113 protein-coding genes and 3 pseudogenes (1 of these 116 running past the window's edge) are annotated in these 115,343 nt (G+C 44.4%); 71 read left to right on the top strand and 45 right to left on the bottom strand.

Annotation, left to right across the window (positions count from 1 at the left end; all coding sequences use genetic code 11):
* Window positions 1-87: 87 nt before the first annotated feature.
* Together NQ565_RS16250 and tsaB are read right to left on the bottom strand one after the other, a co-directional pair.
* Window positions 88-708: a DUF4290 domain-containing protein gene (locus NQ565_RS16250; RefSeq protein ID WP_005657058.1), complete on the bottom strand. Its 621-nt coding sequence runs from the start codon at window positions 706-708 to the stop codon at window positions 88-90.
* Between the two features lie 132 nt (window positions 709-840).
* Window positions 841-1,533, bottom strand: coding sequence for a tRNA (adenosine(37)-N6)-threonylcarbamoyltransferase complex dimerization subunit type 1 TsaB (tsaB, locus tag NQ565_RS16245; protein WP_016661749.1), 693 nt, complete (start codon window positions 1,531-1,533; stop codon window positions 841-843).
* A 258-nt stretch (window positions 1,534-1,791) separates the two neighbouring features.
* Between tsaB and NQ565_RS16240 the strand changes: the two genes are divergently transcribed.
* The 5 genes from NQ565_RS16240 to NQ565_RS16220 all read left to right on the top strand — a co-directional run bounded on the left by NQ565_RS16240 (window position 1,792) and on the right by NQ565_RS16220 (window position 4,602).
* A complete protein-coding gene (locus NQ565_RS16240) occupies window positions 1,792-2,670 on the top strand; it encodes a YicC/YloC family endoribonuclease (protein WP_005657052.1) in 879 nt (292 codons plus the stop codon).
* Window positions 2,671-2,781: 111 nt separating this feature from the next.
* A complete protein-coding gene (gene gmk / locus NQ565_RS16235) occupies window positions 2,782-3,345 on the top strand; it encodes a guanylate kinase (RefSeq protein WP_005657051.1) in 564 nt (187 codons plus the stop codon).
* A complete protein-coding gene (locus NQ565_RS16230) occupies window positions 3,342-3,551 on the top strand; it encodes a hypothetical protein (RefSeq protein WP_005657049.1) in 210 nt (69 codons plus the stop codon). The genes gmk and NQ565_RS16230 overlap by 4 nt, the downstream gene beginning before the upstream one ends.
* Window positions 3,552-3,598: 47 nt before the next feature.
* On the top strand, window positions 3,599-4,165 hold the full coding sequence (gene nadD / locus NQ565_RS16225; RefSeq protein ID WP_005657047.1) for a nicotinate (nicotinamide) nucleotide adenylyltransferase: 567 nt from the start codon (window positions 3,599-3,601) through the stop codon (window positions 4,163-4,165).
* A 5-nt stretch (window positions 4,166-4,170) separates the two neighbouring features.
* Window positions 4,171-4,602: a DUF6078 family protein gene (locus NQ565_RS16220; RefSeq protein ID WP_005657045.1), complete on the top strand. Its 432-nt coding sequence runs from the start codon at window positions 4,171-4,173 to the stop codon at window positions 4,600-4,602.
* Between the two features lie 168 nt (window positions 4,603-4,770).
* On the opposite strand, the gene NQ565_RS16215 is transcribed toward NQ565_RS16220, so the two are convergent.
* The 5 genes from NQ565_RS16215 to NQ565_RS16195 form a co-directional block, all read right to left on the bottom strand.
* Window positions 4,771-6,030 carry a GTP-binding protein gene (locus NQ565_RS16215; RefSeq protein WP_005657043.1) on the bottom strand — a complete coding sequence of 420 codons (1,260 nt, stop codon included), beginning with the start codon at window positions 6,028-6,030 and terminating at the stop codon, window positions 4,771-4,773.
* A gap of 15 nt (window positions 6,031-6,045) precedes the next feature.
* Window positions 6,046-7,014, bottom strand: coding sequence for an alpha/beta hydrolase (locus NQ565_RS16210; protein ID WP_005657041.1), 969 nt, complete (start codon window positions 7,012-7,014; stop codon window positions 6,046-6,048).
* A gap of 135 nt (window positions 7,015-7,149) precedes the next feature.
* Complete coding sequence (locus tag NQ565_RS16205) at window positions 7,150-8,487, bottom strand: NADP-specific glutamate dehydrogenase (RefSeq protein ID WP_005657039.1); 1,338 nt, start codon at window positions 8,485-8,487, stop codon at window positions 7,150-7,152.
* Between the two features lie 186 nt (window positions 8,488-8,673).
* Complete coding sequence (locus NQ565_RS16200; RefSeq protein WP_005657035.1) at window positions 8,674-8,847, bottom strand: hypothetical protein; 174 nt, start codon at window positions 8,845-8,847, stop codon at window positions 8,674-8,676.
* Window positions 8,844-11,132 (bottom strand): NADP-dependent malic enzyme, encoded by a 2,289-nt coding sequence (locus NQ565_RS16195; protein WP_005657033.1) that lies wholly within the window; start codon window positions 11,130-11,132, stop codon window positions 8,844-8,846. The genes NQ565_RS16200 and NQ565_RS16195 overlap by 4 nt, the downstream gene beginning before the upstream one ends.
* Before the next feature lie 174 nt (window positions 11,133-11,306).
* Between NQ565_RS16195 and NQ565_RS16190 the strand changes: the two genes are divergently transcribed.
* Window positions 11,307-13,808: a family 20 glycosylhydrolase gene (locus tag NQ565_RS16190; protein WP_005657031.1), complete on the top strand. Its 2,502-nt coding sequence runs from the start codon at window positions 11,307-11,309 to the stop codon at window positions 13,806-13,808.
* An 84-nt stretch (window positions 13,809-13,892) separates the two neighbouring features.
* Here NQ565_RS16190 and NQ565_RS16185 read toward each other — a convergent pair whose 3' ends face one another.
* Window positions 13,893-15,173: an O-acetylhomoserine aminocarboxypropyltransferase/cysteine synthase family protein gene (locus tag NQ565_RS16185; protein ID WP_005657029.1), complete on the bottom strand. Its 1,281-nt coding sequence runs from the start codon at window positions 15,171-15,173 to the stop codon at window positions 13,893-13,895.
* A 140-nt stretch (window positions 15,174-15,313) separates the two neighbouring features.
* Between NQ565_RS16185 and NQ565_RS16180 the strand changes: the two genes are divergently transcribed.
* Window positions 15,314-16,357 (top strand): N-acetylmuramoyl-L-alanine amidase family protein, encoded by a 1,044-nt coding sequence (locus NQ565_RS16180; protein ID WP_005657027.1) that lies wholly within the window; start codon window positions 15,314-15,316, stop codon window positions 16,355-16,357.
* Window positions 16,358-16,440: 83 nt separating this feature from the next.
* On the opposite strand, the gene NQ565_RS16175 is transcribed toward NQ565_RS16180, so the two are convergent.
* Window positions 16,441-17,298: an AraC family transcriptional regulator gene (locus NQ565_RS16175; protein ID WP_040316243.1), complete on the bottom strand. Its 858-nt coding sequence runs from the start codon at window positions 17,296-17,298 to the stop codon at window positions 16,441-16,443.
* 211 nt (window positions 17,299-17,509) lie between these two features.
* Between NQ565_RS16175 and NQ565_RS16170 the strand changes: the two genes are divergently transcribed.
* Both NQ565_RS16170 and NQ565_RS16165 read left to right on the top strand, forming a co-directional pair.
* On the top strand, window positions 17,510-18,370 hold the full coding sequence (locus NQ565_RS16170) for an urea transporter (RefSeq protein WP_005657025.1): 861 nt from the start codon (window positions 17,510-17,512) through the stop codon (window positions 18,368-18,370).
* Between the two features lie 22 nt (window positions 18,371-18,392).
* Window positions 18,393-19,100 (top strand): TIGR02757 family protein, encoded by a 708-nt coding sequence (locus tag NQ565_RS16165; RefSeq protein WP_005657024.1) that lies wholly within the window; start codon window positions 18,393-18,395, stop codon window positions 19,098-19,100.
* Between the two features lie 15 nt (window positions 19,101-19,115).
* Here NQ565_RS16165 and ung read toward each other — a convergent pair whose 3' ends face one another.
* Window positions 19,116-19,778: a uracil-DNA glycosylase gene (ung, locus tag NQ565_RS16160; protein WP_040316242.1), complete on the bottom strand. Its 663-nt coding sequence runs from the start codon at window positions 19,776-19,778 to the stop codon at window positions 19,116-19,118.
* Window positions 19,779-19,914: 136 nt separating this feature from the next.
* Complete coding sequence (locus NQ565_RS16155; protein ID WP_005657021.1) at window positions 19,915-20,232, bottom strand: hypothetical protein; 318 nt, start codon at window positions 20,230-20,232, stop codon at window positions 19,915-19,917.
* Window positions 20,233-20,494: 262 nt separating this feature from the next.
* Between NQ565_RS16155 and NQ565_RS16150 the strand changes: the two genes are divergently transcribed.
* From NQ565_RS16150 to NQ565_RS16140, 3 genes are all read left to right on the top strand, one after another.
* Window positions 20,495-20,770 carry a putative quinol monooxygenase gene (locus NQ565_RS16150; RefSeq protein WP_022104095.1) on the top strand — a complete coding sequence of 92 codons (276 nt, stop codon included), beginning with the start codon at window positions 20,495-20,497 and terminating at the stop codon, window positions 20,768-20,770.
* A 76-nt stretch (window positions 20,771-20,846) separates the two neighbouring features.
* A complete protein-coding gene (gene msrB, locus NQ565_RS16145; protein ID WP_040316240.1) occupies window positions 20,847-21,902 on the top strand; it encodes a peptide-methionine (R)-S-oxide reductase MsrB in 1,056 nt (351 codons plus the stop codon).
* A gap of 6 nt (window positions 21,903-21,908) precedes the next feature.
* Window positions 21,909-22,382: an arsenate reductase/protein-tyrosine-phosphatase family protein gene (locus NQ565_RS16140; RefSeq protein WP_005657017.1), complete on the top strand. Its 474-nt coding sequence runs from the start codon at window positions 21,909-21,911 to the stop codon at window positions 22,380-22,382.
* 95 nt (window positions 22,383-22,477) lie between these two features.
* Here the strand turns inward: NQ565_RS16140 and NQ565_RS16135 are convergent, their stop codons facing one another.
* Together NQ565_RS16135 and NQ565_RS16130 are read right to left on the bottom strand one after the other, a co-directional pair.
* Window positions 22,478-23,899, bottom strand: coding sequence for a DUF7829 domain-containing protein (locus NQ565_RS16135; protein WP_005657015.1), 1,422 nt, complete (start codon window positions 23,897-23,899; stop codon window positions 22,478-22,480).
* A 270-nt stretch (window positions 23,900-24,169) separates the two neighbouring features.
* Window positions 24,170-24,607 (bottom strand): PepSY-like domain-containing protein, encoded by a 438-nt coding sequence (locus tag NQ565_RS16130; RefSeq protein WP_005657013.1) that lies wholly within the window; start codon window positions 24,605-24,607, stop codon window positions 24,170-24,172.
* Between the two features lie 289 nt (window positions 24,608-24,896).
* On the opposite strand from NQ565_RS16130, the gene NQ565_RS16125 reads away from it, so the two are divergent.
* Complete coding sequence (locus NQ565_RS16125; protein ID WP_005657011.1) at window positions 24,897-25,529, top strand: hypothetical protein; 633 nt, start codon at window positions 24,897-24,899, stop codon at window positions 25,527-25,529.
* Between the two features lie 12 nt (window positions 25,530-25,541).
* Here the strand turns inward: NQ565_RS16125 and NQ565_RS16120 are convergent, their stop codons facing one another.
* Window positions 25,542-26,243 carry a hypothetical protein gene (locus tag NQ565_RS16120; RefSeq protein WP_005657009.1) on the bottom strand — a complete coding sequence of 234 codons (702 nt, stop codon included), beginning with the start codon at window positions 26,241-26,243 and terminating at the stop codon, window positions 25,542-25,544.
* Window positions 26,244-26,392: 149 nt separating this feature from the next.
* On the opposite strand from NQ565_RS16120, the gene NQ565_RS16115 reads away from it, so the two are divergent.
* Both NQ565_RS16115 and NQ565_RS16110 read left to right on the top strand, forming a co-directional pair.
* The gene (locus tag NQ565_RS16115; protein WP_005656266.1) at window positions 26,393-28,048 is read left to right on the top strand and encodes an IS1182 family transposase; all 1,656 of its coding nucleotides are present in this window, start codon (window positions 26,393-26,395) and stop codon (window positions 28,046-28,048) included.
* A gap of 431 nt (window positions 28,049-28,479) precedes the next feature.
* Window positions 28,480-29,109: a sce7726 family protein gene (locus tag NQ565_RS16110; protein WP_005657005.1), complete on the top strand. Its 630-nt coding sequence runs from the start codon at window positions 28,480-28,482 to the stop codon at window positions 29,107-29,109.
* Between the two features lie 3 nt (window positions 29,110-29,112).
* On the opposite strand, the gene NQ565_RS16105 is transcribed toward NQ565_RS16110, so the two are convergent.
* The 4 genes from NQ565_RS16105 to NQ565_RS16090 form a co-directional block, all read right to left on the bottom strand.
* Window positions 29,113-30,174, bottom strand: a complete 1,062-nt coding sequence (locus NQ565_RS16105) for a beta family protein (protein ID WP_005657003.1) — start codon at window positions 30,172-30,174, stop codon at window positions 29,113-29,115.
* Window positions 30,164-30,697: an ImmA/IrrE family metallo-endopeptidase gene (locus NQ565_RS16100; protein ID WP_005657002.1), complete on the bottom strand. Its 534-nt coding sequence runs from the start codon at window positions 30,695-30,697 to the stop codon at window positions 30,164-30,166. Before NQ565_RS16100 ends, NQ565_RS16105 begins: the two co-directional genes overlap by 11 nt.
* A 2-nt stretch (window positions 30,698-30,699) precedes the next feature.
* Complete coding sequence (locus tag NQ565_RS16095; RefSeq protein WP_005657001.1) at window positions 30,700-31,263, bottom strand: hypothetical protein; 564 nt, start codon at window positions 31,261-31,263, stop codon at window positions 30,700-30,702.
* A gap of 174 nt (window positions 31,264-31,437) precedes the next feature.
* On the bottom strand, window positions 31,438-31,764 hold the full coding sequence (locus NQ565_RS16090; RefSeq protein WP_005656999.1) for a hypothetical protein: 327 nt from the start codon (window positions 31,762-31,764) through the stop codon (window positions 31,438-31,440).
* Window positions 31,765-31,981: 217 nt separating this feature from the next.
* Between NQ565_RS16090 and NQ565_RS16085 the strand changes: the two genes are divergently transcribed.
* From NQ565_RS16085 to NQ565_RS16075, 3 genes are all read left to right on the top strand, one after another.
* The gene (locus NQ565_RS16085; RefSeq protein ID WP_005656998.1) at window positions 31,982-33,316 is read left to right on the top strand and encodes a tyrosine-type recombinase/integrase; all 1,335 of its coding nucleotides are present in this window, start codon (window positions 31,982-31,984) and stop codon (window positions 33,314-33,316) included.
* A gap of 603 nt (window positions 33,317-33,919) precedes the next feature.
* The gene (locus NQ565_RS16080) at window positions 33,920-34,207 is read left to right on the top strand and encodes a helix-turn-helix domain-containing protein (RefSeq protein ID WP_229088300.1); all 288 of its coding nucleotides are present in this window, start codon (window positions 33,920-33,922) and stop codon (window positions 34,205-34,207) included.
* A 6-nt stretch (window positions 34,208-34,213) separates the two neighbouring features.
* Window positions 34,214-35,656 carry a DNA primase family protein gene (locus NQ565_RS16075; protein WP_005656993.1) on the top strand — a complete coding sequence of 481 codons (1,443 nt, stop codon included), beginning with the start codon at window positions 34,214-34,216 and terminating at the stop codon, window positions 35,654-35,656.
* 80 nt (window positions 35,657-35,736) lie between these two features.
* On the opposite strand, the gene NQ565_RS16070 is transcribed toward NQ565_RS16075, so the two are convergent.
* Complete coding sequence (locus NQ565_RS16070) at window positions 35,737-36,900, bottom strand: IS4 family transposase (RefSeq protein WP_016660807.1); 1,164 nt, start codon at window positions 36,898-36,900, stop codon at window positions 35,737-35,739.
* 576 nt (window positions 36,901-37,476) lie between these two features.
* On the opposite strand from NQ565_RS16070, the gene NQ565_RS16065 reads away from it, so the two are divergent.
* From NQ565_RS16065 to NQ565_RS16055, 3 genes are all read left to right on the top strand, one after another.
* A complete protein-coding gene (locus NQ565_RS16065; protein ID WP_139168224.1) occupies window positions 37,477-38,478 on the top strand; it encodes a hypothetical protein in 1,002 nt (333 codons plus the stop codon).
* Window positions 38,479-38,627: 149 nt separating this feature from the next.
* On the top strand, window positions 38,628-38,924 hold the full coding sequence (locus NQ565_RS16060) for a DUF4406 domain-containing protein (protein WP_005656989.1): 297 nt from the start codon (window positions 38,628-38,630) through the stop codon (window positions 38,922-38,924).
* A 23-nt stretch (window positions 38,925-38,947) separates the two neighbouring features.
* Entirely contained in the window at window positions 38,948-39,253 is a 306-nt protein-coding gene (locus tag NQ565_RS16055) for an HU family DNA-binding protein (RefSeq protein ID WP_005656986.1), read from the top strand.
* A gap of 45 nt (window positions 39,254-39,298) precedes the next feature.
* Here NQ565_RS16055 and NQ565_RS16050 read toward each other — a convergent pair whose 3' ends face one another.
* Window positions 39,299-39,532, bottom strand: a complete 234-nt coding sequence (locus NQ565_RS16050) for a helix-turn-helix domain-containing protein (RefSeq protein ID WP_005656981.1) — start codon at window positions 39,530-39,532, stop codon at window positions 39,299-39,301.
* Window positions 39,533-39,619: 87 nt separating this feature from the next.
* Here NQ565_RS16050 and NQ565_RS16045 point away from each other — a divergent pair, with 87 nt between their 5' ends.
* From NQ565_RS16045 to NQ565_RS16025, 5 genes and pseudogenes are all read left to right on the top strand, one after another.
* Complete coding sequence (locus NQ565_RS16045; RefSeq protein WP_005819844.1) at window positions 39,620-40,264, top strand: DUF1643 domain-containing protein; 645 nt, start codon at window positions 39,620-39,622, stop codon at window positions 40,262-40,264.
* 50 nt (window positions 40,265-40,314) lie between these two features.
* The gene (locus NQ565_RS16040) at window positions 40,315-41,121 is read left to right on the top strand and encodes a DUF6591 domain-containing protein (protein ID WP_005656977.1); all 807 of its coding nucleotides are present in this window, start codon (window positions 40,315-40,317) and stop codon (window positions 41,119-41,121) included.
* 185 nt (window positions 41,122-41,306) lie between these two features.
* Window positions 41,307-42,080 (top strand): annotated as a pseudogene (locus tag NQ565_RS16035) (DnaB-like helicase C-terminal domain-containing protein); the annotation flags it as partial.
* A 50-nt stretch (window positions 42,081-42,130) separates the two neighbouring features.
* Window positions 42,131-42,472 (top strand): ISAon1 family transposase N-terminal region protein, encoded by a 342-nt coding sequence (locus tag NQ565_RS16030; RefSeq protein ID WP_005656973.1) that lies wholly within the window; start codon window positions 42,131-42,133, stop codon window positions 42,470-42,472.
* A 10-nt stretch (window positions 42,473-42,482) separates the two neighbouring features.
* A complete protein-coding gene (locus NQ565_RS16025; RefSeq protein ID WP_445291860.1) occupies window positions 42,483-43,451 on the top strand; it encodes an ISAon1 family transposase in 969 nt (322 codons plus the stop codon).
* Window positions 43,452-44,090: 639 nt separating this feature from the next.
* Here the strand turns inward: NQ565_RS16025 and NQ565_RS16020 are convergent.
* Together NQ565_RS16020 and NQ565_RS16015 are read right to left on the bottom strand one after the other, a co-directional pair.
* Window positions 44,091-46,493, bottom strand: a complete 2,403-nt coding sequence (locus NQ565_RS16020) for a S8 family peptidase (RefSeq protein WP_005656967.1) — start codon at window positions 46,491-46,493, stop codon at window positions 44,091-44,093.
* Window positions 46,494-46,506: 13 nt separating this feature from the next.
* Window positions 46,507-47,466 carry an AAA family ATPase gene (locus NQ565_RS16015; protein WP_005656965.1) on the bottom strand — a complete coding sequence of 320 codons (960 nt, stop codon included), beginning with the start codon at window positions 47,464-47,466 and terminating at the stop codon, window positions 46,507-46,509.
* A gap of 323 nt (window positions 47,467-47,789) precedes the next feature.
* On the opposite strand from NQ565_RS16015, the gene NQ565_RS16010 reads away from it, so the two are divergent.
* On the top strand, window positions 47,790-48,677 hold the full coding sequence (locus tag NQ565_RS16010) for a toprim domain-containing protein (protein WP_005656963.1): 888 nt from the start codon (window positions 47,790-47,792) through the stop codon (window positions 48,675-48,677).
* Between the two features lie 71 nt (window positions 48,678-48,748).
* On the opposite strand, the gene NQ565_RS16005 is transcribed toward NQ565_RS16010, so the two are convergent.
* The 3 genes from NQ565_RS16005 to NQ565_RS15995 form a co-directional block, all read right to left on the bottom strand.
* Window positions 48,749-49,528, bottom strand: a complete 780-nt coding sequence (locus NQ565_RS16005) for a DUF4121 family protein (protein WP_033572557.1) — start codon at window positions 49,526-49,528, stop codon at window positions 48,749-48,751.
* A 384-nt stretch (window positions 49,529-49,912) separates the two neighbouring features.
* Window positions 49,913-50,215, bottom strand: a complete 303-nt coding sequence (locus tag NQ565_RS16000) for a helix-turn-helix domain-containing protein (protein ID WP_005656957.1) — start codon at window positions 50,213-50,215, stop codon at window positions 49,913-49,915.
* Window positions 50,216-50,222: 7 nt separating this feature from the next.
* Complete coding sequence (locus tag NQ565_RS15995) at window positions 50,223-50,507, bottom strand: helix-turn-helix domain-containing protein (RefSeq protein WP_040316234.1); 285 nt, start codon at window positions 50,505-50,507, stop codon at window positions 50,223-50,225.
* Between the two features lie 470 nt (window positions 50,508-50,977).
* On the opposite strand from NQ565_RS15995, the gene NQ565_RS15990 reads away from it, so the two are divergent.
* Both NQ565_RS15990 and NQ565_RS15985 read left to right on the top strand, forming a co-directional pair.
* Window positions 50,978-51,271 (top strand): helix-turn-helix domain-containing protein, encoded by a 294-nt coding sequence (locus NQ565_RS15990; protein WP_005636803.1) that lies wholly within the window; start codon window positions 50,978-50,980, stop codon window positions 51,269-51,271.
* Window positions 51,272-51,327: 56 nt separating this feature from the next.
* On the top strand, window positions 51,328-52,032 hold the full coding sequence (locus tag NQ565_RS15985) for an NYN domain-containing protein (protein ID WP_005656955.1): 705 nt from the start codon (window positions 51,328-51,330) through the stop codon (window positions 52,030-52,032).
* Window positions 52,033-52,115: 83 nt separating this feature from the next.
* On the opposite strand, the gene NQ565_RS15980 is transcribed toward NQ565_RS15985, so the two are convergent.
* The 10 genes from NQ565_RS15980 to NQ565_RS15935 all read right to left on the bottom strand — a co-directional run bounded on the left by NQ565_RS15980 (window position 52,116) and on the right by NQ565_RS15935 (window position 60,852).
* The gene (locus tag NQ565_RS15980; RefSeq protein ID WP_005656954.1) at window positions 52,116-52,907 is read right to left on the bottom strand and encodes a PRTRC system ThiF family protein; all 792 of its coding nucleotides are present in this window, start codon (window positions 52,905-52,907) and stop codon (window positions 52,116-52,118) included.
* Window positions 52,904-53,605 (bottom strand): prokaryotic E2 ligase family D protein, encoded by a 702-nt coding sequence (locus tag NQ565_RS15975; protein WP_040316233.1) that lies wholly within the window; start codon window positions 53,603-53,605, stop codon window positions 52,904-52,906. The genes NQ565_RS15980 and NQ565_RS15975 overlap by 4 nt, the downstream gene beginning before the upstream one ends.
* 10 nt (window positions 53,606-53,615) lie before the next feature.
* On the bottom strand, window positions 53,616-54,725 hold the full coding sequence (locus tag NQ565_RS15970; protein ID WP_005656952.1) for a hypothetical protein: 1,110 nt from the start codon (window positions 54,723-54,725) through the stop codon (window positions 53,616-53,618).
* Window positions 54,726-54,761: 36 nt separating this feature from the next.
* Window positions 54,762-54,983, bottom strand: a complete 222-nt coding sequence (locus NQ565_RS15965) for a PRTRC system protein C (RefSeq protein ID WP_005656951.1) — start codon at window positions 54,981-54,983, stop codon at window positions 54,762-54,764.
* A 22-nt stretch (window positions 54,984-55,005) separates the two neighbouring features.
* On the bottom strand, window positions 55,006-56,094 hold the full coding sequence (locus NQ565_RS15960; protein WP_040316232.1) for a PRTRC system protein E: 1,089 nt from the start codon (window positions 56,092-56,094) through the stop codon (window positions 55,006-55,008).
* 19 nt (window positions 56,095-56,113) lie between these two features.
* Entirely contained in the window at window positions 56,114-56,323 is a 210-nt protein-coding gene (locus NQ565_RS15955; protein WP_005656949.1) for a hypothetical protein, read from the bottom strand.
* An 18-nt stretch (window positions 56,324-56,341) separates the two neighbouring features.
* On the bottom strand, window positions 56,342-56,554 hold the full coding sequence (locus NQ565_RS15950; RefSeq protein ID WP_005656948.1) for a hypothetical protein: 213 nt from the start codon (window positions 56,552-56,554) through the stop codon (window positions 56,342-56,344).
* Between the two features lie 295 nt (window positions 56,555-56,849).
* Window positions 56,850-58,619 carry a DNA topoisomerase gene (locus NQ565_RS15945; RefSeq protein ID WP_005656946.1) on the bottom strand — a complete coding sequence of 590 codons (1,770 nt, stop codon included), beginning with the start codon at window positions 58,617-58,619 and terminating at the stop codon, window positions 56,850-56,852.
* 73 nt (window positions 58,620-58,692) lie between these two features.
* Window positions 58,693-58,962 (bottom strand): DUF4099 domain-containing protein, encoded by a 270-nt coding sequence (locus NQ565_RS15940; protein ID WP_040316179.1) that lies wholly within the window; start codon window positions 58,960-58,962, stop codon window positions 58,693-58,695.
* Between the two features lie 54 nt (window positions 58,963-59,016).
* A complete protein-coding gene (locus NQ565_RS15935; RefSeq protein WP_005656944.1) occupies window positions 59,017-60,852 on the bottom strand; it encodes a DUF3945 domain-containing protein in 1,836 nt (611 codons plus the stop codon).
* Between the two features lie 853 nt (window positions 60,853-61,705).
* On the opposite strand from NQ565_RS15935, the gene NQ565_RS15930 reads away from it, so the two are divergent.
* From NQ565_RS15930 to NQ565_RS15810, 26 genes are all read left to right on the top strand, one after another.
* Window positions 61,706-62,929: a tyrosine-type recombinase/integrase gene (locus tag NQ565_RS15930; protein WP_005656940.1), complete on the top strand. Its 1,224-nt coding sequence runs from the start codon at window positions 61,706-61,708 to the stop codon at window positions 62,927-62,929.
* Window positions 62,930-63,423: 494 nt separating this feature from the next.
* Complete coding sequence (locus tag NQ565_RS15925; protein WP_005636842.1) at window positions 63,424-63,972, top strand: UpxY family transcription antiterminator; 549 nt, start codon at window positions 63,424-63,426, stop codon at window positions 63,970-63,972.
* 24 nt (window positions 63,973-63,996) lie between these two features.
* Window positions 63,997-65,103 (top strand): MraY family glycosyltransferase, encoded by a 1,107-nt coding sequence (locus NQ565_RS15920; protein WP_005636844.1) that lies wholly within the window; start codon window positions 63,997-63,999, stop codon window positions 65,101-65,103.
* A gap of 26 nt (window positions 65,104-65,129) precedes the next feature.
* Entirely contained in the window at window positions 65,130-65,924 is a 795-nt protein-coding gene (locus tag NQ565_RS15915) for a polysaccharide biosynthesis/export family protein (protein ID WP_005636845.1), read from the top strand.
* 41 nt (window positions 65,925-65,965) lie between these two features.
* Entirely contained in the window at window positions 65,966-68,344 is a 2,379-nt protein-coding gene (locus tag NQ565_RS15910) for a GumC family protein (protein WP_005656936.1), read from the top strand.
* A gap of 13 nt (window positions 68,345-68,357) precedes the next feature.
* Window positions 68,358-69,062: a tyrosine-protein phosphatase gene (locus tag NQ565_RS15905; protein ID WP_005656934.1), complete on the top strand. Its 705-nt coding sequence runs from the start codon at window positions 68,358-68,360 to the stop codon at window positions 69,060-69,062.
* Between the two features lie 81 nt (window positions 69,063-69,143).
* A complete protein-coding gene (gene wecC, locus NQ565_RS15900) occupies window positions 69,144-70,349 on the top strand; it encodes a UDP-N-acetyl-D-mannosamine dehydrogenase (RefSeq protein ID WP_005636852.1) in 1,206 nt (401 codons plus the stop codon).
* A gap of 818 nt (window positions 70,350-71,167) precedes the next feature.
* Window positions 71,168-72,511 (top strand): lipopolysaccharide biosynthesis protein, encoded by a 1,344-nt coding sequence (locus tag NQ565_RS15895; protein ID WP_005656932.1) that lies wholly within the window; start codon window positions 71,168-71,170, stop codon window positions 72,509-72,511.
* Entirely contained in the window at window positions 72,499-73,701 is a 1,203-nt protein-coding gene (locus tag NQ565_RS15890; RefSeq protein WP_005636858.1) for a hypothetical protein, read from the top strand. The genes NQ565_RS15895 and NQ565_RS15890 overlap by 13 nt, the downstream gene beginning before the upstream one ends.
* Before the next feature lie 6 nt (window positions 73,702-73,707).
* A complete protein-coding gene (locus tag NQ565_RS15885) occupies window positions 73,708-74,877 on the top strand; it encodes a glycosyltransferase (protein WP_005656930.1) in 1,170 nt (389 codons plus the stop codon).
* Window positions 74,878-74,882: 5 nt separating this feature from the next.
* Window positions 74,883-75,956, top strand: a complete 1,074-nt coding sequence (locus tag NQ565_RS15880; protein WP_005636862.1) for a polysaccharide biosynthesis protein — start codon at window positions 74,883-74,885, stop codon at window positions 75,954-75,956.
* 176 nt (window positions 75,957-76,132) lie between these two features.
* Window positions 76,133-77,287 carry a capsular polysaccharide biosynthesis protein CapF gene (locus NQ565_RS15875; protein ID WP_005656928.1) on the top strand — a complete coding sequence of 385 codons (1,155 nt, stop codon included), beginning with the start codon at window positions 76,133-76,135 and terminating at the stop codon, window positions 77,285-77,287.
* 6 nt (window positions 77,288-77,293) lie between these two features.
* A complete protein-coding gene (locus tag NQ565_RS15870) occupies window positions 77,294-77,692 on the top strand; it encodes a WbuC family cupin fold metalloprotein (RefSeq protein ID WP_005636866.1) in 399 nt (132 codons plus the stop codon).
* A 6-nt stretch (window positions 77,693-77,698) separates the two neighbouring features.
* A complete protein-coding gene (gene wecB, locus NQ565_RS15865) occupies window positions 77,699-78,880 on the top strand; it encodes a non-hydrolyzing UDP-N-acetylglucosamine 2-epimerase (protein WP_005636869.1) in 1,182 nt (393 codons plus the stop codon).
* Between the two features lie 31 nt (window positions 78,881-78,911).
* Window positions 78,912-80,093 carry a glycosyltransferase gene (locus NQ565_RS15860; protein ID WP_005636871.1) on the top strand — a complete coding sequence of 394 codons (1,182 nt, stop codon included), beginning with the start codon at window positions 78,912-78,914 and terminating at the stop codon, window positions 80,091-80,093.
* A gap of 69 nt (window positions 80,094-80,162) precedes the next feature.
* A complete protein-coding gene (locus tag NQ565_RS15855) occupies window positions 80,163-80,501 on the top strand; it encodes an acyltransferase (protein WP_005656926.1) in 339 nt (112 codons plus the stop codon).
* A gap of 4 nt (window positions 80,502-80,505) precedes the next feature.
* Window positions 80,506-80,907, top strand: coding sequence for a serine O-acetyltransferase (locus NQ565_RS15850; protein WP_005656924.1), 402 nt, complete (start codon window positions 80,506-80,508; stop codon window positions 80,905-80,907).
* A gap of 440 nt (window positions 80,908-81,347) precedes the next feature.
* On the top strand, window positions 81,348-81,470 hold the full coding sequence (locus tag NQ565_RS17055; RefSeq protein ID WP_005840881.1) for an LbetaH domain-containing protein: 123 nt from the start codon (window positions 81,348-81,350) through the stop codon (window positions 81,468-81,470).
* Between the two features lie 6 nt (window positions 81,471-81,476).
* Window positions 81,477-82,670, top strand: a complete 1,194-nt coding sequence (locus NQ565_RS15845) for a glycoside hydrolase family 88 protein (RefSeq protein ID WP_005636881.1) — start codon at window positions 81,477-81,479, stop codon at window positions 82,668-82,670.
* A gap of 12 nt (window positions 82,671-82,682) precedes the next feature.
* Window positions 82,683-83,381 (top strand): WecB/TagA/CpsF family glycosyltransferase, encoded by a 699-nt coding sequence (locus NQ565_RS15840; protein ID WP_005656920.1) that lies wholly within the window; start codon window positions 82,683-82,685, stop codon window positions 83,379-83,381.
* Window positions 83,382-83,392: 11 nt separating this feature from the next.
* Window positions 83,393-84,553, top strand: coding sequence for a non-hydrolyzing UDP-N-acetylglucosamine 2-epimerase (gene wecB / locus NQ565_RS15835; RefSeq protein ID WP_040316231.1), 1,161 nt, complete (start codon window positions 83,393-83,395; stop codon window positions 84,551-84,553).
* A 288-nt stretch (window positions 84,554-84,841) separates the two neighbouring features.
* Entirely contained in the window at window positions 84,842-85,012 is a 171-nt protein-coding gene (locus NQ565_RS15830) for a hypothetical protein (RefSeq protein ID WP_005636888.1), read from the top strand.
* Window positions 85,013-85,448: 436 nt separating this feature from the next.
* Window positions 85,449-85,757 (top strand): Arm DNA-binding domain-containing protein, encoded by a 309-nt coding sequence (locus NQ565_RS15825; protein ID WP_005636892.1) that lies wholly within the window; start codon window positions 85,449-85,451, stop codon window positions 85,755-85,757.
* Between the two features lie 24 nt (window positions 85,758-85,781).
* Entirely contained in the window at window positions 85,782-88,043 is a 2,262-nt protein-coding gene (locus NQ565_RS15820; RefSeq protein WP_005636894.1) for a Helicase associated domain protein, read from the top strand.
* Between the two features lie 329 nt (window positions 88,044-88,372).
* Window positions 88,373-90,748, top strand: coding sequence for a hybrid sensor histidine kinase/response regulator (locus tag NQ565_RS15815; protein ID WP_005840888.1), 2,376 nt, complete (start codon window positions 88,373-88,375; stop codon window positions 90,746-90,748).
* The gene (locus tag NQ565_RS15810; RefSeq protein ID WP_005636898.1) at window positions 90,693-91,997 is read left to right on the top strand and encodes a sigma-54-dependent transcriptional regulator; all 1,305 of its coding nucleotides are present in this window, start codon (window positions 90,693-90,695) and stop codon (window positions 91,995-91,997) included. The genes NQ565_RS15815 and NQ565_RS15810 overlap by 56 nt, the downstream gene beginning before the upstream one ends.
* 5 nt (window positions 91,998-92,002) lie before the next feature.
* Here the strand turns inward: NQ565_RS15810 and NQ565_RS15805 are convergent, their stop codons facing one another.
* The 7 genes and pseudogenes from NQ565_RS15805 to NQ565_RS15775 form a co-directional block, all read right to left on the bottom strand.
* Window positions 92,003-92,497 carry a dihydrofolate reductase family protein gene (locus tag NQ565_RS15805; protein ID WP_005636900.1) on the bottom strand — a complete coding sequence of 165 codons (495 nt, stop codon included), beginning with the start codon at window positions 92,495-92,497 and terminating at the stop codon, window positions 92,003-92,005.
* Between the two features lie 221 nt (window positions 92,498-92,718).
* Window positions 92,719-93,837: pseudogene (locus NQ565_RS15800) on the bottom strand (TraM recognition domain-containing protein); the annotation flags it as partial.
* Between the two features lie 121 nt (window positions 93,838-93,958).
* Window positions 93,959-95,611 carry a group II intron reverse transcriptase/maturase gene (gene ltrA, locus NQ565_RS15795; RefSeq protein WP_004308488.1) on the bottom strand — a complete coding sequence of 551 codons (1,653 nt, stop codon included), beginning with the start codon at window positions 95,609-95,611 and terminating at the stop codon, window positions 93,959-93,961.
* Window positions 95,612-96,250: 639 nt separating this feature from the next.
* Window positions 96,251-97,171, bottom strand: a pseudogene (locus NQ565_RS15790) (YWFCY domain-containing protein); the annotation flags it as partial.
* A 36-nt stretch (window positions 97,172-97,207) separates the two neighbouring features.
* Entirely contained in the window at window positions 97,208-98,455 is a 1,248-nt protein-coding gene (mobB, locus tag NQ565_RS15785; RefSeq protein ID WP_005636905.1) for a conjugal transfer protein MobB, read from the bottom strand.
* On the bottom strand, window positions 98,440-98,862 hold the full coding sequence (gene mobA / locus NQ565_RS15780; protein ID WP_005840900.1) for a conjugal transfer protein MobA: 423 nt from the start codon (window positions 98,860-98,862) through the stop codon (window positions 98,440-98,442). Before mobA ends, mobB begins: the two co-directional genes overlap by 16 nt.
* A 348-nt stretch (window positions 98,863-99,210) precedes the next feature.
* Window positions 99,211-99,420: a hypothetical protein gene (locus NQ565_RS15775; protein ID WP_005828745.1), complete on the bottom strand. Its 210-nt coding sequence runs from the start codon at window positions 99,418-99,420 to the stop codon at window positions 99,211-99,213.
* A 166-nt stretch (window positions 99,421-99,586) separates the two neighbouring features.
* Here NQ565_RS15775 and NQ565_RS15770 point away from each other — a divergent pair, with 166 nt between their 5' ends.
* Genes NQ565_RS15770 through NQ565_RS15760 form a run of 3 tightly spaced genes read left to right on the top strand, consistent with a single transcriptional unit; the run spans window position 99,587 to window position 101,494 of the window.
* A complete protein-coding gene (locus tag NQ565_RS15770; RefSeq protein ID WP_005636912.1) occupies window positions 99,587-100,381 on the top strand; it encodes a ParA family protein in 795 nt (264 codons plus the stop codon).
* Window positions 100,382-100,388: 7 nt separating this feature from the next.
* On the top strand, window positions 100,389-100,838 hold the full coding sequence (locus tag NQ565_RS15765; protein ID WP_005636914.1) for a DUF3408 domain-containing protein: 450 nt from the start codon (window positions 100,389-100,391) through the stop codon (window positions 100,836-100,838).
* Complete coding sequence (locus NQ565_RS15760; RefSeq protein WP_005636916.1) at window positions 100,826-101,494, top strand: DUF4122 family protein; 669 nt, start codon at window positions 100,826-100,828, stop codon at window positions 101,492-101,494. The genes NQ565_RS15765 and NQ565_RS15760 overlap by 13 nt, the downstream gene beginning before the upstream one ends.
* Window positions 101,495-101,960: 466 nt before the next feature.
* On the opposite strand, the gene NQ565_RS15755 is transcribed toward NQ565_RS15760, so the two are convergent.
* The gene (locus tag NQ565_RS15755) at window positions 101,961-103,100 is read right to left on the bottom strand and encodes an AbiH family protein (protein WP_005636924.1); all 1,140 of its coding nucleotides are present in this window, start codon (window positions 103,098-103,100) and stop codon (window positions 101,961-101,963) included.
* A 32-nt stretch (window positions 103,101-103,132) separates the two neighbouring features.
* Window positions 103,133-104,143 carry a hypothetical protein gene (locus NQ565_RS15750; RefSeq protein WP_005656905.1) on the bottom strand — a complete coding sequence of 337 codons (1,011 nt, stop codon included), beginning with the start codon at window positions 104,141-104,143 and terminating at the stop codon, window positions 103,133-103,135.
* A 556-nt stretch (window positions 104,144-104,699) separates the two neighbouring features.
* Between NQ565_RS15750 and NQ565_RS15745 the strand changes: the two genes are divergently transcribed.
* From NQ565_RS15745 to NQ565_RS15685, 13 genes are all read left to right on the top strand, one after another.
* Window positions 104,700-105,086 (top strand): DUF4134 domain-containing protein, encoded by a 387-nt coding sequence (locus NQ565_RS15745; RefSeq protein WP_074668503.1) that lies wholly within the window; start codon window positions 104,700-104,702, stop codon window positions 105,084-105,086.
* A gap of 5 nt (window positions 105,087-105,091) precedes the next feature.
* Window positions 105,092-105,418 carry a DUF4133 domain-containing protein gene (locus NQ565_RS15740; RefSeq protein WP_005656899.1) on the top strand — a complete coding sequence of 109 codons (327 nt, stop codon included), beginning with the start codon at window positions 105,092-105,094 and terminating at the stop codon, window positions 105,416-105,418.
* Complete coding sequence (locus tag NQ565_RS15735) at window positions 105,415-107,949, top strand: TraG family conjugative transposon ATPase (RefSeq protein WP_005656897.1); 2,535 nt, start codon at window positions 105,415-105,417, stop codon at window positions 107,947-107,949. Before NQ565_RS15740 ends, NQ565_RS15735 begins: the two co-directional genes overlap by 4 nt.
* On the top strand, window positions 107,946-108,302 hold the full coding sequence (locus NQ565_RS15730; RefSeq protein WP_005636939.1) for a DUF3876 domain-containing protein: 357 nt from the start codon (window positions 107,946-107,948) through the stop codon (window positions 108,300-108,302). The genes NQ565_RS15735 and NQ565_RS15730 overlap by 4 nt, the downstream gene beginning before the upstream one ends.
* The gene (locus NQ565_RS15725) at window positions 108,299-108,928 is read left to right on the top strand and encodes a DUF4141 domain-containing protein (protein WP_005656895.1); all 630 of its coding nucleotides are present in this window, start codon (window positions 108,299-108,301) and stop codon (window positions 108,926-108,928) included. The genes NQ565_RS15730 and NQ565_RS15725 overlap by 4 nt, the downstream gene beginning before the upstream one ends.
* Before the next feature lie 2 nt (window positions 108,929-108,930).
* A complete protein-coding gene (traJ, locus tag NQ565_RS15720; RefSeq protein ID WP_005656893.1) occupies window positions 108,931-109,944 on the top strand; it encodes a conjugative transposon protein TraJ in 1,014 nt (337 codons plus the stop codon).
* 122 nt (window positions 109,945-110,066) lie between these two features.
* Window positions 110,067-110,690 (top strand): conjugative transposon protein TraK, encoded by a 624-nt coding sequence (traK, locus tag NQ565_RS15715; RefSeq protein WP_005636947.1) that lies wholly within the window; start codon window positions 110,067-110,069, stop codon window positions 110,688-110,690.
* Complete coding sequence (locus tag NQ565_RS15710; protein WP_005656892.1) at window positions 110,687-110,986, top strand: TraL conjugative transposon family protein; 300 nt, start codon at window positions 110,687-110,689, stop codon at window positions 110,984-110,986. Before traK ends, NQ565_RS15710 begins: the two co-directional genes overlap by 4 nt.
* On the top strand, window positions 110,937-112,244 hold the full coding sequence (traM, locus tag NQ565_RS15705; RefSeq protein ID WP_005636954.1) for a conjugative transposon protein TraM: 1,308 nt from the start codon (window positions 110,937-110,939) through the stop codon (window positions 112,242-112,244). Before NQ565_RS15710 ends, traM begins: the two co-directional genes overlap by 50 nt.
* A gap of 49 nt (window positions 112,245-112,293) precedes the next feature.
* The gene (traN, locus tag NQ565_RS15700) at window positions 112,294-113,208 is read left to right on the top strand and encodes a conjugative transposon protein TraN (protein ID WP_005636955.1); all 915 of its coding nucleotides are present in this window, start codon (window positions 112,294-112,296) and stop codon (window positions 113,206-113,208) included.
* Window positions 113,205-113,792 (top strand): conjugal transfer protein TraO, encoded by a 588-nt coding sequence (locus tag NQ565_RS15695; RefSeq protein ID WP_005636956.1) that lies wholly within the window; start codon window positions 113,205-113,207, stop codon window positions 113,790-113,792. Before traN ends, NQ565_RS15695 begins: the two co-directional genes overlap by 4 nt.
* Before the next feature lie 21 nt (window positions 113,793-113,813).
* On the top strand, window positions 113,814-114,275 hold the full coding sequence (locus NQ565_RS15690) for a DUF3872 domain-containing protein (RefSeq protein ID WP_005636957.1): 462 nt from the start codon (window positions 113,814-113,816) through the stop codon (window positions 114,273-114,275).
* Entirely contained in the window at window positions 114,272-114,751 is a 480-nt protein-coding gene (locus NQ565_RS15685; RefSeq protein ID WP_005636958.1) for a glycoside hydrolase family protein, read from the top strand. The genes NQ565_RS15690 and NQ565_RS15685 overlap by 4 nt, the downstream gene beginning before the upstream one ends.
* A 68-nt stretch (window positions 114,752-114,819) precedes the next feature.
* Here NQ565_RS15685 and NQ565_RS15680 read toward each other — a convergent pair whose 3' ends face one another.
* On the bottom strand, window positions 114,820-115,343 hold the end of the coding sequence (locus tag NQ565_RS15680) for a hypothetical protein (protein ID WP_005656890.1). It continues 631 nt past the right edge of the window; only the last 524 of its 1,155 coding nucleotides appear in the window; the start codon falls outside the window, past its right edge; it ends in the stop codon at window positions 114,820-114,822.

Here is a 115,343-nt window from a genome sequence, read left to right as displayed (position 1 = left end):
GTGATTAGCGATTAACGGTTAGTGATTAGGGTAGCGTGGTGATGTCCTATGATATTAACCGTTAATCGCTAATCACTAACCGCTATTTTAGTATTTTCTTTTATTATTTCTGTTGTTGTTTCTGTTGTTCTGGTTATTCATCTTCGGCCGATAATTCTGTTCGATCCGTTCGGCCATAAGGCGGAGAAGGCTGTCGGTCATCTGCAGTTTGCCGCCGGACAGTTCTGCAAGGTCGTCCGCTATTTTGCGGTCGTCGACAGTATCTTTATTCCAGGACATATAGTCTTTCTTCATGTGGTTGCATATCAGTGCAACGAGGTTCTGCTTCTCGTCACCTTCAGGAAAGTCGATGGCTTTCTTAATCAGCACTTCCAGGGTACGGCCGTAGTGGCGGTAACGTATTTTGGTGCTGGGATAAGGAACGGTTTCCGGTTTGGTTATCAGGTTGTCTTTGCGGATAACTTCGTATGGATAGTCGATGTCCAGCTTGAAGTCCGCCATGATGGCAAGATGATCCCACAGCTTGTGCTTGAAATCGGGTATGTCGCGAAGGTGGGGAAACATATTTCCCATGATGTTGATAATGGTATTTGCACAACGCTGGCGCTCGGAGCGGTTTTCGATTGTCAGTGCATGGTCTACCATATTCTGGATGCTGCGCCCGTATTCGGGCAAAGGCATCCGCTTTTGTTGAGTATTATATTGCATATTCTTTAGAATTAGCGGTTAGTGATTAGTGGTTAGTGATTAGCGGTTAGTGGTTAATGATTAGTGATTAATGCTATACGGTCCAATTGCGCAGCCCGCTAATCACTAATCACTAACCGCTAACCATAATCGCTATAAAAGTTTTTTCGGTTGGCTTGCTACGAATTCTTTCAAGTAGAACGGTTCGAAGTAGGCAACGTCTTTAAAATCTTTTTCGGCTATAGCTTTTTCTGCCAGCGGGAACATCATGCTTGCCAGCGGACGGATGCCGTCGATGAAATGGGCGTTGGGATGCACAATCTTTTCCTTGCACTTGGCTGCACCGTCGCCGAAGAAATACACGGGCTGCTTGTCCAGAAACTCCTGATAGGAGTTTTCGTCCACAATGTCTGCCGCAATGTCGCGTACCGGTTTCAGTGCGCGGTCGTAAACGGCGGCGTACACTTCCATGCGGCGGGCATCAATCATGGGGCACAACAGGGCGTCTTCCGGCAGCTCATCGTGATAGAGCAGTACCGGAACGCATTGCACTTTCAGGGTGGGAAGCCCGATGAGGGGCAGGTTGCGCCCGTAACATACACCTTTTGCCATAGACACACCGATGCGTAGCCCTGTGTACGAACCGGGACCGCAACTTACGGCAACGGCATCCAGCGGCATGGCGTGGCTGTCGGCAAATGACAGGGCTTCGTCTACGAATACGCCCAGCGATACGGCGTGTGAAGGCCCGTTCAGGTCTTCTTTTTTGAAAACGTTCTGTCCGTCCTCGCTCACGGCTACGGAGCAGGCCGAAGTGGATGTTTCAATATGCAAGATACATGACATAACTTCTATTCTGATTTTTATTGTGGCAAATTTACGTGATTTGTTTCGATTACACAAGTTGTTTGCCGAATGGTTTGTCGTTGCATTCCTGATTCATTGATTAAATTGCCGGCTGCTTGCTTGCATCTGTTCAGAAAATTAGTGAATATTGCATACTAAGTTGTGCATGCGATATTTGTCTATTGCTCAAATTATTCTCAGTGAATGCAATAAATAATCAGTGAGAATAGCTATCTTTGTCGCATAAAACTATACATTATGATACAATCTATGACGGGCTACGGCAAAGCAACAGCCGAACTGTCCGATAAGAAAATCAATATTGAAATTAAGTCGCTTAACAGCAAAGCGATGGATTTATCTGCCCGTATCGCTCCGCTTTACAGGGAAAAGGAAATGGAAATCCGTAACGAAATATCCAAAATGCTGGAACGGGGCAAGGTCGATTTCAGCCTTTGGATTGAGAAGAAAGATGCGGAACAACTGGCCACTCCTATCAATCAGGAATTGGTGGAGGCCTATTACAAACGGATTAAGGAAATTTCTGCGGCTGCCGGTATTCCCGAACCTGCCGACTGGTTTGCCACGCTGCTCCGTATGCCGGATGTAATGACGAAGAATGAGACACAGGAGCTGAGCGATGAGGAATGGGCAGTGGTGCATGCGGCAGTGGAAGAGGCTATCAATCATCTGATAGACTTCCGCAAGCAGGAGGGCGCAGCGCTCGAAAAGAAATTCCGTGAGAAGATAGAGAATATAGCACGGTTGCTCGAATCGGTGGCTCCCTACGAGCAGGAACGGGTAGGCAAGGTAAAGGACCGTATCACCGATGCGCTTGAAAAGACATTGAGTGTGGATTATGACAAGAACCGCCTGGAACAGGAACTTATCTATTACATCGAGAAACTCGATATCAACGAAGAAAAGCAACGTCTTTCCAATCACCTGAAATACTTTATCAGCACGCTCGAAAGCGGTAGCGGACAAGGTAAGAAGCTGGGCTTCATCGCACAGGAAATGGGCCGCGAAATCAATACGCTGGGCAGCAAGTCCAATCATGCCGAAATGCAGAAGATTGTAGTGCAGATGAAGGACGAGCTGGAGCAAATCAAGGAACAGGTCCTGAACGTGATGTAAGGAACCGGTTCCGGACGTTGCATGAATTTATGATAAGTTTGCTTCAACATGAAGTTAAAGCAAACCAATTAGAGGATTAAATAGTAAACCGTTAAATAGTAAATACCACAGATGGGTAAACTGATTATATTTTCCGCCCCCTCCGGGTCGGGCAAGTCCACAATTATCAACTATCTGTTGACGCAGAACCTGAATCTGGCTTTCTCTATTTCGGCAACCAGCCGTCCGCCGCGCGGCACGGAGCAGAACGGGGTGGAGTATTTCTTTCTCACTCCCGATGAGTTCCGGAGCCGCATAGCCAACGATGAGTTCCTGGAATACGAGGAAGTGTATCAGGACCGCTTCTACGGAACACTGAAAGCACAGGTGGAAAAGCAATTGGCTGCCGGACAGAATGTTGTATTCGATGTAGATGTAGTGGGCGGTTGCAATATCAAGAAGTTCTACGGCGAGCGTGCTTTGTCCGTTTTCATCCAGCCGCCTTCGGTGGAGGAGCTTCGCAAACGCTTGATAGGCCGAGGCACGGATGCTCCCGAAGTTATCGAGAGCCGTGTGGCGAAGGCCGAATACGAGCTTGGCTTTGCACCGAAATTCGATACGGTCATTGTAAACGATGATTTGGAAACGGCTAAAGCGGAGGCATTGAAAGTGATAACCCAATTCCTGAACCGATGAAGCGGACGAAAGGCAGAAATCTATCGCCGAGAGCCAATAAGGTTCTCTTAGTCCTGAATATCGTTCTGTTTTTGGGAGCTATCGTCTTGGCTATATTGAATGTTGACCTGAAGGAGTACACTCCGGCTGCGGCCATGCTTATTGTGATGTTCATAAGCGGCGTAAATATTTACGGCTGTTGGAAACGCCTGAAAGGAAAGCTTTGATACCATAGCCTTCTGTATTTTTTAATTCTTAATTTTCAATTTATCAAGTGGATATAGGCATTTTCAGCGGTTCGTTCAATCCGGTACATATCGGACATCTGGCGCTTGCCAACTATCTTTGTGAATACGAAGGGTTGGACGAGGTGTGGTTCATGGTGACTCCGCATAATCCGCTGAAAGAAGAAGCCTCTCTGATGAGCGATGAATTCCGTCTGAAGCTGGTGCAGCTTGCCATTGGAGGCTATCCCAAGTTCCGGGCTTCCGATTTCGAGTTTCATCTGCCGCGTCCGTCTTACACCGTGCATACGCTTGATAAATTAAAACAGACTTATCCGCAAGACACTTTCCACCTTATTATAGGTTCCGACAACTGGAAGCTTTTCTCCCGGTGGTATCAGTCGGAGCGTATTCTTGCGGAAAACTTTATTCTTATTTATCCCCGTCCCGGTTATGAGGTGGACGGGAATACTTTACCTCAAAATGTAAAACTGGCCTCTTCGCCCACATTCGAAATAAGTTCTACCTTTATCCGCCAGGCGATGGAAGAGGGCAGGGACATGCGTTATTTCCTGCATCCGGCTGTCTATGAAGCGTTGAGACAAACTAATCTGTAAAATAAATGAATGACTTGGAAAATTTACAGGCGCCCCACAACTTCGGTGTATGTGCCTCTGCCTGTTGTACGAAACGCTTTACCTGCCTGCGCTATATAGCCTTGCAGAATGCTTCCCTGCAATATCCGTTCCTGCCTACGCTTACTCCCCGGAAGCTGGAGTCGATGAAAGGAAAGTGTGAATATTACCGTCCGAATACGCCGGTGCGTTATGCCCGCGGCTTCACCCGGGTGGCAGAGTTGCTCACGGTTCGGGTGGCGGGCACATTCCGCTTGCGGCTTATTTCCTACTTCGGGCGTAAGAACTATTACCTTGCCCGTAAAGGAGAGTACCTTATCAATCCTGCTGCCCAGCAATACATTATCAGCCAGGCAGAAGCTCTCGGCCTGCGGCTTGATGACTACTTTGACGAGTATGTAGAACGGTATGATTGGTAGGGATAACCGGTTGAAATGCAACGCAATGTAGTTTCCACACGGTGGGAACTCCGGTTTCCTTAGGGGGAAACGTCAGTTTCCCCGCAGGGAAATTCAGGTTTCCTTAAAGGGGAACGGGCGTTTCCTTAAGGGAAACATCCGTCTCCTCCGGTGGAAACGGAAATGGGCTTACTCAAGGCATGCGTCGAGGTCGCGTATAATCTGCTCTTTGTCCATGTGCTGGCCGATGAAGACTATCTTTTGCATGCGGTCTCCGTATTTTTCGTCCCAGTCGCGCATCAGTCCGGGTTCTTGACGCATCAGTTCAATCAGGTCTTCTTCGGGGGCTGTGGCATACCACAGGCCGGCTTCGGTCAGTTGTTTCTGCGTGCCTGCCTGTTCAAAAAGGTAGGACATGTCGCGGTTGTGGCTGAAATAGCATACGCCTTTGGCACGGATGATGTTGCGGCTCCATCTGGTGGCGATGAAATGGTCGAATTTGTGAATGTCGAATGCCGGACGGCGGTAGTAAACGAAAGTACCGATGCCGTATTCTTCCACTTCGCCCCCTTCGTGATGGTGATGATGATGGTGTCCGTGCTCTTCGTGGTGATGCTCGTGCTCTTCGTGGTGATGTTCATGTTCTTCATGATGATGCTCATGCCCTTCTTCGTGATGATGATGTCCGTGCGCTTCTTTTTCTTCCTCTTCGGTGGCTGGTTTCTCTATCCCGCGAATCCATCCTGCCGAGGTAGCCACGCGTTCGAAGTCGAACAGGTCTGTATGGATAATCTTCTTTAAATCCACATCCGCGTAATTGCATTCGATGATTTCGGCTGCGGGTTGCAGGGTACGTATAATCTGCTTGATGCGTTCCAGCTCTTCGGGTTTTACTTCCGCTGCCTTGTTCAGAAGAATGATATTACAGAATTCAATCTGCTGGATGATAAGATTTTCAATGTCTTCCTCGTCAATCCCTTTTCGGGTGAGGTCGTTGCCGCAGGAGAACTCGTCTTGTAGGCGCAGGGCGTCCACTACGGTGGTGATGCAGTCCAGGCGGCAGATGCCGTATTGGGTGTACATGCCGCCCAGGCGGGGAATGGAGCAGATGGTCTGTGCGATAGGTTCGGGTTCGCAGATGCCGCTGGCTTCGATAACGATATAGTCGAAACGTTCCATCCGCATGATTTCGCCTATTTGCTCTATCAGGTCCGTTTTCAGCGTGCAGCAGATGCAGCCGTTTTGAAGCGCAACGAGGCTTTCATCTTTCTTACCCACGATGCCGCCCTTTTGGATGAGGTCCGCGTCAATGTTTACCTCTCCTATGTCATTGACGATAACTGCGAATCTGATGCCTTGTTTATTGGCGAGAATATGGTTTACTAACGTCGTTTTACCGCTGCCCAGATAACCGGTGAGGAGCAGTACGGGAATTTCTTTTGTTGTCATATCTGTTATTGTTTTTTATTTGCTGTTATTGACGAACCGTACGGTTGCATTCATCAACGCGGCATTGACGGGCAGTGAAGGATTATTGTACACTGCCATTTGTTGCTGCGGTGCGGTGCTTTCGCAATCTTTCAGCACATGGTTCATTTTGTCTATCAGAACGAGTTCTGCCTTGGGAGATGCTTTCTTCAGCAGCATTGCATCCTCTTCCTTTACCTGAATATCGTTTTTGCCTTGAAGAATCAGCACGGGCATTTTCAGGGAAGCGATGACGGTCTGCGGATTGTATTTATACCAGGAGATGAGGTAGGGCTGTACGGAAGGCCGGAACAGCGCCTGCAGATAGGCAGGAACTTGCGCCACCTCTTTTCCGTTTCTTAACGAGCGGTTGATGTCCGCCACTTCTTTCCGTATGGACTCCGGCATCATTTGGGCAGCCACTTGCTTTTCTATGATTTCGTATGCCGGACTGCCTGCGCCGGCAATGGAAATGAAACTCTTTACTTTGGGGCGACTCTGGCAGGCAAGCATGCCGATGAGCGAGCCTTCGCTATGTCCGGCCACTGTGATGCCGGTGAAGCGTTTGTCTTTGGCAAGAAAGTCTATCCAGCCCGTCACATCGTTTACATAATCCTCGAAGCAGAGTTTGGACTCTTCTTTGCCTGCTGCGGCGCTGCCGGCTATGCCGCGTTTGTCGAAACGGAGCGAGGCAATACCTTTCTGTGCCAGTCCCTCGGCAAGGAATTTCAGCGAATTGTTTTTCATCATGGGATTGTTGCCGTCCATGTCGGTAGGGCCGGAACCGGCGATAAGCAGCACTACGGGACAGGTTGTGGCATTGGCAGGCAGGAGAAGTCTGCCTTTGATGTCGCCGGTAGCGGTACTTAGTGTTACAGGGCTTTCTTCGGATGTGAGAGGCTGCGCCTGGCAGTAAGGTTGGAAAAACAGGACACAACTGAATAGAAGGAAAAGTAATCGTTTCATATCATTTACTTTTTGGTTTTTGGAAAACGGAAGTAAATGTAAACAATATTATCAGATAAAAAAAGAGGAAAGCATGTCAAAATTCGGATAAATCTTACATGCTTTCCTCTTATTATACCGTAACAATCATCCTGCTTACAGGATACCTTGCGACATCATTGCCTTGGCTACTTTCATAAATCCGGCAACGTTGGCGCCCTTTACGTAATTTACGTAACCGTCGGCTTCCGTTCCGTACTGCACGCAAGCCTCGTGGATGTTCTTCATGATGCTTTTCAGCTTTTCGTCCACTTCTTCGGCGCTCCAGCCCAGTTTAATGGAGTTCTGGGTCATTTCGAGGCCCGATACCGATACACCGCCGGCATTGGCTGCCTTGCCCGGAGCATACAGAATCTTGGCTTCCTGGAACACTTTGATAGCTTCGGGAGTAGAAGGCATGTTTGCACCTTCGGATACTGCCATTACACCGTTGGCGATAAGTTTCTTGGCATCGTCACCGTTGATTTCATTCTGAGTGGCAGAAGGCAGAGCGATATCTGCTTTTTCGCCCCAGGGACGTGCACCTTCCACATACTTAACGCCCGGATATTGCTCTGCATATTCGCGGATGCGTCCACGGTAGAGGTTCTTGAGTTCCATGATGTAATCCAGCTTTTCACGGTCGATACCTGCGGGGTCGTATATGTAACCGTCGGAATCGGACATTGTCAGGACTTTGCCGCCCATCTCCAGTACTTTCTCGGCAGTGTACTGAGCCACGTTACCCGAACCGGAAATCAGGCAGGTCTTGCCCTTGAGGTCTGTACCTCTGGTTTTCAGCATTTCCAGCAAGAAGTAGATGTTGCCGTAACCCGTGGCTTCCGGACGAATCAGCGAGCCGCCGAATTCGCGGCCTTTTCCCGTAAAGGTTCCGGTAAACTCGTGAGCCAGTTTCTTGTACATGCCGAACATGAAACCTACTTCGCGGCCGCCTACACCGATGTCACCGGCAGGAACGTCGGTCTCGGGACCGATGTGGCGCCACAGCTCCAGCATGAAAGCCTGAACGAAACGCATCACCTCTGCATTTGACTTGCCGCGCGGAGAGAAGTCCGAACCGCCTTTACCGCCACCCATAGGCAGGGTAGTCAGCGAGTTTTTGAAAGTCTGTTCGAAAGCAAGGAATTTCAGAATGGAGAGGTTCACGGAAGCGTGGAAACGGATACCGCCTTTGTACGGACCGATGGCGTTGTTGTGCTGTACACGGTAACCCATGTTGGTTTGTACGTTACCCTTGTCATCCACCCAAGTAACACGGAACTGGTAAACGCGATCGGGGATGCAAAGACGTTCAATCAGATTGGCTTTGTCGAACTCCGGATGTTTGTTGTACTCTTCTTCAATGGTAGAAAGCACTTCTTCTACTGCCTGATGATACTCCGGTTCATTGGGGAACCGTCTTTTCAAATCTTCTAATACCTTAGCTGCATTCATAATCTATTTCTTTTATTGGGTTTGCATATTTATATTGTAAGGCGGTGATACGGTAGCGCCTTACCTCTTGTTGCGGTTGCAAAAGTAAACATAAAAATGATACAAGCAAACAATTTATAAATAAAATACGGGATAAAACAACAAAAATATTGTTTTATCCCGTAAAAATGAATAAAAAGATATTATTTATTTCCTTTTGAGCGCTTTTATTACAGGAATGAATACCAATGCTGCTGAAATGACAAGTGTCAGGATAATTGGTCCGTCAATCCGTTCGGCGGTTGTCAGTACTATGTAGCAAAGCGCTGCCCAAAGAAGCGTGATGCAAACGATTTGAAATCTGGAAAATTGCCTTTTCATTTGCCTGCTTTCTTTTTGTCCACAATGGCGTCGATAACGGCTACTGCGGTAATGTTTACTATATCGCGCACGGAGCTTTCAAAATCGGTAAAGTGGATAGGCTTGTTCAGTCCCATCTGTATCGGGCCGATGAGTTCGGAGTCCATATCCATCGACTGCAACAGTTTGTATGCGGAGTTGGCGGAACTCAGGTTCGGGAAGATAAGCGTATTCACATCCTTTCCTTTCAGGCGGGTAAACGGATACTTGGCATCGCGCAGTTCGCGGTTCATGGCAAAGTTCACCTGCATTTCGCCGTCGATGGCAAGGTCGGGATAGTTGCGCTGCATGTAGTCCACGGCTTCGTGCACGCTTACCGGACTTCCTTCCTTGTCCGTACCGAAGTTGGAGTAGCTCAGCATGGCCATAACGGGAGTATGGTTGAAGAAGCGTACGGTATACTCCGACAGTTTGGCGATGTCTATCAGCGTTTCCGCATTGGGATGGCGGTTGATAAGCGTATCGGCAAGGAAGTACGTGCCTTTCTTGGAGTTGAGGATGTGCATTGTGCCGAAGTGCTTGAATTCCGGACGGATGCCGATTACTTCTTTGGCCACCTTGATGGTGTTGCTGTACTTGGTGTACAATCCGGTGATGAAAGCGTCGGCCTCACCGGTTTCCACCATCATCATGCCGAAGTAGTTGCGCTCGAACATCTTGTCGTTGGCCTCTTCGTAGGTGACGCCTTCGCGGGCGCGCTTTTCGGAAAGGATACGTGCGTAACGTTCGCGGCGTTCCGATTCGTTGGGATGGCGCAGGTTTACGATTTCAATGCCTTCGAGGCTGAGGTCGAGTTCTTTTGCCAGCTTCTCGATAGCTTCGTCATTGCCCAATATGATGGGATGGCAGATACCTTCGGCCTTGGCCTCAACGGCGGCTTTCAGCATATTGGGGTGAATGCCTTCGGCAAATACCACACGTTGCGGGTTGCGGCGGGCGGTGTCGTAGAGCTGGCGGGTGAGCTTGCTTTCATAGCCCATCAGCTCGCGCAGTTGCAGGCGGTAGGCATCCCAGTCTGCAATGTGCTTGCGGGCCACACCGCTGTCCATGGCGGCTTTTGCCACGGCGCAGGACACTTCGGTGATGAGGCGCGGGTCTACCGGTTTCGGGATGAAGTATTCCGGACCGAAAGTGAAGTTGTTCACATGGTAGGCTTCGTTCACCACGTCGGGTACGGGTTGTTTGGCAAGATTGGCGATGGCGTGTACGGCAGCAATCTTCATCTCTTCGTTGATGGCCTTTGCCTGCGTATCGAGTGCGCCGCGGAAGATATAGGGGAAGCCGATAACGTTGTTAATCTGGTTCGGATAGTCGGAACGGCCGGTAGACATCAGTACGTCCGGACGCGCTGCCATAGCGTCTTCGTAGGATATTTCCGGAGTAGGGTTGGCAAGGGCGAATACAATGGGGTGGTCGGCCATGCTGCGTACCATATCCTGCGTCAGTACATTGCCTTTGGAAAGGCCGAGGAATACGTCGGCGCCTTTGATGGCTTCGGCAAGGGTATGTACGTCGCGGCGGTCGGTTGCAAAGTAACGCTTCTGTTCGGTCAGGTTCTCGCGGTCGCTGGTGATGACGCCTTTGCTGTCCAGCATCAGGATGTTCTCGCGGCGTGCGCCGAGCGATTCGTACAGTTTGGTGCATGAGGTGGCGGAAGCGCCTGCGCCGTTCACTACGATTCTTACGTTTTCAATCTTCTTGCCTGCCACTTCCAGTGCGTTCAGCAGTCCGGCGCTGGAGATGATGGCCGTACCATGCTGGTCGTCGTGCATCACCGGAATATCAAGTTCTTCTTTCAGCCGGCGTTCTATTTCAAAACATTCGGGAGCCTTGATGTCTTCCAGGTTGATACCGCCGAACGTGGGGGCAATTGCCTTGACTGCTTCGATAAACTTGTCGGGGTCTTTCTCGTTCACTTCGATATCGAATACATCGATGCCGGCATAGATTTTGAACAGCAGCCCTTTTCCTTCCATAACGGGCTTTCCGCTGAGTGCGCCTATGTCGCCCAGACCGAGAACGGCGGTTCCGTTGGAGATTACAGCTACCAGATTGCCTTTGGCTGTATATTTATATGCGTCCTGCGGGTTCTTCTCGATTTCGAGGCACGGTTCTGCAACGCCCGGAGAATAAGCGAGTGAAAGGTCGGTTTGTGTACTGTAGGGCTTGGTGGGCACTACTTCAATTTTTCCCGGTTTGCCTTGCGAGTGATAGAGCAAGGCAGCTTCTTTGGTTATCTTAGCCATGGTAGATTAGTTAAATTTGTTATGATTTGGTCGCAAATTTAGAGATAAAAGTTCTAATTTGTAGTCTGTATCGGATAATTTCTATTAGAATTATCAGTAAATAAACTAAAAATGCTTATTTTTGGCAATAGATTTAAGTATTACCCCAAATTATTAACTTAACACAGTTGTTTTATGAAGATTTTTAAACTTCCTCTTGCAGGATTATTGTTTTGCACCGCGCCGTTGCTGGCAGGATGCGGAACGAGTGACAAACCCGAAGCTCCGGTTTCCCTGACCTGGGAAATGGGTACGGGTAATGCGGAACCCGGATACTATGAGAACTCCTTTGTTCTTAAAAACATCTCCGGCGCTCCTCTTCCCCGAAATTGGACAATCTATTATTCGCAACTTCCCCGCAATGTGAAGCAGATAGGGAATCCTGCCGTTAAGGTGGAACCGGTGAACGGAAACTTCTTTAAGATGTATCCGACGGAAAGCTTTACTCCGTTGGCTCCTGGTGATTCCATGCGTATCACTTTTCTGTGCTCTTACAAGATAGACCGGAATTCGCACGCGCCCGAAGGCACTTATTGGGTGGCTACGGCAGACGGTAAGGAAAGCAGTCCGCTTCCCGTAACGCTGAATACGCTTGCGTTACCCTCGCCGGAGTCACTGCCCGGCTATCCGGATGCAACTAAAATATACGAATCGAATCTTCGTTTGGAGAACGTATCGGCTTTGAAACAGTGGGATATATTGCCGTCGGTAAAGAAAGCGACGCCTGCCGAAGGCGCTGTTGTGCTGGATGGCAAGGTGGCTTTGGCGTATCCGGACGCGTATGCCGTTGAGGCAAGGTTGCTGAAAGAGAAGTTATCTGCTCTGTACGACTTGGAAGTAGTGGATAAAGCTCCCGTTACGATTGCTTTGGAAACCTTGACTGACAAGGCGAAAGCTGTGAACGATGAATACTATGATTTGGTTATAGACTGCGACCGGGTAAAGATTAGCGCCGCCACTCCGCACGGAGTTTTCAACGGTACGCAAACTTTGCTGGCGATGCTGAAAGGTAAAGAAGCGCCGTACCGGCTGGACGCTATGTCTGTGGAAGATTATCCCGACCTTCTGTATCGCGGGCAGATGATAGACATTGCCCGCAACTTCACTACCGTAGACAATTTGAAAAAGCTGGTGGACGTTTTCGCTTCTTACAAAATGAATGTGCTCCATTTCCATTTTTCGGATGATGAGGCATGGCGTCTGGAAATTCCGGGATTGGAAGAGCTGACCGCCGTGGGCAGCCGCCGCGGACATACCACCGACGAGAGCCGTTGTCTCTATCCGTGCTATGACGGCGGTTACGACCCGGATGCCGCAACCGTAGGCAACGGATATTACTCCCGTGAGGATTTTATCGGTCTGTTGCGCTATGCTGCCGAAAGACATATCCGCGTCATACCGGAAATAGAATCTCCCGGACATGCCCGTGCGGCTATCGTCTCCATGAAAGCGCGTTATAATAAGTATAAGGACACGGATGTGGAAAAGGCCGCCGAATATCTGCTGAGTGAGCCGGAAGATACTTCCCGCTACGCATCCGTGCAGTATTATACGGACAATGTGATAAATGTGGCCATGCCCTCTACTTATCGCTTTATGGAGAAAGTGATTCAGGAACTTGCGGCTATGTACAGGGAAGCCGGCGTACCGCTGGCTACGGTGCATCTTGGCGGCGATGAAGTGGCGCGTGGCGTATGGCTGGGTTCCCCAAAATGTCAGGCGTTGATGAAAGATAAAGGAATGACGAAACCGCATGACTTGGCAGAGCATTTCATCACGCAGATGGCAGACATTATGCAAAGGAACGGGCTGAAATTCAGCGGTTGGCAGGAAGTTGCTTTGGGGCATACCGAAGAGGCGCACCGGCAATTGCGGACTCAGGCGGCGGGCGTGTACTGCTGGAATACGGTTCCGGGATACGATGAGGTGGTGTATCAGATTGCCAATAACGGCTACCCGGTGATTCTCTGTAATGTGGGCAATTTCTATATGGATATGGCGTACAACGGGCATCCCGACGAGCGCGGGCTTGATTGGGGCGGTTATGTGGATGAGTCAGTCTCTTTCTCCATGCTTCCTTTCAGCATCTATCGTTCGTTGCGTACGGACGGTGCAGGCAATCCCGTCGATTTGGATGCAGCGGAAAAGGGAAAAACAGTTCTGACGGCAGAGGGGCGAAAGAATATCCTGGGTGTGCAAGGTCAGTTGTTTGCCGAAACAATCCGTAGCTTTAACGGTGTGGAATACCTTCTTTTCCCGAAAATCATGGGACTGGCAGAGCGTGGCTGGAATGCTTATCCGGCATGGGAAGAACTGCGGGGTGCACAGGAACAGCAAGCCTTCAACAAAGCATTGGCGTTGTATTATGAAAAAATCAGCGATATGGAAATGCCTTATTGGGCAAGGAACGGTATCAATTTCCGCCTGCCTCATCCGGGATTGTTGGTGAAGGACGGTAAGCTTTATGCCAACGTTGCCATTCGAGGTGCTGAAATACGTTACACAACGGATGGTTCGGAACCGGATGCCCAATCCGCTTTGTGGGAAGCGCCCGTGCCGTGCCATGCTCCGGTAGTGAAGGCAAAGACCTTCTGTCAGGGTAAGGAAAGCCTGCCGATAACATTGAAAACTGAATAATAATGAAACGCATCATCCGTTGAGGCTGAATGTATGATTGAACAGCCCTCGACAGATGATGCGTTTCACTTGAACAGATGATGCTTACGCGTTCAGCGCCTGTTCTATATCTGCGATGATATCATCCGCATTTTCAATACCCACCGAGAAACGGATGAGGTCGGGGCGGATACCGGCTTCCAACAGTTGCTCGTCAGAGAGCTGGCGGTGCGTATGGCTGGCAGGATGGAGCACGCAGGTACGTGCATCGGCAACGTGAGTTACGATAGCTGCCAGCTTCAACGAGTCCATAAATTTGATAGACACCTCGCGGCCGCCTTTCAGTCCGAAAGAGATAACGCCGCAGGAGCCGTTGGGCATGTACTTCTGTGCCAATGCGTAATACTTGTTGTCGGGCAGGCCGCAATAGTTCACCCATGCCACTTTGTCGTTTTTGGAAAGGTATTCGGCTACTTTTTGGGCATTGCCGCAGTGTTGCGGCATGCGCAGGTGCAGAGTTTCCAGACCGAGGTTCAGCAAGAACGCATTCTGCGGAGACTGGATGCTGCCGAGGTCGCGCATCAGTTGCGCCGTTGCTTTAGTGATGTAAGCCAGTTTGCCGAAAGCTTTTGTATAAGTCAGCCCGTGATACGATTCGTCCGGTGTGCAGAGACCGGGGAATTTGTCGGCATGTGCTTCCCAGTCGAAATTGCCGCTGTCTACAACTGCTCCGCCTACGCTGGTGGCGTGTCCGTCCATGTATTTGGTAGTGGAGTGGACTACTATATCGGCTCCCCATTCAAACGGGCGGCAGTTGATAGGAGTGGGGAAAGTATTGTCTACAATCAAAGGTACGCCGTGCTTGTGGGCGATACGGGCAAACTTTTCGATGTCGAGAACTTCCAGCGTAGGGTTGGAGATTGTTTCGCCGAACAGGGCTTTGGTGTTCGGACGGAAAGCGGCAGAGATTTCCTCTTCGGGCGCATCGGGGTTGACAAACGTTACATCGACACCCAGCTTTTTCATTGTCACGCCAAACAGGTTGAACGTTCCGCCATAGATAGTGGATGAGCATACGAAGTGGTCGCCTGCCTGGCAGATGTTGAAGATAGCATAAAAATTCGCTGCCTGTCCGCTCGATGTCAGCATGGCGGCTACACCGCCTTCGAGGGCGGCTATCTTGGCTGCAACGGCATCGTTCGTAGGATTTTGCAGACGGGTGTAGAAGTAACCGCTGTCTTCGAGGTCGAACAGACGCGCCATTTGCTCGCTGGTATCGTATTTGAAAGTTGTACTTTGATAAATGGGGAGTACGCGGGGTTCTCCCTTTTTAGGAGTCCACCCTGCCTGTACGCACAGTGTCTCCGGCTTGAATTGCTTTGCCATAATGCTATCTGTATTTAGAGTTTCTTTTCTTTAAAACACGTAAGTTGTCGCAAAAGTAGGGAAAAAAATATAATTTTGTGCGCGCGAATGGTAAAATGCTATAATTTAGCAGTTGAAAATCTGCTGCCGATACGAAATAAATGACGAATAACGGGAATATGAAACGTATATTTTGCTTGCTTGCTGTTCTCTTCTGTACTTTTCTTCTTTTGGATGTCTCTGCTCAGGGAGAATATGCCACACCCAAATCGGGCGAGGGTATTTCGTCTTTTCTGGAACGGAACAAACGTCCGGGAAAAGCCTACTATAATGAGTTTATGAAGCTGAACGAAAAACGTCTGCGTGGAAAAGAGGAACTGCGATTGGGTGTGAAATATGTGTTGCCGCCCTTGAAGAAAGGGACTTCTGCCTCCGTTTCGCCCAAAGCTGTTGCCGGTAAAAAGAGAGTGGTTCGCGAACGGCTGTTCGGGAAGAAGCTGGCCGATGTGCCAGTGACGTCCAACCGCTTGCAGGGTGCTTGCTTCTATGTGGTCAGCGGGCATGGCGGTCCCGATCCCGGAGCTATCGGAAAAATAGGAAAGGTGGAATTGCACGAGGATGAATATGCCTATGATGTTGCCTTGCGCCTTGCCCGTAACCTGATGCAGGAAGGGGCGGAAGTGCATATCATCATTCAGGATGCCAAAGACGGAATCCGCGACAGCCGCTACCTTTCCAACAGTAAGCGGGAAACGTGCATGGGCGATGCCATTCCGCTGAATCAGGTAGCCCGCCTGCAACAGCGTTGCACCAAAATCAATGAACTCTACCGGAAAGACCGTAGGAAGTATAAGTATTGCCGGGCTATATTCTTGCATGTGGACAGCCGCAGCAGGAGTGCGCAGACGGACGTATTCTTTTACCATGCTCCGAAAAGCGTGTCGGGAAAGAAACTGGCGGTTACCATGAAAGAAACTTTCGAATCGAAATATGACAAACATCAGCCCAATCGCGGATTTGAAGGGACTGTCAGTTCGCGTAACCTCTACGTGTTGCTGCAAGCCGCTCCGGTTTCGGTCTTCGTTGAACTGGGCAATATCCAGAATACGTTCGACCAGCGCCGTTTCGTTATCAGTTCCAACCGCCAGGCTCTGGCAAAGTGGATGACGGAAGGATTCATTGCGGACTATAAGCAGATGAAGTAGGGGTGTTTGTCTGTTTCATAAGGTATGGTTTCTCATTCCGGACATAATGAAGAATGACGAACCCATACCTTACATATTTTAATTTATTCTATCGGAATATAGATTTCTGTCAGTAACTCATCCGGTGCAGTATCAGCCGGATTATTCAGGTATCGTTCGGCACTGGCTTCATCTCTGAATGTACATTCCATTTCAGGGATGTATTTTCCATAGATTGTGTCGTACACACTTTGCAGGTGTTCGTACGAACCCTTATACAGGAATATGGCATAGCGTCCTGCCGGAAGTTGCTTGAAGCCGATATTGCCTTTCGGAGTTACGGCGGCAGGCATAACCATACATACATCGGTACGCAGTTTCTCTATCGGGGTCACTTTAGGGTCGTCATGAAAAATACAGTAAGGCATCACTTCTCCCATTGGCAGCTTTTCCTCTTGGACAAATTGTTGAAGGCGCATCCACGTGCCGCAATAATCATTTAGTTTATAGTCTCCGAACAATCGGATATAAATCACATTTCGGACCGGAAGTTCTTTGATTTCCCGTTTCAGTTTGAGTTCCGGACGGATAATAGCTGGTTTCATAATTACAAAGTTTTTATTGTTACGATATTCTAAAGGTGAAATACCGTAGAACTGCTTGAACACTTTAGACAATGACGAGGAAGACGAATAACCGATGCGATAAGCAATGTCGGCTATCGGCAAATCGGTGTAGCGTAATAACCGTGCTGCCGTTTCAGTACGTGTCCGGACGATAAACGTACCTATGGGTTCGCCCAAAAAAGCTTTCATGATGCGGTGGAAGTAGAACGGAGAGAAATGGGAAATCTTGGCCAGCGATTTCAGGTCGATTTCTTCTCCGAGGTGGAGATTGATATAATCCACCACTGCATTCACACACTTCTGATACTCTTCCCGGGTTGTCTTTTTGGTTTCCATATATTCTATCGGTTTGTTCACGATGCAAAAATAAGGGGAAAAAGGGATAGGGGACTTGTCCGATGTTGCTATAAATGTGGTTTGCCGCATATTTATTGGACATTTGTTGGACGGAAGTTCGTTAATAATCATTGTTTGTTTAATCTGAAAAGACAAAACATATGTAATTTTGCAGCGGATTATATTATATAAATAGCTTTTGAAAGAGTATATGAAAGAAGCATTTCTTACTTTAGGGCGTGGTGTAGGCCAGGTGATGTTTCAGAACAATGCGCTGTCGGGGGTATTGATGCTGGCAGGTATCCTTCTGAATTCCTGGCAAATGGCCTTGCTGGCGATTGTGGGTAATGTTGTAAGTACACTAACGGCTTGTCTTTCCGGTTACAGTCGCGAAGATATAAGGAACGGGCTTTACGGGTTTAACGGTACTTTGGTGGGAATAGCGATCGGAGTATTTATGCCGGTTTCCGTAGCTTCTTTCTCATTGTTGGTTGCAGGTGCGTGCTTATCCGCTTGGATCGCCCGTCTTTTCAGCTTGCAGCGGCGGGTGCCGGGATTTACCGCTCCTTTCATCCTTTCGGTGTGGATATTGTTGGCTGCTTGCAGAGGGATGATGCCGTCTTTGCTATTGCCTTCCGGGAATGCAGTGACAGCCCAGTCACTCTCTTTTTTGCAGGCTTTTTGTCTGAACATCGGTCAGGTGATGTTTCAGGGGAATACAGTATTGGCAGGAGTGCTCTTCCTGTTGGGTATCATGGTTAATTCCCGTATCAATGGCTTTTATGCTGCATTGGGAGCGGGGCTTTCCATTCCGTTCGCTCTGCTGTTGGGAGTGGATGATGCTGTTTTGAATGCCGGATTGATGGGATATAACGGAGTGTTGTGCGCCATTGCTTTGGGAGATAAAACATGGAAAGGCGGCGCGTGGGCCACAGTGGCTGTATTGCTGTCCGTCTTACTCCAGATAGGCGGTATGAAGTGGGGAATAACAACCCTCACCGCACCGTTCGTTGTTGCTGTATGGATAGTGGCAGGGTGCAGGGCCGGATGGAAAAATAGAAATAGAAACTGAAAATTGCTGAATATTACAAAGTATGACCGAGAAAACCCGATTGCAGCTCTTGGCGTGGGCAAGAGAATATCATTGTGCAGCCTTTATACAAGGTGATCCTGTTCAGTTTCCGCATCGGTATACGCAGAAACAGGATATTGAGGTTAGCGGCTTGCTCACAGCTATAATGAGTTTTGGCAACCGCAGGCAGATATTAAAGAAAGCGGACGGACTGCATGGCTTAATGGGAGCTTCACCCTACCGGTATGTCTTGTCCTGCAGGTGGAAAGAAGATTTCCTGCCTACAGATAGGAGTAGCTTTTACCGTATGCTTTCCCATGCGGATTTTTATACTTACTTTGCCCGGCTGCACGCTGCCTATACCCGTTTTGATAGTTTGGAAGATGCCTTGTCGGTTTATCCGGGTACACCGATGGAGAAGCTGTGCGCATTTCTGGAAGTTTCAGTCAAGAGCCCTCAAAAGAAACTGAATATGTTTCTGCGGTGGATGATACGGAAAGAGTCGGAAGTGGATTTCGGCATTTGGAAGAGCTTTGACCGTCGCGATTTGCTGATTCCTTTGGATACGCACGTTTGCAGGGTGGCTTATCTTTTGGGGCTTACCGATACGGAAACATTCTCTCTGAAGAATGCGCGGAACATAACCGAGGCTTTGGCGGAAGTCTTTCCGGACGACCCCTGTTTGGGAGATTTCGCATTGTTCGGCAGCGGGGTAAACGGGGTGCTGTAAGATTGGGCTTTGGTCTTACCAGTCTATCTCCTCAATGCCTTTGCTCCGTAAATAATCGTTGGCCTTGCTGAAGTGCCTGCAACCGAAGAAACCGTATTCGGCGGAACGGGGTGAAGGATGGACGGTTGTCAGAATAAAATGCTTGCTGCTGTCTATCAAGGCTGCCTTTTCTTTGGCATAAGCTCCCCAAAGCATGAATACGAGATGTTCTCGTTCATCACTTAATTTCTTGATTACCGCATCTGTGAAAGTTTCCCAGCCCATGTTGCGGTGCGAACCGGTTTCGTGGGCGCGTACCGTAAGGACAGAGTTCATGGAGAATACTCCCTGAGCCACCCAGCGGTCCAGATTGCCGGAAGTAGGAATCGGTTTGCCCAAGTCTCGATGTATCTCCTTGAATATATTGGCGAGTGATCCCGGTATGGCTACTCCTTCCGGTACGGAAAAGCATATCCCGTAATATTGTCCGGGGTTGGGGTAGGGATCTTGTCCTAAGATAACCACTTTTACTTTTTCAAAAGGGCATGAGTTGAAAACATGAAAGATAAGGTGTCCCGGCGGCAGCACGTTGGCACGTCCGTATTCGCTTTTCACAAATGATACCAATCTTTCAAAGTAGGGCTTGTCGAATTCTTCTTGTAAACGTTGCCGCCAGCTCTCTTCTATCTTGACTTTCATAGGATACTGCATCTAAATACGATGCAACAAATGTACAAATAATCTCTGTGGGTACGTATGTGTTTTGCGGATAAAAAAATTCCGATTCGTCACGAACCGGAATTTTTTCTTTAATGAGATTTACATTTAGAAAAGATTATTCTTTGACAATTTCGCCTTTTTCGTTTAAAAGCGTTTCCGCTTCCTGACCGTCTTGGGTGACGATGATGATTTTGTAGAGTGTGGTCTCTTCCGTTTCTTTTACGTAGGCTTCTTTTACAGATGCACCTTCATAATCTTTGGCTAATGTCTGCATAACAGCCTGTGGCAATTCTGTCGGGTCGATTTTCACAAATTCGTCTTGCGGAACTTGTGCTTCTGCCACGATTGCTGATGAGTTGTTTACTTCCTGTGCGAATACTACAGAACTTCCTGTTCCTAAAACCATTACTAATGCTGCTAATACCTTTTTCATAACTTTCTGATTTTTAGTGAATATTTGGGGTTATCATCTCTAACACTTATCATAGGACAAATAGAATGCCAAACTGTATTGGCTGTTGGTATATGATTGATTTACAGGATAATTATGCGAAGTTGTCCCGAAAAGTCCAATGTAGAAATATGTAGAGTGTTGTAGAAACGGGTAACACATTTGAGGAATAATTACACAGAATCTTAACGGACTTCTTATTTATTCTATATAAATTTGCGCCATACTTAAAATAGATATGAATATGCTTAGACTGAATGTTTTTATTCAAGTGAGTGCGGATAACCGTGCTGCTGTGATGGAAGCTGCAAAAGAACTGGTAGCTTGTTCCCTGAAGGATAACGGTTGCATTGCTTATGACATTTTTGAAAGTGCAACCCGTGAAGATGTCCTTATGATTTGCGAAACATGGAAAGATGAGGAGTCTTTGGCTGCACACGAAAAGGCGGCGCATTTTGTGACTTTGGTTCCTAAAATACAAAGCCTTGCTTCTATGAAACTGGAGAAATTCAGCTTCTGATAATAAACAATATTATTTGAAAAAGTCAACCATTGCGTTGACTTTTTTGTTTTTTACTTCATATATGGTAAATGGTATGAAGCAAATAATCTTTATTTTTGTAATGCTAATAAGTTGTCTGTCCTGTGTCGGTAAATCGACCGGTCAGGCGGAAAGGAGAAACGATATGAAGTCAATGAAAGAAATTTATCTGGCAGGCGGATGTTTCTGGGGAACCGAACATTTCCTGAAGCAAATAGAAGGTGTAGAAGTTACCCAAGTGGGATATGCAAACGGAAATATAGCCAATCCTACCTATCAGCAAGTCTGTACAGGTACTACGGACTTTGCCGAAACCGTAAAAGTACAGTATGATTCTGATAAGGTGACCTTGCCTTTTCTTATCGACCTTTATTTCAAGACAATTGACCCTACCAGTCTGAACCGTCAGGGAAATGACCGTGGTATTCAGTATCGCACAGGCATTTATTATACCGATGCAGCCGATCTGCCTGTTATCCGTGAAACCGTTAGCCGTCTGGCTGCCAACTACACCCGCCCGCTGGAAGTGGAAATTGAGCCGTTGAAGAATTTTTATCCGGCAGAAGAGTATCATCAAGATTATCTGGATAAAAATCCGGGCGGCTACTGTCATATCAATCCTGCGCTATTCGACCTGGCACGTAAAGCAAAGATGAAGAAACCGGTGGCGGCTTACAGTAAGCCCGATGATGCAACATTGCGTTCGCAACTCACCGCAGAACAGTATGCCGTTACCCAGAAAAATGCCACCGAACCGCCTTTCCGTAATGCCTACTGGGATGAACACCGTCCGGGCATCTATGTGGATATTACTACGGGTGAGCCTTTGTTCGTCTCTACCGATAAGTTCGATTCCGGTTGCGGATGGCCCAGTTTCTCCAAGCCGATTGACCGCAAGCTGATTCAGGAGAAAGCAGATACTACTCACGGAATGGTACGTACGGAAGTCCGTAGCAAAACAGGTGATGCCCATTTGGGACATGTCTTTACAGATGGTCCTGCCGATAAAGGCGGATTGCGTTATTGCATCAACAGCGCCTCTTTGCGCTTTATCCCTAAAGAGAAGATGCAGGCAGAAGGATATGGTGAATATTTAGAACTGGTAAAATAACACACAATGGACATATTATTAATAAGTAATAAGGATGCGTGCCGCAGCCGTATCGCACAAGAACTCCTGCACACATTTGGCAGAGGAATGAATATTTCTACGGCAGGAGTTATGGAAGGAAATTGCGTTCCCGATGTCGTATGCGATGTGATGGAGCAAAACGGTTACGGCATATCGCGTAAAAAGCCTTCCGGTGTCGGAGCATATGCGCATCGGTCATGGGACTATGTTGTTACCCTGTGTAAAGAAGCTGAGGAAGAACTGAGCTTCCTCACCCTCAATGCCAAACGGCAGGTGCATTTTAACTTTGAAGACCCTTTTAAAAATCGTTTTCAAAGCGAGAGTGAACAGGAACAACAAATAGAAACCCTCTATGAAACAATGTATCGGCAACTGTACGAGTTCTATCGCGATGAGTTGAGCGAGCAACTATTGCCCCGTTGTACGTGCGGTGCAAATACTTATTGCCGTTGCGAATAGTAGATTGCTTACGCTATTCAATCTTTGTCCGAATATCATGTTCTTCCGGGATTCTTCTTTTTTTAGTAAAGGGGAGCGGTATTTATAAGTATGATTTAATTATAAATATCCGGATATAAAATAGTCAATGCCTTATAAAGGTTTGTCTCTTTTACAATAGTCTCCTCTTTATTATCAAGCTTGATTCCCGGTTCTTTCTGGCATAGATACGTTCTCATGCTTTGGCCTTCTTTTGTATGGAAATTATCTAAAGCCATATCAATGTATCCCCAATAATTATTTAAGGGATGATTGGATGCACTGCGTATACTGTTTATACGTGATTTCCAATTAGGATGATTGGTAAAAGTAATGCGGTTGTTCCTGATGTCTTCAATCAGGCACACTGCCTGGATAATACTACTAGTTAATATTTCTTTTAAATCGATGTTTAGTGTATTGTCGAATAGTTTGTCTAAACAATAAAGCCTCATTTTCGTAGTATTTGTCAGGCTATTGTCTTTTTGCCAATCTTCCGTTTTTTTGTGCCTGTATCCTAACTCCCATAATAGAAGTAGAAACTCCGGATGATATATTCTTCCTACTTCCAGCCCTGTTTGTAACTTGTGAAGTGTATTGGGGGCGTGTATGGCATCTCTAATTTCATTAGCTTCCTCTTTTATCAGTAGGTTGAGAATGGAAGAAGAGGGTTTGTGATCAGCGAGGTAAAACAATGCCTCAAGGAATTCTTCGTGGGGAAATGTATGCCATAGTGTATTGATTTTCTCTTCAGCAGTAGCACCGGCTATGTGATGATATCCCCAAACCGGACGTTCTTTCTCTATACTTATGCTTAATGTTTCCAACATATCTGACAGTTCGGTTTTATGAAAGAGGGAGATGGCCGTTTGGTAAGGGTCGAGCTGTTCGTCTTCTTCTAAGAAACGGACAGCCGGTACTTGCAATTGAGGATAGAGCAGCTTTAATATTTTGTATTCTTTAGGTTTCTTCCATGCTATGATTTCATTTTTATCTAATTTGTTGTGTTTTCTTAGGAATGACTCTGCCTTGTAAACCTCTTCCCATTTACCGCTTTGTTTGAGTGCTGCCTCACAAAATATCCAATGATTTTTGTAATGGGTTATTGCGTTATTAGCGATACATACCCATACATTGGTTTGAAAACTGAAATACTCGGGTTTGTTGGAAAGTAATGCTTCAATCGTATAAATTGTTCCTGAAAGGTCCACTCCGGAAGTAATTAGAGTTGTTATTAGTTCAACATGCCCTTCCTGATACAATTTGAATGCTAACCTGGAGAAAGTAGCATAATATTTATAGGTGTCGGTGGGGAACTGCTCTTTCATGATTTTTCTATCTTCATAAGTAATTTGATAACCACATTCGAGCAATTTTATTAAGTCCTGGACACCGTAAGGGTAGTTGTTTATGAATTCTTGGATTATGCTGTGTCCGTTTTTCTTTTCACAAGGCAGTTCCGACTGGAATATGTTTTTATTATTAGTTGAATTATCCATCGTTTATATAATTTGAATTTGCTATTTAATGAGTGTAAAAGTATAAAAATAAAGTGTTTATATTCTTTATTGCGGCATTTATTTTTCATGATGTACGGAATGTTTTGAGAGCAGATATTAAATAATGTGTTATTTGCTCTCAAAAGAGCTGATAATCTGCCGATTGATATATATGGGGCTTTTAAACAAAAACAGTTGTTCGGAGTTTACTCGAACAACTGTTTTTGTACTCTTGTATTTTAATCCCTAATGTTTTGAGGGCAGGCATTGTCAATCGTCGATATCGATTACTCTCATTTGAGAGTCGAATGTAATTTCCCAACGATTGGACAATTTTATCTCATATTCATTATGATCGAATTCTATTTCGAGAATTCTTGCATCCGGATAGTTGGTCTTTACATAATTACGGATTGCTTCCGGTACAACTTGTGCGGGAACTTCACTTTGTCTGCACCGCACTTCCTTCCACTCTCCCGCTTTATCGAATTCTACTTTCTCTCCATTTGTAAAGACTACATCATAGCTTTTGTAGAATACTCCCGATTCCATTTTGGCTAATGCCACTTTATGGTTTTTGAAATAAGTCTTGATAAATGTCTGCGCTTTTGCCGGTAACTGGTTTACCTGTATCGGTCTATCGTTATCTGCCATTACCATTGTGTGCACTGCAAACATACAAACTAACATCATAATAAACTTTTTCATACTTCTTTATTTTTAATGATTAATACTTTATTTGTTTTCGTATTGCAAAGATGGGAAAGGAATCTGGAAAGAATTGGGAAAAACAGAAAAAAGTCTGATTTTTTATTTGGGTGTTTGTTTTGTGCTTTTGTAATCAAGAATGCTTATTCTTTATTTGTAAATATTTGTTTGAAATAAATATTACTTTATTTTTGCAGGTGGTTTATTGCGAGCCACATCTGTACCGAGATAATGAAGCTCCCTGAAACACCTTCATAGATGATGAATAATGATATAGAAGCAGTTTGTTATGACAATGAAAATATTAAATAGGTTTATAGATGACTGTGTGAATGTTTTTCAATATCGGTTCATGGACACCTTTCAATACTTTAAAGAAAGGAACAAGAATAAATATTGGGGAGACAGGTTTGAAGAGTGGGTTGTGAAAAATTCTAATATCAGTAAAGATGGATGTTCCGACTTGGATACAGGAAAAATATTCTGGCGGCTTCTGGATTGGCGAGGTGATAAATATGTTGAGGGATACCGGCCTCTGTCTTCTTCATCTCCGGATTTGTTATTGGAATGTGCTGTAGATAGGAGCAGGATTTATAAGGTCGGAGAGATAATAGCCGTAGAATGTAAATGGAGAAGTAAAGTTGGATTTTATCTTGACAGGAAGGATATTGAGAAGTACGAGGTATATATGAATATTAACCAACTGAACCGTCCGATAAAAAGTCTGTTTTACGTTTTTGGCTTTGGATGGGTTAATGATGCTCCGGAGCAAGTTTATGTGATTCCTGCACGGGAATTATACGATTATAACAAGGACACCGGCCAGGTAACGTTTCCTGCCAAGGAAAGTGAAAGCGAGAAGCTGGAACGGTTGAAGCGTTTTAAAAAGAAGGATAATAGATGTTTGATGTATATAGAGTAACCTTTATTTAATTTATTTCCTGCTATTCTCTTCCATGACACTCAATGCAAATTTTATGATGAAGAGGAGCACCACTCCTATTACAGCATACATCGACAATATGAATAAGGAAAACATTACCGGGAAATAGATTACACATACCGATAGAAGACGTTTACCGCTCTGCCGTAGCGCGGTAACGAACTGGATGAATTGAATGACAATCATAATAACGGCATATACCAGTGAAAGTGCCGTCATAAAGTGCCAGAAGCCGAAGTCGAAACATAACGCTCCCCATATATTATTCTTGGGAAACATATCCAGCGGACTGTTGAATGGGATTTTGATAATCATCACTACCAATGGAACAAGAATAGCGTATAAGGAATAGCTTAAATCCATAGGCACTGCTTTACGTCCTATCCAGGACAGCACATTCTTGAACAATATAAACTCTTGATATACGACAAACATGCTTCCCAGAAGTATCAGCGCCATATTTCCCAGATTATTTTCTACTAATTGAAGCGATGATAGCATCCCTGCCCGTGAGTGAATCATCCAGGCGAAAATACACACGGTCATGGAGAGAAGGGTAGCAAGTGATATTCTGTTGAATGCTTTCCACGAAAGATACTCACCATTCGAAAAATGTGCTGTAAAATTCAGTACCGTTGCCAGAATTGTCAGGGCAGAAAGTATTGCCGGAAAGATATACTGTGAGTCAATCATAGTTAAAAGGATTTGGTAAGGCCATTAACGAAAAGAAGGTGTGTCAAAATGCACACCTTCTGTTTTTTACGCACAAAGCCCCGACTTTCACAAGCTGGGGCTTTGTTATTACCTAAAGATTTTGTATCTTTAAGCATAAGTTCTTTACTATGACAAAGATACATTTTCGTCCTTACAATCCCAACCAAACCGTTCTTTTTCCTCAAAGAATTGATGAGGATATTGCAGAAAACGATCCGGTGCGCATGGTTGACGCCCTGGTTGAGGGCTTGAATCTTGAAAGTTTCAGAAAACTGTATAAGGAATGCGGTCGCAGCCCTTACCACCCCAAGATGATGCTCAAGGTCATTCTGTATGCCTATATGAACAACATCTACTCCTGCCGGAAAATTGAAAAACTCCTTCACCGTGACATCCATTATATCTGGCTGGCCGGATATGAGAAACCGGATTTCATTACCATCAACCGTTTCCGCAACCGGGTGAAGAAGGAAATTAACGAAGTGTTTACGCAAACCGTACTTCTTCTCTCTTCCAAAGGCTTCATCAGCCTGAATGTGGAATATATTGACGGGACAAAGCTCGAATCCAAAGCCAACAAGTACACTTTCGTCTGGCGAAAAACGGTTGAGCGGAACCGTGAACGCCTGATGAAGAAGATACATGTCCTGTTAGGGCAGATAGACGATGTCATTGCTCAGGAGAAGTCATCAGAGAACAATGAGGAAGTTGAGTTCACTCCGGCCATGCTGACTGAAATGGCAGGAGAATTGCGTCATGCACTGGAACAGGTTTCCGAGCCATCCGCGAAAGAGGAAAAGACTGAACTGAAAAAGAAACGCAAACAGCTGAAGGAACTGGAAGAACACAGGGACAAACTGCAGGAATACGACTGCCATCTGGAAACACTGCAAGAGAGGAATTCCTATTCCAAGACGGACAAGGACGCTACTTTTATGAGAATGAAGGAGGATGCCATGCGCAACGGACAGACGAAGCCCGGTTACAACCTTCAAATCGGCACCGAAAATCAGTTCATCACCGATTTTGCACTCTTCCCGAACCCTACGGATACACTGACCCTGATTCCTTTCCTGCAATCTTTTTCAAACAGGTATGAACGGATGGCCCATACGGTGGTTGCTGATTCCGGCTATGGCTCCGAAGAGAATTACCGCTTCATGTCCGAAAACGGCATGGAAGCCTACGTAAAGTACAACTATTTCCACATGGAGCAGCGGCCGAGATTCAAACCGGCCCCGTTCAAGGCCGAAAACTTCTACTACAATGAAGAACATGACTTCTGCATCTGCCCTATGGGGCAAAGGATGCGGAGGATAGGCACCAGGAATGTGAAAACCGCATCCGGATATGTCAGCGAAAATGCACGGTACAGAGCTGTCAGGTGTGAAGGTTGTCCCCTGCGATGCCGCTGTTTTAAAGCAAAAGGAAACAGGACGATAGAACTGAATCATAGGCTTAGACAATACAAGCGGAGAGCCAAAGAACTGCTCTGCTCTGAGAAAGGACTGAAACACAGAGGGCAGAGATGCATAGAACCGGAGGCCGTGTTCGGACAAATTAAAAACAATATGAACTACAAACGTTTCCGACATTTTGGAAAGGACAAGGTCTTCATGGACTTTGCCTTCCTAGCCATTGCCTTCAATATAAAAAAAATGTGTGCAAAACTGACAAAAGAAGATACGAAATGGCTGATTGGATGGTTTTATGAACTTACTGTCGCTTTATTTAGATGCTGGAGACACATAAATCAAAGAAATCTTCGAATTATCGCAGCTTAAAGAAAATGAACAGATTTGTATAGTGATGAACAAAAAAGAGGTGCATCGTGCATTACGACACACCTTCTACATCATTTTTAAAAGTGGTGCCACCAGAGAGATAAATGGGAATCGAACTGAGTTGTATTGATCACTATTGGTCTTTACAGAAATGCTTTAGTTTGCTGGAACGAGTGCATGAAATGTCATAATAAGTCATAAAGGACTATGGAATTGAGCACCATAATGGGCACTACCTCATGGTTGATTGCAATGAATATATGCAAAAAAAGTTTGTGATACGTTCTAAATCTTGTGTGAAATTTTGTTTCTTCTATTCCATTGCCATGAGGCAGAAAGTATCATATGAGCTCCACTAGCAAGATGTTAAAAGTATATTCTCTTTTCCATGTTTTATTGCAGCCCTTATATTTTCTATGTAATTTTGTAGTATGAATTTAGATAGTAATAGTTTCATTATTAAAGCTCGTTTTATCGACCATATATTAAATTCTTTCTGTTCTGATAATATTTGTATTGGGCAAGAAGTAATGTATGGTACTAATCGTCTTTTGGCTGACTTGGTTTTAGTTGCTGATGGCAAATTATATGCATTTGAGATAAAGGCATACAATGATGATCTACGACGAATAGAGAACCAGCTAGCTAATTATAGAAAAATATTTGATTTCATATATGTAATAACTACAGAAAATCATCTAGCAAATATTAGAAATATTCATCAAAAAAAAGTTGGAATTTATGTGTTTAATCCTGACGGTACAATCTCAGAAAAGAGAAGAGCTCTTGAACAAAAAGTCTTCTCCAAAGAAGATGCTTTAAATACAATTCCAGCCCTTTTTTTAAAAAAATATTTTTCACTCCCTTCTACATTGACTGCAGATCAAGTAAGAGGAAAATTGATGAATTGTAAAAGAGAAATAGTGAAAAATAGCCTTCACTCTTATATGAAAAGTATAATATCATATAAGTATGAAAACTTTATTGAGAATAAAGGTGAGGTGGTACATTTTGAAGATGTATCAATCCTTTCTTTAAGAAACTATTCTGTTTTAAAATGAATATTATCTTAACGATAGACGTCTTAATTGTTGCTCGATGTAAATATTCATTCTGACAGATATCCAAAATGAAGGTGATGAACCTGGAGAAGCGCCATCTGCTGCAATAATAATTTGGTTTATTCCCCAATTTTTAATTTCAGACGGGAATCTCTTATCTCTTGTTGCATCTACAGCTACTAAGGAATAGGTTACAGCATATCCTTTAGGTACCTTTCTTCTCCGATAGTAAAAAATTTCTGTTTCTAAAGGAACGTCAATTCTTGGTCGCCAGCCATTTGCCATTATGACATTATCATTTCTAATAGGATTTATACTACCATAATCACTATACATGATACTTATATCTGGAATAGCCTTTGAAACCTCTCGGTATAAGCGGATTTCTGTTAGTTGAAGTGTAGATGAATCATCCTCACCGATTTTGTCAGGAAATGATGTTGATGCCAATATGAAGTTTACATGAGGTATTTTATTATAAACATCTTCAATAATCCTCACAGCTTGTTCTTTGCATGAAGATAATTCAGAAGCTCGGATATAGCTACAATCAATAATAAAAAAGAATTTTTTGTCACTTGATATTGATTTTGATATAATATCTATATCATCGCTATATCCTTCATCTTCAATATTACATCTATAGGAAATTCCGCTAAATTTTTTCAAAATTGAAGATACTTGTTTTTCTAAATTATCTTCAAAATAATCATCATCAACATTTAATAATATTGAAGGATAAATGTCTTTGAATATATCTTTCTCCTTTATTTCTATTAAAAAGTTAATCCAGTTTTTATATCCGTTATCTGGTATATAAAACATATCAATTTGAGTACTGGACAATGCTGGCTCCGTAGTTAAATCTAAAATAATATCCATGTTGCCAAAACATTCTGCTAACTGATCTATCCGCTTTTGAATATCTCCAATCGTGTCTTTCTTAGTTTTTCGACCTCTTGTTAATTCTATAATAGGAAATATTCCTTTTTTATTAGAAAAGTTTCTAAGAGCCCTTATCTCTGAATCTCCAGTCTTAAACAAAAGTCCATATTTATTCTTCATCGTCAATCAATTTATAACCTAAATCAATAAGTCTGTTTCTCATAGCAATAAGAGATACTCCAAACCTTTTAGCTAACTCTTTTAAAGATAAAATATCTTCTGATATTGCTGCTTTTATAGATTTCTCAGGCATAAGTAATTCTGCAGCAAATTGATTTGCTTCATACTCTATCATAGTTTTATTTTCCTCTTTTCTAAAAAAAGCCGTGTCCTCAAATACTGAGTAATCATTCCGATGTAAACAATAATGGGCGAATTCGTGCGCTAAAGTATATCTTTGCCTAGCGTCATTATGCTTAGAATTCACTACTATTGTCCATTGTTCCCCCTCTTTTTCCAATTTACCTGATATTTCAGGTGACAAGGGGGCTTTCCTAATTGTTATATTATAATCTTTAATTAAGCGATCTATATCTAATTGATTATTAATAATCAAATCATTATGAGATGCATAATCTAACATCGCTTCTGCATTCAATTTAATTGGAGAAGCTCCTTTTCGTCTTATTCCTCGAACTCCCATGATTATTTTTTTACTTTCAATCTTTTTAAATCAGCTTTATTTTTAACTTCGCTATCATCTTCAAATTCATCCCATTCTGATGACTCTTTTAGGTCTTTCAGCTCGGCTTCTAATTTGTTAATTCTTTCTGTAGTATCAAAAAGAAGTTCTTCTATCTTGCCTTTTGTATTTTCAATAATTACATTTTGTATATCTGGGGATTTCCTCAATAGCTCTTTTACTTGTTTCTTTACTTCATCTACAGTAATGAATTTTAAATGAAAAAATGTAACCAAAGAAAATATTGCGAGTAAAGCAACTAAAAATGTTATAACTGTATTATAGTAATTAACAACATTGTTTGTATACTCTTGTGGCGTTAACAATACACCTTGTTCTTTAAGTTTGTTTATTGATTCTATCTTTGCATTAATTTCTTCGATTGAAATAGAATCATGCACAGCTTCAATATTTGCAATGTGTATAGGGTGTATGACAGAATTATGTCTATGACAAAATAGACATATTGCTATAGCAATGCATATGAAAACTATACCTCCGATAAAACCACCTACAAATCCTCTCATTTTTATTATTTTTATACCTAATCACAAAGATAATTATAATTTTGGTTTATCCATATTTTAGTTATCTCTTTTACAATTTACTTTTTAGCAGAACAAGTTGTAAAATTAGAATTGCCTGTTTGTTGAAGCTCAAAAGTTCTTTGCATGTGATTTCCTCCATTTCTAAATATCAAGCTATATATTGTGTCTATTCCAATACTCAAAACATTCTTTCTGTAAATCACTTAAACGAACATCTATAACCAGTGTGTCGCAGAGCTCAAAGAATCCTTCGCTAGGTAAACCTGTGGATTTGAGTACAACAATAGATGCCAAGATAGGTTGTTTGTTCTCTATATCGTATCGGGTAATCTTTTCTAATATTGTTCCCAGACTATATACAAGAGTAGCATCTTCTTCTTTCACTAAGTCGGAATAATATAATGTCTTCCCCTCAGAAGCGACCTTAATAAGTTGCTTTCTGATAGTCAATTCCTGTTCTGTTAATTCTATTGTAGACATATCATTTCATATTTCCCGTAAAAGTATGAAAAAACAAGGACTTGATTGATAGGTTTCTAACTTTTTATGCAATAAATGTGTAACTTTGGGGCACTATGACGTATCTGTCATATTGTGGAGTTCCATTGTTCGCAAATCATTTGAAAACAGAAATTAAGGTCTATATAAAAAGGAACGACTCTTGAAAAAGTTCTGTTAGTTATAAACCTACAAATATATGAATAATAAGAATATCTTTACTCAGAACTGCGTCAAATACTCACTGAAGAATGCAACGCAAGAGTTCTCCTTGATACGTCTGCGTATGACGATCGGTGGGGTTCGCTTTAGCTACTGCCTACCAGTGGAATACAAAATCAAATCTTCATATTGGGATAAGGAAGCAGGAAAAGCCATAGAAGATGTCAAAAGGAATAACGAGCTAAAAGGCAATCCCATGCTGCAAGTTGCGCTGCGTAACATCAATAAAGAAATTGAAAAAACGACTAATACCTTAATTAAAATAATAGAGAGCTACAAAAGTCGGGACATAACTCCGACAGCCAGTCTGATAAAGGAAGAGTTAATAAAGGCACTTAAGAAGAAGAAGGAAGAAGAGAAACCGATATTCCCCGACTTTATATCTTATATAGACTATTACATGGATTTATGCAAACAAGGTAAAATACTAAATGTGGATGGTACAAAATTGTCTCCAGCTACCTTAGCTACCTATAAATCCACAAGGAATATTTTAAAGAAATATGCAGCAGCCCGTAATATAACGATAAAGATAGAAGCTGTTAATCTAGAATTTCGTAATGACTTCATAAACTTTCTATATGATATAAAGCATCATAACGGTGAATACAAACTGAACTCAATTGGTAAGTTTATAAAGACGATTAAGGTGTTCATGCGCCATGCTTTCGATAACAATGTCACTACAAATAATAGTGTATTCAAGAAGGACTTCGTTCCGTTAAAGGAAGAAGCAAATACAATCTACCTTACCGAAAACGAGTTAGCTGCCTTGTATGCTCTTGAATTGCCAACTAATCAGGCAGAGGTTAGGGATTGCTTCTTGATTTCGTGTTATACGGGGCTAAGATATTCTGACATATCCAGACTAAGTATGGAGCATATTAATCTGGAAAAAAACACAATAACAATAGTTACTTATAAAACACGTAATCAAGTCGTGATCCCGATACATCGAATTGTAAAGGAGATATTGGAGCGCTATGGAAACAAACTGCCGAAACCGCAATGTAACCAATCAACGAACCGAATGCTTAAAAAGTTATGTGAACAGGCTGGTATTACGGAAATTATATCATATACCGAAACCGTTGGTGGAACACATAAGGAATGTACAGCCCGTAAATGTGACAAAGTTACTACCCATACAGCCCGTAGGAGTTTTGCTACCAATGCGTATAAACGAAACGTGCCTACGCTAGCAATAATGGCAATTACTGGGCATAAGACTGAAACTTCATTCATGAAGTACATCCGCATTAGTAAAGAGGAAAATGCCCAGTTGTTGCAAACACACGAATTCTTCGTCTAATCCTCATTGATGTAGATAATGTAGCAAATGTAGTTTTTTTCTTATACTTATTCTTTTTTCTTTTTCCAAAATAAAGTGTTTTTTCTTTTAATATTAATTTTACTTTGAGAGAGCGGAGGGCAGGTTGTGGGCGTAGAACGCCGCACAACCTGCCCTAATTAATATCTCCTATTTCCCAAAGGCGTTCTACGTCTACAATCTGTTCTGACGGTCTCTCAAAGAGAGAGCGGCTTAATCATTGGTATGTACTTTTCCTTTTTGGAAAAATTAGATGTGTATATGGATAATATAGAATGTTCATCTTGAACAATTCCTTTCTCCTGCATGATAATGAAGTTCATATGAAGAAAGAGGATACTCTGCTGAGTAAAATATCAACCATTATGACCTTTTAAATGCTTCTTTTTGTTAAACGGAAATTATTTAATCATTATTAACATTGGATTTATTTTCTCTAGCTCCCGCTGGGCGCTTCGACTTTAATGCAACCTGTTTAAGTGTCTGATTATCAGATGTTGTATTAGTGTTTAAGAGTGTATAAATGTTTGCTTGCTATTTTTTACTATTGTAGTTTTGCATCAAAAATTTAATATTAAAATGCTTATGGCAAATATTATTGTATGCGATGCAAAAGAACTTCAAGCTCTAGTACGAGCGGAAGTAGAAGCGGCTGTTACTGCTGTATTGAGTGCTCAAAACAAGCAATCTCAAAAGAGAAATGTTGCTCCCGCTTACTTGGGGCGCAATGATGCAGCCGAACTGTTAAGAATTAGCCTCTCTACTTTAGGACGGTTAGTCCAACAAGGACATCTAAAATGTAGAAAAGTAGGTCGTAGGTCTCTCTTTCTTCTCTCAGATTTAGAAAAAGTAGTGCTAACGCTTAATCAGTAAACAACAATGGATGCAGTAAAAAGAAACGTACTGAATGAGCTCTGTAGACTTGTCCAAGAACATAACATCTCTTTCAAAAGTCTGGATAATGATAAAAGTAAAGCTGGTTTGATCGTAGAGGTGGTAAATACTGTCTTGTGGTTGGCTGATAAAGCAGAATCTGATTTTGTGTGGAGAGGTGGTACACATTATATATATGTGAAAACCCATTGGGAGCAGATAACTTCTAAAGAAATAACTCAGCTTCTTACAACTGTTGCTAATCTTGGGGAAATCCATGAGTATAAGGCAAAACACCATCGGTTTGGGGAAGAGTTGTATAAGCAATTCCGCTCGGTCGTGAAAGACATGGAGACTCAAAATACAGACGTTGTTAAAATAAATTGCGACAATGGAACAGTTGTATTTGGAGCTAATTTTGTAGAACTACGTCCTTTTGATAAAAGAGATTGTTTCTTTTATAAGTTGAATTATAGCTATAAACCTGATGCCACTGCTCCTGAATTCCAGCGAGTCTTGAATGAAGCTTTGCCTTTGGACGGACAAATGATATTACAAGAATATATTGCCAGCATTTTCTTTCCTCGTTTCAACCATCAGAAGGCTTTGCTTTTATATGGACATGGTGGAGAAGGTAAGAGTTTGATAATAAATATTATCTCTGCTGCCTTAGGGCGAGATAATGTTGTAGAGCGTTCTGTTGAGAGTTTGTGTGCAGAAGAGAGCCGTACAGTTGCTGATTTGGAAAACAAACTATTGAATATATGCTATGAAATGGGTTCTAAATTTAATATATCCAACTTTAAAAGGCTGGTATCCAAAGAACCCATGACTGCCAAGCGCCTATATATGGATCCGTATACTATATATGATTATGCAAGCCTACTGTTTGCTTGTAATGAACTACCTAAGAATATAGAATATACGAATGCGTATTTTAGAAGATTGATGATTCTACCTTTTCTCAATCAAATTCCGGTAGAAAAGCAAGATAGAACACTTGGCGAAAGAGTTATACAAAATGAACTGAGCGGAATCTTGAATTGGATAATCAAAGGTGCAGAGCGATTGCTTGCACAAGGTTGTTTCTCTAAAAGTGAATTGGTAGATAGAGCGTTAGCCGAGTATCGGGTTGACGCTGATAGTGTAGCGTCTTTCATTGATGATAGTAACTATGAAAAATCAACAGAAAACAAAGACTGTATGGCGCTCAAATATTTGTTTGAGGGATACATGAATTATTGTAGCGAATCAAACTGCCATGCGTGTTCACGCAAGACATTTTCGTCACGTTTAAAAGGGCTGGGGTTTCAATTAGTTCGTAAGTCACAGGGCATGTTTGTTTTTATTAAAAAAGTACCTCTTGATGTTACTGCTGCAGAAGAAATTAAATCGAATAAGGAATGGACTTTAGAAGAAGATTATTCATTAAAAAACATATTTATATGAAAAGAGATTACTATGATGAGCTTGCAAAAAGTGAGATATTGGATCATTAGTGTCCCGTTAAAATGGGACGAGTTAAACAATTAATCAAAAAGCCCCGGAATCAGGGGATCATTTAGATCTTTGACATCATTGAAATTAGTCTTGTCGAACAGGTCACGCAAGTGGGTTTTGTCAGTCAATGATATGCTGAGAATTTGTAAAACTTCATAGGTTGAACGTTTCAACTTCATATCATGTTGGACAATAGCCACAAGACAGTACGTGATAATAGCCACACTGATTTGTATGCGAACAGCGTTCTCTGTTGTGCCCCAGAATTTCTTTATCTTGAGATGCTGCTTGAGCCATTTGAAGAACAGCTCGATTAACCATCTTTTCTTATAAAGATCGGCGACATCCAGTGCAGAAAGTTGTTTTGCATTCGTCAAAAAAGTGAACTCACGGTCATCCTCTTCGTCGTAATATCGGACGAGTCTGAATGACTCAGGATATTTTTTCTCGGAGAGATATCCGGTCAGTTTCACTTCCGCATCTGTCATTATGTTCTTTGGCATTCTTCGCTTCCATCTGACTGTCTTATACTTTAAGTTCGTCTTGGCTCTGACAACAAAGAAAGAGTCTGTAAGATGTATCCTATAGAGTTCTTTAAAGGAGTCATAAGCCCTGTCGAATATATAATAAGCATTTGGTTCATAATGGATTGAAGACATTGCTGTGGAATCATGCTTTGATGCAGTAGTTACAGTATAGAAGGCAGGAACTTGTGCTTCAATGTCGTATAAGACATGAGCTTTCACCCCTCCTTTCTTGCTTCGGAACTTTGCCCATGGGAATGTTGCAAGACACAACGGAATCGTTGTTGAATCAAACGCATATTTCTTTCCGGAAATGTCAAGGATGTTGGTCGTCCGCTTCTCGCAGGCTTCCTTCATCATATAGAATGCAAAGTCTTCGAAGATTCTGTAATCACGGTTCTGGTTCGCTGTCGCAAGAGTTGTCTTGGCTATCGGTTCACGACCTAAACCAAGATGATATTGCTTGGCCCTATGCGCCTCGAAAGCAACGACTAAGTCTCGCAGGCTCTCACGGTTACTCAGTTGTCCAAACATCATCGCGAGCATCTGATTCCAGCAAGTGAAATGTTTCACATATCTGTTGCCATCATACTTGCGAACATAGTTGTTGAACTGAGTCCTGTTCAGAAAAGCGGTTAATTGAGAGAATACGTATTTGTCTTGGAACATAGCAGCCATTTGTATTAGACTGCAAAGTTGCAAAATCAAGTCCGTTTCATTTCAAAAAAACGTGTAATTGACTATATTTCAATAATTTCAAAGAACTATTTATCCACTTTTACGGGACAGTAGTGATATTGGATATTAAAACAGAGTGCGAGCATACTAAATCTTGTGTTGCTTGTATAAGGAGAAGTGAATGTGGACATGTAAACCGAAGTGAAAAGGCTAAAAGATATTATTGCTTAGATCGCAATAGGAAAAAGATTACATTGCCTCCTTATATTATCCTGCAATATATTCACGTATTGACTAAGGGGTGCGGATTTGATAAAGATGCAGTAATTGAGATTGTTGACGATTGTACAAAGTACATTGTCTCAGAAAATAGAGATAAGCTAAAGGCTGTTGCAATGGAGCTGATTCTGCCGGATGAAAGCTATCAATACTTGTGGTATGATTGAAAAGATAGGGAGAATGAGGCGTTTCATTCTCCCTATCAAGTTTAACATTCGTATCTTCTTCGGTAACGTGTGATCTAATCCTTTTACTCTCCAAATATATAAGTAAAAACTTATGATTATTATGAATGAATTCTTAGTATTTGATACAATAAAGATTGTGACACATAGTACCTATCTCAAAGCATTGGATAAATCAGCCTTTACAACTGATATTGATTTGTCGGATGAAAGAACTATAAGGTCAGTAACCTTTAATTCTCAGAGAAATAGAACTATTGTTCCATTTGAATTGTATATCCATGCCAATTTATTATCAGGAAAGATGAGCATTGAATTTTCTTCTAAAGTATTATGGGAAGATTATCCTAAATTAATATCTTCTGAAACATTTGCTCAGTGTTTGCAGAATATAAACGAAACAGGAATCTGTGCATTGGATATTGACCGTATCATGGAAGACTGCTATGTTACCAAATTACATATTACTAAAGATGTTGAATTAGAACTTACGCCAGCTATATTGGATAGCCTGAATCTTTGTACAGGCAATTTTCGGCGATATGACTGGAAACGCTATAAAACAGCTATTTTGTTCTCCAAGAATGTTAAATCATCGAATAGTAAAGAAGCGATAAGTATCTACGATAAGGGAGTGGAAATAGTGCAAGCTAAAAATAGAGGATTCTTGGGGTTGGTAGAAAATGCTGATAAGATTATTGAATATTTTGTTGGGAAAACCCGCTTTGAAGTTAAACTTGAAAATATGAGCAAAATAAAGAAAGAGCTAGGAATTAAAGATACTAGCTTAAAATCAGTGTTTAGTGTAAAGAAAAATGTAGTTCTTTCTCAATTTGATAAGATATTTACGGAAAGAGCCATCTCAAACAAAGTGAAAATAGAAACCCTTTTGGACTTTGGCATATGGAATATTGTCTGTAATTATAATGGAAATCTAAAGGCTATTGAGCAAGAAATAAAAGATTTGGGAATTTATGGAAAAGGATCAAGAGCCGCTTTCGGAAGGACAATGAAACGGATAAAGGAAATGGCTCAAATATGGGGTAATCAGGAAATGGAAAAGGATGTTGTTCTTGAAAAGGTACGCTGTCTATTAAGCCAATAACTAATAAGGTATAAACGTGCTACATATGACGAGGCGTCATATTGGATTAGTAAAGTCATATACTTGAAAATCACAATATGACGCCTCGTCATATCTGATAAGGACGGAACGATTCTTGAAAATCTTCTCTGAATATAAAGCAATAACTAATGAAAATATACATCTCAGGACAGATAACAGGACTGAAAGAAAAAGAGGCAAAAATCTATTTTGACAGAGCTGAAAAAATGTTACTAGAAAAAGGTTATAATCCGGTAAATCCAATGCGTATCAATCCTCCGATAAAAAATAAATCATGGAAAGATTACATGATAGATGATTTGAGGCTTTTATTTGATTGTGAGGCGATTTATCTTATTGATAATTGGCAGATGTCTAAAGGGGCAAGAATCGAATATTATATTGCGAAAGAGCTTGGAATGAGTATAATAGAGACTATAGAATAATTATTAACTAAAAACATTATTGTATGAATAAAAAGGAATTGGTAGATGCCATTGCAGAGGAAACGGGAATGAATAAAAAAGAATCTCGAAAGCTACTCAACGTAATAATTGGTATTGTCATTGAAGAGATGAAAAAAGATGGGAAACTGCTTCTTATGGGGTTCGGAACATTCTTTGTAAAACAAAAGCCTGCAAGGAGGGGAATGAACCCTAGCACTTTTGTGCCTATTGAGATACCTGCAAAGAGAGTTGTGTATTTTAGACCTAGCGCTTATTTGAATTCTTTGTTGAAGCGAAAAAGAGGACGAAAGCGGATAGTCAGAAACTAAAGTTTATTTGCTGAACCAGTTGTGCCTTGCCGCTCCTGTAAGCTATTAAGTTTTAGAGTTGATCGGAGGGAAAAAATCAGCAGGTGAGCAATTAAAATCTTTAGCAATGAGATAAAGTTGATGTACACTATATTTAGTATCAGAGTTTTCACTTTCAACTTGTCCTATGAAACCAGCGGAACAATCTAATATCTCAGCCATACCTCGCTGAGATACTTTTAGTTCTTTCCTCTTTTCTTTAATCTTATTAATCACAAATAAATCGATCTCTGACTTCATAAAACATTGTTTTTGAATTTGTAAAGATGAAAAAAAGATTTATCTTTGTGCTTAGAAATGCTAAGCAACGCAAGAAAAACTATGAGTATGAACAAAAAAATAATGCAAAAGGGTTGGTTTTATGAATATGAGGTTGAAGAAAAATATCGAAGAAGCTATAATTGCGAACTTACAGATGTGCGTTACGTGTTAGGGGAACAATTCGATACGGATAAACGGAATGTATTGATTTGTATTGGCGTCAATCCTAGTATGGCAATGCCAAACTTCCTTGATCCAACACTAAGGAGAGTGCAAGCCTATACAAAAAAAAGCGGTGAATATGGAGCATGGTACATGTTGAATGTCTATCCGCAAAGAGCGACTAATCCAAATAATATGGATACAGATGATAATTATTGCATGGAGATTCATCTACGTAATCTTGCAGCCATAGAAGAACTGTTATCTACTATTGAACAGGCAGATGTGTGGTGCGCTTGGGGTGCGGTTATTGACGATACAAAACGGACATACTTGTCTGAACTGTTATTCGGAAATGAAGATAAGAACATACAAGGTATAATCAGTTTGTTCAGTGGAAATTATCATTTCAAAGCATATGGGGCTACTATAAAGGGCTATCCCAAGCATCCCCTTTTGATAGAAAAAGAAGCCAAATTGAAAGTTTTAAACGAAGTGGGATTGGAAGAATTATCAGATAGAATTAAAAAAGTATTATACGATAACTAATAAAATTATTAATTTATTAAACAACAAATTATGAAAGTAAAAGTGTTTTTATGGTTGTAGGAGCTTTGTTTTTAGCTTCTTGTGGAGGTAATAAACAGACGAAATCGGAAGATAAGACTGTTGAGTTGAAACCTTATGAGAAAAAAGTAAAAGGTTATTTGTCGGATGTCTTTGAGGTTGTTGAAGGTACATATAAAATGGAATGCAAACGCAATATGTTTCTTGAAGGACAAATACAAATAAAAATTAAATCCATAGGTAAAGGAGAGCCATCAGATTATGGATTCCATGATGGCAATCATGGACCACTCTTCTTAACCGTTTGTAATAAGGAAGGACAACCTATAGCTAATTTTACGGATATACCAAGTAGTTTTGAGGCTGATGGGCTTCTAAAAGATATGGTCTCTAAAGAAGGGGATGAAAATTGGATACTATTTAAAGATTTCCTAAAGGACATACTACCCGAAGATGCTGCTACATTTTTTATCACTAGCAAAAAGATTGAAAAAGATAAGAGGGGCTCATTAGCAAGTCGTAATAATGAAAGCGAAGATAACGATGAAGATGATACACTCTCTGATACAGGTGATAAAAAATGGGACAAAATGCTAGACGACTACGAAGCATACGCTGATAAGTATATAACAATGATGAAAAAGGCAAATGATGATGATAGCTTGGACGCATTATTTGATTATCCCGACTTACTTGAAAAAGCAAAGAAGTTAGAGAAGAGCTTGAAAGAAGCTGAAACATCAAAATCATTAAGCTCAAAACAAGTGAAACGGATGGCTAAAATTCAAGTCAAAATGATGAATGCCATGTCTGAAATGAATGATGACAGCGAGTTGTGAGAAGCGAGACATTGAAGTTATGGCGTCCCCACAAACCTTATTGAAAAATCCTAAAATAAGGTATAGATATATTTTTAGAGAAGCCGCTGCAGCATCATTGTAGCGGCTTTTTCTGTGAGCTATGTAGGAAATGATATATGCACTATGATTACTTTGCGACATTAAGACTAAATAAGGAAAAGAATATGAGAAGGTTAAATATATTCAAGTATAAACATGTAAGTGAGGATGCTATACAATCTGGTTTTACAGAATTGGATAACATCACATGCGGTTGGAAAAATGGGGAACTAATTGTGATTGCCGGACGTCCGGCAATGGGAAAAACGGCATTTGGATTGTCGATGATAAAAAATATCGCTATTCTTAATAGGGTTCCAGTTGCTTACTTTAGCCTTGAAATGTCTACAGTACAATTTATGAATAGGTTTTTATCAAACATAAGTGGTATCGAACGGTTCAAGTCTAAATTATACAATAAAAAAGAACAAATCTTATTGGATGAGGCAGAAAAAGTAATAGACAATGCTCCTGTCTTTTTGGATGACACGCCTGCGTTATCAATTTATGAACTTCGTACTAAAGCATTTCGCCTTGTGCGAGAATATCAAGTAAAGCTAATAATAATTGACTATCTCCAATTGATGAATGCCGGTGGTATGACTTTTGGTAATCGTGAAGAAGAGGTTAGTGCAATTACTCGTTCACTCAAAGCATTGTCTATGGAATTGAATATTCCTATCATTGCTTTCTCTCAGTTAAATCGTGGTGTAGAATCACGTGAAGGCATTAATGGAAAACGTCCTCAATTAAGTGATCTTCGAGAATCCAGAACTATTGAACAAGATGCGGATATGATTTGCTTTATTCATCGTCCCGAATGTTACCATATATACCAAGATGAAAAAGGGAATGACCTACATGGGATGGCTGAAATCATAGTGGGTCAATGTAAAAACCTGAGGGGTAAATTTATAAATTGTTATCTTTGTCTCCAAATTCATAGCTTATGGAATTAAACGGTTATCGCCTTCTTCTTCCTGAAGGCACTTTAGACTACTTTGATCTTGTTGATGTGAAGGAAAGCGTAAATGAAGTTGTGATCTACCTTGAGGAGAAAAATATCGTTCCTGAGAAGTATACAGATCAGGATATTGAGAGTAAAGGCTTTTATGATCCTGTTATTGTTCAGGATTTTCCTCTTCGTGGCAAGAAGGTCTTCCTTAATATTCGTCGTCGTCGCTGGCTCTTAAAGAAGCATAATGAGTATATCTCCCGTAACTGGCGTATGGTGGCTGAAGGTACTCGTATGACGCAGGATTTTGCGTCTTTTTTAAAAGAACTGTATTGATAACTATCCGATCAGTTGCAAGCTCTTAGGTGTTTTATATGGAGTTGACGGGGATTTATTGGAGCGTCAATACCGTAACCATCTAAGTGGTTATCTCCATTGGGACCAACTTGTTCATGCAGAGGATTGGCTACTATTCGAAAAGAATATCGGTGCTTATATCTGTATTGATGAGGTAGCCCTCTCGCGTGGGGAACTCTATACTGTACTGACCAATAAAGAAGCTCACGGTGGTAAAGGTAGTATGATTGCCATCATTAAAGGTACGGACGTTCATACGGTCACTTCTGTCCTGCTTAAGCTCTCCCGTCGCCGCCGTTACCAAGTGCGCGAGATAACCTTGGATATGGCTCCTAACATGGAGCAGATTGCACGCATCTGCTTTCCTGCGGCCAAACGTGTTACCGATCGCTTTCACGTACAGAAGTTAGCTTATGAAGCTGTGCAGGAGATGCGTGTAAAAGCTCGCTGGGAGGCTTTGGATGAAGAGTCCACTCAGCTTGCTTATGCAAAGGCCTGTGGAAAGATGTATCATGCACCTGTTTTCGCTAATGGAGATACAAGAAAGCAGTTGTTAGCGAGAAGTATTTATCTGCTTTACAAGAAGGAATCCTTATGGACTCAGTCTCAAAGAATACGGGCTGAAATTCTTTTCAAGGAATATCCCGATATAAAGAAAGGATATTATCTGTCTATGCGGTTAGGCTTAATCTATCATCAGTGTAAGTTTAAGGATATTGCTTTGACAAGGCTGGCAAGGTGGTATGATGAAGTAGATAAATCGGGGTTCCTCACCTTTGGAAGGGTCGCACGTTCTATACAAACACATTATCTGGATATAATCAATTTCTTTGAAAGGAGGGCAACCAATGCCGCAGCAGAGTCATTCAATGCTAAAATCAAAGCATTTAGAGCACAGTTCAGAGGAGTAAGAGATAGAGCTTTTTTCTTATATAGACTTGCTAAATTATATGCTTAAATATAAAATCCCTCAGATTGTTACGTTGACCCGAAAATACACACGGTCATGGAGAGAAGGGTAGCAAGTGATATTCTGTTGAATGCTTTCCATGAAAGATACTCACCATTCGAAAAATGTGCTGTAAAATTCAGTACCGTTGCCAGAATTGTCAGGGTAGAAAGTGTTGCCGGAAAGATATACTGTGAGTCAATCATAGTTAAAAGGATTTGGTAAGGCCATTAACGAAAAATCCTTGAATTTCATTGAAATTCAAGGATTACATCATTTTTAAAAGTGGTGCCACCAGGAATCGAACCTTTTGCTTTGGTTTATTCTAACTCCTTGAATGACTGCACATTTATTACTTTATCTTTTATGAAAGCCATTGAATTAGCATCACACTAAATTCATCGCTTTTCTTGACTAATCTGGTAATCTTTATCTCTTTGAGATTGCAAAGATAATAAAAAGGTTCGATTTCTGCAAACTAATGCATATTTTTTTTGCCTGTTTTTTGTCAACGATGTTGTTTATATCTATAGTCTCTGCCTACAGTGTCATTGAAACAGTAATTTGTATCTGATGTAAATAAAGACATTGTGTTTCCGCATATGCTTTATTAATAATCAAGTGCTTATTAGATTTTTTCTTTATTTCCTATACTTCTTGCATTATTTGTACTCCTATTCTATTACTGATAGCCGTTTCTACGGCATCGTAAATTTCAGTTTTCGTTGTCTCTATTGATACGATAAGTGAATATTTGATAACATTATCAACATTAGCTAATTTCCTTTCTTTCCACCATCCTTGGCCTGGATAAATAATTATCTGCCCGCAAGAAGCCAATTCAGCGGCCGTACATTCAATCCAGTCAGATTGTACAGTACCTTGTTCTCTACGTTGTTGTTTGATGGTCCATCTGTTAGTATCATTGTCAGTTCTCTTTTCTCCTTCACTTTTATTTCTTCTGCAAAGAAACTCTTCCATACTCTCGCTTGCACTTTTCAAGTCGAAATGCAGCGTAGCAGATGGATAACGATACTTGTTGCTTCTTCCCGCATATCCAGGAGACGGCTTTACATAATAAGATAGTGTGATTCTTATTTTTACATTTTCTTCTCCCATTTGTTCCAGCACCTCTGTTGGCCAAGGCAAATCATAAAAGTGCAATTGATTATAGGTGTTTGAACCATCTTTTTCCCAATAGGGTATTAACTCATTTTCAAATATAAACGTTGCATATTTTTCATTACTGAATAAGGCCGTCTCTTCATCAGGAACGCCATAGCCGCATAAAGGTATAATATCCTTGATATTACCGATACGTATCATTTCCGGTGTCCATTTGGCAGAATGTACCATCATGCCACGAACAGACAACATGGAAAGAGCTGGTGTTGCTGTTTTTATTTTTGCCGCAAGACGTGTCGCTAATGCTGTAGCCGCACTTGTGGCATGGAACTGTTCCAATGATTCCGCCAAATCTTGGCAGGTAGTAATCAAACTTAAATCAGGATGTGTCGTTGTTTGAAAAACAGGATGATAGGCTATATTACCTCCTTCCATGACTATTTCAGGCTTATTGCAACCATTTCTCCAACTCCACGAACTTCTTGACATGGGTGACAGATTCCCTGGAGCTGCCAGTGCCTTGTAGCTTTCATCTGTTACTATCGTTTTCTCCGTATATGCTCCGACTGTTAATGCGTTCCATGCTTGAGCCGGACTTTGTACAGCATTGGCTTTGCAGGACTCCAGATAATTTGTGGCATCTACTTCAGGGGGCTCAATGTTGCCCGCTGAAACGAGCACCAAGCGGTCACACTTGCCATTATGGTATATGCTTTCATCCAATGACGCAGAACTTGACGTTGACTTTCCGTCATACGATGTACCATCAGTTACAGCCATACATTGTATAGATGCCCCCATAGTCTGAGCCTGATAGATAGCATCTTCAATTACCGCTCCATAGAAATCCGGATCTGTTGTATGACCGTTCTCAACAATCTTCACGGAAGCCAAGTCCTGTTCTATGATTATCGGACCTCCATGTCGATAAGTTATATCCGTCAAATCTCCATAAAGCATAAGTCCGGCCATACCTGTACCATGGTCACTGTGGTCTGTTGTATCCGGCACGCTGATAGCACTTTTCATTCTGTCATTAGGAAGAGCAGGTGCCAGCAGTTTATGGGCATTGTTGACGCCTGAGTCCAACAAGCCTATTCTTGTACTGTCTTTATCAAGCGCAAATTGGATTTCTCCTTCAATCAGTTCACTCCACTCGCGACTTTCGCTCCGATTTTTTATAAGTATCGATGGCTGATGATAGGGACGCACTCCTTCTATATAACCGATAGATAGCGGTAATTCACATAACTGTTGTTTGGTTGCTTTTATCATCCAAACATCTACTCCATCAAAATCCAAATGATTTTTACCTGCTTTTAAGATAGCAAGTTTATCCAAGACATCTGATAATTTTACTGTGTCATATTCCTTTGTTTTGGTTATCCACAACTCGAATAAAAAGGCTTTATTATCAGGTAGTTTATCGAAATCTTCTGTAGATGTATAGAGCGCATGTATATCTGCCGGCTTAATGGCGTTGATAGGTTCAATCAAGCCTGTATTTTTAGGTTTGCCTGTTTTCGTATTATACTTTTCATCGGCATACTCGTCTGCCTTCTTGCTCAGCCAATCTTTTTTTTCATTTTTGATATATACGGTTACATCAACATTTCCGTCACTTTTATCTTCGGAGATTTTCAGAATGGATGCTCCACTACTTTGGGCTAACTTTTGGGGAACCAATTTGGGAGACATGTCAAGGTTTATATACACACCATCCGCAGACGGTAAACCACACTTTTCCCTTTCAGAAAGAGCCGTGATGGCATATTCAACGACTGCATTATAGCTTTCCTTGATAAATGCAGCATGTTCTTGTCTGTTCCTTTCAGGAATAACAGGTGGTGGTACAACCTTTGCTCTTGGAGTGAAAGAACGGGGTTCTGCTATTTGGTTACCTAAGAAAAAATGTTCCTTTTGCATATTATCTCCTTATTCAACTTATTTCACGGCAAAGTTGATTCCGTTTGTCAACGACCATCTTTACCAATTCTATATTCATTGGCACATCATTTAACAAAGATTCTTTGAATATATCAGAACATACCATTTTTATCTCTGCATGGCTCATACCTTCAAACAGAGGTGCTGCCATGGAATAATCAAGTTCTTTAGCCGCATATAGATATTCACGCAACAGATGAATACGTTGTCCGGAGTCTGGCAAGCGATATTCAATAACGTCATCAAAACGTCGAAACATCGCTTTGTCTATCGAATCAATGGCATTTGTCGCTGCTATAATGAAACTGTCTGATGAGTCACGTTCCAACAATTGAAGAAATGTGTTGAGTATTCGGCGCTGTTCACCTACTTCATTTTCCATTCCACGCTGAGCACCGATAGCATCGAATTCATCAAAAAGATAGACTGCGGGAACCTCATCTATAAAATCAAAGATACGGCTAAGTTTCTGTCCTGTCTCACCCATGAATTTTGTAACGACTTTCTCTGTCCTCACAATAAATAAAGGAAGATTCAACTCTTTAGCCAATACTCCTGCTGTCATAGTCTTGCCTGTCCCAGGTACGCCATAGAGCAATAATTTGCGGCGATTGGCAAGTCCATATTTTCTAAGTTCTTCTCTCTTTGTAAATTCTTTGATGACTCTTTCTATCTTTTCTTTCAATGTTTTGTCCGTCACCATATTTTTCAAGCAATCGTATGTCTCAACTTGAAGCAATAAGTCATCCACATCTTTATTACGTGGAATAAGCTTTAAAGCACTAAAAGATGTTTTTCTTTGACTTAAAAGCTCCTGGATGGTTCTTGCTAATACTGCATGACCATTCTTTGCCTCTACAGCAGAAATCTGGAGAGCAACTTTTCTAAATTGTGCATCATCGTTATTCAGATGATTACGTATCAAAGACAATATTTGGTCCGCATTTGCCATCTATAAATCAATAATTATTGCTTTGCAAAATTACTATTTTTCCGTCTAATTCCCTAATATATTATCAAATATCACCAATGTCGCCAAACTTTTTGAGGAATGTTTATAGTTTGTATAACAGATTTATGATTTAAGGAGTGTATGTAAAACACACAAATAGTAATGGAAATGATAAATCATATGGTAACATGTTTTTATATTAGGTTGCTTGTCGTCTAATGACTTTTGATGCCATCTGATGACACTGTTTTGTCTGTTTCGGGTATAAAGCGGTTCTTTGTCCTATGTGTTAATCGTGAATTAATTCATGAAAAAGATATGTCATGAACATACAGGAAGCAAAGAACATCAGGCTTGTTGATTTTTTAGCTGGATTCGGACATGAACCGGTAATACAGCGTGGGAACAGCGTATGGTATAAATCGCCCTTCAGGACGGAAAAGGAGGCCTCTTTCAAGGTAGACCTCCATAAGGAACTATGGTATGACTTCGGTCTGGGGAAAGGAGGGGATATTATAACATTAGCCAAGGAGATTTATCGGACACAGGATGTAAGCCGTGTGTTACGGTGTATTGAGGATAAAAGGACGGTTTTGAAGCCGGCTACTGTCTCCTGCCCTTTTGAAAAAGCGTATCCCGCCTTTCAGGACTTGAAAATCACGCCTCTTGCCAACCGGATACTGCTTGCCTATCTGGAGGAACGGTGCATTGATACGGAAACGGCCCGAAAAGCATGCAAGGAGGCTCATTTTAAGCGGAACGGGAAAAATTATTTTGCCATCGCTTTCCCTAATATTTCCGGAGGGTACGAGATACGGAACAGGTATTTCAAGGCTTGTATCGCTCCCAAGGACATCAGTTGTATCATCAGCTCACCGGAGAGCGGGATTTGCTATATTTTTGAGGGGTTTATGGATTTTCTGTCTTTCAGGGCGGCTTTTCCATCCTTGGAAGAGGGGGATTATATAGTGTTGAATTCTGTCAGTAACTTACAGAAAGCTTTTTCTTTCCTTTCACGATATGATGGCATCTGTTGCTGTCTGGACAATGATACGGCCGGAAAAAATGCGGTGCAGGCATTAAAGGAGAAATACGGAATCCGTATATGCGATCTCTCGCATGAATATTCCGGATATAAGGACCTGAATGAATATCTGTGCGGGAAAAACAACCGGCTCCATAATAATAGAGGAATTGAAAAGACAGTCTGATGGTGTACCCTCGTTTCCTTCCTGCCGCACGTGGCAGGAAGCGGGTTGATTTTTAATGCGGCGATACTGTGTTAATAGTAGAATGTGGTCAGATGTGTTTTATGGTCTTTTACAATCTTTACTTCCTGCATCTGTCCGTATATCTCACGCACGGATACCGGACAGTCCATCTTTTCCCATTCTTCCGGGGAAATCCTCATGTCGGAATGCCTGAAACATAGCATGACCATTTCCGGAGAACCCTCTTCTGCGAATATGAAACCTTCATGGTCGTCGACAAACTGCCTGAGTCCATCCTCATCCTTGCAGGATATTTCTCCGGTGTACATATCCCCGCCCGGCCGGGTGTTTTTGCGGATATGGATTTTGAACCATTCCCGGCTTTCCGGATGTTCAGGTGCGTCACACTCCCACAGGGCTATTTTCGCATCGTAGTAAACCTCCCCGTTTTCACATGCCCCGTAATGCCCCCAATGCTTGAAACGGCCGGTAGTCCATGTATTGAACCTTACATCGCCTGCCTTTACCAACACGCACTCATCGCCATGCATATCGCATTTGATGCCCTTTTTATCCCGGGACACGAACGGGACACAGGAGAAATTCCGGAGCACGATGTTATCTCCATACACGGCATCTACGAAGAACGGCCGGGAACGTTCACCGTATCCGGAAATAAAGAACAGGCTGTCACCTGTACGGGGATACCGGTCGGAACGTGTCTTTTCGATGTGTTCCACCATTGCGTTCGCTTTCTCTATGTCTTCCTGGACAAGCCCGTGCATCCGGTCATACCAGTAGTTCAGGCGGATGAACGTTTCCTTGCAATACTTGTTTTTTGTTTGGATCATGGTCTTTTTTATTTTATGGTTAAACATGCCCGGCTTTGGTAAAGCCGGTATTTCTTTTCTTATATGCATCCGTTTGTCTTTTGCCCTGATTGTGCAAGGCTTGGCGAAAAAATACCGCAGCGAAGCGAGGATGATTTTTTCAGCCAACCGGTCCAAAGGACCGCCTTGCTCGATCAGGGGCAAAAGGCTACCTTTGCAGGTAAGAAACAGAAATGCGGAACACTGCTTGATTCCAAGGTGGAAAACCTTTGCCTCGCAACCTGATATATCCCCCCAATAAAATCCGGCAAGGAAAATCTGTTTTTAAAAGATTCCTTGGTTCATATGTCTTACATTGAACAGTATAAGGAAGCACTTGAAGTCCGGATATTTCCCAAACGGACATTACCGGTTATCAAACGCCTCCACCCTGTTTCTTTCCAACAAAGCAAGGATGTCCTTCTCCTTATATAGTAATTTGCCTCCTATCTTGTAGTAAGGCAGTTTGCCGTTTATCCTGTACTCTGCCAGCGTCCTGCGTGTCAGTTTCAACTGTTCGGCAAGCTCACAATCCGTAATGTAACGTTCTCCGTTCAGAACCGGACGTAATTTCTCCTCCTGCTTGTCCAGCATTTCGGACAGGCTGTCTATGCTCCGGAAAAAACGAATGATTTCCGGGGTTTCTTTGGTCAACAGGGATTGGATCATCTTGCTTTTAAGGGGTTATACGGTGAATGTTGTTTTCCATAAAACAGATAATATCCTGACGCTTGTAATACACCTTACGGTCTATATAACTGTAAGGGATGGCCCTGCTTCTGCGAAGCTGCAACATCTTTCTTGGAGAGACGTCCATGAGCATACAAGCCTCCTGGTTGTCAATCCAGTCGTCCATACCGGATACGCAACTTCCGCATGTTTCACACATTTTTTGGGCAACGGCTTCCAGAGCCTCATTCATTTCCATGAATGTTTTAGCCTCGATACATACAAACTCCATAAACTTCATTTTTTGTCGGATACGAAAATATGAAAGGGAACATTCATGTCCAAAAGGATGTCGTCAAATGACATCAGATGTCATTAAACGTCATATGTAACAGAGGGCTGCAGGGGCAAACTTCAGGAAAATGCTCTGAAATAAATATTATCAACCATATATGTTGAATACCTTGTGTGGAAGCGTCATCAATTTATCCGGTTTTAAGAATATAGGCGGGGTGGTATCTGTAACTTGTAAAGTTTACATTACGGACTTTACAATTTTACACTTCAAAATTTTACACATACCATCCACTGATAAAAATTACGCAATGTTATTTGCTTGATTATCAACAGAATGTGATATATAACTAAGTTAATACCGGCACTCCGGCATAGATTTTTCACTAAAGATGGCATATACTCTCGAAAGTGCGCACAAGAAAGGGTATTTCAGTAATAACCTTTAAAAGACAGGAGAGATACGCCATGATGTATATAGACAATGAAGTGCTTGAGAAGATGATAATGACCATAGTGGAAGGTTTTGACCGCATAGAAAAGAAGCTGGACAGGATGGGGCGTGTGAAGGATTTCATGAACGGGGACGAGCTGCTGGACAATTATGATATAGCCAGGCTGCTCAACGTGTCGCTGCGGACAGTCGCCCGTTACCGGGAAAAGGGGCTGATCCGCTATTACCAGACGGACGATAACGGAAAGAACTTCTACAGAAGCTCGGAAATACAGGAATTCTTGCTGAAACGCGGAAAGAAAAAATGAACGTGGGGGTATCAATATGCGGAAGTTATGCTAACTTTGTTTCATAAACAGTTGTTATGAAGACAAATACCAATTCCAGATATGCCGTCGCAGTCCTTATTGACGGGGATAACGCCTCCTTTGAGAAGATGGAGGATATAATGGGCTTTGTTTCCCGTTATGGGGATGCCATCGTGAGACGAATTTATGGAGACTGGACGAAGAAAGCGCTTTCCGCGTGGAAGGAAACTGCCCGGGAGCATGGATTCAGGCTTGTACAGGCTTCCTCCCATGCTCCCGGAAAGAACACGACGGATATTGCACTGGTCATAGACGCGATGGATATCCTTCGTGACGGGCGGGCGGACTGTTTCTGTCTGGTAGCCAGTGACGGTGACTACAGCCTGCTTGCCCAACGGATACGGGAAGCCGGATTGAAGGTGCTGGGATATGGGGAGGGCAAGACTCCCGTATCGCTGGTACGGTCCTGTTCCGTGTTCCTGTATGCCGACCGGAAGGAAAACAAGGTTTCGGACAATACTCCCGAATTCTTTATCCGAAGGGACATGGAGTATTTTGACAAGGCTTTTGAGCAAGCGGCTGACGGCAAAGGGGAGGTGTCCCTTTCGCTGATCGGCGGCGCATTGAAAAAAATGATGCCCAAATTCAAGGTCAGGAGATATGGATGCAAGACATTGGGCAAACTCTATGAAAGGCTGGACCGGTATGAGCTGGTCATGACGGAAAAGGGAGTGGCAAGTGCCGTGCGGCTGAAAGGCTGAACCGCACGGCGGGAACAATCAGGAATCGTCAGTTTTCTTTTATGCATGGTAAGGATGCATAAAAGAAAACTGACGTTTATTGTCTATATCGGAATGGGATTTATCCGTAGTGTATCGAGATTGAGATAGGCTCCCCGGTAGAATGTCCTTCCTTCCCTGAGCATACGCCACAGGATGTCGCAGCCGGTTTGTGCCAGTATGGAATTGATGAAAAGGTCCTGCTTCTGCAAGGCTTCCGCCAGCGAGCAGCTCGGCCCCGAATCCTTTTCCTTGATGGTGGAGTAGCGTACTTCTTCGGTAATGACATTCATGCGGGGAACGGGCAGGTATTCGTTGGAGACGGGCTGGAGAATCTTGCCACGGATGTTTCCTATCAGGACCTGTCCGGTGGTCCGGGCATTGCCGAAGTCCATCCAGTATATGGGCGACCGCTCGTTGTTGGAAGTGTGTTCCCGGTGTTTCTTCAGGAACCGCCAGAGGTTCATCCGGGAGCGGATGTTGTCGGTGCAGGTGACGATGATGTTCGCCAGGGCGGGCTCTTCCCGGTCTGCGGAGGCTTTCAGCGGATAACGCTGCCCTTTTGCCTCCCACGAGAAGCCGAAAAAACGGTTGATGCGGGTCACAAGTGCCGCAGCCTTGTTCAATCCGAGTTCCGATCCGCTGAACAGCTGGCGTCCGATGTTCGCTTCCGTGACGGTATCGGGGTCGAAGACCGTCACGTGCAGTCCCGGATGTCCTAGCGCCTGTAATGCCACGCTTATCCGCGCCAGGCCGGTGGCCACCTGTGAGCCTGTTCCGCCCGCACCGATTACGAAGATGGTCACGGGATGGTAGGGATTGAGCAGGTATCTGTCTGTATAATGAATCTTTTTCATGCCAGTAAGTCTTTAAGTTGTTTGTTCATGGGGTTCAGTTCGTTCTCGTCAAACGGATTGGTGCGTGCCTTTTCCGTTACCGAGACCAGGTTGCTTCCGGTCGGGTTCCTGTTTCCTCCCAGATGGGAGAATTCGCTGAGCCAGAAACGTTTTTCCCAATACTCGAGGAGTTTTGAGAAAGTCATGTCTTCCGGGGGAGTCAACGCGGCGTTTCCCAGACAAACACTGCTGCCCGTGACATTGAAGAAAGGGGCGAGGAAAAGCGGGCTGTTTTCCACCGGTTTTTCCCCCTTGTAGGAGAAAATGTCCAGCCTGCCACCGGAAACCTTGTAGATCACGCCGGGCACATGGAATATCCCGTCAGGAATATTCAGGCTTCCGGCAAAGAACATCTGCCGTTTTCCCGGAGGATTGTACCAGATATACCTCTCGTGCCCCTTACGGGTATCACACCACAGCATGTTGGCGGGGATTTTCCCGTGCGGCACGTTCCGCCTGTCATCCGTATAGGATTCCACCAGGGAGTCCATGAACTCATAGGTGACAGGCATGGCAGCCTCCATCCTGCCCCTGTCATTGATGGGATGCAGTTCGAGGTAATGCATTCCGTTCCCATAGCGGTTCTCACGGTATTCATACGCGATCAGTGCCGCCTTGGGCACCATCACCTGTTGTAATTTATTGGTCAGTTCATTCATATCGTTCATTTTAGAAGTTGTCAGCTATATGTTTTGTAAAACGTGCCAGCCATTTTGAAAGCTTTTCCGGGTAGTCGCCCATTTGGAAGAGACAGTCCGTTTCCGGTGTCAGGAACCTGTATGTGACCGGGGTAAGGGCATAAGTCTCCTGATAGTCCGAATTCATAAATCCTTCCATGCATTCAGCCAGCGTGTCACGGGTAGAGTAGACCAGCATGACCTGGCTTTCCATTCCCACCGGGTAAAAATCACGCTCCTCCTCATACGCCCAATCGTACAGGTAGTCTGTGAGGTTCGGGCTTTCCGGGGTGATCAGTGCCATACCCTCCCTTATCAATTCCAGTAGTTTTTGTTCCTTCCCTTTTTTTGTCCGGTAATTCCGTGCAGCCTCTTCTAGAGAGTTGCAGAACGGTTTTCCCGACATCCGTTTGAGCGCTTTCGCCCGTTTTCCTGACTGGTAGGAATCCGCCAGCCGCTTGTTCGTCCTGATTTCTTTCGGGGAGGCGTCGGAATCCCGGTTTTCCCAGTCTTCCAGTTCCTCTATGGCGAAGTCATAGCAAAACGCCTCGGTGACATTGCAGACTCCGTGATGCCGGACGAATTGCCGGATGAACTCCCTGACAATGTTCCTCAATGGTATGGGAAGCCGTTCCGTAAAGTCGATGGGAATCCAGAACAATGTGGGTTCCGGCCAGTCGTGATGGCGGAACAGACAGAAATGGAGCCTTCCTTCTTTCTCTTCCAGATTGACACATTCCGGCACGCTCTCCTCCATCGCCTTGTACAGTTCGGTGATTTTCAGACGGGGGCTGCCCCCTTTCCTGTATCGGAAAGGGAGCTTTATACCCATAAGTCCGGCATAGTTCGATGCCGATTGGTAGAGATAGTCAAAATTCTCCGGTGTCGTGAGATTGACCGGGGAACCGTCATATCCGTCCTTATGCCAAAAATCCGGTGCAAGGGGAGGAATTTTATCTGTCAGAAAATCATGACGCTTCCCGGTGGCGGCAGTATCCTCCTTTTTTGTCCCGATGTTCCTCTTCGGATGTCTGACGGGTCGGCCGATCGGATAATGAGTCCCGCCAGGTTCTCCTTGGTTGATTCTGAGAGCTGTCTGCATGGTTTGTCCTCCTTTTTCTTTCTCTTATCCATACGCTTATCCTTTCACTCCGATAGTTGTCTTGAAGCGGTAGACCGCCTTGTCTTCCTCCCATTCCGGTCCGTGGACGGTCGCCGTTGTCAGTTCGGGATAGGTCATGGAGTAGAAGTCCATCACCTCGTTTACGGACAGGCTACTGTCCGGGTCGCTCAATACCAGTTCTTTAGAGTCCTTCCTGAATTTGAAAATTCTCTGCAATCCTTTGATTTCAAGTGCCATAATTTCTCTTCTTTTATAAGGTTTAACAATATACCATGTCCATTTGTGCCATGTCCGTCATGCGGCATTCCTTCGGAAAATCCGGATATTCCGCATACGGGTCTTCCCTGAGCATTTCCCGGTCGTCCTCGCAGTCCTTGTCGAAGTTGTACATTGCAGCCTCTTGCGGTTGCCGGAGGTATTCACGCTCCTCATAAGTTCTTGCGGCCTCCTGTACCGGTGCATATCGTGGCTGTGGCGGAGCCGGTTGCATCCATTGCTTTTCGTCTATTCGTGCCTGTTGCATCTGTACCGGTTGATGAAACTGGATTCCTTGCGGTTGTGGAACTGCCTGTTGCGGAACCGGTTGCGCTTGTGGTACGGAAATAGTATATTGTACGGATTGTGTTTGCGGCTGTCCGGTAAATGGCGTTTGCTGTCCGGGATGTACAGCTGACCGGGGCGGTTGCGGTTGTGAAACGGGTTGTGGAACCGGAGCCGGCTGCTCGGGCAAAAACATCGGGATTTGCTCTCCGCTCCGGTATTGCGATGCCGGGGCTGCCGCCGGTTGCGATGCCGTCTGTTGTGGAGCAGGCTGCGGCTTGGACACTGACGGTTGTTCCATGCCGAACAGGCTTCCCTCTGACGCCTTTTTCTGTACTTCCGCCATTTTTTCGTCGATTTCCTTTTGCTTGTCCGGAAGTGCCAGCACCTTTGCCTGCTTGAGCCATGTCAACGCTTCGGAATAGCGTTTGCCGGTCATGGCATCCTCAGCCTTCTTAAGCAGTTTTTCCATCTTTTCCCGTTTCTCGCGGACCTCTTTGGACTCTTTTTCCGCAGCAGACCTGGCGGCTTTGCTTTGTGAGACAGCCTGTTCCGCCTGCTTCTCGAACGTTTCCAGGTTGGTAAGGATGCCCTGCGCTTTCTGTACAGGTGTGCCGACAGCCTGCAGGAAGCCCGCATCCAGCTCTTCCGGCGTGCCGTTCAGGATGAGCGGAACGATGCGCTCCCCGTCCTTTACCCCCGACCGCCTGGGAACAACGGCCACCGTCAGGTTGCTGTTTACTCGTCTGATGTTGATACTCAGGTCTGTGCCTGCCGTGATCATTTGGTTGATTGCTTGAAAAAACATAATGGTAAAATTTAAAATGTTATACATAAGTTTCCTTGAAAAAATCCTTCAGGATTCTCTGCCTGTCCGGATTTGAGGCTACGCCTCTCAACGACTCCAGATAGTAGCCGATACGTTTCGGTCCATCCGTCGTATCGGGAATCCGTTTTTTAACAGGTCTCACACGGTTTGTGGCGGGCCATGCAGCCGGCATAACCGGAGCCGGCGGGGTGAATGTAGCGGTTCTCATGTCTTTACGCTTTAAGGATTATACAAGCATGCCCATGACGGTCAGGGCAATAATTATTTTTACAATGAGGGTGAATGTCCTGAAGAGGAGGCTGATGAGCGTTCCCGACAAAAGGAACAGGACGGGCAGATACACGGGAATGATCCCCTTGCTGTAGAGCAGGCATATTCCCGTAAGCAAAACCAGTGAGACCGTTTGCTTGCAGATGTTTTCGATAAGTTGTAGTTTCATGTTTTTAAATTTTTAAGAATGAATAATCCCATCGGGATATGTTTTCCCGATTTTATAGGCCTCCGGCCCTTGGATTGCCTTTTTGCGCAAGGCTTGGCAAAAGAAAATACCGCAGCGTAGCGAGGATGATTTTCTTTTGACCAACCAAGCCCCCAAAGGGGGCCGCCTTGCGGCAAAAACGAGGCGATCCAAGACCTTTGCCGCTTAAAAGCGGAAAAACGTATCTTGTACATATAAAAAAGAAGTACAGACAGACTGTCTGCACTTCCCTTGTCTTGTTGGCTTTGACATTTGTTTATGTGGTTCCCTGTGGTTTTTCCATCGGATGGTTCCGGAATATCTCGCCTGTCACCTCATTTACCGTTTCCAGCACGCCGTCCAGGAACTTTTCCTGCGAGAGTTCCCCCCGTTCTATCCGTGCCAGTTCTGTTTCCCAGCCCGAAGTGAGGGAAGCATCGGCCACTTTCATACTGCGTACCGTTTCATACAGAAAAAGCCCTTTAGGGGTCGGGACGACATATTTACCCGAATAACGGATGTATTTACGTTCCAACAGCGTGCGGAGAATATTCGTGCGGGTGGAGACGGTGCCCAGTCCGGCCTTGTCCATGTAATCCACCAGTTCCTCGTCCGTATAAGGGGAGACCGGTAACGATTTCTTATGTATAAGGCTGCATCCTGCCACCGGCAGCATCTCTTCCTGAAAAAGATCCGGCATCACCAGGTAAGGCATACAGCCTTTTGCGACAAGATGTTCCCTCTCGAAAATTCCGAGCCATCCTTTTTCCAAGATGCGGTATGTACGGATGCGGAATTTACGTGCGGCACACACCGTATCGACGGTTGTGTATTCCACCTTGCAGGGCGGCATGAACGTTTCAAGCATCCTGCCGACAATGAGCGTGTAAACCAACATTTCCTCCCGGTCCAATTTACCGGGCTGTGTGCCTGTGATGATGATGGCATGATGCTCCATGGTGTCTTGTGCCTCAATACTGTCCCGTGGCGCGGCAAGGTCAACCGTATCGGCATATTGTCGGAACTCCTTGCGGGACAGCATCTTTTCCATGACAGGCGGTAACGTGTCATATACATCCTTTGGCAACAGGCGACTGGAGGTGCGCGGATAGGAAATCAGCTTCTTCTCGTACAGGCCTTGTGCAATCTCCTGCACCTGTATGGCCGTCAGGCTATGGTAACGGTTCGCATCTTTCTGCAGTTCGGCCAGGTTGTAAAGTGCCGGTGCCCCGATTTCCTCCGTCCGTTTCCCTACCGCTGTGATGCGGACACTTTTTGCCGCCTTGCAATCCTCGTACAATGCCAGTGCCTCCCGGCGGACCACAAGGTCGTCCACGTGACGCATCTTTAAGATACGGTCATTCTTGCACAGGCTGATGAATACGGGCCAGCAGTCAGCCGGCATGTGGTTCTCCCTATCCCGGTACCGTCTGCATATCTCCGCCAGTACGGGTGTCTGTACCCTGCCCAGCGAATTGTTCCCGAAGCCTACCGCCTTGCAGATGGCATAGCTTGAATTGACCCCCAGAAGCCAGTCCGCCCGGTTACGGCTGTCCGCCGCAAGGAACAGGTTGTCGAACCGGTCACATGGAAGGAGGTTCGCCATACCTTCCGTGATGGCCTCGTCCGTCAGAGACGAGATCCAGAGGCGGAGGCAGGGTTGTTTGCATCCCAGAAAACCGTAAAGATGGCGGAACAGCATCTCTCCTTCCCGGGAGGCATCGGTTGCCGCAATGATGGTGTCGCATGCGTTGAGCACCTTGGCTATCACTTTCAACTGGAGCACCGCATTGATGTCGGGATTCCACCCGGTATCCGTCTTCACGTGCCTTACTGTCAGGAAGGAAGGCGGCAGCAGGGGAAAGTCCTTCCACTCCACATGGGCTGTCCCTGAATCCTTCGGCATTGCCAGGGAGAGCATGTTGCCGTATGTCCATGTCACCATGTAGCCGTTCCCGGTCATATAACCGTTCTCTTTTCTGTCGGCTCCCAACACTCTTGCTATCTCTCTGCCCACGTTGGGCCTGTCAGTCACTATTGCGATCATATTCTTTTTCTTTTTGATGCCCCGTACCGGATTGGGCAGTACAGGGACAGGTTAAACTTATTTTATTTTTTTGTTATTTCTTTGGAGATTCCTCCTGACGGATGCCGTTGATTTCCATGATTGTCCTGTTGTTGTCACCGGGTACCAGTTTGAGTGTAGCGTCCATGGTCAGGCTGATTACCGGGGTACAGAGTTTCAACGGGATGATTTCCGACTCCTTGCCTTGCAACAACAGGTCAAGGTTGCCGTCCGCTTCCAGTTGCTCCTTGCTGATACCCACGGCCTTCAGGCCGGGCCAATCAATATCTTTTACATTATAAGGGATGTTCCGATTCGTATTCATACGGTTTGGGGATTTGATGTTTGTAAAATTCATTTTGTTTCTCTCTGATTGGGGTTATACCGCTTGTTTTGCGCCCTTCTTTTGTTCCTGCTGCTGGCCTTGGGCGGTATCCGCCTGTGCTGCACGACGGGAAGTATCCCTGCGAATATCAGGGTTCTCTTGGAAATACTGCAACTGTCCGGAATAAGGGTTTACTTTCAGGTAGGAACTGAACGTTTGCCCGTTGTTTTTCAGTCCTTCGACCAGGAGGGTCTTCCCGTCCTGGAGGTTCGCCTTTTCCTGCGCCGTGAATACATGGCCGTAAACCTCCGCCGGGATACGTGGTGCCTGCTGCTCGTTGAACCCATCCGGCGTGCGTGAGTACATCGTCCTGCCGGTATTCATGTCCAGCTTGACAAATGCGGAGAATTCCTCTCCCTTACGGTTGATCATGTTTTCCAGATAGACGGCCTGCCCCTTGCGCAGAACCTCCTTGTCCTCGGCTGTCAGCTGCACGTTGCAGATTTCCTTTGGAATATAGATTTCTCCGGTTTCCGGATTATGACGGGTGTAATTCGGCCGTCCCGTCGTCTGGTCTATCGTGACAAACGCGGAGAAAGCCCCGTCCCTGTTCTTGAACTTCATGTCCTCGACCAGGATGGTATGTCCCTCGCTGAGCATCTTTATCTGGGTGGGCGAGAGTGGCACGCCCCCGATGGACTTCTCGTTGAATACCTGGTTCTTCGGGAAGATGAACTCCAGCCCCCTGCGCTCGGCACTGTATTGAAGCGTGGCGTCAAACTCCTTCCCCGCCTTGGAGGTCATCCCCTCCACCTTGACGGGTTGTCCCTCCTTCAGCAGTCTGATCTCCTCGTCCGTAAGTCTTACCCCGCTCACTTCCTGCGGGATGTAGACATGTTCCTGCCGGACAGCGACCAGCTCGTTGGTGTTTTTGTCGATGGAGATCAGGCAGGGGGTGTACTCGCTGCCACGCAGGTTGAGTTCCACCGCACGTCCCATGTTGCCGGTCTCACGCAGGTTCTTCTTGTCTTCTTCGCTAAAGTTAAACCCGAAATAAGGGCGTTCCAGTTGCGGTTCCTTGCGTATACCGTGAACGGCCAGCCCCACCTGCCCGTTCTCTTGTGGTATGAGCGAGAGCCTCGCATCCAGTTTGGCTGTCAGCACGCCGGGAATGTTAAGTGTCAGCGGCACCAGCTTGTTGGTCTTGTAACCTCTCAGCATGGAGTCAAGAAGTCCTTGCTGTTCGAGTGTCGCCTTTGAGATACCGATCTTGTCCAATCCCTCCCAGTCGATCATGTTCTCATTGTAACGATAGCGCGGGCCTTGCGGCTCTTGCGGCACCTGCTGTGCCTGCGGTTGCTGTTGTTGCTGGGATGCTTGTTGTACCTCACTCTGTTGCAGGGGTTCCTGCGGTTGCGTTTCTTTTTTTGCCATGGCTGTCTCTTGTTTATTCATGTTTTGTTCCTCTTTGTTCTCTCTCGGACGGATCTCGTAGCGTTTGAGGAACTCCTTCACCACGTCCGTCTTTTTCCCTTCCGCCAGGTCCTTGATCGCCTGCTTGTTCACCTTGTAGTCGTGGAAGGTCATGCGGAGCAGGCGGAAATGGGTCGGTTCCTTGAACTGGCTCCAGAAATTCTTGATGAAGTTTTCGAGTATGCTCGAGTTCTTGTCGAATTTCAGGAATGAGTTTTCATTCTTCTCGTCCGCTGGAACCGTCTTGACCTTCCCGTCCTTGTCGATCTCGCTGACCACTTGTACACCGGCTTTCGGATCGCTCTTGTTATGAATCATCATCAGCTCGGTGATCTGTTCCACCAAAGGGGCATCGTTCATGACCTTCGGTTTCCGGGGCTGTCTAGGCTTTTCGTTCGGGCTCTTTTCTTGTGCCATACCTTTTCTTTTTGGGGTTAATAAATTGCTTTGACACTTCAAAAATATGGGCTAAATCCGAATAAAACACTGATTTTCAAAAAGGTGTCATCAGGTGTCATCAGATGTCATCAAATGTCCGAAAGACTGGTTTTCCGTGAGAGAAACATGCCGTGAAAACAAGGATATGGTATGCAGGGGAAGGGCGAAAAAGCCGGCACGGGCGCAAAGGGAGGATTATGCAGAGCAGAGGGAGCTGAAGTCCCTGTCTTCTCATGGGGCGGCGTTTTTTTCATAAGACATTGCCAGGTCTGCCCATATATCCCGTACTTCCTGCCGGATTTATTAGGGATATAAAGGAGGCCCTCCTTTTTTCATCAATGACACGGTCATGCGTCGCGTCGGTCGCAGTGAGTCCCTATAATCTTTCCCGAAATCAAAACCATTGTCCGGGCGTTTGTTTCCATGTGTATTTTCCGCGACTTGTCGCAAGGAAAATACTCATGGAAAGCGAAGCCGGAACGCCCGTGACAATACGGTTTTGATTTATCTTTGATTATAGGGAACTCGCTGGTATCCGTCTGTTTTTACGAATTTCCCAGAAAACATATACTGTCTTGTTGTTTATGCGATATAAATATTTCTAGACTTGTTCCACGGAAAAAACGTCGCTTTTCATTTTCGGACTTTGATTCTTTACGAGGCTATTTGGACTGTCTTTCAAGAAGATTTACAGAGTTTGGCATCGGCATCAGGTGATATTCGGTGTTCCAAGTGGAGAAGCGGAATCCATGACTAAATATTTTCTTCCTTCAACAATATAGCCCACGGGTTGTATCTATGTACCTATTATTCATCATAAAACAGACTATATATGGCTACCATTAAATTAAAATTCCGTCCGTCGACGGTACAGGGTAAGGCCGGCACGCTCTGTTACCAGCTTTGCCACCGTCAGGAGAACAGGCAGATTACCACCGACATGAGGATATTTCCCGAGTGGTGGAATGAGACGAAACGTGAGCTTGTCGCTGTCCCCGGCAATGAGAGGGTCCTGACCGCCTACCGGAAACGGGCGGAAAAGGAGATGCGTGACATCCGTGAGATTATCCGCGAGCTGGACTGTAGCGGAGAAACATACACCTTGTCGGAAATACTCAACCGCTATCGCTCCCTGCCTTCCGAGCCCGGTTTCCTGTACTACATGAAAAAAGAGATGGAAACGCTTTGGGAGAATGGCCAATACGGCACCTCTCGTAATTACCGGCGTGCACTGAACAGCTTTTCCGCTTTCCTGGACGGTGACGACATTCCTTTTTCATCGTTGGATTCCGCCCTGGCGTGTCGGTATGAGTCATGGTTGTGGCAACAAAAGGTAGCGAGAAACAGCAGCTCGTTCTATATGCGGATTCTGCGTGCCGTCTATAACAAGGCCGTAAAGCAAGGTCTTGCGGTGCAGACCTTTCCGTTTCGTGAGGTTTATACAGGAGTGGCTCGCACATCGAAGCGTGCCGTGGATGAGGAAACCATTCGGAAGTTACAGCGGCTTGACCTATCCGGATCACCGGCTCTGGCACTTTCAAGAGATATGTTCGTGTTCAGCTATTGCGCCCGTGGGATGGCGTTTGTGGATATGGCCTATTTGAAAAAAGAGGATGTAGGTGGAGGACGAATCACCTATTATCGTCATAAGACCGGGCAATACCTGACACTCCGCATAGAGCCGTGTATGGTAACGATATTGGAACGGTATGGGCGGACTTGTCCGGAAAGTCCATATCTTTTCCCCATCCTTACCGATGAACAGCCGGAGCTGGCTTACCGTCAATATCGGACCGGATTGAACTACCATAACCGAAAGTTGAAACGGTTGGGCAAATTGCTTGGCGAACCATTACCTTTGTCCTCATATACGCCACGCCACAGCTGGGCTACCGCCGCACGCAACCACGACGTACCGATTGCCGTCATCAGTGCGGGGATGGGACACAGCAGCGAAAGGACTACGCTTATTTACTTGGATTCTTTGGACAATGCCATAATAGATAATGCGAACGAGAAGATTTTGAAGGGTTTGAACGATACCATTTCTATGTAAGAGAGGGTAAAAACACACTGCAAAGGTAATGATTCTCAGTAAAACTGAAAAGTAAAATAAACGTTTTTATTTCCTTATTTTACCCCCCCCCATTTACAAACAGCTGATTATCAATAATTTATATTACTAATTTAATATGAATCAAAATAGTGCCGTAATAAGAATATAAAATAAAAGGAGAACGTTGCATTTTCCATTCGAGCGTATTTTCGAGTCTAAAACCGAGCAAACCGAGCAAAAATGTACTTTTATAGCAATGTATATTCTTGATTATCAGAAAAAAACAACATGTGTACCCTCTCTTACATAGAAACGGTACGAATACGGGGTTACGGTATCCGCTCACTGTAGTCAGGAGCGGCCCGCATTCCGGAAGTCCTATGAAGGAAAAAACCGGATTAACCTTGATTGCTGTATCTTCCTTATTTGAAAAAGCAGAAGGTGCAGGAATGGAAATTATATCCTTTTTATCAACCCGGTAACATTACTTTTCGTTGAACATAGAAACACACACACACGAACATTGGTTCGCCCTAAAAGTATTTTATAACAAAGTTTTCGAGATTGAGGATATATTGAAAAAAGACAAGATCGAGACTTACATTCCTTGTGAGGAAACCTTGATGGAACGTAACGGCATAAAGAAGAAACTCCGTCGTCCGGTCATTAATTCGCTTATGTTCTTCCGTTCAACCGTTTGTCGTGCTTTGGAAGTACAGCGACAATTCACCAATAAGGTAATCCTATATACAAGACAGAAGGGATTGAAAAGACTTCCCCTTGCCATTCCTGATCGGGAAATGAACATTTTCATGCTGGTCACCTCGTCCGGCGAGCAGGGAATGGAATATTTCGGGGAGGACAATTCCAAGTTTCAACAGGGAGAACGTGTACGGGTCATTGACGGAAAGTTCAAGGGAGCGGAAGGGGTTATCTGCCGGATTAGGAAGAATCGCCGTTTGGTGGTCACCGTCCAAGGCGTATGCGCCGTGGCTACTTCCTATATTCCACAAGCCTTTCTACAACGGATAGGGCAAGATTAAGAAAATCATCAAAAGAATCATATAGTGGACATTCTTCATTTTATCGAATTTGCCTTTATAGTCATAGTCGGCTGGACATTGAGTGCGATGGTCCTGCCTCGCATTTCGTTGGTCTCTTTCCGACGTCGCCTGTTCGACTCAGTGGACGAACGTAAGTTGCATACTGCCCATATACCAAGGTTAGGCGGTATCGCCTTTTTCCCTTGTATCACAGTTACGGTTTCGCTTGCCATTATCGGTTACAACCTTTGGCAGGGCTATAACATACTCGACATGGACTTGACGAACCGTCTGCTTTCCATGCTCTGTTGTCTGTTCATACTTTATCTTATAGGTATGATGGATGACCTTATCGGTGTACGTTACCGTTCCAAATTTGTAGTGCAAATACTTTGTGGCATACTGTTGGTGATTTCCGGGTTATGCTTCGACAACCTATACGGGTTGTTCGGTATTTATGTCATACCTTATTACATAGGAGTGCCGTTCACAGTATTCGTCATCGTCTATATCCTGAACGCCATCAATTTGATAGACGGCATTGACGGACTTGCCTCTGGGTTGAGTATTATCTCATTCCTCGCTTTCAGCTGCATGTTCATCCATTTGCAATGGTGGATGTATGCCTTTATCAGTCTAGCTGCTTTCAGTGTGTTATTGCCGTTCTTTTATTATAACGTATACGGTAAGATATATCGGGGACGCAAGATCTTTATGGGTGATACCGGTTCGCTCACTATCGGGATGCTGCTGGCAGTGATGGTCATCCGTCTGAGTATGTCCGATCCAGTGAAAGAGAGTGCCTTTCCCGGTAGCATTGTGATAGCTTTTTCTTTTTTGATTGTACCAATGTTTGATGTGATACGTGTGGTTATTCACCGGTTGCGTAACGGTAAAAATCCATTTCTTCCAGACCGGAATCATATCCACCATAAATTTATAGCCTTAGGAATGTCCCAACGTAAAGCTATGGTAAGCATTATTATTATGGCAGCTTTTTTTGCATTGGGAAATTGTTTTTTGATTCATTGCCTTTCCGTAACAAACTTGTTTCTGTTGGATGTGGCTGTTTGGACGGTGATTCATTGCTACATAACTATGAAAATCAAACGAAAACATAAAGTAGAATAATTAACTGTACAGAAAAAAAATCAGATATGAAATTTCATTTAATTAAATTATGTTTCTTGTGTGTCTTATTGGTGTCCTGCAATACCTCCAAAGAAATTGTCTATTTTCAAGATATCGTAGTTAATCAACCCGAGGCGATTATCGGGGCACGGGATATTACCGTACAACCCAAAGACCAGATTTCCATTATGGTGTCCAGTAAGGATCCGCAATTGGCGGCTCTGTTTAATTTGACACGGGTGCAATACCGTGCCGGATCTTCTGATTTACGTTCTGGCAACATCAATGGAGAAATATCAGGTTACACATTGGATGATAAGGGGAACATTGATTTTCCTGTTGTCGGAACATTGCATATTGCCGGTATGACCAAGAGCCAGATTGCCACCCTGGTAAAAAAAAGGCTGATGGAAGAGAATCTGGTAAACGATCCGGTAGTTACAGTTGAGTTTATGAACCTTTATTTCTCCGTGTTGGGCGAGGTGAAAACTCCAGGTAAATATGCCATTACAAAAGATCAGATTACCCTTTTGGAAGCCATCAGTATGGCGGGTGACCTAAGCATCTACGGAAAGCGAGATGCGATATTTGTCATCCGTGAAGAAAACGGCGAGCGTGTAACCCATTGGGTGGATATCCGCTCGAAAGATCTGTTTAATTCACCGGTGTATTATCTGAAACAGAATGATGTGGTGTATGTACAGCCCAACAAGGTACGTGCCGGACAAAGCACCATTAATGAGAACAGTGTAAAATCGGTATCGTTGTGGATCAGTATCGGTTCGCTCCTATCCTCGCTGGGTGTTTTGCTGTTCAAGTAATGTATTGAATTTTATTTTATAAGATATTAAAGAGAGCCAAAATGATAAAGAATAGAACGAACACAGGCAAACCTACCGATGATTTTATACGGATACAAGATTTATGGGGTATGTTTATCCCGAAATGGTATTGGTTTGCCACTTCCTTGTTCGTTGCGTTGGCAACGGCATCATTATATTTGTTGAGTACTCCTAATGTCTATACCCGGACGGCTGCCATTTTAATTAAGGATGACTCCAAGAACAATTCTCCGGCAAGTGCAATGAATGAGTTTGCAGATATGGGTATTTTTAAATCAAACACCAATATCAACAACGAACTGCTCACCTTGAAATCCCCTACGCTGATGACAGAGGTGGTGAAGCGTTTGGGGCTAAATGAGATATATACTATTCGTAGGGGCTTAAAAAGAATAGAATTATATAAATCAAGCCCGATATTGGTGACTTATCTTTTTGATAATAAAAAAAGTGTAAGTTTTGATATAGAAGTTGGTGCACAAAACAAGTTTTATCTTTCAAACTTTATCGTTGCTGGAGAAGAAACTGGGGAACGGTTTGAAGGAATTATAGGAGATTCCATTCAAACATCAGCAGGAACATTGGCCATCAGCTTAACTTCTCAATATGAGAATTTTTTTACAGGCAGCACTATTCAATATAGTAAAGAACCGGCTGATATGGTGGCAGACAGCTATACGCAAAAATTGTGGGCTGAATTAGGCAATGAAGATGCCACCATTATTAATTTGAGCATTGATGATGCTTCTGTACAAAAGGCAGAAGATATATTAAATACATTGATTGAGGTTTATAACGAGAAATGGATCCAGGACAAGAACCAGATAGCAGTAAGTACCTCACGGTTTATCGGTGAACGTTTGGGCGTGATTGAAAACGAATTGGGTCATGTGGATGAGAACATCTCCAGCTACAAGAGTGAACATCTGTTGCCGGACGTACAAGCCGCATCCAATCTGTATATGAGCCAGTCAGCTGAGAATAAAAAAGAAATTCAAGCACTCACCAATCAGCTTACCACGGCCCAGTATATTCGTCGCGAACTGAACAGCAAGGAAATGAACCAGCCATTGCCAACCAACTCCGGTATAGCTAACGTAAATATCGAAAGTCAAATCGGAGAATACAACAAGATTGTGTTGGATCGTAACCGGTTGATAGCTAACAGTAGCGAGAAGAACCCGTTGGTGAAAGATTTGGGAAACTCTATGCAGAGTATGAAGCGTACCATTTTGCAATCAGTTGATAATCTGATTGTATCACTGAATACCCAGATACGCAGTATTCGTCAACAGGAAGTGGCGACCACTCAACAGTTAGCTTCTAATCCGAGTCAGGCCAAATACTTGTTATCGGTAGAACGTCAACAAAAAGTAAAGGAAGAGTTGTACCTGTATCTGCTCCAGAAGCGTGAAGAGAACGAACTGTCCCAAGCGTTTACCGCTTATAATACGCGAGTGATTACAGCTCCACGTGGCAGTGCTTTACCAATGGCACCGAATAAGAAAAACATTTTGTTGGTGGCTTTTGCTCTCGGGCTTTTAGTACCGGCAGTCATTATCTTTATGCAAGAAAACATGAACACCAAAGTTCGGGGTAAGAAAGATTTGGAGAACTTGAGTGTGCCCTATTTGGGTGAAATACCATTATATTCCAATAACAAGAAAAAGAAGAACAAATCTCAGGAAAAAACAATCGTGGTGGAAGAAGGCAATCGCAACATCATCAACGAAGCTTTTCGTGTACTTCGCTCCAACGTGGACTTTATGAAAAACAAGAATACCGATCAGAAAGTATTTGTGATTACCTCTTTCAATCCGGGTAGTGGAAAGAGTTTCTTTTCGGTGAACATAGCCACGAGCTTTGCCATTAAAGGGAAAAAAGTATTGGTGATAGATGGAGATTTGCGACGAGGATCCATTTCTGCTTATGTGGGGTCGCCTAAGAAAGGTCTGAGTGACTATTTGGGTAATCGGGTGGCTAATTGGAATGAAGCGCTTGTAATAGATAAGAAACATGCCAATTTGCATGTTCTTCCTGTGGGGACCATTCCCCCGAATCCGACGGAACTGCTGGAAGATGAAAAATTTGCAACCTTGATGCAAATCTTGCGCAATGAATACGATTATATCTTTGTGGATTGTCCGCCGATAGATATCGTGGCAGACACACAAATCATAGAGCAATATGCCGACCGGACACTCTTTGTGGTACGGGCGGGATTATTGGACCGCTCACTGTTATCTGAATTGGAAAGTATTTATCTAGAAAAGCGGTTCAAAAACCTTTCGGTAATTTTGAATGGGACGGAAAGTACTGGTGGACGCTATAGTTATCGATATGGTTACAGTTATGGTTACCACAATGGGTATACCTCTTATTACGGCAACTCAAAATAAATAGTCAACAGGAATGTGGCTTTTTCGACAGAAAAAAACATTAGCGGAAAGCGGTTTTTTCCGTGGTTTCACCGATTGCCATAGTCACTTGTTGCCAGGTATTGATGATGGAGTAAAAACAGAAGAAGAAACATGGAGAATTTTGGATGAGATGGAGCGGCAAGGAGTGCGGAAAATATGGCTTACCCCTCACGTCATGGAAGACATGTCCAATAAAACTGTTACATTACAACAAAAATTTTTGAGCTTAAAACAAAAATATCAAGGGAAGGTGGAATTGGCTTTGGCTGCGGAATATATGTTGGATAACCTTTTTGAGGAACGGTTGGAAAAGGATGACCTGTTACCCCTTGAGGAGGGAAAACGTTATCTGTTAGTGGAAACTTCTTATTTCAATCCACCAATGGGATTACTGTCTATTTTGCAACGCATCCAAAAGAAAGGTTATCATCCTTTGTTGGCCCATCCGGAACGATATGAGTATATGCAAATGATGGATTATAAAACGTTAAAAAAGAACCAAATTTCTTTTCAATTAAATATACCGTCATTAGTCGGAATGTATGGTAAGCACATAGAGAAGAAAGCGAAGATATTATTAAAAGCAGGAATGTATGATTTAGGAGGAAATGATGTTCACTCCCTTATTTTTTATGTGACAACTTGTAAGCAAAAAATAGACAATCTGTCTTTCTTGAAAAATGTGTGTAAAATATAGCGTATTTACATTCGGGAAGACTTTGCCCTAATATGTGTTTTTTTATGTAAATGAATGATTTAATATTTAATACAAAGATAAATGAAAGCATGTTTCATGGGCTTGGGTTACATCGGACTACCTACAGCCATTATTGCCGCAAAGCACGGCATTCAAATAACAGGAGTTGACATTAATCCTCATGTAGTGAAAATGACCAATGCGGGACATTTGCACATCATTGAACCTGGCATGGAGGAAATGTTACAGGAAGTAGTGAAAGCTGGCATGTTGAAGGCTTCGGTTACACCGGAAGTCAGCGATGCATACTTCATGGTGGTCCCAACCCCGTTCAAGGGAAACCACGAGCCGGATGTGAGTTACGTGGAAGCGGCTACACGTGCCGTATTGCCGTTACTGAAAGAAGGGGATCTTTATGTAATAGAATCCACTTCACCTGTAGGAACTACAGAGGCTATGGCACGCATCATTTTTGGTGAACGTCCGGAATTGGAAAGTAAGATTTTCATAGCCTATTGCCCGGAGCGTGTATTGCCAGGTAATGTGATCTATGAATTGGTACACAACGATCGGGTCATCGGTGGTTTGAATCCTGAATCTACCGAAAAGGCAATAGCATTCTATTCGCAATTTGTGCAGGGCACACTTCACAAGACTAACTGCCGTACAGCGGAAATGTGTAAGCTGACGGAGAACTCCAGTCGCGATGTACAGATAGCTTTTGCCAATGAACTTTCGCTTATCTGCGACAAGGCTGGTATCAATGTTTGGGAACTTATTAACCTTGCCAACAAGCATCCGCGTGTAAATATCCTGCAACCCGGTTGCGGTGTAGGAGGTCATTGTATTGCGGTAGATCCATACTTTATCACTGCTGATTTCCCGGCAGAAAGCAAGTTAATCAGCGATGCACGTGATATTAACAACTACAAGAGTTTCTGGTGTGCTGAAAAGGTGAAGAACGCCATGTTGAAGTTTGAGTTGAAGAATCATCGTAAACCAGTTATAGCCATGATGGGATTGGCATTCAAACCAAATATTGACGATTTGCGTGAAAGTCCGGCGAAGTATATTACCACGAAAGTGATGCAGAGCTGCAACAATGCCGACATTTTGGTCGTAGAACCGAATGTAAAAGAGCACAACGTGTTTAAGCTGACTAACTACTGCGAAGCCTACGACAAGGCAGACATCGTGGTGTTCCTTACGGCTCACAACGAGTTTAAAGAGCTATCTTGGAGGAAGGATAAAATGATATTGGACTTTTGTGGAATATTCAAGAAATAATGGATATTTCTAAATAAGTGCAAATACAATTATCACCGAAACTAATGAAAATTGCACATAAAATAGTTCAAGTACCGGAAATGAAATTTTTATTAAGACCTTTTATACACAATGTAAAAAGGAATAATCAAAATATACATGAGATTTTCCAGGAAAAATCTCATGTATATTTTCGGAGTTTGATAAGATTTTGCCACAAAACAATATCTTTTGCAGCGTATTTACCAATATATTATTGGGGGCGGTTCGTAAAAAAATATCAAAAGCGTTTCGATATAATAATCACCAGTGCCTGATACAAGAATTATGCATCCAAATTAAAATATATACTCGAAAAAATAGGAATTTATGTTTATCCGAAGATTTGAAGTGTTAGCTGGAAATAAGACTTGTGAAGAAACATACAGGAAACGTCATATCGACATAGAATATATCTTACATATATGAAGACTATCCATCATGTCTGTGTGATTTTGGTTACGTTGACGGTACGGTATCGCATTTAGAATTGATGAAAAAAATTCGGTTGGGCAAAATTGGAAGAATCGAATTCCCTATCAGTCACGAAATAACACATTTTTTCGAAAACATAGAATCAACGTATTGGCTAATACAAATGAATGGATCTTGCAAGATATGAACTACTATATAACTTCCTATTCAGACTTTCACGACGATGACACAAAGCCAAGGATGTTTGAATAGAAAGAGGGTAAGGCGATATTAATGCATAGTGAGTATGAGGAGAAGTGGAATATTATTCCTGTATAAAATTCTTTTAGATAATCCTATTATTAGGTGATTTTAGGTTTTAAGATATGAAAGGGTTGAGTTTTATTAAGTCATCTTCAGGCAGAACTCAAAAGGCACAAAAGAATATTTTGGGGATGTTGCTCATAAAAATTTGCAACATCATTATTAATTTGGCTTATGTTCCATTGTTGATTAATAGTTTGAATCAAGATAGATATGGAATATGGTTGACAATTACTACAATTGTTTCCTGGATTGCATTTTTTGACATTGGGTTAGGTAATGGTCTGAGAAATAAATTGGCGGAATCAATTGCTTGTAAAGATGAAATAAATGCTCGAAAATATGTGAGTACTACTTATGGTGCAATGGGAATCTTATGTTTCTTGTTCTTTATCATAGAGGCCTGCATTGTTCCATTTTGCAATTGGAATAGTCTGCTAAACGCTCATTCGATTCCTAATGGTGAACTTACATTATTAATGTTATGGGTTCTTTCAAGTTTAGCATTTCAAATGCTACTAAAACTTCTAAATTCTGTATTGTACGCTTTACAAAAGCCGGCATTATCCTCATTGATATTGATGCTTAGTCAATTGTTCGCTTTCATTGGAATTTTTATTTATACAAATGTTTGCAATGAAGTTTCTCTTTTGAAATTGGGAATGATTATATCAATGGCTCCAGTCGTTGTATTGATGATTTTTTCATTGATACTGTTTAGAAAAATGATACCCCAATATATGCCAACCCCCTCTTTCTTTGAGCGTTCTAAAATAAAAGAGATTGTTATTCTTGGGAGTAAATTCTTTTGGATTCAATTGACGACTTTATTATTATTTCAGTCAAACAACTTGATAATCGCCCATACTTGTGGAAATACTTCTGTGGCTGAGTATAATATTGCCTACAAATACATTGGTTTGATAGAGATGGCCTTTATGATTATCATGACTCCTTTTTGGTCTGCTGCCACTGATGCTTATACGAGAAAGGATTATCAATGGATTAAAGGAATATTAAAAAAACTACAATTCATTTCATATATAATGATTGCCGCTGGAGGAGTTTTGATTTTATTATCAGATTTTGTATACAAATGGTGGTTATCATCAACTATCAAACCCGATAAATCATTAATGTTTCTTCTATTATTGTATTTCTGCATCCAATTATCATGGGCTAGATATGGGAGCATAATCAATGGTATTGGGTGTGTAAAGCTCCAATTCTATATTACAATGATAGAGGCTTTTGTGCATATTCCATTGGCTTTATTGCTTGGTACTTATTGGGGTGTAAAAGGAGTAATTATTTCACTTATTATATCAACATTTGCCAATACTATTTGGCCTAAGATACAGATCAAAAATATTTTTTTAGGAAAACGAAGTATATGGGTAAAGTAAATTCTATTACAAAGCTAGAAATAGCGATATTTGTTTTTCTCACTATGATGATATCAGGAGCATCGTCCATTGCTAGTAATGATTTTATTAGAATTATAGTTGTGGGATTATTAGCTCTTTATAGCTTTATAAATCATAAGAATTTATATAATAATATTCTTTTTTATTTATTAAGTGGATGGATTTTAATAAACCTAATATCCTCATTATATTTTGGTAAAAATATAGATTTTTTTCCTTTTATAGGGAAAATTGTTTTGATCTATCTTGCATATTTATGTTTATCTTGTTGCAAGGATAACTTTTGGGATAAATATGAGCAATTTTTGTATAAACTGGCGTTAATTTCTACAATATTTTATATCTTATCCTTGTTCTTTCCCAGTATGTTTAATAGCCTTACTTCTGTATTCCGTCCTTTTACCGCTGATATTTTTTATCAGAAGGAGTCTCAGAAATACTATTTCTATGCTTTCTTTTTTACATATATGGGTAATGGAAACTTCAGGAATAGTGGTTTTATGTGGGAACCGGGTGCATATGCGATGATTTTAAATATCTTGATTGCATATAATATATGTCGACAAGGTTTTCAATTGAATAGACACATTAAGGTATATACTATAATCCTTTTAACTACATTTTCCACAGCAGGATATTTGGCATTTTTTATCATTTTGCTACTGTTTCTTTTGAAAGGACAAAATATTTATATAAAAGCACTTATTCTTATCTGTACTGCTTTTTCAATAGGTTGGTTGATGAATGCAGACTTCCTTCTTCCAAAAATCGAAGAATTTATATCCTCCGCACAAAAGGGAATAGTACACCATCAAGGTTACAGGAAACTATATGAAGCCAATAGAATCCTTTCTTTCAAATTGTTGACGGATAAATTTTTGATGTTTCCAATAGGTTGGGGTTGCGTCCAAGATACAACTTCATATATGGCTTTGAAACATATTGTTACTGTTAATGGCTTGGGAAACACATTAGTGACATGGGGTATTTTCGCATTCTCTTTTTTTATGTACTCGATTGGTAATTTTTTCTATCAATATAGGCAGTCAATTATTATTGTTACACTTTCATTATTAGTAGTATGTATTAGTTTTTTTAGTAATCCTATAGAAAATAACATACTACTCTATTTGTTAATTTTATCTCCTTATATCGTAGAATTTAATTGATAAAACATGAATATTGGCATTATTTGTAAATACCCTATTCCGTATGGAATGGCAGCCACAACACGTATCTTCTCATATTCTAAGGGCTTATTAGAATGTGGTGATAAAGTTGATGTATGGTCAATTGCACCTAATAATTTTAACGCGAATAATAATAATGAAGGCGTTTTTAATTGTATATCATATTTTTATTCATTCAGAAGCAAACGATTTAGTAATAAGCTATTCCATGCATATGAAATGATTTATTCTCTTTTTATCTTAGGTGTAAAATTACATAAAAGAGATAAAATTAGAAGATATGACGTGTTTATTATAAGCTCAGATAGTCTCATTTGCCTGCTGTATATGAGGGTATTAAATATATTATTTAAGAGAAAACTTATTTTTATTTTTGATGAGTATCCAACACCTATTAGAGGTAAATTAAAGAATAAAATACCATTTTGGAAAGAAGTGATTTATCGTGTTATTTTAAGTAAATATTCAGGATATATTTCCATGACCGAAAATTTATTGAAATATTATAAAAAAATCACAGACAATCCAGGTATTATAATTTCATCCATTACCGATGTCAATCGATTCCATAATATAATAAAAAAGCCTATAAATAAAACTAAGAAATTAATTTATATGGGAAATATGGAATTATCAAAAGATAATGTAGACAATATTTTGTACGCTTTATCTATCTTGCTAAGAGATAATTATGATGTTCATTTGTATCTTTTTGGAAAACCAAATTTAAAAGATAAATCTATATTGGAAAGGATTATTGAGCAAGAGGGATTAGCAAACAACACAAGTTTTAGATTTGCTCAATATAATGATGTTCCAAAGATTCTATCAGAAGCAGACATTTTAGTTTCCTCCCAACCTGTGACTGTTCGTGCAGACGGAGGATTCCCAACTAAATTGGGAGAATATTTAATGTCGGGTACTCCTGTATTATCAACCAATGTTGGAGAAACATCAAAATACTTTAAGGATGGCGAACATATGTATTTTGCAAAACCAGAATCGCCATTGGATTATGCTAACAAGCTCAAATATATCATAGATAATTATGAGAAAGCATTAGCTGTTGCTAAAAAAGGGAAAATGCTAATAGAGCAATCGTATTCTCATATATCTGCTGGAGAAAAGATGCATAAATTTTTAAAATCATTATAAATAGTATGTCAGTATTCAAAGACAAAGTCCTGTTAATTACAGGCGGTACGGGTTCCTTTGGGAATGCTGTGCTACGTCGTTTTCTTGACAGCGACATCAAGGAAATCAGAATTTTCAGTCGTGATGAGAAGAAGCAGGACGATATGCGTCACCGCTTGCAGAATTCTAAGGTGAAGTTCTATATCGGTAATGTCCGCAACAAGACTTCTGTAGATATTGCTATGCGTGGTGTTGACTACGTTTTTGCCGCCGCCGCTCTCAAGCAGGTGCCGAGTTGTGAGTTTTTCCCTATGGAGGCTACTCGCACTAATGTTCTCGGTACTGGAAACGTTCTTCTTTCTGCTATCGAGCATGGGGTAAAAAATGTTGTGGTCCTTTCTACTGATAAGGCAGCTTATCCTATCAATGCTATGGGTATCAGCAAAGCACTTATGGAGAAGGTTGCGATTGCTAAGGGTCGTGAACTTGGCGAGGGTGCGGCTACTACCATTTGTTGTACTCGTTATGGTAACGTTATGGCAAGCCGCGGTTCTGTTATCCCTTTGTGGGTTGAGCAGATGATAGAGGGTAATCCTATTACTATCACTGATCCGAATATGACCCGCTTTATGATGACTCTTGATGATGCTGTTGACTTGGTTATATACGCGTTTACCCATGGTCATAATGGTGATCTTTTTGTCCAAAAGGCTCCTGCCGCTACTTTGGAGACTCTTGCTACCGCACTGAAGGAAATATATTCTAAGGTTGATCCGAAATATGGAGATACTGAGGTTCGCGTTATTGGTACTCGCCACGGTGAGAAACTTTATGAGACTCTTGTCACTCGCGAGGAGATGGCTAAGGCTATTGATATGGGCAATTATTACCGTATTCCTTGTGATAACCGTGACTTAAATTATGACAAGTTCTTCTCTGAGGGTGATGAGGTGGTTTCTCGTATTGAGGATTATCATAGCCACAATACTCAGCGCCTTGATGTTGAGGGTATGAAGAAGCAGTTGATGCGTCTGCGCTTTATTCAGGAGGATTTGGGCTTGATTGAGAAGGCAAAGGCGCGCGAAATCCGTTCCGAATAGCCGGTGTGTGAAAACCGGCAATCTACTGCGTTGCCATCGACTTCGCAAAGTATTTTTTTTTTGGGGGGGGAACAATTATTCAAAGTGTTCCCGCTATTGAGAAATCACCAATAGGAAATCTTTTACACACAGGAAGACATTATCTTTCTTTTCCATCATAATTAAATTTTATCTCAATGAAAATATTAGTTACCGGAGCCAAGGGCTTTGTCGGTCGAAATCTTGTTTCGCAACTTTACAATATCCGCGATGGCAAAGCTCGCAATTACGGCATTGACAGTGAGGACTTGGCCGTTTATGAATATGATATTGACAGTGACCCTGCCGACCTTGAGGAATATTGCAAGAATGCAGACTTTGTTTTCAATCTTGCCGGTGTTAACCGCCCGAAGGACAATTCTGAGTTTCTGAAGGGCAATTTCGGCTTTGCGTCGGTGCTTCTTGACACTTTGAAGAAGTATGGAAACACTTGCCCTGTTATGATTTCATCATCTATTCAGGCGGTTCTTGACAATCCTTACGGTGAGTCGAAGCGTGCTGGCGAGCAGTTGATGTTTGAATATTCGGCGGAAACTGGAGCGAAAGTGCTTGTCTACCGCTTCCCGAACGTTTTCGGAAAGTGGTGTCGTCCAAACTATAATAGTGCCATTGCAACTTTCTGCAACAATATAGCGAATGATCTTCCTATTAGCGTCAATGACCCGAGCATTGTTATGAATCTTGTTTATATAGACGACGTTGTTGATGAGATGATAGCGGCACTTAACGGCAACGAGCATTGCAATGAAAACTTCTGTGAAGTTCCAGTCACTCATACCCGCACACTTGGCGAGATTGTTGAGATTATCCGCTCGTTTAAGGATATGCCAGCAAATCTCGGCGTTGCAGATATGGGCGACGGTTTGGCTAAGAAACTCTATTCAACATACCTTACTTATCTGCCGAAGGAGCGTTTTGCGTATCCTTTGAAAATGAACGTCGACGAGCGCGGCAGTTTTACTGAATTTATCAGGACAGCCGATCGTGGTCAGGTTGCGGTGAATATATCCAAACCGGGTATTACCAAAGGTGAGCACTGGCACCATACAAAGGTGGAGAAATTCGTTGTAGTCAGCGGTCACGGCCTTATTCAGATGCGTAAGGTCGATTCAGACGAGGTCGTCAATTTTGAGGTTTCCGGCGATAAAATCGAGGTTGTTGAGACTATCCCGGGATACACTCATAACATTGTAAACCTTTCAGAAACAGAGAATCTTGTAACTCTGATTTGGTGTAACGAGTGCTTTGACCCGAACCGCCCAGATACTTATTTCGATAAAGTAGTAAAATAGCAGGTTATGTTGGTTATCGACAAAGAATTGCTTGACGGGGTAACGGCACAGGCAAAGGCGAGTCCCCGTTTGCGGATGAACTACAATCTGCATGACAGTCTTGAGGCAAAGGCGCAGAGACTGATGAACGCTATGGAACCCGGAACCGATTTGCCGATTCACCGCCATACCCATACTGCAGAAACGTATTTCGTTCTACGCGGTAGAATCAACGTGCTGTTTTACGGTGAAGATGGTCAGTTGGAAGAAAGCCGTGAACTTGACCCCTTGAAAGGATGTTACGGCGTTCAGATTCCTATCGGTCAATGGCATACGATTGAGGTCCTTGAAAGCGGAACGGTAATCTTTGAAGTTAAGGATGGACCGTACACACCACTTACTCCTAAAAATACAATGACAAAATAAAATATTATGGAATTAAAAACTGACTATTCAGATATAAAATTTGCGGAAAACGGCAAGTTGAAACTTTTGATAATTGTAGGAACAAGACCTGAAATTATCCGCCTTGCAGCCGTTATCAGTAAGTGCCGCATCTATTTCGACACAATCCTTGCTCATACAGGCCAGAACTATGACTATAACTTGAACGGCATCTTTTTCAAAGACCTGAAGTTGAAAGAACCAGAAGTGTATATGGATGCCGTTGGCGATGACCTCGGTTCAACAATGGGAAATATCATAAGTGCTTCCTATAAACTCATGTCGCAGGTAAAGCCCGATGCTGTACTTGTTCTTGGCGATACAAACTCATGCCTGTCAGTTATCGGAGCAAAGCGTCTGCACATACCTATCTTCCACATGGAAGCAGGTAATAGATGCAAGGATGAGAACCTTCCGGAAGAGACAAACCGCCGTATCGTCGATATCATCAGTGACGTCAACCTTGCCTATAGCGAGCATGCTCGCCGCTATCTTGCAGAATGCGGATTGCCGAAGGAGAGGACATACGTTACCGGTTCACCAATGGCGGAAGTCCTTCATAATAATCTTGAAGAGATTGAGGCAAGCGACATTCATAACCGTCTCGGCCTTGAAAAGGGCAAATATATCCTTCTTAGCGCCCACCGTGAGGAGAATATCGACTCAGAAAAGAACTTCACTTCATTGTTCCGGGCAATCAATGCGATGGCAGAGAAGTACGATATGCCGGTGCTTTATAGTTGCCACCCAAGAAGCCGCAAACGCCTTGCCGCAAACGGATTCCAATTAGACAAAAGAGTAATTCAGCACGAGCCTCTCGGATTTCATGATTATAACTGTCTCCAGATGAACGCATTTGCCGTTGTCAGCGACAGTGGAACATTGCCAGAGGAGAGTTCATTCTTCACATCAGTAGGCCATTCGTTCCCGGCAATCTGCATCCGCACGAGCACAGAGCGTCCGGAAGCCCTCGACAAGGCATGCTTCATATTGGCAGGCATTGACGAAAAATCATTGCTTCAGGCGGTTGATACAGCCGTAGAGATGAACAAGAATCAAGATAACGGCATTCCAGTGCCAAACTATGTTGATGAGAACGTATCAACAAAGACCGTTAAACTCATCCAAAGTTACACCGGCGTTGTCAATAAAATGATATGGAGAAAATAATTAAGAATTTTACCTAAATCATCAATAAATAATGAAAGTTCTTTATTCTCATCATGGCATGAAAGGAAAAAATGGATGGGGACGAACCTTTTATATGGCACAAGGATTAGCAGATTTAGGACATGATGTGACCTTATTAACAATCAATCCTAAATGTTCATTCTTTAAGATAAATACTATTATCTATCAAGGTGTTAAAATAAAAGTACTACCAGACTTTTTTCCTGCCAAAATGAAATCCTCAGGTTTTGCTATTTGGAGTACTTTATTTGGATTGATATACTCGATGTTCCATAAATTTGAAATATGTATAGCAGATTGTGGACATAGATTTACTTCCTTACCTTGTAAATTAAATAGATTTATTTATCATTCTGTTTATATTTCTGAGTGGTGGGATTTCTTTGGTAAAGGAGGTTATATTAAAAAGAAAAGTAGATTGTTTAGGTTAACATACGGTAGACTGGAATGCTATAATGAACTCAACGATAAAAGAAAAGCTGATGCTATAGTCGTATTATCTACTTTTATGAAAGATAGGGCTGTTGAAAATGGAATTGACTCAGAAAAAATTTTTATTGTTCCTGGTGGGTCTATAGTGAAAGATGTAAAGCCGTTATATCCATCCTATTCATCTGTTGAAAAACGAAAAATAAATATAGCATACATTGGCATTAATAATCACGAAATTGATTTGATAGCTCCGTTTATAGAAGCATTGAAATGTGAAAATGTTAAAAACAGTTACAGGTTGATTCTATATGGGAATACTATCTCAAACGAAAAGTGGAATCAATTAGGATTGTCTGAAATTGCTGAATATAGAGGATGGTTAGATTATTCTAAAGATGTTTCTACCTTAAAAGATATAGATGTGTTTTTGCAATTATTAGATGACAACAATGTTTCTAAAGCTGGATGGCCTAATAAATTAGGTGATTATTTAGCATTTGGGAAGCCCGTTATATTGTCACCTTATGGTGATATAATTGATTTTGTAAAAAATGAAAAAGGTTTTTTTATAGTAGAATACAATAAATACTCGATATTAAAAATTTTACAAGAAATTAAAGATATACCTTATAGCGATTTAAAGACCATGGGGTACGCTAATAGGCAATTAGCGGAAAAAATCTCATGGAAAAATAGAGCAAAAAATATAGAATATATATGCAATAAAATTAGATTTAATAATGAAACTGTCAAGAATTAAAAAACTTGTCTTCCTTCATTTACAGCATTTGCCAATGAAGTCAAGGGGTTGGAGACCAACGCTTTGTAAATGGGGGGGGTAAACATCAAATGCCCTAAAAAGACCTTCATCGGAGAGGACGTTATTTTCGACACAAATTATCCCGAAGATATTGTCATTGAAGAGGGCGTGCGCCTGACTGTCGGCGTCCGGATTGTAACGCATTTCATGAACCCGAAGACAGGCAGTTATGACCGCGGTCAAGTGCATGTTGGCAAAGGAGCCTACATTGGCATGGGAACAATGGTTGTCAAGCCGGTCACAATCGGAGAAGGGGCAATCGTAGGCGCCGGGGCAATAGTGACGAAAGATATACCGTCAAACGAAGTATGGGCAGGAAACCCCGCCCGCTTTATCAGAAAACGATAAAATTATGCCAAACGCAATATTTTTTTACAGAATACAGAGGTGGTTATACTTACACCACATTCCATTTTTACCTAAATTAATTCAACTATTAATTTTTCTGATTTACAACACTAAAATTACTGCTGATTCAAAAATCGGTAAAGGATCTTATTTTGTTTGTAAAGGAATTAGCACTGTACTAATCCCAGGAACGGAAATTGGAGAAAACTGCGTATTAGGTTTACGATTCTCAACAGTAAGAAAATTTCCATATAAAAACGTTCCTAAAATTGGCAATAACGTTTTTATCGGTCCAAACGTTGTAATCTGTGGACCAGTAGAAATTGGTGATAACTGTATTGTTGCAGCTAATTCGTTTGTTGATAAATCATTAAGGGGGGGTAATTGTTGCAGGCTCTCCTGCTAAAATAATCGGATATACTAAAGACTTAAACTATAATATTTCTTCAAATCAAAAAGATTTAGATGGAATAGCACCATATCTGCAACCAAAAGAGTAAATCAAAAGTTGCAATCGGATATAGTTTTAAAAGGATAAAACTATGTTGAATGCAATCTCTTTTTATCGGGTATCAAGGTGGCTGTACTTGCACCACATTCCTGTACTGCCAAAATTGATAACATTGCTTATTTTCCTAATTTACAACAGCAAGATTCCATACCAGGCAAAGATTGGCAGAGGGTCAACTTTTGGATACGGAGGTATGGGTGTTGTTATCCATTCTAAATCAATTATAGGGGTAAACTGCACTATATGTCAGCAAGTTTCCATAGGGGGGTAATTCAAGATTTCCGGAAGTACCAGTGATAGGTAATAATGTTTATATTGCGAAAGGTTCTATCGTTATGGGTGGTATAACAATCGGAAACAATGTTACAATAGGAGCAAACGCAGTCGTAACCAAACCAATTCCCGATAATGCTATCGTTGCAGGCGTACCCACCAAAATTCTAAGGACTAAAGAATAACATAATATGCATAAAGTTATCAACTCTTTTCGCTTGCTGAAGGAGTATTGCGAGAATGAGGGGTTCAAGGGTTGGGATCCCTATGACGGACTTAACTCGAAGGTTTTTCAGGCGTTGCCGTTCCTGAAGAAGTCGGCAATCTGCCGCCTGGTTGTTATCCAAGGATTTAAGCGCTGCCCAGTCAATCTCCGCAGGCTTGCGCTTGTCCCCAAGGAATATAATGCCAAGGGCATCGGGCTTTTCCTTTCCGGTTACTGCAACCTATATAATGCGGTTAAGGCAAACCCCAAACTTGCGGAAAGCCTCGGCTCTCCCGATTCCCTGAAATCACGGATTAACGAACTGGCTGAACTGTTGATCTCTCTACAATCAAAAGGTTACAGCGGTGCTTGCTGGGGATATAACTTTGACTGGCAGGCTCGCAGACTTTTCCTTTTCCCAAAGTTTACTCCAACCGTTGTTGCGAGCAATTTCTGTGCAACCGCTCTTATGGAAGCATACGAAATTACCAGAGAGAAAAGGTTTCTTGAAATCGCTCTCAGTGCGGCACATTTCGTTATCAACGACCTTCACCGCACGGAATATAAGGACGGATTCCTATTCTCTTACAGCCCGTTGCAGGGAAACGACACTGTCTTTAACGCCTCACTGCTCGGCTCAAGGCTGCTTAGTTTTTGCTACAAGTACACAGGCAACGAGGAATACTGCGAACTTGCAGAGCAAAGCATAAAGGCATGCTGCTCAGGTCAAAAGCCAAACGGTGCATGGGTATATGGCATGCTACCCGTTCAGAGTTGGGTTGACAGTTTTCATACAGGCTATAACCTTGATGCGCTTATTGCATATCAGGAGCTGACAGGCGACAATAAGTATCGCAAATATATTGAGAAGGGCTTTGAATATTATATTCAAAACTTCTTTGAAGCCAACGGAATGCCAAAATACTACGACAACCGCACTTATCCCATCGACATTCACTGCCCGGGGCAGTTGCTCGTAACGCTCGCAAGGTTGCACAAGATCGAAGAATACAAGGAAATTGCAGAAAAGGTCATTGATTGGACTATCCGCAATATGCAAGACCGGAAAGGCTATTTCTACTACCAGTTAAAGCCGGGGATAAGTTCAAAAATATCATATATGCGTTGGAGCAATGCGTTTATATTTAATGCTATGAGCCATTATTTACTTGCCGAATAATATTTTAATCTTATGGATAAAGTTTCATTAAACGGGGTCGAAATATTCCCTTTCGACTCCGAACAGCAACTATTGCATTATGTGGACACGCATAAGGGCATATTGGTAGCGATCAATGCAGAAAAGATATTGCATGCCACGGAACAGACACGTGCCATTATCAATCGAAATATTGGGTATTGTGATGGAGCCGGTGCACAAATGGCTTTAAAGCAGAAAGGTTATAAAGATGCCTGTAAGATTCCCGGATGTGAACTATGGCTAAAGATTATTACTCGCTTTTACAAGGAAAAGACATTCTATCTGGTTGGTGGAAAACCGCAAATCGTAAATGAGACCGTAGAGAAACTGTGTTCTGAATATCAGGATATCCGAATAGTGGGTTATCGTAACGGCTATATCAAGACGGATGAAGAGAAACGACGATTGATAGACGATATTGTGGAGAAGAAACCGGATGTGGTATTCGTGGCTATGGGGTCGCCAAAGCAGGAATTGCTGATGGAGGAGATACAGCAACGGCATCGCGCTATCTTCCAAGGATTGGGTGGCAGTTTCGATGTCTATACAGGTCATGTGCAGCGCGCACCGAAATGGTGGGTGGAGCATAATCTGGAATTTGCTTATCGCTTGATAAAAGAACCCAAAAGAATTAAACGTCAGATCCACTTGGTGAAGTATGCTTGGTGGCTGATGAAGAAAAAATTATAAACAGAGGAAATATGAAGAAAGTGATGTTGGTCTTCGGCACCCGTCCGGAGGCAATCAAGATGGCTCCGCTGGTGAAAGAATTCCAGAAACAGCCAAAACGGGTAGAGACTGTGGTGTGCGTAACCGGACAGCATCGGGAAATGCTGGATCAGGTGTTGAAGATATTCGACATCAAACCGGATTATGATTTGAATATCATGAAGCAGGGACAGGATCTGTATGATGTGACCGCTCGTGTGCTGACCGGTATGCGTGATGTACTGAAAGAGGTAAAGCCCGATGTGGTATTGGTACATGGGGATACTACCACTTCTACAGCTGCAGCTTTGGCTGCTTTTTATCAACAGATACCGGTGGGACATGTGGAAGCTGGTTTGCGTACACATAATATTTATAGCCCATGGCCGGAGGAGATGAATCGGTTGTTGACGGGGCGTCTGGCGGCCTATCATTTTTCTCCCACTCCGTTAAGTCGTAATAATCTGATTAAAGAGAGCGTTGATGACCGCAATATCATTATAACTGGTAACACAGTGATTGATGCACTTTATTGGGTAGTGGATAAAATCAAGAACAACAAGGAGCTAGATAATGAATTGGAAGATATATTGAGCAAAGCGGGTTATGATGTAAACCGCTTGAACAATGGCAAGAAGCTGGTATTGATTACAGGGCATCGTCGTGAGAATTTTGGTGACGGATTTATCAATATGTGTACAGCTATTAAAGATTTGACGGTTAAATATCCAGATTTGGATTTTGTTTATCCTATGCACTTGAATCCTAATGTACGCAAGCCGATTCATGAGGTGTTCGGGGAGAATCTGTCCGGCTTAAAAAATATGTTCTTCATTGAACCATTGGAGTATTTGAGTTTTGTGTATCTAATGGAGAAGAGCAGCATCGTATTGACAGATAGCGGTGGCATTCAAGAGGAAGCTCCGGGACTGGGTAAACCGGTATTGGTGATGCGTGATACCACGGAGCGACCAGAAGCATTAGATGCCGGAACGGTGAAACTGGTAGGTACGGACTATAATAAGATTGTAAACGAAGTATCATCTTTGATTGATGATAAAGCAGCTTATGAAAAAATGAGTAAGGCTGTAAATCCGTACGGTGACGGATTAGCCTGCGGACGTATTGTAAATGCATTGTTATATAGGATATAAGCTGAGCTATGAAGCTGATACTGAAAAATATTTTTACAAATCGAAATACTTGTTATTACTTATGGTTTGCATTACCAAGAGCTAATAAACTTAAAGTGAAAGTTTTTTCTGGAGTTGAACTTCATTATCGGGACTTGTTTCATGGTAAGATATACGAATTGTTGCAAAACCTAACATCGGGTATAAAATGAAGAATGATAAACGAAAAAAAGAAATTTTTCGGTGGATATTCCTCGGAGGACTTTTGTTGTTTGTGACTTTTCCTGTTTTTACGCAGTAAATACAAGAATGAGTGGATTGATTTATGTGCCGAGCACGGACATAGATGATGGAGGAAAAACTCGCATAGGTGGTCACTTTTTCAGAAAAGAGTTCCTGCCCGATGTCAGCTTGAATTCGTTAGGAAAGTGGATGTATCATACAGGCAATCATTTTTTGAGCATCATTCCTTTTTCATAGATTGAGCTGGAATTATTTGTACTATACAGAAAAAATTAAAAGACAGCAATATAGATAATATGGATTTTGATCACAAGAATTGATATTTATCTAAAAGAATCAGGCCTATCAAAGAAAACGAATGATGATCATGTATTGCTATTGGAAGTAATGATCACATTACGACGAGTGACAAGGTGAAAAGAGATGATTGGCCGGATAGTAGAAGAACCATATTGGGGAACTATTATGTTGCTGCCACTAAATATACGAAAAAAAAACATATCATAGGTTTCTATGTCACCTACCGAAAATGAAAACGTGATTACAATTAAATGGAATGGAGTGGCAGACTGTATGACTTATCAGTCCTCTTTGCAAAACGGGAAATATTCTTCGGAAGGTATATGCTTTTACATCAACCTACTGTAAAATACTAATCAAGAAAATAATAAGGATGCCTACAGTCGTTGTCCGTTTTGAGACTTGTAAGAAAGCCATAGGGTACGGTACGGTTTATTACCGTATCTACAAAGGACATAACCGACGTATGGAATTTTCTTCCCACCTTCACCTACCAACTTCTTCTTGGGATGAAACCACAAAGACAATCCGGGGAGAGCATCCCAAAGCCTGTCTCTTTCGTGCTCAGATGGAAGCGGATCTTCGGCTTTTGAACCGGATTATAACGGAAGATGTTACCGGTCGACTGACAATGGGCGATATGATAGCCATCTTTAAACATCAAAGGACAATAATCAAATGAACTTTTGACTTGTAAGTCAATAGGATGGTACCGTCTTTGACAGATTGCTATCACCGTCTAGGTTTTCAGGTAACAGAATCCGAAGATGGATTACGGATAGGCTTCAAACCGGGAATGGCACATGCTATCGTGAAGGAGATTTGGAACGAGCAGCCTTTGACCCGTTCGGATGTTGAAAGGTTTTATGAAAAGCTTTCTTCACTGAACAAAGGATATCGAAATCTCTATTTCAGGATCGTGGCGCACGGTGGATTCCTGCCGGAAGCATTGGACTTTGAACTGCACGGGCTGACCGTTTCGGATGAAAGCTATATTGAAAGCCTCTTGTCCGGAAGACATGTGGAGCTTTATCCGCATAACGAAGCGGCTTACAGGGCGATCATGCGGGGATTCAAACAACACCGTATCGGTACGGTCGTGCAGGCTACCGGAACAGGGAAATCCTATTTGCTGGCACGCTATATCGCAGATCATGCAAAGGAAAATATATTGGTCTTTGCTCCGAACATCACGATTCTGGATGAGATCCGGAAAGCCGTCGGATTCTCCATTCCGCAAGTGACGTACCGGACATTCCAGTCACTGATTCGTAACCGGGAGGACAATGGGTTGTTACGGGCAGATCATATTCTTATTGATGAATTCCATCATTTCGGGGCGGAAATTTGGGGAAGTGCCTTGCAGGAAGTGATAGAAAACAATCCCTGTGCCTATGTCCTGGGAACATCGGCAACGCCAATCCGTCCGGAAGGAATGATCGATACGGTGGATCTTTATTTCGAAGGAAATTTGTTTTATGAACTTACCTTGCCGCAAGCTTGGTATTACAATATCTTACCAGTGCCGATCCTGGTACAAAGTGCTTACGGGCTGGACAACGAACTGGATCGGCTGCAAAGAAAGCTGGAACGCAGCGGTTGTTCAGTCCGCCGGAGAGAGCGCATCCAAAAGAAACTGGACCTGGCGCGGGTCGATTTCAAAGGTGCTTTGGGCGCGTCGTCGGTGATCCGGAAGTTCCTACCCGAAAGCGTACGCAAACTGCTGGTTTTCTGTCGCGACCTGGCCGATCTCAGACAGATGGTGCCGGAAGTGTGCGACTGGCTCACACAGGCAGGCCGATCGATTACGCCATTTGAAATCCATCATGCGCAAAGCGAGCAGGAGAATCAGCGGCTGTTGGCCGCTTTCCGAGAAGAGTCGGACCGGTTACACGTACTCTTTTCCGTCAATATGCTGATCGAAGGATTGCATGTCGAGGGAGTGGATGCCGTCTTGTTCCTGCGGCGCACCGAATCTTACATTGTCACCCTGCAACAGCTGGGGCGCTGTCTGGATGCCGGAAGCGGGAAACAGCCGGTCGTCTTGGATTTCGTGAATAACCTGTCGGGTAAATCGGTCTACGACGTGATGGCGTGCCACTGGGAGCGACTCTCTTATCTTCCATCGCCCCACGGATTTGAAAGAACAACCTCGTTCCTCGCTACCGGCTATTTGTCGGATATCCGGCTCCGCATCGAAGAGATCCTGGCCGAGCTGGAACCATGGCAGATTATGTACGAGCGGCTGGTCGAGTTCCACCGGGAAGAGAACGACTGGCCTTCAGTGACGGAAGGGAAACTGGGCCTTTGGTGCAACACGCAACGCATCGCCTACAAACGAGGCTGTCTTGCCAAGGAACGGTGCGACCAGCTTGATGCAATCGGTTTTGAGTGGAATCAGCTCGACTCCAAATGGATGAGGGAATACCATGCATTGAAAGTCTTCTTTGATACCTGCGGACGCTGGCCCAAACGTGAAGACGGCCCGCTTGCGACCTGGTGTTATACCCAGCGGGAAAGACGGAAGGATGGACGTTTGAGCAAAGAGCGCATCCGGGCTTTGAATGAGATCGGCTTTGTCTGGAATCAGAACCTCCAAGGGGAATGGATGAAGAACTACGAGGAGCTGAAGTCTTTTGTCAGAAAATATCGGCGTTTCCCTAAATCGACGGAAGGGAATTTGGGCGGATGGTGCCATACACAACGGAAAATGCGTAAACAGGGAAAGTTACCCAATGACCGCCGGCTCCTGTTGGATAAAATAGGATTTGTCTGGTCGGCGGAACAGGTCTGGCAAGGCAACTTCGAACAATTGTGCCTGTTCCATAACCTGCAAGGACGATGGCCGGGATGCCGTGAAGGAGCATTGGGACGCTGGTGTACCATTCAAAGACGGGATTACCGCAAGGGGAACATGTCAGACGAGCGAAAAGCACAATTGGAAAGAATCGGTTTCCCTCTTGCCTGATATGGAATATATTCGATTCTATCCGTTATGAAAGTTGTCTATTCAATTATAATCAACATTGGAACAGTGTCTGTCATTACCCGGATTTGGAACTGCCAGCATACGGGTGGAACCAACTGATAAAACCGGAATAAGACCAATCTCATAAAGTAAATCGTTATTGATTCATCCCAATATGGAAGCCCTTGTCTGAAGCCGGTTATCGGAGAAGACAGGGGCTTCTTCTATATTTTATAAATGAATTATAGATAACTATTACACTGGCTTAACGAATCCGTTACAAATCCTTGGTGGTTTAAAGTGAGTGTTTACGTAAAATGAAAATATTTATGGTAGCAAGGAAAGTTTCATTACAGCATAAGGTTCTTTTAGGGTATATGATATTGATCATGGCTGTTTGCGGCATGGTTTCCATCTTGTTATACGAACGGAGCCGCATGCGTGAGATAAAAACGGAAACATCGGAGATACGCAGGATACGCCATGACATCAGTACGGCGCATCGCTATATCACGGAGCTTGCCACCTATGGAGAGTCCGTCATTGTCTGGGAGGATACCGATTTTCGTGAGTATCGCAGAAAACGCTTGCAAACGGACAGCTTGTTACAAATATTGAAAGTGAGTTGTGGCACGTTCGTCCTGCCAAAGCAGATAGACTCCCTATGTCATTTATTGGAAGCTAAGGAGATACATCTGCTCCGCATTATGGAGACCATTACCAGACAGGGGGAAGCGGACAGCCTGCTCGCAAATCGTCTGCCTATTGTTATCAGGGAAGCGGTTCGTACCCGGACAGTCACCCAAAAGAAAAAAGGGATTGCCGGTTGGTTCGGAGGGAAAAGGAGCGTACAGGTCTTCGAGCCATCGAAAGGACTGCAAGATTTGAATGAGAAGCTGATCGCCATGCAAGAGGAACGTGAACGCCGGATAGACATGTATACCGACAGTCTGCGCATACAGAATAAGGCCTTGAACCGGAAGTTGCAAATACTCATCACCCATCTTGACGGGCAAGCGCAGGCGGCGTTCATCAGTCGTGAGGAAAAAATCACGGAAGCCGGAGATTTTTCTTTCAAACTGTTTGTCTTGGTAATCGTCTCTGCTTCCTCCTTGCTATTCATCTCGTTCCTGATCATACGGCATGACATCAGGAAAGAAAGGGAAGGGCGGGCACAGCTCCAAAGGATAAACCGTGAGAACGAGGAACTGCTCGGTATGCGTAAACAGATCATCCTGACCATCTCGCACGATATACGAGGACCATTGGGTAATATCAACAACTGCGTGGAACTGGCCTCGGAAACCCGTGAAAAGAAAAAACGGGAAGGCTATCTGGAGAACATCCGCCATTCCTGCCGCCATATACTGAATCTGGTGAACAACCTGATGGATGTTTATAAGATCAATGAGACCAAGGATACCCGTAACGAGGTTCCTTTCCGTCTAAACAACTTGCTTGACAACATATCGAAGGAATATGCCCGCAAAGCGGGTGGCCGGGCCTTGCTGTTCGAGCACCGGCATAAGAATGTCGGTGATATTACAGTGAGAGGAGACGCAGACAAATTGGAACAAATATTGGACAATCTGCTGACAAACGCCATCAAGTTCACCCTGTCGGGTACGATCCGTTTCCATACCGAGTACATGGCGGGAAGATTATATGTGGAGGTCGGTGATACCGGTATCGGTATGGACGAGGAGACATTGGAACGTGTCTTCCGTCCGTTCGAGCGTGCGGCGCAGGAGATAAACTCGGAAGGTTTCGGTCTTGGGCTTTTTATCACGAAAGCTCTTGTAAAGGTACTGGACGGAAGCATTGAAGTAGAGAGCCGACCAGGTAAAGGTACAACATTCCGCCTGTCGTTTCCCCTTTCGGAAACGACAGGAGAACCGGAAACAGAGGAGCTTCCGGTACAATCTGCGACAATACTTCCCAAACATGTACTGGTAGTGGATGATGACAGCATCCTTCTGAAAATAACGGAAGACATGCTCGGGCGCAACGGGGTGGAATGCACGACCTGTCAAAATGCAAAAGAAGCCATTCTAGCACTCGACCGCTTGGATTATGATTTGGTATTGACAGATATACAGATGCCCGTGACCGATGGTTTCGGCTTGTTGAGATTACTGCGTAACTCGGATATCGGAAATTCCCGTACCGTTCCGGTCGCTGTCATGACGGCACGGGGGGACGGGGACTCGGGCGTGTATATGAAGTCCGGTTTTTGCGGTTGCATACATAAGCCTTTCTCTTCAAAAGGACTGCTGGCCTTTATCTCCTCCGTTACGGAGGGCAGAAGTGCAGGCATGTCTCCGTTCGACTATTCCCGCCTGATGGAAAGTACGGACGACCGTCGTCATATGTTCGGTCTTGTCGCAAAAGAGTCAGAAAAGGATCTTGCCGAACTGGAGGAGGCTTTAAGAGAAAACGATCGGGAAGCCATGCGGAGGATCGTACATCGGATGGCTCCGGTCTGGGAGTTGTTAGGGGCCAACGATGTACTGTTCGGTTATCGGAAGCTCCTGCATGACAAGACCTCGAGCGACGAGACGGTCAGAGAGTACACGATGAGAATTATGAAACAGATACGGTTACTGATAGACGAAGTAAATAATGAATTAAGAAAGAAAAATGACGGGGATGAAAAAGACTTTATTGATCGTGGAGGACAACCTGATTCTTTGCGATATTCTTGAGAGATGGCTACAGAAAGCCGGTTACAGGGTATTGACGGCCATAGATGAGCCTTCGGCACGCCGGAAAATCAAGGGGAATAACGTGGCGCTGGTACTGACGGATGTCCGCCTTCCCGAAGGGGATGGCATCAGTTTACTGGAATGGAGCATCTCCCAAGGGTTACATATCCCTTTTGTGGTGATGACCGAACATGCCTCCATTGCAGATGCGGTGCGTGCCGTCAAATTGGGCGCAAAGGACTACTTGCCCAAGCCTGTCCACGAGGAGTTACTGATGGAACTGTTACGGGGATTGATCGGTCTGCCAGTTTCCGTTCCCCCGAAGAAATCATTAATGAAAAGGCTTAGCGGGGCGGTCCGGGAGACCGAGCGGATAGCTTGTCGTGTGGCTCCTTTGAATTGTTCCGTCATGATCCTTGGACCGAACGGTAGCGGAAAAGAATCTGTCGCACAGCTGATCCAACAGCATAGCGGGCGTAAGGACAAGCCTTTTGTGGCGGTGAACTGTGGTTGTATCCGGGGGGAACTTGCCGCATCTGAGTTCTTCGGTCACGTGCAGGGGGCATTTACCGATGCGAAAAAGGATACTGCCGGCTATTTTGAGACGGCCAAGGGCGGTACGCTCTTCCTTGACGAGATCGGAAACATGCCTCCCGAAATGCAGACACTGCTGCTCAGGGTATTACAGGAAAGAGTGTATTGTCCAGTGGGCAGCCGCAAAGAACTTGAAGCCGATGTACGGATATTGTCGGCCACCAACGAGGATATGGAGCGTGCCATACGGGAGGGACGTTTCCGGGAGGATCTGTACTACCGTCTCGCCGAGTTTGAGATACGCCAGCCCTCTCTCTCCGAATGCCCGGAAGATATATTGCCACTGGCTGACTTCTTTCGTGAGCAACATTCAGAAGAGATACGTGTGGAGACCTCCGGTTTTACCGAACAAGCCAAAATCTCCATGCTTTCCCACTCATGGCCGGGCAATGTGCGTGAACTTGACAACCGGATAAGACGTGCTGTCCTGTTGGCGGTATCTCCATTGTTAACCCATAAAGATCTGAATCTTAATGCGACCATCTGTAGGACAGGCGAAAAATGTAAAAAAGGCTTGATGGAAGAAGCAGAAGAGAAAGAACTAATAAGGAAGATTCTGGAAGAATGTGGAGGTAAGATCAGTCGTGTGGCGAGAATGTTGGGGATGAGCCGTCCGACGCTATACAAGAAAATGGAAAGGTATGGGTTGAGATAGCATCTTCATCCGTTTCGTTTATACATAAGCCGGCAGATTCCGTTGGAGAAAGTTTTGCAGCCAAGAAGTTTCCAGCGGGCAGACCGGAATTCTCCCGTCAAGGGGATTCCACCACCATAAGAAAGAGGCAGCAGAAAAAGTACTGTCTCATCCACCAGATTATACCGAAAAAGTCCATCGGCATATTCCGCACTTCCTCCATCTCCCACTCCTGCCAGATAAATACAATCCTTGTCATGCTTTTCCTTTACATTCAGCAAGTCCATCAAACCGTAATGGGGGTAGATGTGGAATGTGGCCTGTCGCTGCCAGCGTGGGAAACCATACCGTTTGTTTTCCCTCACCCATCGCATAAGCATCTCGTCTTCATGCGGAAGGAACCCGTCCAAAGTGAGTGCCATGATAACTTGAATTTTTGCCATACCTCTTGTTAAAAAAGCATGAAACCCATGCTTATTTCGAACAGAGGCTCTGACAAAGCCCAACACAGAAACCCGCATGGGCTCATGCTATAAGGTATAGCATAAGCCTCACGCAATAGCCTCTGTGTTTTTGAATTTGTCAGATTCCTGTTCGAGACGTCTTGCGACTTATGTATAATAATGGCGGTCCCAATTGTCGAGACCGGCCTTATTTCTCTATTTCAAGTTTCAAATATACGGCATCTTTTTCAATAATCCGATCAGTCGGGGTATAATTTCTTCAATTACCCCTCCACTTGTCATGATTTGTCGGGGTCCTTTCCTTTTTCATCTTCCAGACCTAGTCGTTTACGGAGTTCAGGGTCATTTTTGATACGCCGCATCTCCTCATTGATAATAGCCTGCGCATCCGCCTTGATCTGGTCGTAATTGCGTTGTATCTGTTGCATCATGATGTCGTTACCGTTCCTGTCCTTGAAGTCGTTGATGACCGGGATTTTCTGATAAGCCTTTTCTTCTGCGCTGATCTTGGTATGGTCCACGACAATTTCGGCATGAAATATTTTTTGCTCTATCCTCTCATCAAAATTATCCGCCACAGCCCCGACAAACGTGCCTTGTGAGAGGTTGGCGATCTTTGATGCGGGAATGAGCGAGTCTAGCTGTGTGTTGATGGAGGTGGATACGTCCTGACGGTTGATGGATACGGACTGACGTTGCTGAAGCACCTTGCCGAAGCGCTCTGAAAGCGTTTTTGCGGTTTCACCGACCACCTGTCCGCTGAAAATATTCCCCACCGTGTTCTGGATGACCTTGGATTCTTTTTCTCCGTAGTCACGTGTCAATTGACTGAAATCCTGAAAACCCAGAAGCACACCCACCTTGTTGCTTCTCGCCGTCGCGATCAGGTTGTCAAGCCCACGGAAATAGATGGTGGGAAGCTCGTCAATGATAACGGCGCATTTAAGCTGTTTTTTCTTGTTGATAAGCTTGACGATACGGGAATTATATAATCCGAGCGCTGCCGAATAAATGTTCTGCCTGTCCGGATTGTTGCCCACGCAGAGCAGTTTGGGCTCTTTCGGATTGTTGATATCCAATGAAAAATCATTACCGGTCATCACCCAGTAGAGTTGTGGGGAGATCATGCGCGTAAGGGGTATTTTAGCCGAGGCTATCTGGCCTTGGAGCTGGTCCTGGGCATTTCCCTTCCATGCGTCCATGAAGGGAGAAAGATAGTTTTCCAGCTCCGGATAAGAGGTCAGAATGGTGAACAGGTCTGAGTAGGGTTTGTTGAGCAGTTCTACCGCATGGGGAAACGTACAGTAAATACCGTTTTTGTAAATCTTTAAATACCAGATTATTGCCGCAAGCAGAATGATAGGAGACTCCACGAAGAAGTCCCCCTGCTTTTCGATATCGGGTAAGTCAAGGGCATTGCTGCCCCCTTCTCCCCTAAGAACCGTACATGAGAGTTTCCCCTCATACGGCTCAAGCAACTCAATATTTCTATTTGTTGTTAGAAATCGGCTCATACTTTCAACATTTTCGTTTATTTCGCTTGTAGCAGTTGTTGTGGACAAGTTGCCGTACAATCGAACCACCAACAGATATTTCGTTGACGTTCCATGCTTTTGTACAATCTATTTCCTTGCCGCATAACGGACAAATCCGGTTCTGCTTGTTCCATAAATATAAGAGAGACTTACGTCCCTTGAGAGATTCCAGCATTTGTTGCTCCTTTCGCTGAAAGAAATAATCATCGTATTCCGGGTCGAAAGGGTTTGCCTCACCTTTGATTTGCTTGTACGGGGTATAATGTATATCCGACAACCTTTTAAGGGTCAGGTAGTTCACTTTCTTGCTCTTGGTTTCATATTTCCATGCAAACGTCCATTTACGCCCCCGAATTTCATGCCAATATTTGTCTGCAACCCAAGACTTGCGTTTCTTTGGATGGCGACGTAAAGCCCATTTCTTCGTGAGATTGTAAATGTGATTGTCACAACCATGAAAAGCATCGGTTGATGCACCATATCGGTAATAGTTGCCCCAACCTGTGATTACAGGATTAAGCATTCGTATCAGCGATTCCTGCTTACACATTTTATGTCCTTTAACGATGTCACCGATTTTTGCCCTGAAGCGTTTCTGTGCATCTTTGGACGGGGATGTGTATAGCCTTTTGCCAAACTTCCTCACATTGAAACCTAAGAAATCAAAACCGTCGTATATGTTCGTAATGGTAGTTTTCTCTTCGGATAAGGTCAGCCCTCTTTCTTTGAGAAATTCTATCACGATAGGTTTGACTTCGTTTTCCAATAGCTCCTTATCTCGACCTGTGATTATAAAGTCATCCGCATAACGAATAAGGTTTACCTTGTAGTGGAATGTCTTATTGTTGCGCCATAATCTTTTGAATCTTTCAGCCAAGAGTGGTTGAAGTCCGTCAAGTGCTATATTTGCAAGTGTCGGTGATATGATACCTCCTTGTGGTGTACCCTCTTCTGTCGGGAATAGTTTGCCATTGAATACAGCTCCACATTTCAGCCATTTTCTGAGTATCGTCTTATCCATAGGGATATGATTAAGAAGCCAGTCGTGGCTGATATGGTCGAAGCAGCCTTTAATGTCTCCCTCCAAAATCCATTCGGGGGAATGCTGGCGGTTTAGAACCGTATCAATCTGACGGATAGCGTCCATTGTCCTGCGTTTCTTGCGGAAACCATAAGAAAAGCGGTCGCCTGTCGTTTCGGCTATCGGTTCCAATGCCATGAGATATAATGCCTGCATCGCCCTGTCTTTCATTGTCGGTATTCCCAACGGTCGGAGTTTACCGTTCTTTTTCTTGATGTGAACCCTACGAAGCGGCTGCGGATTGTAACCACGACGTTTCAGTTCACCGATTGCTTTGTACTTGCGCTTGGGAGAATCCCAAAGCTGTTTATCTACTCCAGACGTTTTCTTCCCTTTGTTGGAAGTAACCCTCTTTACCGCCAATGCCTTGGCGTAAAAAGAGTGGGTCAGCATCCACTGCAAGGCTTTCACCTTGTTATGTCTGCCTTCCTTTTGAGCCTTTACAATACGCGCTTGTAGCTTTCGGACATAGGCTTCACACTTGGACCAGTCCATGCCGTCCCAAGTTAGATTCCTACTATCAGCAGGCGCACACGATGTTTTAGTTTCGTTCATTTGCTTTCCTCCTTTTGAAAGTTCTAAAAGTTATCTTGTAAAGAGTTACCATATACGGAAGTCTGCCCACTTTCGTGTCGGATGATGTCACCAATAACAACCCGTGATGTTGATTCAATCCGTATCCACCCCATTACAGGGTGGCATTCGCTTTTTCCGTTATCTCATACCTGCACCCCATTCGGCTTGCCTTGCGGTTCGCTTACTCGCATTCTTACGAGAGAGATACAGGCTTGCCCTGTTCCACGTAATTGACAAACGGATAGTTTAGGTTCTGCCAAGTCCGCCGGCAGTGCTGTGTCCGTGTAACCCCAACATGGGCAAGGGTTATCCGACTGCTTACCTTTTGGTGAGAGCTAAAGTATCTTGCGCTCCTTCAAACCTTACGACGGCTAAAGTCAGTTCACTTACGTTAACCATGCTATCCAGCCTCGCCACTCAACGGTATGATACTAACCGTCCTTGACATTCCCTCACGGTTCAGTCTTGTCCTTTCGGAAAGTGTACTTTGTCCTATAAGCTTGGCACAACCCATCACTGGAGATGCACCTTATAGTAGGCTACCGCTGACGGAACAGCGGGTTAAATCATGCAATTAATATCACTGTCTAACAATCAATTACGTGACTTTACAGGTCACACCCAGGTGCGATTGAGGTTGAGCATTATCGTATAGCTTGCCTCGTACGCATCGGAAATGTCCGTCATGAATTCCGGATTAATGGGATTGCACCGGTGAGACCTGCGCGGATCGTCGAAATTGATGACATAGAACCGGGGCTTTACCTCGTACTTGTCCATATTCTTCAACAAAGAATTATAGGCGATGGTGGACAGGTCATCAAACTTGTAATCATAGATGTAAATCGCAAAGCCTTTGGCTATAAGCTGGCGTATGTAACTGTTGACTATCGCATAGGATTTGCCGCTGCCCGGTGTCCCGATAACCATGCAGGCACGGAAAATATTGACAATATTGACAAATCCGTTATTCCAGCGTTTTTTATAATAGAATCTCGTCGGGAGGTTTACCGAATATTCATTCTCCATCAGTCGGGTTTCCTGCATGAAACTCTCATTTTCCATATTGAACACATCTTCCATGAGGTTGTGCCTGTAAAGGCGGCTCATCCATAATCCCGACATCAACAGGGCGAGATAGCCTGCCGTAAGAGTAAAAATATAGAATGCGGTATTTGCCATGTGTGGCAATGGCAGTTTAAGAAGCCACCAGTTCAGAAAAAACAATGCGCATCCTGCCACCAACACCGCATAAATTTTAGGCCAGGTTATTTTTTCACCTTTGACCCCATGCGTACCCAGGCAGGAAACGGCCAACAGAAGCACTGCCAACAGTTTGCTCCAGAGAATACAGTTGAAAATTCCGGTCGTGTTGTTGAAGTTTACCAGAATCCGGTCTATCACCTCAAGGTTCAGGTGCCATGCGGTGATACTCGGATAGCAGTACACATAGACGTGTACCACCAAAAGAAAAATACTCACGGCCCTGCCGAATTCCATTATCTTAGCGAGAGCCCTCAAATCATCTTCCTGCTGCATAAGAATTGTATATAAATGGGTTGATACTTGTTTTGTCTAAATGCCACGCTTGCGTCCGGTCTTCTTTTTTTTCTTCATGCGGCGTGCAAAGGCTTCCTCCTCGTAATCCCGCGGATTGGTTTCCAAGGAAAAAATGCCTGCCGCCAGTTCGAGCGTGCTAGAGGATTCGTGACGGTGATGCTGCCAAAGTTCTGTAGCGGAATGTCCGCCCCGTTCCTTTTCGGGTATGTTTTCCAACCATTTGAAATAGTCGTTGAACACATTGGCAGAAAACACCTTGCCCATGCGTGAGCCGTTGAACACCTCCCGATGGTTGTGATCAATAAAGGTGACACCATAGATACGTCCCCGCTCATTCTTGCGGAAAACCACATCAATACGCCTTTGCCCGAGCAGTTCCACAAACCGTTTCTGTGAATCCGCCTGCCGCAAGGCACGAACGATGTCCGCCTGTATGGAGGGGGCCCATTTCCCATCTTTGAGAGCTTTCAGATTTATCAGCATCCGCTTTTCCAACTGTTCATTTCCGAAGCGTTTCCCAAATCGGGAACTTTTGAACGGTGGGCTGACAACCTTGCCGGTATCATCCGTGACCGAATATACAATACTGGTATATGGGGTACCGTTGTATTCTCCCCTGACCTGTTTCGCCTCGATGTTGAGCGTGGAAAGCAGCGCATTGTATTCCCCGAAGGTTTGGAAACGGTAGCTTTCCAATACGGCTTTAAGGGTATTACCTACCTGATGGCGGACATCTCCCAAGGAAGCGTCCACCTTTCTTAGTTCCGCTTTTGGATTCCGCTTTTCCGCATCCGCTCCGTTTCGCAGACCGAAATCCACTTCCAGCTCCCGACAGGCGGTCATGGAACGCCGATGCTCGTAGGCATCGCTGATCTTTTTCCCCTGTTCATCCACACAGACACTGACAATATGGATATGGGTATTGTGTGTATCGGCATGTTTGTAGGTGATGTAAGGCTGATTCCCATACCCCATCTTCTGCATATAACGTTCCGCCAGTTCTGCCAGCCGCCCGTCGGTCAGCCGGTCTTCCGGTGCTGGGGAAAGGGAAATGTGCAGGACGGGCTTCTCCGTATTGCGGTTTGCCAGCAGGTAATTCTCAAAAGAGAGCAATGCCAAGCGCATGTCCTCGCTTGGCAATCCGAGCCGGTCGGAAATCATACGGTTACCGGAAAGAATCTCAGCCGTACCAGCCGCTACCTTCTCGTAGTTATAAGCAAGCGCTCCGTAAAGACTCATGCCATGGCTTATTTTTGCAACCATTTCCGCTCGTATTCCTGGGTTAGCGCCATGACCTTTTTGCAGATGAGCATCAGCTCAAGACTCAATCTTTCCAACTTATAGAGCAATGCCATCGCCCGTTTCTCCCCGAAATTGTTCTTCAAGGCACGGACGACCTGGTTGTAGTTGTTGCCGACAGCCTGGAACTGTTTGTGGAATTCTGTCAGCCTGATGTAATAGTCCATCGTCGCCTTGTCTATTTTCACGACCTTTATCTGTCCCGAGAAGATGGATTTCTTGATGAACAGCGTGAGGTTGCCGGCTCCTGAATCCGCCAGCAACTTTTCAAATCTTGTGTTCTCCTCGGCGTTCAGGCGGAAACTGTACTTGTGGTCCGCCGGATCATTTTTAGGCTTTCTGCCCGTCCTTGTCCCTGTTGTTTTCTCCATACACATGAGATTTTTGGTTTGTACTTTTTTCTCTTCCAGAATCCGCGACTTTGGAGCGGATTCCCCCGCCCCTCTGGGCGGGCAAGTTGGTTCTTGTCGGACAAAAGACTTTTTGTCGGACAAGGACACAACTTGCTCTGTTCGCTTGAACAGAGAATCCTCCTTCGTCGGATTGCTGCGCGACGTTCACGGCGTGCTGTGGTCCGGCGAAGTCAGTTCCTTTCCATTGTCTGATTCCGGTTTTGCAAAATTAGACAGTGATAACCGATTGGTAAACAGTGCTTGATATGACATTTGATGACATCTGACGACATCTGATGTCAGGTAGGGGAAATGTTGGCGGAAGTTTCAAAAATAGCCGCTACTTTTGGCACAGTGCATGAGGGCATACATTGGAACATTGTCCTGTAAGGTGTATTGCTTGCCTGCCACAGGTGGTGCATGACGCGAATGCGGTATCATCCATGTATGCGCAATGCCATATATGCCGCATGGCAGTCCTGCATGACGGGACACATTGCATCCGTGCAATGCAGTATGGGGTACATTGAACTCCATATTGCATGAATGCAATGCACCTTATACGGCAACACCCTCCGGCAACCGGCATTACACTGATGCGATATGGTATGCAATGTATTCATGCAAACAGGCAAGCAATGCGTAATTGCCATATACCAACGGATGCATTGCCGTGTGATGAAACGAAAAAATCCAGACAGATATGAAACAAGTCATACACTCTAAATTCAAGCCTATGAAGAGAGAACCTTTATTTGTCGCTTTGAGCAACCAGAAAGGCGGTGTGGGAAAATCCACGTTCACCGTGTTGCTCGCCAGTTATTTCCATTACCTGAACGGATATAACGTACTTGTGGTGGATTGTGATTATCCACAGCACAGCATCAGTGCCATGCGGGACTGGGAAGTGGGGAACATTGAAAAGAACGTGCATCTGCAAAACCAGCTGGTGGAACAGTTCGGAACAAGCGGCAGGAAAGCCTACAGCATCCTGAACTCCACCCCGGAGGAAGCTAGGGAGACGGCCGGCCGCTTTCTCGAAAAGTCGGATCTGGACTATGACCTTGTCCTTTTTGATCTCCCCGGTACCGTGAATGTGCCCGGTGTCTTCCAGTCCGTGATCAATATGGACTATGTATTCACTCCGATTACACAGGAAAGGATGGTAATGCGGAGCAGCATGTCTTTTGTCCTTGCCATCAGGGAATACATGCACCGGCATGCGGACGTACCCTTGCGTGGCATCCATATGTTCTGGAACCGGATGGACAAACGGGTGTCCAAAGGGCTGTATAACGGCTATACCGAAATTTTCCGCTCTCTGAAACTGCCGGTGCTGGAGACCGTCATTCCCAGTGCGGAACGCTACAACAAAGATTCCGGGATGAAGGGGCCCCTGTTCCGCAGCACCTTGTTCCCTCCATCTCCCTCCGCAGTGAAAGGAAGCGGTCTGGACCTGTTGGTAGCGGAAATAGAAACCGTACTGAAACTTCAATAAAACAATTATGGCTACCAAAAGAAGAACGGATTACCAAGTGGACGAGGAGGCATTGAAACGCATGATGGCAGGAGATGTAACCGCTTTGGAAAAAACGGTTTCTCCGGAAGGGGAATCGGAAACAAAAAGTCAGGCTGGGCCTTCTCAGGAGAAACAGGAGAAGAAAAGCGGCCTTTCCAGACAGCAAATAAAGAAATCACCGGATGGAGTGGCTGATTCAGATGAATACCGGAGACGGTTTCTGAAAGTGAGACTGTCGGGAGCAAGAAGGCAGACCTATGTTAACGATGCATTATACAGGACTGTTGCCAAAGTATTGCCGGTCATTGCACCGGATATGTCCGTCCCGATGTTTTTAAGCTGTGTCCTGTCAGACCATCTGGAAAGGTACCAGGACATCATCAACGAGATATATAACCAGGAAGCCACACAAAAACCGATAGAATGGAAGAAATAGTTTATTTGTCAATACGGCTCGGCTGTACCGCTTATCTATTATATAAGGTATGGGAGCAGAAAAAGAGAATAGGTAAGATATGCGATCTGCTTTATACTCCCCGTAAAAAAACGGAAACGGAAAAGGACCACCGCCGGAATCCGGAAAGTGCGGCAGATGTGATGGGGGCCACCCGTTTTGTCTATCTGGATGAGAATGCCGGAAAGACCGTTGCCCCTTACATGAGCCAGCAGTTGGAAATGGGAAGCGACCTTATCGGCAAGGATGAGGATATTCCGGAAGATGAGGTGGAATGCAAACTGCCTTTGGAGGAGATGAGAATGCTGAAAGACGAACAGGAGGAGCTGGACAGCCGTTCTCCCGAGGCGGAAGCCATTGTTCCGGCAGTCACTCCTGCCGACCTGCTCAATGTAGGTGACGTGCTGCTTAATCTGGACGGTGCCGGTTCGGATGAGGACAAATCATACCGGGCCGCCATGACACTGCGTGCCATCCGGGAAACGGACATGTTCGAGCTGTTCTCCTCCCAGGTGGAGAACAAGAAACTGATAGAGGAGCTGATGGAAAGGTATGTGGATGAGGAAGGGAATGCTCTGCCTTTAAAAAAAGAGAGGAACGTTTCCAAACCTGTCGCAGATTGGAGGAAGCTGGTCTGAAAGTAATATGCTATTATGCCACAAAATTCCATATTGTTGAATATTATATATAGGATATTCATTATGTACCCAACTTTGTATTTTTCTATAATCTATGAAAAAGGTTGAAGTTTGTCTTTTGTTAAGGGTAATAGAAAGGAACAAACACTCAAAACATAGAAATCACGGGGACAACTCAGAAAATCGGATACTTCCTCACTGTTGCTTACGATTCAAAAGTAAAAGAATGAAATTATCCTGATTTGCTGACAGGAAAAACTATAACTCAATTTATTAAATGAAATTTCTTTATAAGAGACCTATAAACGACTATAAAAAAGTAAGGAGCTGCTTACCAAGCCAGCTCCTTACTTTTTCTAATGGATGAAAATCCGTTTCCCTGCTTCCTTTTGCACAATATTTTTGTCGTACTTTATGTGCATAACAAGATATCATAGAAAAAATCACATTTAAATTTAGTGTTCCATTACATGGTTTTGCATTGCTCCTTGTTCACAACTCTATCTCTGAATAACTTCATATTAGTAAAGTTTCGGGAAATATTTTGAACAAGTTCCAAGTAATTATCTCTGCCATCTTCCCATTTATGATAAAACGGCTTTATGGAAACACAGTTTTCATGTTCAAAGACGGTATTTAGTAATGTTCGGTCTGAATTTCCGCAAGAATGCCCCATTATCAAAACTTGAAAAGGTGCAGCTAAAAGAAATTCGAGCAAATCATGATAATGTCTTGTTTCTAAATATTTAACGGATTTGACATATCTAAGTAACTCATTGTCATTCATATCAAGAATAGACTGGTAACTTTTGTCAAGTTCATCCCCATAGCCAAAAATTATATTTTCAGGTTTTTCTAATTCGCCATGAATATAATTGTGGGTAATATTAAAGTTACCATACATCTTAGCTGTTTTTGTATAGTTGAAACTCAGCAACATGATACGTTTAGGGATAAGTTTATCGCGTTCTCCATAATTGTATTCAACATCTGCAAGGCTGGATATATTCAGCCCAATGCTATCCAGAGCTTTCTTTTTTCCTTCTGTTGAGAAATCAGCAGGATCAAAGAAGTCAATTATTGCATTTTGAAGGTCATTCCTTACATTGTCTGTTTCTATTGTATGGAGGTATTCAATTAATTTTTCTTGAAGGAATGCAAATTGTTCATTCAACTCACTGATTGTATAATTACAACCAGGGCTATCCATGCCAACTTTCAACAGTTGGTAATAGTCGTTTTCAATATCCACCCATCCTTTGGTTTCTATTGATTGCAGAATAGTTTTAAAAAAAGGGCAACATTCAATAGAGAAAATGTTTGGTTGGTCCTTGATATACTGAATAACTTCGCTTCCTGAGTATCTTTCTTTACAATAGATATCCTTAAAAAAACATGAGTTGTTGAAGACAAAAACATTCCAGCAATTAATGCCTACATTATCTTTGATAACCAAACGGCAAAGGCAATCTTCTGATACATTTGTAGTATTACCGGAAAAAGTATACACTCGTTGGTCCCAATACCAGTTGATAAAATCCATATAACTTGTTTTAAAGCCATGTGCCATGTCAAATCCGTTTCCTATGATAACAAGTCTATTCATTCGGTTGTAATGATGATGTTAGTGTTATTGACTTAAATTATAGAATAATCTCCTTGCTCTTCATTTACAAGAAGTGGCTTTAAAAGCGTTTCCACCGACTCAAAAGTATCTTGTTTTGAGAAGTGTATCTTTGGTTGTCCCCACCATCCTCTAATGAATTGTTGGTATTGGTATTGCAAGGTACGGCGAGGTGCCTGCGCCAAGCAGCTATTATAAAAGGAGTCCACAATGTCAGAATGGTAATTGGTCAATGAAAAGAAATACTGCCAAGTTTCTGATATTTCATTCGCGTTGAATCCGGGACGTTCAATTATTTCCACTGCATCCAATCTATGAACACCATCATGTTTAGAGAATGCAGCTTTAAGTATTTCACTTGCCTCCTTATCAGAAGAAGGTGCGCTATACCCAAAGATTGTTACCTTGCCTGCTTTCGATATGTAGTACTTTGCAACACTCCATTGGTCACGGATAAAGCTGTCGCTGTTGTAATCCTTTTGTTCTACAGGATACAGCAAAGGAACAGCGTTGTATGGTTTGCCACACTTTCTGCAATAGTTTTGTATAAGACCAAAGGTCATACAGTCTTTGCACACACCAGCCCCCACATTTCCATGCAAGAACAGAATCTTTGGTCTGTTCCAGGTAATCTTTGCCACTCTGTTATATGCTTGGATAAGCAGACTATCCCAGTTGAAGGATACAATGCAGTCTTTTTCTGTGAGCGAAAGAATCAAAAGGTCGTAGATGGTCAAGAAGGATGGAAGTTGCACATTTGAAAAATATTCATAAAGTTTTTTTTCCATTGCTATCCGTGCGTTTTTACACTCATCACCACGTCTAAACAGCTCACTATATATATCTTCAAGATTCTTGCTTTTCGTTTCTAACATAAATCCTTCAAGGATCCTATCTAACCCAACCTGTTCAATGGCTTCATTCATCGTCGGGCAAGATTTTCCCATGACCGCTCTTGAAGCACCAGCTCCAACTATCACGACATGAGGGCGTTGGCAATACAAATCTTTAAGTTTTTTCTTCATACACTAACTGATTAAATATTTTGCCCGTAAGCAATTGTTGCATCATGCTTTATTTTACGGCCTCATATTTTGTTCGTTTTGTTTCAGGCACAATAATTTCATTGTTCATACTTATAAGTATGAAAGTTATTGTTCTCTGTTTGGCTGTTCTTGAATATAAACAGATATATTACTTAAAAATGCCTTATCAAGGTGTGATATTGTTACTCTCTTTATACACTACTACATGATATACTATTTTTAACCTGTTTACATTGGCCATAAAACTGCGTTTGATATGCAAATATAGCTATTTTAATCCAATATCAATAATAGTCGTTTTTGACAAGAAATCAACTTTATGGAATTTGCTGGCTTTTGTATGGCAATTATATAAATGGTACAGAAAAACATGTAACCGTTTGAACAATCCATGTTTGTGCCAAAATCATCAATTAATCATGTATTATGCTTGAGGTAAGCGTCTCCGCAATGACGTAAAACAGTGTTGAAAATCTCTGTAGAGACGCGCAAAAGCACTTGTTGGATGACATCTGATGACATCTGGCGACATCTGATGACACCTCTGAATAACAGCGTATTATCCCTTTTTATCTTCGCCGTCGAATTCAAATTTATGTCTTACCCAAACGATTCGACAATGAAGAGAAGAATCCTTTTTTCAGTGATGTGCGCGGCGATTGCCGCCGGTGCTTTCGCGCAGGGCCAAGGCCAGGGCCTTGCCGGTATCAACGAGGCGACCAGCCTCATGACCTCGTATTTCGATCCCGCCACCAAACTGTGCTATGCCATCGGTGCGGTGCTCGGCCTGGTGGGCGGCATCAAGACCTACGGCAAGTTCTCCAGCGGTGATCCCGACACCTCGAAAACCGCCGCCAGCTGGTTCTTTGCCTGCATCTTTCTGATTGTAGCCGCCACCATCCTGCGTTCCTTCTTCCTCTAAGCGGTATGGAGTATTCTGTAAACAAGGGGGCGGGCAATCCCGTCGAGTTCAAGGGGCTCAAGTCACAATACCTGTTCGTCTTCGCGGGCGGTCTGGTGACGGTGCTCCTGGCGGTAGTCATCCTTTACCTGGCAGGCGTGGACCAATGGATATGCATCCCTTTCGGGACCGTATCCGGCGGTCTGCTGGCATGGGCGGTGTTCCGGCTGAACGCCCGCTACGGCGAACACGGTCTTATGAAGCTGCTGGCGGAGAAACGCCATCCGCGCTACCTGATCCACCGCAAGAGAGTTTTCAGATTATTTGCAAAAAGAAAAAAACGACAATCATGAGAAATGTATTGAAAGCGGAAACGCTGGAACGCAAGTTCCCCCTGCTCTCGGTGGAGAACGGCTGCATCGTGAGCAAGGACGCCGACCTGACCGTGGCCTTCGAGGTGGAGCTTCCCGAGCTGTACACGGTGACGGCGGAAGAGTATGAGGCCATGCACTCCACCTGGATAAAGGCCGCCAGGGTACTGCCCGAGCACAGCATCGTCTGCAAGCAGGACTGGTTCACGAAGGAGAGCTACCGTCCCCAAAACGGCGGGGAGGAACAGAGCTTCCTCTCGCGCAGCTATGAGCGGCACTTCAACGAGAGGCCGTACCTGAACCACCGCTGTTACCTGTATCTGACAAAGACCACCCGTGAGCGCAACCGCCGGCAAAGTGACTTCAGCACCCTCTGCCGGGGATTCCTGCTGCCCAGGGAGATTACCGACAAGGACATGGCGGCCCGCTTTCTGGAAGCGGTGGAGCAGTTCGAGCATATCGTGAACGACTCCGCCCATATCCGGCTGCGCCGCCTGGAAACGGAGGAGATTACCGGCACGAAGGAACATCCCGGGCTGGTGGAGAAATACCTCTCCCTCTCGATGGAGGACGGGACCGCCGTGCTGCAGGACATCTGCCTCAAGCCCGGACGGATGCGTATCGGGGACAAGCGGCTCTGCCTGCACACACTTTCGGATACGGAAGACCTGCCGGGCAAGCTCTCCACCGACATGCGCTACGAGCGTATGTCCACCGACAGGAGCGACTGCCGCCTTTCCTTCGCCGCACCCGTGGGGCTGCTGCTCTCCTGCAACCACATCTACTCGCAGTACGTGTTCATCGACAACGCGCAGGAAATCCTGCAGATGATGGAGAAGAACTCGCGCAACATGCTCTCTCTGTCACGGTACAGCCGGAGCAATGCCGTGAACCAGGAATGGACGGAGATGTATCTGGACGAGGCGCATACCAAGGGAGTGCTTCCCGTCAGATGCCACTGCAATGTCATCGCCTGGGCGGAGGATGCGGAGGAGTTCCGCCGTATCAGGAACGACACGGGCAGCCAGCTTGCCATGATGGAATGCACCCCCCGTTACAACACCGTCGACACCCCGGTGCTTTACTGGGCGGGCATTCCGGGCAATGCGGGCGACTTTCCTGCCGAAGAGTCATTCTACACGTTCCTGGAGCAGGCGGTCTGCCTCTTTGCCGGGGAGACCAATTACAGAAGTTCTCCCAGTCCGTTCGGCATCCGCATGGCGGACCGGCAGAACGGCATTCCGGTGCACGTGGACATTTCCGACCTTCCGATGAAACGGGGCATCATCACCAACCGCAACAAATTTATCCTGGGACCAAGCGGCAGCGGCAAGTCCTTTTTCACCAACCATCTGGTGCGCAACTATTACGAGCAGGGAGCGCATATCCTGCTGGTGGACACGGGCAACAGCTATCAGGGGTTGTGCCGGATGATCCACGACCGCACACGCGGCGGGGACGGCATCTACATCACGTATGAGGAGGACAATCCGATATCCTTCAACCCGTTCTACACCGATTCCGGACAGTTCGATGTGGAAAAGCGCGAGAGCATCAAGACTCTGATACTGACCTTGTGGAAACGGGAGGACGAGGCGCCGAAACGTTCGGAAGAGGTGGCGCTCTCGGGAGCGGTGAACGCCTATATCCGTAAAATTACCGGGAATCGGGAGGCAAGGCCGGACTTCAACGGCTTCTACGAGTTCGTGGACGGTGACTACCGCCGGATGATAGCGGAAAAGAAGGTACGCGAGAAGGATTTCGACATCGACGGTTTCCTGAACGTGCTGGAGCCTTTCTACAAGGGTGGCGACTACGACTTCCTGCTGAACTCCGACAGGGAACTGGACCTGACAAACAGGCGGTTCATCGTGTTCGAGCTGGACAACATCAGCGGCAACAAGGTGCTGCTGCCTGTGGTGACGCTGATCATCATGGAGACCTTCATCGCCAAGATGCGCCGTCTGAAAGGAATCCGCAAGGTAATATTGATAGAGGAGTGTTGGAAAGCCCTTATGTCCGCCAACATGAGCGGCTATATCCAATATTTGTTCAAGACCGTCCGTAAATATTTCGGTGAGGCCGTTGTGGTGACCCAGGAGGTGGACGACATCATCAGCTCCCCGATTGTGAAGGAGGCCATCATCAACAACTCCGACTGCAAGATCCTTCTGGACCAGCGGAAATACATGAACAAGTTCGAGCATATCCAGCGGCTGCTCGGCCTGACGGAGAAAGAGAAAAGCCAGATACTCTCCATCAACCAGGCGAACCATCCCGGACGTTTTTACCGTGAAGTCTGGATAGGGCTTGGCGGCACCCGTTCGACGGTCTATGCTACGGAAGTGAGCGCGGAAGAGTATTTCACGTTCACGACGGAAGAGTCCGAGAAACTGGAAGTGCAACGGCTTGCCGAGGAGCTGGACGGCAACCTGGAACTTGCCATCCGCCGGATGGCAGAGAGAAAACGAGAGGAACAAAGACAAGTATCAACCCCAAAAAGAGAACAATGAGAAACAAATCCCTTATGAGACTGGCGGTGTGCCTGATCGGTATGGCCGCCATGGTATTGCAAGGCTGCTCGGAGAGCGGCACCGACCGTGACAAGCTCTGCGGCTCGTGGAGCAGCGTGGAAGGCAAGCCGGACGTGCTGGTATATAAGGAAGGGGAAGCCTACAAGGTGACGGTGTTCGCCCGTAGCGGAAAGATGCGCCGTCTCAGGCCTCAGACCTACCTGCTGGTTGAGGAGAACGGGAACCTGTTCATCAACACGGGGCACCGCATCGACATCTCCTACAACGAGGCCGCCGACGTGCTGACCTTCTCCCCGAACGGTGACTATGTGCGGAAGGAGGAACGCCCATGAAAGCGAAGTCACTCCTGATCGGAACGGTACTCGCCCTGTGCGGCACCGGCGCCAATGCCCAGTGGGTGGTGACCGATCCCGGCAACCTTGCCCAAAGCATCATCAACATGTCGGACAACATCGCCCATACCTCGAAAACGGCGGTCAATACGGCCGACAGCTTTGCGGAGACGGTGAAGATTTACGAGCAGGCCAAGAAGTATTACGACCAGTTAAAGGCGGTGAACGACCTGATACAGGACGCCCGCAAGGTGCGCGACATCATCCTGATGGTGGGCGACGTGTCCGACATCTATGTAACGAACTTCGGCAAGATGATGAACGACGGGAACTTCTCGCCCCGCGAGCTGGACGCCATCGCCTTCGGCTACACCCGCCTGCTGGAGGAGAGCAACGGCGTGCTGCAGGATCTCAGGCAGGTCATCAACGTGAGCACGCTCTCCATGACCGACAAGGACCGCATGGACGTGGTGGACCGCTGCTACTATGAGATGCGCCGCTACCGCAACCTGGTGAGCTATTACACGAACAAGAACATCGCCGTGAGCTATCTCCGTGCCAGAAAGAAGAACGACCTGGACCGGGTGATGCGGCTTTACGGGAATGAAACCTCCAAATACTGGTAGCCATGATGCCGTTGTCGATAGATTTTGCCAACCTGCATACCATACTGGCGACCCTGTATGACGATATGCAGCCCCTTTGCAAGGACATGATGGACGTGGGAAAGGGACTTGCCGGGCTGGGTGCCCTGTTCTATGTCGCCGTCCGCGTGTGGCAGTCGATGGCCCGTGCCGAACCGATAGATGTCTATCCCCTGCTGCGTCCCTTCGCCATCGGCATCTGCATCCTGCTTTTCCCCACGCTGGTGCTCGGCACGCTGAACACCGTGCTCAGCCCGATAGTACAGGGTACGCACAAGATGCTTGAGGGGCAGACGCTGGATATGGAACAGTACAGGGCACAGAAGGAGGAACTGGAAAGGGAGGCCATGCTGCGCAATCCCGAAACCGCCTACCTGGTGAGCGACGAGGAATTCGACCGTCAGCTGGACGAGCTGGGCTGGTCAACCATAGATACCGCCTCCCGCCTGGGCATGTACGTGGAGGTGGGGATGTACAATCTGGAGAAGAAAATCCGTGACGCCTTCCGCAGCCTGCTGGAACTGATATTCGCGGCGGCATCGCTGCTGATAGACACCGTGAGGACCTTTTTCCTTGTCGTGCTCTCCATACTGGGACCGGTGGCGTTCGCCTTCAGCGTATGGGACGGTTTCCAGTCCACGCTCGGGCAGTGGTTCACGAGGTACATATCCGTCTACCTTTGGCTTCCGGTCAGCGACCTGTTCAGCACCCTGCTCGCCAAGCTCCAGGTGCTGATGCTCCAAAATGACATTCTGGAATTACAGAACAACCCCGACTACTCGATAGACAACTCAAATAGCGTCTATATCATATTCATGCTGATAGGGATTATCGGGTACTTCACCGTCCCGACGGTGGCGGGCTGGATCGTACAGGCGGGCGGAGCCGGAAACTTCAGCCGTAACCTGAACCGCACGGCCACGAAAGCGGGCGGTTTCGCTGCCGGGACGGGCGGTGCCGTACTGGGGAATATCGGGGGAAGGCTGCGGGGCAAATAGGCTCTATGGCAACCCGTTTCCGTGAGTCGGCAACTTGGATTACCGGGTTGGCGACTTGTCGGAAGGAGCCGCCCGGTCATACCGGAACATTTATTTATTCATTCAAACCAATCATTCGCTAAATGGAATTCAAGTCATTGACCAACATTGAGAGCAGCTTCAGGCGTATCCGGTTGATGCTGGCTGTCTTTACCGGCTGCTGTGCGCTCATTACCGGCTATGCGTTGTGGAGCTCGTACCGTTTCGCCGAGAAGCAACGGGAAAAGATCTATGTGCTGGATAAGGGCAAGTCGCTGATGCTCGCCCTCTCGCAGGATCTTTCACAGAACCGCCCCGCCGAGGCGCGGGAACACGTCCGGCGTTTTCACGAGCTGTTCTTCTCGCTCTCCCCGCAGAAGGACGCGATCGAACACAATATAGGCCGTGCCCTGCAGCTGGCGGACAAGAGCGCCTATCACTACTATGTGGACTTTGCCGAAAAGGGATATTACAACCGGCTGATTTCGGGCAACATCAACCAGGTGGTACACGTGGACAGCGTGGTGTGCGACTTTGCCGCCTATCCCTACAAGGCGCGTACATACGCCCGGCAGCTGATCATCCGTGAGAGCAACGTGACCGAGCGAAGCCTTGTCACCTCCTGTTCGCTCCAGAATACGGGGCGTTCGGACGACAATCCCAACGGGTTCATCATCGAGCAGTTCACCATACTGGAGAACAGGGATATAAGGAGTGTGGAACGATGAGAGGGAAACCTGCCGTCTTAAAACGTGCGGACAGCCGTATCCGGCTGTTCTGCCGCCGGCTGACCGGGAAGCAGCGCATTGTCTTGACAAGTGTCGTCTCGCTTCTGTTCACGGCAGCCTGTCTGTACTCGGTTGTCTCTTCCGTGTCCCGTTTGGGGGAACGGAAGGGCGACATGAAAACCGGGCATATCCGGCCCGTCATGTTACGGCCGGAAACAACAACCATTCATTCAAACATCCAGAAACATGAAAATGGACTTTCAGAAAATCAGGGAACGGCTGGGGCTGTCGAGTGACAAGCCGCTGACTCCCGAAGAGAAGCGCCGACGCGCGAGGTATATTGTCTATCCGTTCTTCTGCCTGCTGTGCGCCGGATTCCTCCTGCTGGTATTCAGCCCGTCGGAAAAGGACAAGGCGGAAAAGGAAAAGGGCAAGGGATTCAACGTGGAGATGCCCTCGCCGAAAGATTCGGAAATGGAGGGCGACAAGGTAAGCGCCTACGAGCAGGAAGCACTGGCTAAAAAGGAAAAATGGCGCAGGGGAACCTTCCAGGAGATGTCCGAGCTGCTCAACAAGGACAGTCAGGATACTGCCGGCCTTACCGCAGGAAAAGCCAACACGGAACTTCCGCCGGAACCGGAAACGGGGAAATCCCCCGGCTTTGTCCATTCCTCTGCGGAAGCCTACCGGAATATGAACCGTTCGCTGGGTGCTGTATATACCCGGAATGAAAACCAACAAAATGCCGATCTGCTCCGTCGTATAGAGGAACTGGAAAAAGAAAAGAGACCGGCGGAAGGACAGCCGGAAGGACAGACCCTGGAAGAAAAGATGGCACTGCTGGAAAAGTCTTACGAGCTGGCCGCCCGGTACAACGGGAAGCAGCCGGATGCCCCGGCTGCCGTGAATGGCCGGAGCGACCGGAAAGACAGGACAGCCGTCCGCCCGGTGAAACAGGTACGGAATCAGGTGGTGTCATCGCTTGCACAACCTATGGACAATGAGGATTTCATCGCCGAATTTGCGGGAGAGAGGAATACCGGTTTCCACACCCCTATAGGCAGGACACTCCCTTCCGGCAGGAATACCATCGCCGCCTGTGTACACGGTACGCAGACCGTATCGGACGGGCAGGTGTTGCGCATCCGGTTGCTGGAGCCGATGGCGGTGGACGACCGGCTCATTCCCCAAGGGACGGTATTGACCGGCGGTACACGCATCCAGGGGGAGCGGATGGACATCCTTGTAGAGACGGTGGAATACAAGGGCACGCTGTTTCCGGTGGAACTGGAGGTATATGATGCCGACGGACAGCGGGGAATCCTCGTGCCGAACTCGATGGAGTATGATGCGGCGCGTGAGATAGCCGCGGGTATGGGCACCTCAATGGGGAGCAGCATCAACATCTCGACGGATGCCGGGGCGCAGATTGCCTCGGACGTGGGCAAGGGGGTAATACAGGGCGTGTCGCAATATGTGGAAAAGAAAATGCGTGCGGTGAAAATCACCCTGAAAGCCGGACACCGGCTGTTGCTGCACTCTCCCGAAAAATGAAAAGAGAAAAGAAACCAACCATTTATTCACCAACCAATCAAGAACGCACATGAAGAAGATTCTGATGATTTTTGCCCTGATTATGGGCGCAGTGGCTGCATACGCGCAGCAAGGCAGCGGGGATTATTACGAGGGATTGAGCCGCAAGATCGGCTTCAGCCAAATGATTCCCCCGCATGGTCTGGAAATCACGTATGACAAGACCGTACATATAATTTTCCCCTCTCCCGTAAGATACGTGGATTTGGGTTCCCCCAACCTGATAGCGGGCAAGGCGGACGGTGCGGAAAACGTCATCCGTGTGAAGGCGACCCGGAAACATTTCCGCAGTGAAACCAATATGAGCGTGATAACCGAGGACGGCAACTTTTACACATTCAACGTCAAGTATGCCGACGAGCCGTTGCTGCTGAACGTGGAGATGTGCGACTTCATCCATGACGGGGAGTCGGTTAACCGTCCGAACAATGCGATGGAAATCTACTTGCAGGAACTCGCCGGGGAGTCGCCCCGTCTGGTACGGCTGATCATGAAATCCGTGTATGGGCAGGACAAACGCAAGGTCAAGCACATCGGCAGCAAGCGGTTCGGGGTTCAATACCTGCTCAAGGGGCTTTACGCACACGGCGAGCTGCTCTATTTCCATACCGAGGTGAAGAACGCCACGCACGTGCCTTTCGATGTGGACTTCGTAACTTTCAAGATTGTAGACAAGAAAATCGTGAAGCGTACCGCCATGCAGGAGCAGGTCATCTATCCGCTGCGTGCCTTCAACTATGTGACCCGTGTGGACGGGAAGAAGAACGAGCGGACGGTGTTCGCCCTGCCCAAGTTCACCATCCCCGACGGCAAGAAGCTGGTCGTGGAGATGTACGAGAAACAGGGTGGCCGCCATCAGTCGTTTGAGGTGGAGAACGAAGACCTTGTACGTGCCGGGACTGTCAATGAACTGAAAGTAAGATGAGTGCCATGAAAAGAAACTTCATTTTCATTATCCTCCTGCTTGCCCTCTTTACGGGGCAGGCGGAAGCCCAGCGCCGGCTGCCGGGGATGAAATCCGTCCGCTTTACCGCTGAAATGGCCGACGGCTTTTACAGCCGGGCAGACCGCCATGATGCGGGCTACGCCTTTTCGCTGGCTGTTGCCACTTACACAAAGAAAGGGAACCAGTGGGTGTTTGGCTGTGAGATGCTACAACGTAATAACCCTTACCGGAACACATATGTCCCACTGTCGCAATATACAGGGGAAGGCGGTTATTATCATACAATCCTTTCCACATCCGGCAAGTCTTTCTTTCTGAACCTCGGCGCTTCCGCCTTGCTGGGCTACGAGGCCGTGAACAACGGAAACCGCCTGTTGGATGACGGAGCTTCCTTGCGCAAGTATGAGTCCTTCATCTATGGGGGTGCGGTAACGCTGGAGGCGGAAGGATACCTGTCGGACAGCATAGCCCTGCTGCTATGTCTGCGTGAACGTTTTGTATGGGGCGGCGCTTCCGGCCGCTGCCATTTCCAGTATGGAGCCGGAGTCAAATACATTTTCTAACCTTAAAAAGAACATATACCCATGAAAAGAAGAATCCTTGATTTTATGATGACAGTCTGTTGCATGGTATTTTCCTTTCTTGCCCTTGTCGCCTGTGACAATGAGCTGGATATCAGACAAGAATACCCGTTCACGGTGGAGTCCATGCCGGTGGCGGACGAAATCGTAAACGGTGAGACGGTGGAAATCCGTCTGGAAATCAAGCCGGAAGGAAACTTTTCCGGAACTGTCTATACGCTGAGGTATTTCCAGCCCGACGGAAAGGGCAGTCTGAAGATGGAGGACGGAACGGTACTGAAACCCAATGACCGTTATTTGCTGAACGAATGGAAATTCCGTCTTTACTATACCTCGCATAGCGGCAAGGAATCACAGACCATAGACCTCTATTTTGAAGACAATTGGGGAAACTTGCAACAGCTGACATATGATTTCAATGGAAAGGATGCGGAGGAGGAAGACAATAATACGGAGGCCGCATGAAAAGAATACCGGTTATTATGATTTTTCTGTCACTTGTTCTGTATGGCAAGGCGGAAAATCCCCCGTCTGACAAGGATAAGGCGGTAGCCTGCATCAAGCGGTGGGAAGGCTGGCACCGGGGGAAAATGCCTTACATCGGTTACGGACACCGCCTGCTCCCCCATGAGAAGCTGACCGAGAACCTGAGTGAGGCACAGGCGGACTCACTTTTGAGATGCGACCTTGAACGGTGTTTGAAGGTATTCCGTAAATATGGAAAAGACTCGCTTCTTTTAAGTCTGTTAGGTTTTAATGTGGGCTGTTACCGTCTGATCGGAAACGGCAAGATACCCAAAAGCAGACTGATTCAGAAACTGGACGATGGTAACCGGAATATTTACAAGGAATATATATCGTTCCGCTGTTATCGGGGGAAAGTCATTCCAGGCATAGAGAGAAGAAGAAAAGAGGAGTTTGAACTGTTCTATATACCGTAGATTGAAATTATGCAAAGCCGTGAACGGACGCTTGCCATCGCCGTTCACGGCTTTAGTCTTAGCCACTCTTAATTTACCTTTACCCGGTTCATCAGCTGCCCCGATATTTCATGCAGTTCCCGGCAGCGTTCCGGCTGCTGTTCCCTTGCAAAGGCGGTGATTCCCTGTGTCAGTTTCCAGAGCGTGGCCCCGCCTGTCACTCCGTCGTCAGGATTGTTGTTCATCAGCAGTTTTTCCACCTCGCGTCCTTCGTTTTTCAACAAGGCTCCTTTCTGCACCAGATTCTTCAGTTCCTTGTCGAAATCCACGTCAATTTCCGATGCGCCTTGAATTTCGATGGCCTTCTGCATGATGGTATCTTTGCTGTACAGCCCTTTGGTCAGGTCGGAAACTGCCGATACGGTGGTCTGCGTGTCCAGTTCATAGGTCTTTTGGGAAAGGGATAGGGAATCCGGCAGTCTGCCTCCAAGGTGCACCTGCCGCATGACGGATTCCCGGACCATCCCGTTCAGGCACGCCCCGTTGAGCAGGAACGACCGCATGTCCACCGAGCCGTTGCCATAGTCGGATGTGGAGAAGCGTGCTCCTGCGA

This window comes from Bacteroides stercoris ATCC 43183 (assembly GCF_025147325.1).
GTDB classification, from domain to species: Bacteria; Bacteroidota; Bacteroidia; order Bacteroidales; family Bacteroidaceae; genus Bacteroides; species Bacteroides stercoris.
Note: the sequence above shows the minus strand (reverse complement) of the source record. Positions and strands in the feature narration are given on the sequence as shown.

Bases quoted from the DNA above. Each gene is read 5' to 3' on its own strand.
- NQ565_RS15940 (WP_040316179.1), bottom strand. From the start codon at position 58,962: ATGAATACGAATCGGAACATCCCTTATAATGTAAAAGATATTGATTGG.
- NQ565_RS15730 (WP_005636939.1), top strand. From the start codon at position 107,946: ATGAGAAACAAATCCCTTATGAGACTGGCGGTGTGCCTGATCGGTATG.
- NQ565_RS15815 (WP_005840888.1), top strand. From the start codon at position 88,373: ATGGTAGCAAGGAAAGTTTCATTACAGCATAAGGTTCTTTTAGGGTAT.
- NQ565_RS16005 (WP_033572557.1), bottom strand. From the start codon at position 49,528: ATGATCCAAACAAAAAACAAGTATTGCAAGGAAACGTTCATCCGCCTG.
- NQ565_RS15805 (WP_005636900.1), bottom strand. From the start codon at position 92,497: ATGCGGGTTTCTGTGTTGGGCTTTGTCAGAGCCTCTGTTCGAAATAAG.
- NQ565_RS16140 (WP_005657017.1), top strand. From the start codon at position 21,909: ATGGACATATTATTAATAAGTAATAAGGATGCGTGCCGCAGCCGTATC.
- NQ565_RS17055 (WP_005840881.1), top strand. From the start codon at position 81,348: ATGGGTGGTATAACAATCGGAAACAATGTTACAATAGGAGCAAACGCA.
- NQ565_RS15965 (WP_005656951.1), bottom strand. From the start codon at position 54,983: ATGGCACTTGAAATCAAAGGATTGCAGAGAATTTTCAAATTCAGGAAG.
- NQ565_RS16230 (WP_005657049.1), top strand. From the start codon at position 3,342: ATGAAGCGGACGAAAGGCAGAAATCTATCGCCGAGAGCCAATAAGGTT.
- NQ565_RS15985 (WP_005656955.1), top strand. From the start codon at position 51,328: ATGAAGACAAATACCAATTCCAGATATGCCGTCGCAGTCCTTATTGAC.
- NQ565_RS15960 (WP_040316232.1), bottom strand. From the start codon at position 56,094: ATGTTTTTTCAAGCAATCAACCAAATGATCACGGCAGGCACAGACCTG.
- NQ565_RS15955 (WP_005656949.1), bottom strand. From the start codon at position 56,323: ATGAGAACCGCTACATTCACCCCGCCGGCTCCGGTTATGCCGGCTGCA.
- NQ565_RS16185 (WP_005657029.1), bottom strand. From the start codon at position 15,173: ATGGCAAAGCAATTCAAGCCGGAGACACTGTGCGTACAGGCAGGGTGG.
- NQ565_RS16250 (WP_005657058.1), bottom strand. From the start codon at position 708: ATGCAATATAATACTCAACAAAAGCGGATGCCTTTGCCCGAATACGGG.
- ltrA (WP_004308488.1), bottom strand. From the start codon at position 95,611: ATGAACGAAACTAAAACATCGTGTGCGCCTGCTGATAGTAGGAATCTA.
- NQ565_RS15750 (WP_005656905.1), bottom strand. From the start codon at position 104,143: ATGAAGAAAAAACTTAAAGATTTGTATTGCCAACGCCCTCATGTCGTG.
- NQ565_RS15735 (WP_005656897.1), top strand. From the start codon at position 105,415: ATGAGAAATGTATTGAAAGCGGAAACGCTGGAACGCAAGTTCCCCCTG.
- NQ565_RS15980 (WP_005656954.1), bottom strand. From the start codon at position 52,907: ATGAAAAAGATTCATTATACAGACAGATACCTGCTCAATCCCTACCAT.
- NQ565_RS15945 (WP_005656946.1), bottom strand. From the start codon at position 58,619: ATGATCGCAATAGTGACTGACAGGCCCAACGTGGGCAGAGAGATAGCA.
- NQ565_RS16130 (WP_005657013.1), bottom strand. From the start codon at position 24,607: ATGAAAAAGTTTATTATGATGTTAGTTTGTATGTTTGCAGTGCACACA.
- ung (WP_040316242.1), bottom strand. From the start codon at position 19,778: ATGAAAGTCAAGATAGAAGAGAGCTGGCGGCAACGTTTACAAGAAGAA.
- traJ (WP_005656893.1), top strand. From the start codon at position 108,931: ATGATGCCGTTGTCGATAGATTTTGCCAACCTGCATACCATACTGGCG.
- NQ565_RS16100 (WP_005657002.1), bottom strand. From the start codon at position 30,697: ATGGGAGTTCGAGGAATAAGACGAAAAGGAGCTTCTCCAATTAAATTG.
- NQ565_RS15770 (WP_005636912.1), top strand. From the start codon at position 99,587: ATGAAACAAGTCATACACTCTAAATTCAAGCCTATGAAGAGAGAACCT.
- wecB (WP_005636869.1), top strand. From the start codon at position 77,699: ATGGAATTAAAAACTGACTATTCAGATATAAAATTTGCGGAAAACGGC.
- traN (WP_005636955.1), top strand. From the start codon at position 112,294: ATGAAGAAGATTCTGATGATTTTTGCCCTGATTATGGGCGCAGTGGCT.
- NQ565_RS16180 (WP_005657027.1), top strand. From the start codon at position 15,314: ATGACGAATAACGGGAATATGAAACGTATATTTTGCTTGCTTGCTGTT.
- NQ565_RS15745 (WP_074668503.1), top strand. From the start codon at position 104,700: ATGACACCTCTGAATAACAGCGTATTATCCCTTTTTATCTTCGCCGTC.
- NQ565_RS15850 (WP_005656924.1), top strand. From the start codon at position 80,506: ATGCCAAACGCAATATTTTTTTACAGAATACAGAGGTGGTTATACTTA.
- tsaB (WP_016661749.1), bottom strand. From the start codon at position 1,533: ATGTCATGTATCTTGCATATTGAAACATCCACTTCGGCCTGCTCCGTA.
- traM (WP_005636954.1), top strand. From the start codon at position 110,937: ATGAAAATGGACTTTCAGAAAATCAGGGAACGGCTGGGGCTGTCGAGT.
- NQ565_RS16135 (WP_005657015.1), bottom strand. From the start codon at position 23,899: ATGGATAATTCAACTAATAATAAAAACATATTCCAGTCGGAACTGCCT.
- mobA (WP_005840900.1), bottom strand. From the start codon at position 98,862: ATGGAGAAAACAACAGGGACAAGGACGGGCAGAAAGCCTAAAAATGAT.
- NQ565_RS16155 (WP_005657021.1), bottom strand. From the start codon at position 20,232: ATGAAAAAGGTATTAGCAGCATTAGTAATGGTTTTAGGAACAGGAAGT.
- NQ565_RS15820 (WP_005636894.1), top strand. From the start codon at position 85,782: ATGGTACCGTCTTTGACAGATTGCTATCACCGTCTAGGTTTTCAGGTA.
- NQ565_RS16095 (WP_005657001.1), bottom strand. From the start codon at position 31,263: ATGAGAGGATTTGTAGGTGGTTTTATCGGAGGTATAGTTTTCATATGC.
- NQ565_RS16105 (WP_005657003.1), bottom strand. From the start codon at position 30,174: ATGAAGAATAAATATGGACTTTTGTTTAAGACTGGAGATTCAGAGATA.
- NQ565_RS15990 (WP_005636803.1), top strand. From the start codon at position 50,978: ATGATGTATATAGACAATGAAGTGCTTGAGAAGATGATAATGACCATA.
- NQ565_RS15695 (WP_005636956.1), top strand. From the start codon at position 113,205: ATGAGTGCCATGAAAAGAAACTTCATTTTCATTATCCTCCTGCTTGCC.
- NQ565_RS16065 (WP_139168224.1), top strand. From the start codon at position 37,477: ATGAATGAATTCTTAGTATTTGATACAATAAAGATTGTGACACATAGT.
- NQ565_RS16165 (WP_005657024.1), top strand. From the start codon at position 18,393: ATGACCGAGAAAACCCGATTGCAGCTCTTGGCGTGGGCAAGAGAATAT.
- NQ565_RS16000 (WP_005656957.1), bottom strand. From the start codon at position 50,215: ATGATCCAATCCCTGTTGACCAAAGAAACCCCGGAAATCATTCGTTTT.
- NQ565_RS16120 (WP_005657009.1), bottom strand. From the start codon at position 26,243: ATGATTGACTCACAGTATATCTTTCCGGCAATACTTTCTGCCCTGACA.
- NQ565_RS15775 (WP_005828745.1), bottom strand. From the start codon at position 99,420: ATGGAGTTCAATGTACCCCATACTGCATTGCACGGATGCAATGTGTCC.
- NQ565_RS15930 (WP_005656940.1), top strand. From the start codon at position 61,706: ATGGCTACCATTAAATTAAAATTCCGTCCGTCGACGGTACAGGGTAAG.
- NQ565_RS16215 (WP_005657043.1), bottom strand. From the start codon at position 6,030: ATGACAACAAAAGAAATTCCCGTACTGCTCCTCACCGGTTATCTGGGC.
- NQ565_RS15860 (WP_005636871.1), top strand. From the start codon at position 78,912: ATGAAAGTTCTTTATTCTCATCATGGCATGAAAGGAAAAAATGGATGG.
- NQ565_RS16190 (WP_005657031.1), top strand. From the start codon at position 11,307: ATGAAGATTTTTAAACTTCCTCTTGCAGGATTATTGTTTTGCACCGCG.
- NQ565_RS16175 (WP_040316243.1), bottom strand. From the start codon at position 17,298: ATGGAAACCAAAAAGACAACCCGGGAAGAGTATCAGAAGTGTGTGAAT.
- NQ565_RS15885 (WP_005656930.1), top strand. From the start codon at position 73,708: ATGAATATTGGCATTATTTGTAAATACCCTATTCCGTATGGAATGGCA.
- NQ565_RS15825 (WP_005636892.1), top strand. From the start codon at position 85,449: ATGCCTACAGTCGTTGTCCGTTTTGAGACTTGTAAGAAAGCCATAGGG.
- NQ565_RS16015 (WP_005656965.1), bottom strand. From the start codon at position 47,466: ATGGCAAATGCGGACCAAATATTGTCTTTGATACGTAATCATCTGAAT.
- NQ565_RS15810 (WP_005636898.1), top strand. From the start codon at position 90,693: ATGAAAAAGACTTTATTGATCGTGGAGGACAACCTGATTCTTTGCGAT.
- NQ565_RS15995 (WP_040316234.1), bottom strand. From the start codon at position 50,507: ATGGAGTTTGTATGTATCGAGGCTAAAACATTCATGGAAATGAATGAG.
- NQ565_RS15870 (WP_005636866.1), top strand. From the start codon at position 77,294: ATGTTGGTTATCGACAAAGAATTGCTTGACGGGGTAACGGCACAGGCA.
- NQ565_RS15890 (WP_005636858.1), top strand. From the start codon at position 72,499: ATGGGTAAAGTAAATTCTATTACAAAGCTAGAAATAGCGATATTTGTT.
- NQ565_RS16110 (WP_005657005.1), top strand. From the start codon at position 28,480: ATGAATTTAGATAGTAATAGTTTCATTATTAAAGCTCGTTTTATCGAC.
- NQ565_RS15710 (WP_005656892.1), top strand. From the start codon at position 110,687: ATGAGAGGGAAACCTGCCGTCTTAAAACGTGCGGACAGCCGTATCCGG.
- gmk (WP_005657051.1), top strand. From the start codon at position 2,782: ATGGGTAAACTGATTATATTTTCCGCCCCCTCCGGGTCGGGCAAGTCC.
- NQ565_RS16040 (WP_005656977.1), top strand. From the start codon at position 40,315: ATGGTTGTAGGAGCTTTGTTTTTAGCTTCTTGTGGAGGTAATAAACAG.
- NQ565_RS15895 (WP_005656932.1), top strand. From the start codon at position 71,168: ATGAAAGGGTTGAGTTTTATTAAGTCATCTTCAGGCAGAACTCAAAAG.
- NQ565_RS15935 (WP_005656944.1), bottom strand. From the start codon at position 60,852: ATGGCACAAGAAAAGAGCCCGAACGAAAAGCCTAGACAGCCCCGGAAA.
- NQ565_RS16240 (WP_005657052.1), top strand. From the start codon at position 1,792: ATGATACAATCTATGACGGGCTACGGCAAAGCAACAGCCGAACTGTCC.
- NQ565_RS15725 (WP_005656895.1), top strand. From the start codon at position 108,299: ATGAAAGCGAAGTCACTCCTGATCGGAACGGTACTCGCCCTGTGCGGC.
- wecB (WP_040316231.1), top strand. From the start codon at position 83,393: ATGAAGAAAGTGATGTTGGTCTTCGGCACCCGTCCGGAGGCAATCAAG.
- NQ565_RS16115 (WP_005656266.1), top strand. From the start codon at position 26,393: ATGACAAAGATACATTTTCGTCCTTACAATCCCAACCAAACCGTTCTT.
- NQ565_RS16170 (WP_005657025.1), top strand. From the start codon at position 17,510: ATGAAAGAAGCATTTCTTACTTTAGGGCGTGGTGTAGGCCAGGTGATG.
- NQ565_RS16125 (WP_005657011.1), top strand. From the start codon at position 24,897: ATGACAATGAAAATATTAAATAGGTTTATAGATGACTGTGTGAATGTT.
- NQ565_RS15845 (WP_005636881.1), top strand. From the start codon at position 81,477: ATGCATAAAGTTATCAACTCTTTTCGCTTGCTGAAGGAGTATTGCGAG.
- NQ565_RS15875 (WP_005656928.1), top strand. From the start codon at position 76,133: ATGAAAATATTAGTTACCGGAGCCAAGGGCTTTGTCGGTCGAAATCTT.
- mobB (WP_005636905.1), bottom strand. From the start codon at position 98,455: ATGGTTGCAAAAATAAGCCATGGCATGAGTCTTTACGGAGCGCTTGCT.
- NQ565_RS15975 (WP_040316233.1), bottom strand. From the start codon at position 53,605: ATGAATGAACTGACCAATAAATTACAACAGGTGATGGTGCCCAAGGCG.
- NQ565_RS15830 (WP_005636888.1), top strand. From the start codon at position 84,842: ATGAGTGGATTGATTTATGTGCCGAGCACGGACATAGATGATGGAGGA.
- NQ565_RS15760 (WP_005636916.1), top strand. From the start codon at position 100,826: ATGGAAGAAATAGTTTATTTGTCAATACGGCTCGGCTGTACCGCTTAT.
- NQ565_RS16070 (WP_016660807.1), bottom strand. From the start codon at position 36,900: ATGTTCCAAGACAAATACGTATTCTCTCAATTAACCGCTTTTCTGAAC.
- NQ565_RS16080 (WP_229088300.1), top strand. From the start codon at position 33,920: ATGGCAAATATTATTGTATGCGATGCAAAAGAACTTCAAGCTCTAGTA.
- NQ565_RS15685 (WP_005636958.1), top strand. From the start codon at position 114,272: ATGAAAAGAATACCGGTTATTATGATTTTTCTGTCACTTGTTCTGTAT.
- NQ565_RS15765 (WP_005636914.1), top strand. From the start codon at position 100,389: ATGGCTACCAAAAGAAGAACGGATTACCAAGTGGACGAGGAGGCATTG.
- NQ565_RS15880 (WP_005636862.1), top strand. From the start codon at position 74,883: ATGTCAGTATTCAAAGACAAAGTCCTGTTAATTACAGGCGGTACGGGT.
- NQ565_RS16010 (WP_005656963.1), top strand. From the start codon at position 47,790: ATGAACATACAGGAAGCAAAGAACATCAGGCTTGTTGATTTTTTAGCT.
- NQ565_RS16020 (WP_005656967.1), bottom strand. From the start codon at position 46,493: ATGCAAAAGGAACATTTTTTCTTAGGTAACCAAATAGCAGAACCCCGT.
- NQ565_RS16085 (WP_005656998.1), top strand. From the start codon at position 31,982: ATGAATAATAAGAATATCTTTACTCAGAACTGCGTCAAATACTCACTG.
- NQ565_RS15840 (WP_005656920.1), top strand. From the start codon at position 82,683: ATGGATAAAGTTTCATTAAACGGGGTCGAAATATTCCCTTTCGACTCC.
- NQ565_RS15915 (WP_005636845.1), top strand. From the start codon at position 65,130: ATGAAATTTCATTTAATTAAATTATGTTTCTTGTGTGTCTTATTGGTG.
- msrB (WP_040316240.1), top strand. From the start codon at position 20,847: ATGAAGCAAATAATCTTTATTTTTGTAATGCTAATAAGTTGTCTGTCC.
- NQ565_RS16150 (WP_022104095.1), top strand. From the start codon at position 20,495: ATGCTTAGACTGAATGTTTTTATTCAAGTGAGTGCGGATAACCGTGCT.
- NQ565_RS16210 (WP_005657041.1), bottom strand. From the start codon at position 7,014: ATGAAACGATTACTTTTCCTTCTATTCAGTTGTGTCCTGTTTTTCCAA.
- NQ565_RS16075 (WP_005656993.1), top strand. From the start codon at position 34,214: ATGGATGCAGTAAAAAGAAACGTACTGAATGAGCTCTGTAGACTTGTC.
- NQ565_RS16050 (WP_005656981.1), bottom strand. From the start codon at position 39,532: ATGAAGTCAGAGATCGATTTATTTGTGATTAATAAGATTAAAGAAAAG.
- NQ565_RS16090 (WP_005656999.1), bottom strand. From the start codon at position 31,764: ATGTCTACAATAGAATTAACAGAACAGGAATTGACTATCAGAAAGCAA.
- NQ565_RS16045 (WP_005819844.1), top strand. From the start codon at position 39,620: ATGAACAAAAAAATAATGCAAAAGGGTTGGTTTTATGAATATGAGGTT.
- NQ565_RS15740 (WP_005656899.1), top strand. From the start codon at position 105,092: ATGGAGTATTCTGTAAACAAGGGGGCGGGCAATCCCGTCGAGTTCAAG.
- NQ565_RS16205 (WP_005657039.1), bottom strand. From the start codon at position 8,487: ATGAATGCAGCTAAGGTATTAGAAGATTTGAAAAGACGGTTCCCCAAT.
- NQ565_RS16055 (WP_005656986.1), top strand. From the start codon at position 38,948: ATGAATAAAAAGGAATTGGTAGATGCCATTGCAGAGGAAACGGGAATG.
- NQ565_RS16200 (WP_005657035.1), bottom strand. From the start codon at position 8,847: ATGAAAAGGCAATTTTCCAGATTTCAAATCGTTTGCATCACGCTTCTT.
- NQ565_RS16060 (WP_005656989.1), top strand. From the start codon at position 38,628: ATGAAAATATACATCTCAGGACAGATAACAGGACTGAAAGAAAAAGAG.
- NQ565_RS15690 (WP_005636957.1), top strand. From the start codon at position 113,814: ATGAAAAGAAGAATCCTTGATTTTATGATGACAGTCTGTTGCATGGTA.
- NQ565_RS15855 (WP_005656926.1), top strand. From the start codon at position 80,163: ATGGGGGGGGTAAACATCAAATGCCCTAAAAAGACCTTCATCGGAGAG.
- NQ565_RS15970 (WP_005656952.1), bottom strand. From the start codon at position 54,725: ATGCAGACAGCTCTCAGAATCAACCAAGGAGAACCTGGCGGGACTCAT.
- NQ565_RS16220 (WP_005657045.1), top strand. From the start codon at position 4,171: ATGAATGACTTGGAAAATTTACAGGCGCCCCACAACTTCGGTGTATGT.
- wecC (WP_005636852.1), top strand. From the start codon at position 69,144: ATGAAAGCATGTTTCATGGGCTTGGGTTACATCGGACTACCTACAGCC.
- NQ565_RS15950 (WP_005656948.1), bottom strand. From the start codon at position 56,554: ATGAAACTACAACTTATCGAAAACATCTGCAAGCAAACGGTCTCACTG.
- NQ565_RS16030 (WP_005656973.1), top strand. From the start codon at position 42,131: ATGGAATTAAACGGTTATCGCCTTCTTCTTCCTGAAGGCACTTTAGAC.
- NQ565_RS15905 (WP_005656934.1), top strand. From the start codon at position 68,358: ATGTGGCTTTTTCGACAGAAAAAAACATTAGCGGAAAGCGGTTTTTTC.
- NQ565_RS15755 (WP_005636924.1), bottom strand. From the start codon at position 103,100: ATGAATAGACTTGTTATCATAGGAAACGGATTTGACATGGCACATGGC.
- traK (WP_005636947.1), top strand. From the start codon at position 110,067: ATGGAATTCAAGTCATTGACCAACATTGAGAGCAGCTTCAGGCGTATC.
- NQ565_RS15910 (WP_005656936.1), top strand. From the start codon at position 65,966: ATGATAAAGAATAGAACGAACACAGGCAAACCTACCGATGATTTTATA.
- NQ565_RS16195 (WP_005657033.1), bottom strand. From the start codon at position 11,132: ATGGCTAAGATAACCAAAGAAGCTGCCTTGCTCTATCACTCGCAAGGC.